We start from the raw sequence: 115,343 nt of genomic DNA on the forward strand, positions 1-115,343 counted from the left end.
ACGGTCGCGACGGCGGAGATTTGCTTCTGCTTGGCGCCGGGGATCACCACATCGTGGGTGAGTTGGGTGTAGGCGCTGAGGAACGTACCGGTCAACCGACCGCGCGCGGCGTCGAGATCCTGCTGCACGGTGTCGGGCTTGTAGGACAACAACGCGACGGTGCCTTCGGTGGCGGCACGTATCGATTCGGTGCGAGCCACGATTCCGTCGCGGACCGATGTGTCCTGCCACTTCAGCCAGCCAGCAGCCGCCGCCAGCGACAACGCCACCGCCGGCAGCAGTCCGTAGGTGAGCACCCGCGACCATTTGATCGCGCTCATGGCACGAATCCTACGTTGGAGACCTTGACTTGATCGCCGATTTTGGCAACTGTGACCCGCATTCGCCATATCCGGGGAACCGGTTCAACTTCGCCGGCATTCGAGGTCTGTACGGACACTTCCACCAACGCCTGGGCGGAATCGGCGGCCTCTGACTCCAGCCCCGCCTCGGTGATGGTGCCGACCGTCGTGGCCTTGGCCTGTTGCAGCACCTCGATGAACGGGCCTGACCGCCTGGCGAAGTCGTTGTAGAACTCCCCCGTGGCGCCGTCCAGTATTCGCCGCACATCCACGTCGGCGTGCTGCCAATCGATGGTCGTCAGGTTCAGTGCACCCTGCCGGGCCACCTGAAGGAACTGACTGCGCTGGGCCTGAGCGTTGCGCGACTGATGGCAGCGCATTCCGAGCCAGCAAGTCAGTGTCGTCAAGGCGACCACTGCAAGCACACCGAACACCGTCGACCACCCTTGGGCGGAAAGAGTCCGTCTCCCTCGCATCGGCACCGGGGATTCATCCTCAGCTGCAACGGATTCCGCTGTCAGCTGCCCGGCGGCAGCAGCATCGATTGCCATGTCTTGTCCTTCGGTGCGGTTTGAGCGAGATCCGATCGGGTGTACTGGTGCCCGTCGGGTCCGGTGTAAGTGCCGGTGGCAGGGTCGTATTCGGCCGCGGCCGGCGGCGGGGGCGCGGGTGGGGGCGTCGGCAGGGGCGCGGATCCGGGTGGCAACTGCGGGACCGCCTGCCCCGACATCGTGGCGTTCGGGTCGCCCTTCCAGTTGAAGCCGTCATTGAGCGGCACGTACTGCTCGGCGCTCTCGCAGAGTTTGACCGTGGGCGCCCGCTTTCCGGCCACGGTTTCGCATGGGATGTTTCGCGCGCCGCGAACATTCAGCGGTGAGTCCTGCGGCACCCGGCAGTACAGGTCACCGGCCGGTCGGCCCGGATAGTCCTCGAACGTCGGGATGCGCTGCTGCTGGGCTGGCAGGAAGCCGGTGGTACACGGCGGTGGCAGATTGAGGTTCAGGTTGAAACTCAAGTACTGCCCTCGATAGTCCTGCTTGGTGTTGAGGTTGGCGAGAATGCCCGCCTGTTCGGCCTCGATCGAGCGTGGGAACACGACGAGGAGTTGCTCGATGTCGTTCTGATAGGTCAACGCCACCTGGCCGACGCTGACCAGGTTGGCCAGGAGAACCGGCAGGGTCGGTTGCACGCGGTCGATCAGCTGACGCACTTCCTGCAGGGCCGGGCCGCCGTGCTCGAGGATGCCGCTGACCGCGCCGTCGTGCGCCTGTAGATCGGCGGTGACGGCCGCCAGGTGCGAGGCCCAACCCGCGATCGCATCCGAGGTCTGGGTCTGGGAGTCAAGCACCGCTGGCGTGCGGTCGATCAGCGTCAACAGCGGATCGAGATTCCGGCGGGCGTCGGTCGCCAAGGTAGTCGAACCTGCTACCAGTCGCGACAGTTCGGGCCCCAGGCCACCGACGGCGGTGTATGACTCGTCGACGACGGTCTGCAGGTTGTCGCGAGGTATCGCAGCGATGGCCGAGTTGGCGGAGCTGAGCAATCCATTGATGTCGGGCGGCACCGAGGTGTTGGACAGCGCAATCACGTCGCCGTCTTTGAGTGGCGGTGAGGTGCCGTTGCGGGGCAGCAACTCGACGTAGGATTCGCCGATCGCGGTGTGGCTGTGTACCTCCGCCTTGAGGTCGGACGGGATGTCGATGCCGGATTTCAAAGACAGCACCGCTTCGACGCCGGACTCGGTCAGTCGCACGGATTCCACTCGGCCCACCTCGAATCCGCGGTAGGTGACGTTGCCGGTTCCGTAGAGTCTGCCCGATTCCGGCAGCTGCATCGTCACCGTATATCGGCCGACCCCGAACAACATGGCCGGCAATCTGACGAAGTGCAAGAACGTCACTGCCAGCACGCTCAGGGCGATGACGCCGAAGATGACCAATTGGACGATGATTCGCCGCGGCAGGTGTAGCACTAGGGCCCCTGCTCAAAGTGGTAGGGGGCCGTCAGCGGATTACCTGGCGTGCCCCGGAAGCCACCGGTACACGGACTGGGGAACTGGCCGATGGTGCGGCCCCACTGCAGTTCGAGTTGGGTGAGATGGCACTCCCACCGGGTGCCGGTGAAGATGCCCTGGTCGATCCGGCTGAGCGTCAGGTCGACGATCGCCGTCAGGTTGGCGTAGTCGCCGCGCTGGAAGTTCTGGAACGTCTCATTAGGGAACGGGAAGGTGCCCAGTAGCGACAGCGACCGCGTCAGACTCGGTCCGGCATTGGCCAGTGACTCCAAAACCGGTCCCAACTGTGATAATTCGCTGACCAGGCTGGCTTTGGTTTTGTTGACCGAGTCCGTCGTCAGGGCGCTGAATTTGCTCAACTGATCGGCGGCCTCGACGAGCTTGTCGCGTTCGTCGTTGAGCACCGCGAGTGCTTCAGGGATGGTCGCCAACGCGCGGTCCAGTACGGGTTGCTGGGTGGCGAACTTGCCGACCACCCTGTTCAAACTGTCGGTAGCGGCGATGATGTCGCCGGACTGATCGTTGAGGTAGGCCGAGAAGCGGTCCAGTTGCCCGATCAAGCTGCGCACGTCATGCTCACGGCCGCGGAACGCAGTACTCAATGCCTCGGTGATGTCCTGGATCTGGCCCAGGCCGCCGCCGTTGAGTACCAGGGACAACGCTGCCAACGTCTGCTCGGTACTCGGATAGGCACTGCCGCGTGAGAGCGGAATGACTGATCCGGCACGCAACTTACCCTGGGGTGCTTCGGTTTTCGGTGGCGCCAGCTCGATGTGATAGGAGCCCAGCAGGCTGGTGGTGCCGATTTTTGCCGTAGCGTTTTCGGGCAGCGCGACATCACTGTTGAGGCGCATGGTGACCAGCGCGTGCCAGCCCTGCCGCTCGATTTTGGTGACGTGACCGACTGTCACGTCCGCGACGCGCACCCGTGAATTCGCCTGGATGTTGTTGACGTCGGGCATCTGCACGGCGATCACAAATGAGCCGGGTCCATTGCCCTCCGTGCCGGGTAGTGGCAGTGAGTTCAGCCCGTGCCAGCCACATCCGGAAACGCCGGCCACGATTGCAAGCGCCGCTGCGAGCGCCACCAGTCTTTTCATGAGCCGGCTCCGGGCGGCAACATCAGTCCGGGAAGGCCGGCGGCGGGATCGGGGTGTACCGGCGCACCGGGCGGCACGAAGTCGGGACGCATCCAGTCCTCGCTGTAGGTGATCTCGTTAGGTCTGGCCTGCGCCCCGACGAACAGGTTCTCCCCCAGCGGCGGGAAGTTGTACTGACGGTTCTTGACGATCGGGGCCATGTACTGCGCGCAGAGCTTCGCTGCCTGCTCCCCGCCGAGTCGTGAGGCCGCCTGAATTGCCCCGCACAGGAACGCGATTGGATTGGCCATATTGGTACCGGCCAGAGCTCCGGTCAGCGATCCGTTGGCCGGCTCGAAGATGTTGTTGAAGTTCTGCAGCACGGTCGGGCTGATGTGCAGGGTCTGCTTGATGTCGTCGAGGCTGGCCACCAGCGCCTGGGTGATCGACGACAGTTTGTCCGATGCCGTCCCGACCGCCTCGCGGTTATCGGCGGCGAAACTTTGAACGTCGGCGACGACGGCGTTCAGATCCTCGGCCGCCGCGGCGACCTTGTGGGGATCGTCGGCCAGCAGTGCGGAGACCGAAGCCAGATTCCGGTTGAGTTGCTCGAGCAGATCCGCGCTGTCGTGCAACGCCGTCACCAAGGTCGACAAGTTCTTCAGGGTGGCGAAGATGTCGTTGCTGTGGTCGCCCAGCGCCGAGACCGCCTGGGAGAGTTTGAGGATGGTGTCGCGGATGGTGGAGCCCTGGCCGCGCAGGTTGTCGGCGGCGGTGTTGATGAGGGCGCCGAGCGTGCTGACACCGCCGGGCCGGGTGGGTTTCAGCAGTTCGGTGAGCCGTTGTAGCTGATTGCGCAGATCGTCCCATTCGACCGGCACCGCGGTGCGGTCCTGTGGAATGACCGCACCGTCGACCATGGTGGGGCCGCCGTGGTAGGGAGGCGTCAGTTGAATCGCCCGGCCGGTCACCAGTTGCGGTGACAGGATCGCTGCCTTCGCATCGGCGGGAACCTTGTGCCGCGGGTCGAACCAGAAGGTGATCTTGGACCGCAGTGGTTGGGGTTCGATCTTGAGGATCTTCCCTACCGGCACTCCGCGGATGCGGATGTCGTCTCCGGCGAACAGGCCGCTGCTGTTGTCGAAGTAGGCGACCACGACCGTCCGGCCGGTGTCCCCCGCGGTCCGCATCGCGACGATGACCCCCGCCACGAACACCAGCGCAAGGGTGGTCGCCAGGACCGAGCGGGCACGCCGCAATCTCGTTGTCACGGAGTGCCTCCCGGTTGCTGCACCGGTGGGCCGGGCGGCGGTCCACCTGGTGGCGGAGCCGGCGGTTCCGGACGGTACGGGTAGCGCGGATCGCCGGGGTTGCCGGTGATGGCGTCGGGCAGATTCAGTCGCGGTTCGCCGCCCTGCCCCGTCCGCGGGTACGGAACAGGCAAGGCCGGCGTGCCCGGCTGACCGGTCGGGGGGTCGGTCAGTTGCGAGGGGAGCAGAGTCGCCGGATCCAATCCCAGATCGGAGAACGCGGCGCTGATGAACGGCTGCACGAACTGGCCAGGCAGCAGATTGACCACGTAGGCCTTGAAAAACGGTCCCGACGACAGTGATTCACCCAGCGACATGACATAGGAGTTGAGCAAGGGAAGGGCCTGTTGGAGGCGCTCTTTGCGGTTCTCGACGATGGTGAGTACGCCATTGAGCTTGTCCAGTGCCGGGCGTAGTTGCTGCCGATTCTCGGCGATGAAGCCCTGCAACTGTTTCGACACCGCCGAGATGTTCGCCCACAGTTGGTCCAGCGCTGTGCTCTGGGTTCGCAGTTGCGCGAGGACGGCATTCGTGTCGCGCACCAGGTCGACGATCTGGTCAGTGCGCTTGGCCAGCACCCGCGTCGCTTTGGCCGCATTGTCGAGCAGGTTGCGCAGCTGGGTATCGCGCTCGTCGAGGGTCTGCGCGAGCCGGGCTACTCCCTTGACGGCGTTCCGGAAATCTGCCGGTGTGTCGGCGAAGGTCTGCGACAGCATGTCCAGCGACGCCGACAGCTGGCTGGTGTTGAGGCCGCTGATCGTGGTCGCCAAATCGCCTAGCGCATCTGGCAATTGGTAGGGCGACATGGTCCGCTCGATCGGGATCGGTCCGGTGAGCCGGCCCCCGCCGCGCGGCAGGACATCGAGAAACTTGCTGCCCAGTAGGCCCTTGGTCTTGATCGCCGCCTCCGTGCGGTCACCGAGCCGGATGTCGTTGTCGATGGTGAAGGTGACCAGTACGCCGGGTCCGTCGAGCTCGATGGAGGACACCTTGCCCACCGGATAGCCGGACACCTCGACGGTGTTGTCGGTCCTGAGCCCGCCGGCGTCGGCGAAGTAGGCTGAGACGCGCGTGCCGTGGTCGAAGAACGGAAGATGTTGGTATTGCAGGGCGCCCACCACCGCTGCGGTCACGGCAGCGATGCCGACCGTGCCGAGGACAAGCCGGTTGCGTTCGGTGAAGCTTCTCATTTCGGCGCGCACCGTCCCGTCGGCTGCCCGGCGACCTTGACGTACACCGGTTGTCCGCCTTTGCCGTTGACCTTGAGCACCACGTCGCACAGATAGAAGGCGAAGAAGTCGCCGTACATGCCCTGGCGTACCAGCGCCTGATACTTGTCTGGCAGCGTGTTGAGCAGGTTGTCGAGATAGTCGTGGTCGGCCAGCGCGATGTCTGCGACGCGGCCGGTTTCGTGCACCACTTTGGTGAACGGCGCACGCGCCTGTGCCAGCAGGTCGGCGATGGAACCCGACGCGGCGTTGGTGTAGGCCAGCGCATTCGAGATGTCGTTTTTGCGTTCGGCAAGTCCGCGCACCAGTTGTGACAGTGAGACGACTGCCTGATCGAGTCGATCGCTCTGGCCGCCAAGCGAACCCAGGACGACGTTGAGGTTGCCGATGACCTGCCCGATCAACTGATCGCGGTCGGCCAGCGTGTTGGTCAGCACCGCGGCCTGATCGAGGAATGAGGTGATCGTGGGCCCCTGTCCCTGGAAAGCCTGCAGGAGTTGATCGCTCAGCGCGTTGACCTGGTCCGGGTTGAGGGCGCGGAAAAGTGGTTTGAAGCCGCCGATCAGGGCGTCGAGATCCAGGGCGGGTTTGGTGCGCGCCAGGGGAATCGTCTGTCCGGGGCGCAGAACGGTGAGGTTACCGGCGCCTTCCTCCAGGGCCAGATAGCGGTCACCGAACAGATTGTCGTAGCGGATAACGGCCTGCGTCCCTTCGGTGAGCGTGACCGAGTCCTCTGCGGTGAACTCGACGTGCACCGTTGCATCGGGATTGATGGAAATCTTGGTGACCTTGCCGACTTCCACCCCGGCAATGCGAACGAGTTTGCCCTGCCGCAGGTTTGAAACGTTCGTGAAATCGGCGAAGTAGGTTTTGCCGTCGGTGAACCGCACCTCTCCGAAGACGGCAATCAGCACGAAAGCGGTCAGCAGGCACACCGCGAAGAAGACGCCGAGGCGCAGCACGGTGCCTCTCAGACTGTCCCGCATGGTTGCTCTCCTGCTCTGGTGGTTTCTCGGCCGATCACGGTGGGCCAGGTGCTGCCGGTGGTACCCCGGGCCACAGCGGTACTCCCCGGGGCCGTACAGCGCCGCACCGTATGGCGGCCCGCCCGGGTTGGGGCCGACCGCCGGGCCGGGAATGCACTGCCGGATCGAGGGCGGCTCAGGCACCGCGCGAGTCACCGGGAAATAGTCGGCCCAACACGGATGTCCGAGACCGGGATTGGGCCGGATGTCGATGCCGGTGCCCCAGCCGGTATTGGTGACCAGTTCGCGCACCGGGAAGTTCTTGCTGGCATCGGGCAGCGATCCGCATCCGGGTCGTCCGCCGGGGCCACCCTTGGCGGCCACCAACGGCAGATTGTCAGGGAAGGCGTAGGGGTCGTTGCCCAGCAGCAGAGCGACATCGAGTTGCAGTGTGCGGCCGTCGGCGCCGCCCCATGCCTCGTAACCGCCGTTGTTGAGGTACCACGTGACGCCCTGCAGGAAGCAGGTGTACTCGGGGCTGTACTTGCCCAGCAGTCGGGTCGTCGGTTCCAGAAGGTTGACTCCGGCGACGAGATTGTCCCTACTTCTCCCCAACAGAGTGGTTCCAGAGCTTGACAGGCCGATGACGTTGAGCAGCAGGGAATCCAACTCCTTGGCGTGATGGGTGATCGTGGTGCTGGTGGTGCTGGCGGCGTCCAGGATGGTAAGGATGTCCCGGGCGGCGGCGTCATAGGTGTCGGAGAAGTTTTTCAACGACTTCCAGTCCCGGCGGATGTTCTCGCTGCGGTCGTTGAGGGCCGTCAGCACTTCATTGAGATCAGTGGTGGCCCTGCCGATTCGCTCACCCTGTCCCCGTACGGCGTCGGCCACCGCGGTCAGCACGGCGTTGAGCTTCAGAGGGTCGATGACGTTGAGCAGGCTCACCACATTCTCGAAGACGGTGTTGATCTCCGTGGCGACGTTCGTGGAGTGCAGAACCGCCCCGGCGGCCAGTCGTGCCCGGCTCGGCTGTTGCGGCACGACCAACTCGACGAACTTGGCGCCGAAAGCGGTGGTGGCACTGATCCGTGCCTCGACATTGGCTGGGATGTAACGCATTTGATCGGGCTCGAGTTGCAGGCCGAGCCGGGTACCCGATTTGTCGTCGGCGATCTGGCTGACCCGGCCTACCTGCACGCCGCGCATCATGACCTTGGCGTCGGTGTCCATCACCAGCCCGGAGCGGTCCGCGGTCAATGTCACCGGTACGTACGTGTGCAAGGTTCCGTCGAACGACACCGCAGTCACCAGGACGACAATCCCGATGGTGGTCAACAGGATCAGCGTCCACCAGCCGTCGTGCAGACGGTGTCGACCCGGACCGCGGCTCATGTCGCTAGCTCGCGAGGTGGAAGTTCGGGGACTGGCCGTAGATGGCGAGCGTCATGATGACGATGGCGATCGAGGCGATGACCATCGAGGCCCGCACCGCCCGGCCGACCGCCTCGCCCACCCCCGCCGGACCGCCGTGCGCGGTGTAGCCGTAGTAGGTACACACCAGCATGATCAGCAGGGCCACGACGACGACCTCGAACGACGACCAGAGCACGTCGGTGGGACGAAGAAAAGTGTTGAAGTAGTGGTCGTAGACGCCGGAGCCCTGCCCGTAGACGGCCGTGGTGCCCAGCCGGGCGGCCAGGTACGCCGTCATCAGCCCGACGCAGAACAGCGGCACTGCCACGACCACGCCGGCCAGCACCCGGGTGCTGGCCAGGTAGCTGACGCTGCGGATGCCGATCACCTCGAGCGCGTCGATCTCCTCGTTGATCCGCATGGCGCCCAACTGCGCCGTGGCACCGGCACCGACGGTGGCCGCCAGTGCGACCATCACGGTTCCCGGCTGGATCTCGCGGGTGTTGAAGAAGGCGGACGCGAAACCGGTAAGGGCCTCCACCCCCACCGACGCGAACTGGTTGTAGCCCTGCACCGCAACGATTGCGCCGGTGGTCATCGCCAGGAAACCGACGATGACGACCGTCCCGCCGATCACCGCGAGTGTGCCGACACCTAGACCCATCTGCGCGATCACGCGCAGTAGTTCGCCCCGGTAGTGCAGTACGGCATCGGGGATCCCTGTCAGGGTGCTGATGTAGAACCGCATCTGTGCTCCCAGCCGATTCCATTCGGCTGCAACGCTTTGCGTCATTGTCATGATCTCACGACACCATGAACGGCATGCCGACTGCGGTGACGATGATGTTGATGACGAACAGGACGATGAAGGCGAATACCACCGTCTCGTTGACCGCACGCCCCACGCCGGCGGGGCCGCCGCCGACCGACATGCCCTTGTAGCAGGCGATCAGTCCTGCCATGAGGCCGAACAGCGTCGCCTTGATCATCGAGATGATCACGTCGATGGTGTGGGTCAGGGTGGTGAGTCCGCTTACCCAGGCGCCCGCCGATACGTGCATGAGGAACACCGAGCAGAAGAAGGCTCCGATCAATCCTGTCGCAGTCACGATCGAACTGAGGGCCAGCGAGATGGTGGTGGCCGCCAGCACGCGGGGAACCGCAAGTGCCTGAATCGGATTGATACCCATCACCCGCAGCGCGTCGAGTTCCTCCCGGATGGTGCGGGCCCCCAGATCGGCACACATGGCGGTGGATCCGGCGCCGGCGACGACCAGGACGGTGACGATCGGGGCGCTCTGATCCACGGTGAAGATCGCGCATCCGGTGCCAGAGAAGTCGGCGGCGCCGATGTCGGTCAGCAATACGTTGAAGAGGAATCCCGAAATGACGGCCCACGGGATGGTCATCAGGATGCCGGGCAGGGTCGATACCCGCGCGACGAACCAGCACTGCAGCAGGTACTCGCGCCAGGCGAACGGCGCCCGGAAGCTGGCCAGGAACGTATCCAGGGAAATCGCGAAGAAATCGCCGATCGCGCGGACCGGTTTGGCCGCTTGGCCGATCGCGATCACCATGTCGCCGCGCACCCCCCGGGCTGATCGAAGTGGACGTGTGACATCCGCGAGGGTACGCGGAACGCAGCGCTCATGTCCATAGACGATACGCTCATATTTCGCATGACATACGGCAAATTACCAAGCAAAACACTGATTATCTGCAAGCATGTATCTTGCTGATATCGGGATCTGGCGGATCATGAGGTGAACGCTTGCAACGTGAGCGCCGAGTTCATGAAGTCACGGAAGTGCAGCCAGCGACCCTCGCGCAGGGTGATGATGTGGGCGAACTCCGACTCCCATTCGTGTCCGGTGGCAAGCCGGCGGAACCGCTGGCGTCCCCAGGCGGCCAGGTCGTCACCTTCGGCGATGAACTTCCATGCCTGCATCTCGACGATCTCGATGTGCTGACCGACCGTGGTGAAGAACGTCACCGCTTCGTCGATGCCCCGATACTCGCCGGCATACGGGATGCTTTCGGTGCCGTAGTAGGTGATGCGGACCTCGGGATCCAGGTGGGCCAGCGCAGTCTGCAGGTCGCCCGCCGGAACCGCGGCGTAAACCGCCTTGGTCGCTGCGATGTTGCGTGCGGCGTTCGTCATGAAAGGTGAAGGGGCAGGTGGACATACGCGTGCGTCAGCAGACTGGCGGTCTGCTTGGTGCCGGGGTCGTCGGTCAGCGTGATGGTCGAACAGCGATCCAGTACGGCGTTGAGCACCGACATGACCTCCAGCCTGGCCAGCGCTGCGCCGAGGCAGAAGTGCAGTCCGTGACCGAGTGACAGCTGCTGGCGAATGTTGGGCCGGTCGATGTCGAGGCGGTCGGGGTCGGGAAACACCGCGGGATCGCGGTTGGCCGAACCGAAGAACAGCGCCACCCAGTCCCCCGCACGGATCGACTTGCCGTCGATCTCCACGTCGCGGGTGGCGATGCGGAAGAGACGTTGCGGTGGTCCGTCGAGCCGCATCGTCTCTTCGATGAAGATGTTGAGTAGTGCACGGTCGGCGCGAACCCGCCGCTGCACGTGAGGTTCTCGCGCAAGGGCGTGCAACAGGTTGCCGATGAGGAAGGTGGTGGTTTCGCTGCCCGCGACCACCAGCGTCACGCAGAAGCGCACGATTTCCTCCGGCGTGAGCCGTTGCCCGTCGACCTCGGCGCGCAGCAGGGCGGAGATCAGATCTTCGGCGTCTTCCACGTCCTCACCATCGGCTCCGGACGGCCGCTGTGCCAACCGGGCCGTGTGCTCGGCAAGTCGCGTGGCGAACGTCGCCACCATCTCCTCGTTGCTCGCCATGCGCTCCTGCGGCGTCAGCGTCGACGACAGCATGAACGCGTTGGCCCAGCGCCGGAACCGTACGTGGTCGCCGTCGGGCAAGCCGAGCAGTCGAACCATGGCCCGGGTGGGGACCTCCGCGGCGAATTCCATCACGTCCACCTCGCCGGCTCCGAGATCGTCGAGCAGGCGCGGGACCAACTCGCCCAACCAGCCCTCGAGACGTTTAACGCGCCGCGGCGAGAATGCCTGGCTCACCAGTTTGCGCTCCACCTCATGCTTGGGCGGATCGGTGTTGACCAGCATCAGGCTGGGCGCTGACGAGGCCTCCTGCAGCGGATCCCGGGAGGAGAAGGTGGTGCTGTCGCGTGCCGCCGCGTGGACCTGGTCGTAACGGAACAGGGCCCACGCAGTGACGGGCTCGTCTGCCCCGGGAACCGTCCCCGGCGGCCAATCCCGGTATCCCGCAACGGGAGACAGTGCACGGAGCTGGTCATACAGCGGATACGGGTTGGCGATTGCCCTCGGGTGTGGTGAGCAGTTCGATGGCGGGGACGGTCGTGAAAGACATGTCGATCAGCTTCGGGCAGCGGCGGTGGCAAAGCGATCCCCCGATGGAGAGGACTCCTGCCCCCGTAGGAGGGCAATTTCCGGATTCTCTCGCGCCAGTCCACTTCCGGGAGGACAGTGAGCACCGTGATCGATGACCAGGTTCTCGGAACTCTGGCCGATGGAGACCACCCCGGGTGGCGCTCGCACCCGGTGCGGGAGACTGACGCCGCCCGCCGTTACCGCGATGCGTTCGACGGCTGCGGGGTCGACCCCACCGATGACCCGCTGGCGGTGGTCGCCGAAGCCATCGACGCCAAGGCCGCGGCTGTTCGCAATGCGCTCGAGGCGATCGGGCGCGAGACCGCAACCGATGCGCTGGAATCGCTGCTGGACTTGTGCGCCTTGGAGCGGGAGTTGATCGAGGACGGTGCCAAGCGGCGGACTTTCGCGTTGTTGGCCGTGCAGGAGGCGTTGAGCAAATTGCGCGCAGTCGACGATGTGGCGACCATCGTCGACCGCGCGCCGCGCGAGCTGGTGGAGTCGTGCGGATTCGACCGCGCCGTGCTGTTTCGTGTGCACGAAGGGCGAATGGTCATGGAGTCGGCCTACTTCGGTGAGGACACGACTGGTGCGGAGAAGATGGTGGCCTTCGCGCAGTCGGTGGCGCCACCGCTGGATCACATGTTGATCGAGACGCAGATGATCCGCCGGCACGCGCCCGCCATCGTTCGCGACGCGCGTAACGATCCGCGGGTGAACAGGCCGATCGTCGACTTCTCGCTCACGCACTCCTACGTGGCCGCACCGGTGATGCCGACGGGCAAGGTGATCGGGTTCCTGCATGCCGACCGGCTCTACTCCGGGCGCATTGTCGACGAGATCGATCGGGACACGGTGTGGGCTTTCGCCGAAGGGTTCGGTTATGCCTACGAGCGCACGGTGTTGCTGGAGCGCATGCGCCGCCAGCACGCCGAAGTGCTGCGCGCGCTGGCCTCGGCTGACGAAGCGGCCCGCGCTATGCAGGACGCGGATCTGGATCTGCGCAAGATCGAACCGGTCGAACGAAGCCCCGCCGCAAGGTCTTTGGCTGAGGTACAGACGCGGGTGATGGCGATGCTGACCCGTCGCGAAGTGGAGGTGTTGCGACTGATGGCGGCCGGTCGCACTAACCAGCAGATCGCCGATGAGCTGGTGATCTCTGCGGGCACGGTCAAGTCACACGTCAAAAGGGTGCTGCGCAAGCTGAATGCGACCAACCGCGCGGAGGCCGCATCGGCGTATGTGCGACTGGCCAGCGTGCCCGACTTGGGTTGAGGCTCAATGCGTCTGTGTTGCCCGGCCAAAAGATTGGGTGGCCCTACTCGCACGTGCACTGCCGGGTTGCAGGCTCGGCGCGATGCACTGCGCAAGCATAAGTCTACAGCCGATACCATTAGGATTGGGACGACAAGAGGCGTAACCGCAAGTGATAGACCGTTTCTGCCCAGCTGATGTATCTTTGGATTATGACCGACACAACGGAGATCAGCGAGCGGCTGGTCCGTGACTTCCTCGGATCCTGGGAGTCGCGCGACCTCGACACCATCTGCAGCGGCTTCGCCCAAGACGCCGTCTACCACAATGTGCCGGTCCAGCCGATCGAGGGCATCGACGGAATCCGCGCCGCTTTCCAAGGATTCCTGGACGCGTTCTCGGCTGCCAAACTGGACATCGTGTCGCTGGCGTCCGCGCCGGGCCTGGTGCTCGCCGAACGCATCGACTACTTCACCATGAACGACGGTCGCAAAGTCGTACTGCCGGTCACCGGCGTGTTCGAAGTGAAAGGCGGCAGGATCACCCGCTTCAGCGACTACTTCGACCTGGCGGACTTCGAGTCTCAGAGCGGCCTGCGGCTCTAGGCGGTACTTCTCTGGCAGGATTGAAGTCCCGCGGCGCAGAAAGGGGTTCGGCTTGATGGAGACCGCCGTCCAGCCCGTGCGCCGCCGACCCAAAGACCGTAAGCAGCAGATCCTCGACCAGGCTGTCCGCCTCTTCATCGACCGTGGTTTCCATTCGGTCAAGCTGGAGGACATCGCGGAGGCTGCCGGCGTCACCGCCCGCGCGCTGTACCGGCATTACGACAACAAGCAGGCCCTGCTCGCCGAGGCGATCCGGACAGGACAGGATCAGTACCAGAGTGCGCGCCGGCTCAGCGATGGTGAGTCAGAGCCCGAGCCCCGGCCGCTGGGCATCGACCTGCCAGATCTGATTGCCGCGGCCGTGGCTTCCCGGGTGCTGACGGTGCTGTGGCAGCGAGAGGCGCGGTATCTGAACGAAGATGACCGCGCTCAGGTGCGCCGGCGAATCAACGCGATCGTCGCCGGCATGCGCGAAAGCGTCCTGCTGGAGGTACCCGGACTGAGCCCGCGGCATTCCGAGCTGCGGGCTTGGGCGGTGTCCAGCACCCTGACGAGCCTGGGCCGGCACAATCTGACACTGCCCGCCGAGGACCTCAGAACCCTGCTCTATGACGCCTGTATGGCTGCGGCGCGGACACCTCCGGTCGCCGGGCTGCAACCGCTTGAGGCCGACACCGTTGTGGACGTGTTGTTCTCGCGTTATGAAACGCTGCTGGCCACCGGCGCGCGGCTGTTTCGCGCGCAGGGATATCCCGCGGTCAGCACCAGCGAGATCGCCAAGGGCGCCGGTATCGCCGGCCCGGGACTGTACCGTTCCTTCTCCTCGAAGCAGGCGATCCTCGACGCGCTGATCCGCCGCCTCGACGAGTGGCGCAGCCTGGAGGCCATCCGCGCGTTGCGCGCGGAATCGGAAGCGGTGCACCGTCTACGGCGGCTGGTGGAGGGCCATGTCCGGATCAGTCTGGACGCGCCGGATCTGGTGGCGGTCTGCGTCACAGAGTTGTCCTACGCCTCCCCCGAAGTGCGGGAGAGCTACCTGCGTAACCAGGCTGACCGTGAGTCGGTGTGGATCGATCTGATCCCCGCACCGACCGTCGTCGAGGGCCGGCTGTTGGTCGCCGCGGCAATCAGTTTTATCGAAGACGTCGCTCGCACATGGCATCTCACCCGCTATTCCGGGGTTGCCGATGAGATCACCGCGATCGCACTGTCCATCCTGACCAGCCGGTCCTGAGCTTCACCACAGCGCGGCGACGGTTCCGCCGTCGGCGATCTGGGTGGTTCCGGTGATCATCGACGCGTCGTCGGAGAGCAGGAAGGCCACGATGCTGGCCATCTCCTCGGGTGCTGCCATCCGGCCCTGCAGTCGGCCGATCATGCTGCGGGCACCGCCCTCGCCGAGTGCTTCGTCGAACATCGTCATCGCTGTCTGCTGCATCGGAGTATCGACGAAGGCGGGCAACAGCGCATTGGCGCGGATGTTGGACGAACGCAACTCGGCGGCCGTGATCCGGCTCAGATGGCTGATCGCGGCCTTGGACATGCCATACGCGCCGGACCCGCCCACCGCGATATGTCCGGCCAGCGACGACATGTTCACGATCGCTCCGCCTCCGCGCTTGATCATCTGTGGCGCTGCGTGTTTCGTGCAGAGCCAGGCCCCACGCAAATTGATCCCGATGACGCGGTCGAAGTCCTGGACCGAGGTGTCGATGAGCGAAGCGAAATGAACGACACCGGCATTGGCGACGAGCTTGTCCACACCGCCGAACAACGTGACGCACGCCTGGACCATGGCGATAACCTGCTCTTCATCGCTGACGTCGGCTTGATGACCGACGGCACCATGACCGATTTTCGTCGCGGCGGTTTCGGCTGCCGCGGCGTCGATGTCCGCGCAGAGCACCTGACAGCCCTCGCTGGCAAGCCGTTGCGCCACCGCCAGGCCAATGCCTGCGCCCGCCCCGGTGACGATCGCCGCTTTGCCGGCCAGGTCTTTATGCGTCATGTGCTTCTTTTTGCCTCATGTCTTCTTTGTGCCTTACTTCGGTTCTCAGCCGGCCGCTGCCCACGGTTGGGCATCCACGCCGTGCTCACGGATCGCCCCGAACAGCACCAGCCCAAATCCTGGCATGTCCTCGGCGAGTTTGAGGGCATATACCCCGAGGTCGCGCAGCATCCAGGCGACGGTTTCCGCGGTGGGGTCAGCGGATTCGTCACGTGCGAACAGGCCACAGGCGCGCGGCGGTCCGGCCGGGCGCAGGTACAGTACGACCCCGCTGCCCTGTGCCGACATTCTGTTGAGTGCACTGGTGAGTTCACCACTGCATCGACAAGCTTTGGAGCCGAACACATCGCCGGTCAGGCACTCGACGTGCACGTGCAACGGCACCGGCACGCCCGCATCCGCGGCACCGACGATCACCGCGAGATGCTCGCCTCCGTCATGGACGCCCCGGAAGCCGAGCACCCGGGAATCCCCGGCCCAGGTCGGCAATACGGCTTCGGCACGCCGCACCACCTGAGGTTCGGTCCGCCGCCGGTAGGCCACCAGTTCGGAGATGGAGACCACCGCGAGCCCGTATTCGAGTGCGAACTCGACCAACTCGCCACCACGGGCGACCTGCACGGGGTCGCGGCGGGAGACGATCTCGCAGAAGCCGGCCGCAGGCCTCCGGCCGGCCAGCCGCGCCAGGTCGGCGGCGGCCTCGGCGGCGCCGCGCCGTCGCAGCACCCCGTCTGCGTTGGCCTGCACCGGAACGACGTGGCCCGGGCGTTGCAGATCCGAGCCGACGGTAGCAGCACAGCCCAGTGCCGCAATGGTTTTCGCCCGGTCTGCCGCAGAGATGCCGGTGCCCGTTCCACGTACGTCGACCGAGACGCAGTCCGGACTGTCGCCATGACACATCGGCGGCAGCTGCAGTCGCTCACACTCGTTGCCCGGCAACGCTACTCGGACATAGCCCGAGGTGTGGCGGACCGCGAAGTGCAGCAGGCTCGACGTGGCTGCTTCGGCGGCGAATGCCAGAAAACCGTCACCGTCGGTGCCGTCGGTGAGCACGACGGGTTGTCCGGCCGCGATCGCGGTGATCGCACGCCGCACTCGCACGTCGGTGGTCTTCATGTGCTTTCTCCCCCAGCAGTTGCAAGTCGGTGAAATCGGCTGCCGTGGAAGACCAGCGGCGGGGTGCCGGGATCGGCGCACAGCGAACGGATTTCGAGCAAGGCGATGAGGTGGTCGCCGGCCGGGATCTCGTCGCGCAGGCAACAGTCGAGCCGGGCCGCGGATCCGTGGACCACCACCGCCCCGCTGGGCAACTCGATCCACGGCACTCCGGTGAACCGGTCTCCGGTCTTGCGGGACAGGCTGATACATGCGTCGTCGTGTCCCTCGGCCAGCACACTGACGCCCAGGAATGGCCGCTCCCGTAGCCGCGGCCACGTCGTCGAACTTCGCTGAATGCAGACCGATACCAGCGGGGGCTCAAGAGATACCGCCGTGAAAGTACTGGCGGCCATGCCGACCGGGACCCCGTTCTCGGCAGCGCAGAGCGCGACCACCCCGGACGGGAAACAACCGAAGGCCCGGCGCAGCGCGGTGCCGTCGAGACGATCGGCCGTCAGCTCGACCATGACTAGCGGACTCCGTCAAGGAAGTTCAGCAGCAACCGGTTGGTTTCCTCGGGTGCTTCCTGCTGAATCCAGTGACCGACATCGGCGACCATGTGGGTGCCGCGGAAGTCCGACATGACCTCGTCCGCCCGCTCCACGGCCTCGGCTCCCCAGGTGGTGCCGACGTCGTACTGTCCGCCGATGAACAGAGCCGGTGGCGTGAGCGGTTTGCCTTCCTGGTCTGCGAGGTCGTGCCAGTCGTTGTCGATGTTGTGGTAGAAGCTCAACGGCCCGCCGAAGCCGGAGCGCTCGAACTCCGCTGCATAGAAGTCGAGGTCGGTGTCGGTGAACCAGGACGGCATGGTTTCGGGATAGACGAACGCGTCTTTGAGTTTCGCGCCATCGGCCATGCAGAGCGGGCCCGCACGGATCACGTCGATCGGGTCCATGGCGGCCAGATCCACGCCGGCATCGACGGCGGCCTTGGTCGCCGCGATCATCCCGTCACCGGAGACCGTGTAGGTCAGGCCGAGGAGCCAGGACCGGACGTCTTCTTCGATTTCGGCGATGACGCCGTCCTGTGCGGAGAAGTAATCCTGGTACCAGACCCGCCCTTCGCCGGCCAGTTCCAGGTGGTAGTCGTTGGGACGGTGTTCGCCGAAAGGACTGCCCGGCAGCCCGATCACGCCGCGCCCGGCAAAGGGAACGCTGATGCCGACCACACCGGCGCACCGCTGTGGATGCAGCCAGGCGAAGGTCCAGGCAACCGGTGCGCCCCAGTCGTGCCCGACGACGAATGCGGTGTCCGCGCCGTAGGCGTCAACGACGCCGACGATGTCGCCGACGAGTTCGTGAATGCGGTAGGCGGAGTTCAGGAAGTACTTCGACGAACGTCCGTAGCCGCGTTGATCGATGGCAACCACCCGGTAACCGGCGGCGGCCAGAGCAGGAATCTGGTGGCGCCATGAGTACCACGACTCTGGAAAGCCGTGAATCAGCACCACCAGCGGCGCCCCGGCATCCTGGGGGCCGGCCTCCACCGCGTGGATCCGGGTGCCCCGGCAATTCAAGATCCGATGCAGCATGCTCACGTCTCCCTTAATGTCCGTCACCTGCGGCCGCGCCAACCAACTCGTGGGCGGGCTGAGTTGGTATCGAACGGTTTTCGTAGTTTCGGGCGATCAGGGTCTTCTCCCCCGAGAGCCTGGTGCGAGCCCACTTGCCGATGACGCGTCCGGCGATGCCCGGTTTCATCAGTGCCAGTGGTGGCTTGACCAGGTGGACCACGGCAAGGAACTCGCGGTAGGCGTCGAGGTCGTCGTGCACCAGCTCCAGCAGGCGGTCCATGTACCAGGTCAGCACGCCGAAGTAGAACGGGCGCTTCTTGTCCACGTCCTTCATCCAGTCGAACCGCAGGTTCTGTTCGCGGATCACGAACCAGGCGGTGTCGGCCATCTTGGCGATCGACCGGTAGTAGCGGCGAGGCAGGTCCCGATGCCCTGGTCCGTACTTGGCCAGCAGCAGCTGCATCTCCCTGACTTCCTTGAGCGCCAAGCTCATTCCCAGGCCCGACACTGGGTCAGCGCTGGTGTAGGCGTCACCGACGGCCACCAGGGCGCGCGGCAGATTGCGCTTCTTCTCGTAGTGCAGCCGCAGCATGTTCGGGTAGCGGAAGTTGTAGATCGGTGAGGCCGGTTCCAGACCGTCGATGTTCTCCCCCACTACCGGCGACGGCATGATATCGGCGAATTCGCGGAACTCCTTGGCGGTCCGCGGTGGCGAATAGCAGTTGTAGGCCACCAGCGAGGTGGACAACAGCGTGCGGCTGCTGTCGATGTAATACTGCGCCGCGTACGTGTCCTCGAACGGACGATACGCGTAACAGATCACCATGACCTTGTCCTGCCACTGCCGCTCGGGTGGAACGTGGTGCTGCATCGTGGAGTAGAAGCAATTGATGATGTCCTGCTCGACTTCGGGGGCGCCGATTCCGATGCGGTCCAGGAATTCCGGCACCCGAGTGTTCTTGCCGGATGCGTCGACGACGAACTCCGCTGGGATCACCTCGGATTCAGAGCCGACGGCGACGCCGATGACGGCATTGTTCTCACGGTCGAACACCAGGTCGGTGACCTCGGATTCGTAACGGAAGTCGACGCGCGGTTCGTCGTCCAGCCGGCGCCGTACGCACCATTCCAGCAGTGGCCTGCCGGCGCAGACGATTTCGATGTCACTCGTGCCGGGCTTCTTCCACGAGCCGCCCAGCCGGATCCGGTACTGGGCTGCCATGTCGACCTTGAACGCGCCCTCGCGGACCATGTCGTCGACGATGCCGGGAAAGAATCGCTCCAGCTCGATCTGCCCGGCGGTGAGCAGGTGATGCAGATGCCAGCCCTGCGCGGCACCCGGTCTGCCTTCGCGGCGGCGGTGTGGGTCGTCCTTCTCCAGCACGATGACGCGTTCGAAGGTTTCGCTGCACACCTTTGCCGCCGCGATGCCGGCGATGCTGCCGCCGATCACGACCGCGGTGCCGCGGCCGCGCCGGCGTACCTCACCGATGTCCACGGCTGCGTAGTCCAGGCGCGACGGGGCGCGCCGGCGGGCGGCGCCACTGGGAACGAACTTCTCGTAGTAGAGACCGACGTGCTGGAAACCGTTGTCGTCCAGCCATCTTCGAGTAGCCTCAACCATCGCTGCCGGACCGCACAGATAGACGTCGGCATCGCCGCCGGCCAGCATCCGTTCGTCGAGCAGGTCGGTCACCATCCCGGTTCGCCCGTCCCAGCCGGCGTCCGAGTTCGTGACGATGACGTGCACCTCGAGGGCGGCGACGCGACGCCGCAACTCGGTGAGTTCGTCGAGCTTGCACAGATCATCGGCCGCGGTGACACCGTAGAGCAGATAGACCGGTTGGGTGGTGTCCGGTGACAGACTGCCTGCCATAGCCAGGATCGCCGACAGACCCGTGCCCCCGGCGACCAGGATCACCGGTCGCGCGACCGGACGCAGGTAGAAGCTGCCCTTGCTGCAGCGCATGGCGATTCGGTCGCCGGGCTTGGCGCGATCGCGGAGATAGTTCGACATGACGCCGTCGGGCAGCAACCGGATGATGAACTCCAGTTCAGAGCGGCCGTCGGGATGGGCGTACGAGTAGTTCCGCCAGGTGTCGGTGCCGGGCACCTGTAGCTGTGCGAACTGGCCGGCCTTATAGCGCACCGGCGTGCCCAGCCCGGAGACGTCAACTGTCAGGATGGCCGTGCTGGACGACACCAGCTCGACGCCGGTCACCACACCGTCGCCGGCGACCAGGTGCGCGGCGTTGTCGTCGGCCGGGTACTGCAGCTCGATGCGGCAGTCCGTGGTGGCGAATGTCTGGCACGTCAATATCTTTCGTGCCGCACGCTCCACGTCGGACAGGCCCTCGGTGCGCCCCATCTCGTACTGCCCGGAGGGGCAACTGGCCACGCAGGTGCCGCAGATGCCGCTCTGGCATTCGTTGACGATGGCAACACCGTGTTCTTCGGCGGCATCTAGTATCGACTGGTCCGCCCGCACGGGCATTGTCCTGGCTGTTCCGTCCGCGTAACCGACGGTGACTTGGCGAATCGACGTTGGAATCGACATTGCGGTGCCCTTCCTAGAGTGCGCTAGACGACCAGGGCCACCGGTTTCCTGGCGATGCGGGCGTTGAGTCTCGGCATGACCTCTTCCGCCAGAAGGCGAAGTGACTCTTTCCACGGCCCCGGGTCGTCCCGGTAGTCGAACCCGAGCACCAACAGGTGGCCGAACCCGCCGACCTGGTCGTAGGTGGCTTCGAGTTTGTCCACGACGGTCTCCACCGAGCCGACCACAAAGGTGTTCTCGGCCAAGTATTCCGCGGTCACGTCGTCGTCGGCCACCGACGGGTGGTGTTTGTAGAACTTGGTCATGCCGAACATCCGGAAGGTGGGCAACGTGTACTCGCGCATGGCCCGGCCCATGGCGCCGTCCACGGCGTAACGGAATGCCTGCTCATCGGTTTCGGCCACCAGCACCTCACGCACCAGGCGCCAGTCGCGGCGGTCCGGGGTCCGCCCACTGCGCTCGGCCCCCTCCAGCACCGCATCCCAGTGGGTGGCGACGTATTCGGTGTTGAGGTCCAAACTCATTGGCAGATAACCCCGTTCGCCTGCCAGCTTCAGCGTTTCGGAGCCGGCGCTGAAACCGGTGACCCCGATCGGCGGGTGTGGACTCTGGAACGGCTTGATGTGGCGTTTCATCAGCCCTTCGAACATCGGCGCAATCCCGTTGGCGTTCCAGTACTTTCCGCGGTGTTCCCACGGCTGGTCCTCGGTCCAGATTCGCAGCATGATCTCCAGTGCCTCGCGAGTCATTTCGCGGTGCTCGCCGTTCTTGCCGTCGACGTCATACAGGGCCCAGTCGCCGGGGATGCCGCTGGCGCCCACGCCCAACATGAAGCGGCCCTGGGCGAGATGGTCGAAATACGCCACCCGGTGCGCCAATTCGACCGGGTGGTGGTACGGCAGCAGGTGGGCACCGGGCGCGAGCTTGATGTGCTTGGTGCGCAACAGCGCCTGGGCCAGTAACAGATCGGGCGCGCAGATCGGCTCCCACGGCACGGTGAAGTGTTCACCCACCCAGGCTTCGACATACCCGAGCTGGTCGGCCAGCTCGATGATGTCGAGGTCCCACTGGGTCGCGTCGTACAGAGTGCGCTCCGGTGGGTGGGCCGGCATCAGGAAGATTCCGATCTCCATCGTTAACCCTTCTTGTCGTGTGTACCCGGGCCGGGATTCCGGCGCGCCGCGGTTGGCTCGTATCTAGGTATAACACAGTACTAGCAAGATACTTCGTTGTACACAAGATGCTTTTTGCTTGGTAATTCGCAGACCGTGATGTCCAGAAACGGCGTATTGGCTATGGACATAATGCGGAACTTCCGCGTAGCCTCGCACACGTCACGCAGTCGGCAGCAAGGAGTAGCCATGAGTGTCACCGGGATCGGTCCGGTCGATCACCGGTCCAACGGGGAGCGTCCCGTCGGAGACTTCCGTTTCATCCGCTACGAGACGTGCGACGACGGGCTGATTGCGATCATCACCCTCGACCGCCCGAAGCAGCGCAACGCCCAGACCCGCGGACTGCTGGTGGAACTGGGCGCGGCGTTCGAGCTCGCGGAGGCCGACGACACGGTTCGGGTGGTGATCCTGCGCGGTGCCGGCCCTGGTTTCTCGGCCGGACACGACCTCGGCTCGTCCGACGACGTGCGCGAACGCACCGCGGGACCCGGCCAGCACCCCACTTATCGATGCAACGGCGGAACCTTCGGCGGCGTCGAGTCGCGCAACCGTCAGGAGTGGCACTACTACTTCGAAAACACCAAACGGTGGCGCAACCTGCGCAAAATCACCATCGCCCAGGTGCACGGCACCGTCCTGTCGGCGGGTCTGATGTTGGCGTGGTGCTGCGATCTCATCGTCGCGAGCGAGGACACGGTCTTCGCCGACGTGGTCGGCACCCGGTTGGGCATGTGTGGGGTCGAATACTTCGGCCATCCGTGGGAGTTCGGGCCGCGCAAGGCCAAGGAGCTGCTGCTGACCGGGGATTCGATCGGAGCCGACGAAGCGCACCGGCTCGGCATGGTCAGCAAGGTGTTCCCTGCCGATGATCTGGCGGACAGCACCATCGCGTTCGCGCGGCGGGTCGCCAAGGTGCCGACGATGGCGGCGCTGCTGATCAAGGAGTCGGTCAATCAGACCGTCGACGCCATGGGATTCACCACCGCGCTGGACGGTTGCTTCAAGATCCACCAGCTCAACCATGCGCACTGGGGTGAGGTGACGGGCGGAAAGCTTTCCTATGGAACCGTCGAGTACGGGCTCGAGGACTGGCGCGATGCGCCGGAAATCCGGGCTGCGGACAAGCGGCAACCCTGACGCGGGGCCCGGCGTGGATGTCACCTACCCGCCCGAGGCGGAGGAGTTTCGCAACCGGATTCGCGCCTTTCTCGGCGAGCACCTGCCCCCCGACTGGCGCGGGCCCGGTGCGCTGGCGGCCCGCGAGCGGGAGGCGTTCGCGCGCGAGTGGCGGCAGGAGCTTGCCCGCGCCGGATTGGTCGCGGTGTCCTGGCCCCGTGAGTACGGCGGTGGTGGCCTGTCCCCCCTCGAACAGGTGGTGCTGGCCGAGGAGTTCGCCTGCGCCGGGGCTCCCGAGCGCGCGGAGAACGACCTGCTGGGCATCGACCTGCTGGGCAACACGCTCATCGCACTGGGCACCGACGAGCAGAAGGCTCGATTTCTGCCGCGCATCCTCTCCGGTGAAGACCGCTGGTGCCAGGGTTTTTCCGAACCCGAGGCCGGGTCGGACCTGGCGGCGGTGCGAACCCGTGCCGTGCTGGATGCGGATGAATGGGTGATCAACGGACAGAAGATCTGGACATCTGCGGGGACGACAGCGAACTGGATATTTTTGTTGGCGCGCACCGACCCGCGCCTGCCCAAACATCAGGGCCTGTCGCTGTTGCTGGTTCCGATGGACCAACCCGGGGTCACAGTGCGACCGATCGTCAACGCGGCCGGCGACTCGTCCTTCAGCGAAGTCTTCCTCACCGATGTCCGCACAGCGTCGGGCAATGTGCTGGGCGGTGTCGGCAACGGCTGGCCGACCGCGATGACCCTGCTGGGTTTCGAGCGCGGCTCCGCGGTCACCACGGTCGCGATCGAGTTCGGCCGCGATTTGGATCGGCTGTGCGCACTGGCCCGGCAACGCGGCGTGAACACCGAACCGCGTATCCGGGATGCGTTGGCGTGGTGCTATTCCCGCGTCCAGATCATGCGCTATCGCGGCTACCGCGGCCTCACCCAGTCGCTGCGCGGGCAGTTGCCCGGCGCCGACGCCGCGATCAGCAAGGTGATCTGGAGCGAATACTTCCGCCGTTACACCGATCTGGCCGTCGAGATTCTCGGACTCGACGCGCTGTGCCCCTCGGGTCCCGGCAACGGCGGCGCCCGGGTGGTGCCGGAGGCGGGCACGCCCAACTCCCCCTCGTGCTGGATGGACGAGCTGCTGTATTCGCGTGCCGCGACAATCTACGCCGGCAGCTCACAGATCCAGCGCAATGTGATCGGCGAGCGGCTGCTCGGGCTGCCGCGGGAGCCACGCGGGGAGGGGGTGCGCTGAATGGATTTCCAGTACAGCACCGAACACGACGACTTCCGTGCGGCGCTGCGTGCTTTCCTGGGTCATCAGGCGCCGGATCTGCGCTCGGCCGACGGCCACGACGGCGAGATGTGGCGGCGCCTGTGCGGTGAACTGGAACTGCCCGGGCTGCACGTTCCCGCGGAGTATGGCGGCGCGGGTGCCACTCTCGTCGAAACCGCGATCGCCTGCACCGAACTGGGCCGAACTCTGGCACCAGTCCCGTTCGCGGCGAATGCATTTGCGATAGAAGCGATTCTGCGATCCGGCGACGAGGAACAGCGCAAGACCGTGCTGCCCGGGCTGCTGTCCGGCGAACGGGTTGCGGCGTTTGCGGCTTTCGGCCCGGAGGTGGCCGATGCGGTAGGTGACAGCCTGCTCACCGGGCAATGCGGGCCGGTGTTGCACGGTCATGTCGCCGACCTGTTCGTCGTGCCGGCCCGCCGCGATGGCGTTGTCACCCCGCACATCGTGCGAGCCGACGCGCCGGGGGTGGTTGTCGAGCGACTGCCCTCGTTCGATCTCACCCGCCCCGTCGCACGGTTGCGACTCTCGCAAGCCCCTGCCGAATCCCTGGCTGCGGGCAACCCCGGCGACTTCGACAGGGTAGTCGACGTCGCGCGGGTTTTGCTGGCCGCCGAGATGCTCGGCGGAGCGGAAGCATGCCTCGACATGGCGGTCGACTACGCTTGCCGCCGAACGCAATTCGACCGGCCGATCGGGTCGTTTCAGGCGGTCAAACACGCCTGTGCCGAGATGCTGATCGAAATCGACGCGACCCGTGCGGCGGTGATGTACGCAGCGATGAGCGCGACGGCAGGGGACGAGTTGCACATCGCCGCGCCGCTGGCCAAGGCGCAGGCCGCCGACACATTCGTGCAGTGCGCTGGCTCGGCGATCCAGATTCACGGCGGCATCGCGTTCACCTGGGAGCACGACCTGCATCTCTATTTCCGCCGAGCCACCACCACCGCGGCGTTGTTGGGCAGTGGCGCGCACCACCGCGCCCTGCTCGCCGACCGCGCGGGACTCTAGCGGTGGACTCCTACGCGGCCGGCCCGGCCGACATCCCGCTGATCGAGGACACCATCGGCGCCAACCTCGAACACACCACGCGCACCTACCCTGACATCGAGGCACTGGTCGACGTGGCGAGCGGGCGGCGCTGGACCTATGCCGAATTCAACGCCGAGGTCGACCGACTGGCCCTGGCTCTGCTGGCTACCGGCGTCGAGCGCGGCGACCGGGTCGGCATCTGGTCCCCAAACTGCCCGGAGTGGACCGTTCTGCAGTACGCGACCGCCAAAATCGGCGCCATCCTGGTCAGCATCAACCCGGCGTATCGCAGCCACGAGTTGTCCCATGTGTTGCGTCATTCGGGCACGCGTCTGCTCGTATCGGCCGCCAGGTTCAAAACATCCGACTATCGGCGCATGCTCGGCGAAGTGCGTTCGCAGGCAGAGGATTTGACCGACGTCGTGTTCCTGGGCACCGGCGACTGGGAGCGGCTGCTAGGGCGGGCGGCCGAGACGGACGGTGCCAGACTGCGGGACAGGATGACCGGCCTGCGAACAAACGATCCGGTGAATATCCAATACACTTCCGGCACAACGGGTTCCCCGAAAGGGGTCACCTTGTCGCACCGAAACATCCTCAACAACGGGTTCTTCGTCACCGAGCAGATCGGGCTCGGACCGGCAGACCGGTTGTGCATACCCGTGCCGTTCTACCACTGCTTCGGCATGGTGATGGGCAATCTCGGCTGTACCAGCCACGGCGCCACCATGGTGATCCCGTCCCCGGGGTTCGATGCCGCGGCGACGCTGCGGGCGGTCGAACGCGAACGGTGCACCGCGTTGTACGGCGTGCCGACGATGTTCATCGCCCTGCTCAACCACCCGGACCTCGCCGGCCGGGACGTGTCGTCACTGCGCACCGGGATCATGGCCGGTGCATCCTGCCCCGTGCGGGTGATGAAGCGCTGCATCGACGAACTCCACATGCCGCAGGTGTCGATCGCCTACGGGATGACCGAAACATCACCGGTGTCCTGCCAGACCGCGGTCGATGATGACCTGGAGCGCCGCACCGAGACGGTGGGCCGGGTGCATCCCCACGTCGAGGTCAAGGTGATCGACGCGGACACCGGCCGGATCGTGCCGCGCGGACAGACCGGCGAACTGTGCACCCGCGCCTACTCGGTGATGCTGGGTTACTGGCGCGACGAGGAGCGAACCCGTGACGCTGTCGACGACGACGGCTGGATGCACACCGGCGACCTGGGCGTCATGCGGGAGGACGGCTACTGCGTGGTGACCGGGCGCAGCAAGGACATGATCATTCGTGGTGGCGAGAACCTGTCACCACGGGAGATCGAGGACTTCCTGCACACGCACCCCGACGTCGAGGACGTGCAGGTGGTCGGCGTGCCCGACGACAGGTATGGCGAAGAAGTCTGCGCATGCATCGTGATGCGTCCGGGCCGGACGGCGCTGGACGTCGCGACAGTGCGGGAGTTCTGTTCCGGGCGGATCGCGCACCAGAAGATCCCCCGTTACGTCCACATCGTCGACGCGTTCCCGATGACTGCGACGGGGAAAGTCCGCAAAGTCGACTTGCGTGTACATGCGGCCCAACTGGTGGGCTCAGGGATGGAAAATGTCAAACCCGTTGACAGTGAACGCTAGCGAATCAGCTGCACGGCAACAATTTTCGCCGCAAGGTACTTCCCGCCGCCGCGATTCGGCGCTAACCTCGCTGCCATTGCGACGTTCTGCCGGCCTTGGAGCAAGCCATGAGTGACAGAAATAGAGTACGGATCGTCCGCGCGGTGCTCGCCTTGGTGATGACCGTGACGGGAGGGATGATGTTGGCCGGCTGCCCGGTCAGTGCACAAGCGCCCCTGGCGCCGCGCGCCGCCGTATCTGTGGACTACCCGGGACGCTGAGGCTAGGTGCCGAGCGCGGCGATCGCCGCATCGTAATCGGGCTCCTGCGCGATCTCCGGCACCAGTTCGGTGTGCGCGACCTTGCCGTCGGCGCCGATCACCACGACCGCCCGGGCCAGCAGCCCGGCCATCGGACCGTCGACGATGGTGACGCCGTAGTCCTGGCCGAAGCTGTCCCGGAACGCCGACGCCACGCTGACGTTGTCGATGCCCTCGGCGCCACAGAACCGCTTCTGCGCGAACGGCAGGTCGTTGGACACGCAGACCACCGACGCACCGCTGCCCGCGACGCGCTCGTTGAAGGTACGCACGCTGGCGGCGCACACCGGGGTGTCAATGGACGGAAAGATGTTCAGCAGCAACGGCTTACCGTTGAACTGGTCGCTGCCGAAGGGGCTCAGATCATCGCCGGTCATCGTGAAGGCGGGGGCCGGAGAACCGACGGCCGGAAGCTCGCCGACGGTGTTGATCGCATTTCCGCGCAAAGTTATCTGTGCCATGGGGACAGTCTGCCAAAGGCCCTCGCCGCCACCTGCGAGTAGGTCCGATGTCCTGATTCGTGGGATGTATGGCCTAGACGCCATCGCCTGCCGTGGCCAAGACTGTGTGCATGGCTCGCAAGGTCGTGATCGCCGGCTTTCCCGGGGTCCAGGCGCTCGACGTGGTGGGGCCCTATGAGGTCTTCACCGGTGCGTCGCTGCTCACCGGGGGCGGTTATGAGGTAGTCGTGGCCGCCCGCGACGGGCAACCCGTCACCACGCCGGCCGGCCTGGGTTTCAGCGCCGCAGTGCTGCCGGACCCGCACGAAGACGTCGACACCGTGGTGTTGCCGGGCGGCTTCGGGGTCGAGGCCGCGCGGGCCGATGCTCAACTCCTGGACTGGATCACAGCGATCGCCCACGCCGCGCGTCGCGTCGTCACCGTATGCACCGGTGCGTTTCTGGCCGCAGAAGCCGGATTGCTGGATGGGCATCGCGCCACCACGCACTGGGCCTTCGCCGAGCAGCTGGCCGCTGAGTTCCCGAAAATCGAGGTCGACCCGGATCCCATCTTCATCCGCAGTTCCGAACGGGTCTGGACGGCCGCCGGCGTCGCCGCCGGCATCGACCTCGCGTTGTCCCTGGTTGAGGACGACCACGGCACCGAAGTTGCCCAGACGGTTGCCCGATGGCTGGTGCTCTATCTGCGCCGCCCCGGCGGGCAGACGCAGTTCGCCGCACCGGTATGGATGCCGCGCGCGAAACGGCCGTCCATCCGCGATGTGCAGGAAGCCATCGAAGCCGAACCGGGCGGCGCGCACAGCGTCGAGGAACTCGCCCGCCGGGCGGCGATGAGTCCGCGGCATTTCACCCGCATCTTCACCGAGGAGGTCGGTGAGGCGCCCGGGCAGTACGTCGAGCGGGTGCGCACCGAAGCGGCCCGCCGGCAGTTGGAGGAGACCGACGACACCGTGGTGGCGATCGCCTCCCGCTGTGGCTTCGGCACCGCGGAAACCATGCGGCGCAACTTCATCCGACGGGTCGGCATCCCGCCTGACCAGTACCGAAAAGCATTCGCCTGAAAGGAAATTTGTGATGACACAGATCGCGTTCGTGGCTTACCCGGGTTTCACCGCGCTGGACATGATCGGGCCCTACGAGGTGCTGCGCCAGTTGCCGGATGCCGACGTCCGATTCGTCTGGCACGAGGTCGGGCCGGTCACCGCTGATTCCGGAGTGCTCGTACTGGGCGCGACCCACTCGTTTGCCGAAACCCCCTCCCCCGACGTCATTCTCGTGCCAGGAGGTCCCGGCACTCCGGTACATGCGCGCGACGAGAACCTGCTCGAGTGGCTCCGCCAGGCTCACCAGCGCGCCCAGTGGACCGCTTCGGTGTGCTCCGGATCGGTGATACTGGCGGCCGCCGGCCTGCTCCGGGACAAGCGCGCCACCTCGCACTGGATCGCCCTGCCGGCGCTGAAAGCCTTCGGCGTGATTCCAGTCAGTGACCAGCGGATCGTGCATGAGGGCGACATCATCACCAGCGCCGGCGTATCCGCCGGCCTCGACCTCGCACTGTGGCTGGCCGCACAGCTCGGCGGTGAGGGCCGCGCAAAAGCGATCCAGCTGGCCATCGAGTACGACCCGCAGCCGCCGTTCGACTCCGGTCACATGTCCAAGGCATCGGCGACGACGAAGGCCGCCGCCACCGCGCTGCTGTCCAAGGACAGCCTGAAGCCGGACAACATCAAAGCCACGACACTGCTGGCGTGGAAGCAGGCGCTGGCGGCGGCACGTTCACGTCGGCGCAAGCGCCCGGCCGTCAGCGTTTAGGCGCGGGAATCGCGTCGGTGGCCAGTTTGCCGCCGGCCTGAATCCACGATCCGACCACGCGCGGCGCGTCCCGGTTGGGGTTGTAGATGTCCTCTTCGCTGGCGAACAAGCCGTCACCGGCGTAGACCAATCGCGTCCAGTTGGGGAACCAGAACGGCTCCCCGTCCGGGTCGGTCGGGTGGTCGAGCAGGTTCTTGATCATGATGACGACCGCGTCGTGCTCTTCGTCGTAGGCGGTCCAGTCCGACGGAAAACGCATGTGCGGGAACGGCGCCATCACGTCGACAATCCACTGACGCACCTCCTCACGACCGTGGAAAACGCCGTAGTGGTGTTCGGTGTAGACCACGTCTTCGGTGAACAGGTCGGCGAACGGGCGCCAGTCGCCCGAAGCGCTGCATCCTTCGACGACTTCGGTGTAGTGCCGGACGGCCTCTTCGATCTCTGCTTTGGCGAACTTGCCCATACCGGACACACTAGAGGTATGAGCGTGTTGGACCTGTTCGACTTGCGCGGTAAGAGGGCCCTGGTGACTGGGGCGTCGAGCGGCATCGGCAAGAAGGTGGCATTGGCCTATGCTGAGGCGGGTGCCGAAATAGCCCTTGCGGCAAGGAGTCTGGATACTCTAGAGGCTGTTGCGGACGAGGTTGCGGCGGCCGGCGGCAAGGCCGTCCCCATAGCGTGTGACGTGACCCGGCAAGACCAGGTGACCGCCATGGTCGATCGGGTGACCGCCGAGTTGGGTGGGATCGACATCGCGGTCTGCAATGCCGGAATCGTTTCGGTGACCCCGATGCTGGACATGTCGCTCGAGGAGTTCGAACGTATTCAGCAGACCAACGTCACGGGCGTATTCCTCACTGCGCAGGCAGCGGCCCGGGCGATGGTCGCCCAGGGCAGGGGCGGGTCCATCATCACCACCGCGTCGATGTCGGGCCACATCATCAACATCCCCCAGCAGGTTGGTCACTACTGCACGTCCAAGGCGGCGGTCATCCATCTGACCAAGGCGATGGCCGTGGAGTTCGCGCCGCACAACATCCGGGTCAACAGCATCAGCCCCGGCTACATCATGACCGAGCTCGTCGAACCACTCGCCGAATACCACCGGCAGTGGGAGCCGAAGATTCCGATGGGCCGCATCGGTCGTCCGGAGGAGCTCACCGGTCTGTACCTGTACCTGGCCAGCGAGGCGTCCAGCTACATGACCGGATCGGATCTGGTGATCGACGGTGGCTACTGCCTCCCCTGAGTTCCGCTGCGCAATCTGCGGCGCCGTGGCGGGGCGCGTGCAGTTCGTCACCCCGGCCGATGCGGTCGGCGAGTCTTGCGGCCCGGCGCTGCAGGCGGTGGCCGAGCTGGATGTCCTGCAGCGCCCCGATGAGCAGGCGGCGGTGTTGGTGCAGAGCTTCTTCGGTGTCACCAGTTCGCCCGTGTCGGCAGAGCGCATCGAAGCGGTAAGCGAGGCGATCGCCGCCCGTGACGCGGGGGCGCTTTACCGCATCGGGTACAGCTATGCGCCGTTCCATTGCCCGGACTGTGCGGCGTCCTACTGCGGTGAGCACTGGAATTGGCGGACTTTCGATGACGAACCGTACAGCGGTGTCGAAGGTGACTGCCCGCGTCGACATTTCCACGTGCTGGCTTACTGATTTGCCCTGATTTTCCGCAGCGACTGTGAACCACACGACGCCATCACGGCGTGTTGCGTCGTGAATTTCACGCTCGGCTCCCTGGCTTACTGGACCAGGCAGGGCCGGCCGAAATAGGTTTGCACACCCGGCGAATACAGGGCCCGCAATCGGTGACCGGCCGGCTGTACCCCCGCCGCGTCCACCAATTCGTCATGCAGCTCTGATATTTCGGCCTCGTGCAACGGCCATGCGTCGTGTTCGTTGGGGACCCACCAGGTACGGCCTGCCTTGCGGGTGTGTGCACCCCAGCGAGCCGTGAGCCACACCTCGAGCGGTGTCGGCTCGATGACGTCACCGACTGTGACCGTCATCAGGCTTCGCAATCCGCGCCGGGGCCACCGGCGCACACTCTGGTAGGTGATTTGGCGCCCGGATCGTGTCAGCCGCATCTTCGCCCAGGTGTACGGGACGCCGAGGCCGATCCGGGTGACGGGTACCACCGCAAGTCGCGCCGTCTCCAGAGACCGGAACAGCACGCCGTGGCGGCCCGCGTCGTCGACCGAGTACAGGCGGACGTTGGTCTCGTGGAATCGCCCGAAGTACGAAAGCGGTACCGCGGTGCCGAGTTTCGTATACGACATCGTGAACGGAATCAGCCCGACGTAGGTTTCGTCGGCGAAGACGTCGGGACGGGTGCCGGGCGGATACAGGTGCGCGATGCTCTCCGGCGCCACCGGCCAGTGCACGAATGACACGTCGCTCCAGCGCTGGTCGAAGGTGACCGGACGCCTCAGTGGCGGCGGCGTCACCGGGTAGCCGGCCAGGACCGGCTTTCCGCCGGCCCCACTGTGCGGCAGGTCAGGGCTGGCGGTCATCGCACCATGGTGACACGGATGCCGGAAACGCGGCGGGCGAAGTCTTGGCGCTTGTCATTGCGAGCCGTCGCTGACCCACTGGCGGGCCTGGTCCTCCTGCCCAGCGGGAAAGTGGCGAATCTCGGCTGACACGAAATGCGAGGTGAGATGTTCGGCGACATCTCCGAGGTGGGAGTCGGTCACCACGGCCACCTTTTTGATGTGCTTCTGATGATCTCTGACGAAGCGGAAGTGAGTGACCAGTGCGCCGAAACTGTCCCATCCCGGGAATTTCGCGGCGCTGATGATGAGACCGTTCAGGTCGCCGTTCGCCTCGATGTGGGGATCGACCACCTTCGCGAGTCGAACGAAATCGTCCTTGTCCAAAGCCGACTCCGGTCGCACCAGCAGCACCGATGAGGCCGCGTCGAGTTCATAGTCGATCATGAAGTGCTCCTCGGTATCGGGCTGTCGCCATGGTTGCACTCTTGACACCGGCGGATAAGAGGCCAAAGTCATCCATATGTGGGCGGCTACTCGTTTGACATGGGCTTGGCATCGGCAGCTTGCCGCGCTGGCGCTCTCTGGATCGATGCTCATGCTCATGCCGGGGCAGGCTGCCGCCGATTCGGCATGCTCGAATGGGCAGCCGGACGCCCGGGCCGCGGGTAAGGGGCAGCAGGTGCTGATCGACTATTTCACCGCGATCAACGACAAGGATTACCTCACCGCTTGGGGCTACTTGGGGCGGCAGGTGCGTGCCAGCTATGGCGCGACGGCACCGGAACAAGACGCTGACGGCCTCGCCAGCTTCTCCTCGACCATGCGTCAGCACCTGAAGTGCGTCCGCGTCACCGCGATCACCAATGCTCCCACGAGCGACCCGGATGTCTCCGCGTCGCTCGGAATCCAGTGGTATCACGTGGTATTCGACGCCGAGTACCTGAACCACTTCGAGTCCGGGTCGGGCACCCTGCCGCCGTTCTACAAGACCCAGGCTGATCCTCACGAAGGAGCTGGGCCGCCGCCACTGATCATCAACCAGGCCACCAGTCCCTGATTAGACGACGGTCGGCCCCGCGTCAGAGGGCGTTAGTCCCTATCCGCCCGCCCGTCCGCGCTGTGCAATGGTGCCATACAACGCGAAGGGACCGTCCATGACCACGACCGAGACTTCCCCCACGACGGTTGGTATGCCCCGCATCGGCGACCCGGCACCGCCATTCACCGCCGTCACCACTCAGGGGCCGATCAACTTCCCGGCTGACTACGCAGGTAAGTGGATCATCTTCTTCTCTCATCCGGCTGATTTCACCCCGGTGTGCACCAGCGAGTTCATCACCTTCGCGTCGATGCAGCAGCAATTCGCGGCCTACAACACCATGCTGGTGGGGCTGTCGGTGGACGGGCTCTACAGCCACATCGCATGGCTGCGCACCATCAAAGAGAAGATCTCCTTCCGCGGCATGCATGACGTGGAGGTCACCTTCCCGCTGATCGAGGACGTCTCGATGGAGGTCGCGAAGAAGTACGGGATGATCATGCCCGGTGAGGACTCCACCAAGGCGGTGCGCGCGGTCTTCGTCATCGACCCGGAAGGCAGGATCCGCGCTGTCATCTACTATCCGCTGAGCCTGGGACGCAACTTCGACGAGCTGCTGCGGGTCATCAAAGCACTGCAGACGGCCGATCACTTCCACGTCGCGACGCCCGCCGATTGGCGTCCGGGAGACCGGGTCATCGTGCCGCCTGCCGGCTCGTGTGGCACCGCCAAGGAGCGCATGGACGGCCACGCCGAGGGCATCGCATGCGAAGACTGGTTCTTCTGCACCAAAGAGATCAGCGCCGAGCAGATCGAATCCGCGATCCGGGTCGGCGGGCACGGGCGAATGGGCTGATCTGAACCCCTTCACCGTGGCAGGCTGTCCGTCGTGACGGTGGCAGAAGCGGCGAAGCTCGCATTCCAGATAAGTCTGTTCGTGGTGATTCTCGGTTACGGGTTGACGGCGCAATTCTCCGATGTTCGATATGTGCTGCAACGCCCGGGATTGCTGGGGCGCGCAATCCTGGCCGTACTGATCATCACACCCGCCCTCGCAGTCTTGCTGGTCCACGTGGTGAACCTGCGCCCGCAAGTTGCCATTGCGCTTGTCACACTGGCCATTTCGCCGCTGCCGCCGTTGCTCCCGCGGCGTGGGGAAAAGGCCGGCGGACAAGTGCAATTCGGGTTGGGACTGGTGATCGTGCTGGCCGTGCTTGCGGTGCCGGGGATTTCCGTGGCCGCGCGGGTGCTGGGAGACCTGTTCGGGCGAGAGTATGTGACGAGTCCATGGTCGGTTGGCAAACTGCTGCTTTTCTCGGTGCTGTTGCCACTCGTCACCGGGATGGCGATCGGAAAGTTCTGGCCCGCAGCGGCATCGCGGATCGAAGGGCCCATCGGACACGCGCAACGCTGGGCGTTGCCGGTCGCGATGATCGTGTTGCTGGTTGCCGCGGCGCCGCAGATGTGGAAGCTACTGGGCGACGTGACGCTGCTCGCCATGGTGATATTCGTCGTGGGCGCGTTCGCCGTTGGGCATGTGCTCGGTGGGCCCGACCGGCAGTTCTCGGCGGTGGTGGCCTTCGCGAGCGCCTGTCGCCACCCGGCCACCGCGCTGACCATCGCCTCGGCGAATTTTCCCAACGCCGACGAACGCGGGGCGGTGGCGCTGTATGGCGTGGTCACGGCGTTGGTCGGTGTGCTGTACACGCGATGGCTACGCCGTCGCGGGGCCGCGTCGCGCGCCTGACATTCACAGAATCCCGAAGCCGCGCAGCGCCTTCAACCCGAACCAGATTCCGAAGACCAAACCGACAAGAACGACGACCGGGCGGGTGTTGTGCTGCAACCAGCGCAGCACCCGCTCCAGTACGGACCGCGACCGGTCACCGAATATGGCCGCGGCGCCAATGATTAATAGGTTCACGCTGGTCGCGAGCAGGACAAACACCACGTACGACGTCATGTGGCCGGCCCGCCCCATCTCCGAGCTGCCGATCACACCGATCGCCGCGAAAGTGAAGACCCATGCCTTCACCGACACCGTGACGACGCCGGCGCCGATGAAGAAGGCTTTGGTGGGTGTCGCTGACCTCAGCATCGTGATCCACTTCGGTGGCGGCGCATTGGGATCGTCGTCGCTGAGCAACTCCCGCGCGGCGGTGACCAGTAACAGCACCGCGACGACGAGCAGAATGGTCGACACGACCCAGTGATGGGAGTGCTTCGAGTCGCCGCCGCGTGCCCCCCAATGCAGGATGGTGCCGAATATGAGGCCCTGCAGCAGCCGCGTGCCGACATGCCCGGAGATCCACGCACCTGCCGCCCGGGCACCGGCAGGCGTGCCCAGCAACATGATCGTGATCATGATTTCAATGGGCTCCAGTGCTCCGCCGAGAATCAGCGGGATGAGGCTGCTCCACACCGTTATTGCGAACCCATCGCGGAACGCATCTCCGCCTCGGCCAACGCTGCCGCCAGGTCGCCCGGACGCGGATCGATGGTGGCCTCGATCCGATCGATCCGTCCCGTGAACCGGAAGGCATGCCCGTAGGGTGCGACCGGCGAACCGGTATCGATCCCCACGTCCAGCGTCTCACCGCTCATCGAGTACCGGAACGGGACGGAGCGCTCGATGCGGCCACTTGCCACCGGGTGCTCGTCGACAAGCAGCGAGATCGTCGCCCCCTTGCCCAACCCCCCACCGTCATAGTCGAACGAAAGGCCTACGGTGGCAGGGCCTTCCGGCAACGGTTCGATGGCGCTGACCGTCGTGAGTTCATGGCCGAGGTAGTTGTAGGTGAACATCGGAACGCCATACTGCAGATACAGACTCCACCCGGCCATCGCCCCGCCGATGCAGATGACCACACCCTGCGCGCCGCCGGCCGGGATCACCAGCTGCGCCCGCAACCGGAACGACGTGCTGGTGTAGGTGACGGTCGCCGTCTCAGGGATGCGGACGTGACTGGGGTAGTACGTGACGGATGTGCGGTCACCCAACAGATTCGGCCGGTTGACCGGCAGGGCCCGGGCCAGAGTGGCGTCGCTGAGAGGGTACACATCGTACTTGCGGGCCTCGGCGTCGAAAACGGCCTGTAATTCGGCCAGTTTGTCCGGGTGTAGGGCGGCGAGATCGACACCCTGGCTGTAGTCGTCGACGAGGTGGTAGAGCTCCCAGCGTTCGGTCTCGCCGAACGGGTGACGACCGGTGCGCACCCAGGGCAGCCGGCCGTGGAAGCACGACGCGATCCAGCCCTGGTGGTATATCGCCCGGTTGCCGAAAATTTCGAAATACTGTGTGGTTCTTCGGCTTTCGGCATCCGGATGGTCGAAGGAGTAGCGCATGCTGACTCCCTCGACCGGCTTCTGCTCGACGCCGTTGACGCGGGCCGGCATCTCGATGCCGGCGGCTTCGAGGATGGTCGGCATCACGTCGATGACGTGGTGGAACTGACTGCGCTGCTCCCCCTTGGCCGTGATGCCGCGTGGCCATGACATGGCAAAGCCGTTGCGGGTGCCGCCGAAGTGGGAGGCCACCTGCTTCATCCACTGAAACGGGGCGTCGAGCGCCCAGGCCCAACCCACGTTGTAGTGGTTCTCGCACCGAGCTGTTCCGAAGTCATCCAGATGGGCAAGTAGCCATTCGGGGTCCTCGGGCAGGCCGTTCTGGAATGAGGGTGAGCTCCACGCGCCGTGGATGGTCCCTTCCGCCGAAGCCCCGTTGTCGCCGCAGATGTAGATGAACAGCGTGTTGTCCCATTGGTTCAGGTCGTCGATGGCGTCGATGACCCGTCCGATCTGCGCGTCGGTGTGGGCCAGGAAACCGGCGTAGACCTCCATCAGACGCCGGGCCACCGGCTTGTAGCGGTCGTCGTAATCCGCCCAGGCGGGGATCTGGTGCGGTCGCGGTGTCAGCCGGGTACCGGCCGGAATGATGCCCAGCTCGATCTGCCGCTCGTAGATGCTCTCGCGCAACGCATCCCAGCCGTCGTCGAACTGCCCGGCGAACCTGTCGGACCACTCCGGCCATACCTGGTGGGGGCTGTGGGTAGCGCCCGGAGCGAAGTAGAGGAAGAACGGTTTACCGGGAGCCGAGGTTTGTTGACGTTTCATCCAATCGATCGCCCGGTCGGCGAGATCTTCGGTGAGGTGGTAATCGCCGCGGCCGAGATAGGGTTCGACGGGTGTGGTCTGGTCGAACAGCGCCGGCTCGTACTGCGACGTGTCGCCACCGAGGAAGCCGTAGAAGCGTTCGAAGCCCAGCCCGGTGGGCCAGCGGTCAAATGGCCCGGCGGGGCCCAATTCCCACGTCGGCGTGAAGTGTGCCTTGCCGAACAATGCGGTGTTGTAGCCGTTCTGCCGCAGGATCTCCGCGACGGTGGCCGTGCTCTGCGGCAGAACGCTGTCGTAACCCGGGAATCCATAGGCGATTTCGCATATCGTACCCATGTGCGCGCTATGGTGATTACGTCCGGTCAGTAAGGCGGCGCGAGTCGGCGAGCAGAGCGCTGTGGTGTGAAATTGGTTGTAGCGCAATCCGGTTTGGGCGACCCGATCGAGTGCTGGAGTCGGCACCGGACCGCCAAATGTCGATGCCGCCCCGAACCCGACATCGTCGAGCAGGACGACGACGACGTTGGGGGCGCCCTGCGGTGGATAGGTGATGGTCGGTTTGACCGGGGTGGACTCAGCGACCGACGGGCTGATCACCCCGGTAAACGGTTCAGCTGTGCGCGGCAGATCGACCACTGTGCCTCCTTGTTCCCGATCGCGTGGATAGTCTCACGCGACAGGGGGAATTCGGAGAGAATTCCGCTATGCCGGCCACTTCGTTCAACGACGCCAACGCCCTCCACCGCTCGATGCGCCGCCTCGCTGCGACGAAAGCCGGCCGGGTGTTGTTCCGGCCGACGGCGCACCGACTGGACCACCTCCTCAGCAAGCTCACCGGCGGAAGGTACAGCTTCGCCGGTGTCGCGGCCGGCCTGCCCTCGGTGATCCTGACGACTACCGGTGCCAGAACCGGACAGCCGCGCACCGTCGCCCTGCTCGGCATCCCCCATCCCGACGGTGTCGCTGTCGTGGCAGCCAATTACGGCGATGAGAAGCATCCCAGCTGGTACTACAACCTGAAGGCGAATCCGGTCGCCACGGTGGTGATCGAGGGAGACACGTGGACCGCCACGGCGCGATTGGCGAATCCCGCCGAACGTCAGGCAATTTGGTCCAAAGGCGTTGCGATTTACCCCGGTCTTGCCAAAGAACAGGAGTGGGCAGGTGACCGCCGAATCGAGGCGTTCATTCTGCAGCGAGGCTGAACACCTCAGTGGACGCCCAGCGTGCCGTCGAGGTATTCGGTGCGACAGGCGACCCGCGCAAGTTTGCCGCTGGTGGTGCGCGGAATAGCGCCGGCCGGCAGAAAACGGACGTCGGACAGGGGCAGCCCGTGCCGGGCCAGCACCGCAGCACGGATTGCTTCGATTGCGGGTTGCGGGTCGGCGCGGCTGGTGCCGGTAGCACGCTCGGCGATGACGACCAACCCGGCAGGCACCGCGAACGCCGTCACATATCCCCGGCGCACCAGCGGCGACGCTTCGGCGACGGTGGCTTCGATGTCTTGCGGATAGTGGTTCTTCCCGTCGATGGTGATCAGATCGGCCATCCGTCCGGTCACGTAGAGCTCACCGTCGAGATACACCGCCAGGTCGCCGGTCCGCAGCCAGTCGCCGTCGATCTTGGCGCCGGCTGCATGGCTGCCTTCGCCGAGAGTCGCGCTCAACCTGGCGCCGAACGTCCGGCGCGTCTCCGCGGGCCGCCCCCAGTAGCCGCGGCCCACATTGTCGCCCTGCAGCCAGGGTTCACCGACGTGACCATCGGGCAACTCGGCGCCGGTTTGCGGGTCCACGATCACGGCCCACAAGCTGCGTGCCACCTGACCACACGACACCTGCCCCACCGCATTGGGCGCATCAGCGGCAACCCGAACAGCCCGGCCCGCGCCCAGCTGCTCGCGGTCGAGGTAGATCACCGACGTTTCGGCCGCGTGGTCGATCGTGGCGATCATCAGCGTGGCCTCGGCAATTCCGTAGGACGGCTTGAAGGCCGTGCGCGGTAACGCATACGGCGCGAATGCCTTATTGAAGTTCGTCACCGCGTCGATGCTGACCGGTTCGGATCCGATGATGAGCACCACGTTGGAGAGGTCGATGTCGTCACCGGCCCCGGGCAGTCCGCGTTGCGCAGTCCACTCGTAGGCGAAATTCGGTGCAGCGGTGACGACTTGGCCGATTCTCGAACTCTCCGACAAAGCCTGGATCCAGCGAAGAGGGCGGCGAACAAACGCCGTCGGGGACATCAGGGTGGTGTGTCCGCCGTAGACCGCGGGGAAGCCGATCATCGACAGACCCATGTCGTGATAGAGCGGCAACCAGCTGACCCCGTGGGTGTTCCGGTTCAGTAGATCGATCGACAGGATCATCTGTGCCAGATTGGTGGCGACCGCCCGGTGGGTGATCTCCACGCCGATGGGCGGTCGGGTGGCGCCCGACGTGTACTGCAGGTAAGCGACGGCATCCATGTCCAGGTGGACGGGTGCGAAGTCGCGTTCGGCTTCGTCCGGGATCTCGTCGATCATCATCACATGCGGCCGGTCCAGCTGTGAGAGGCCGGCCAGGAACGCTTCGATGGCGTCTTTGGCCGCCGCCGTGGTGAGGATGACCGTCGGTTGAGAATCGTGCAGCGCCGTCTGCAGGCGCTCGGCGTGACCGGGCAATTCGGGTGCGAACAACGGGACCGCAATGGTGCCGGCTTTGATGGCCGCGTAATAACCGACCACCCAATCGATGCTTTGCGGCGCCAGAATGGCCACCCGGTCACCGGGACCCGCGTGCTGCTGCACGTGCGCGGCGACGGCTCGCAAGCGGACGCCGAACTCCTCCCAGGTGACCTCGTTGGCGTGCGCTTCGCCCGCGCCGCTGTAGTCCAGAAAGCGGTAGGCGACGGTGTCTCCGACATATCTGATGTTGCGGTCGATCAGTGAGATCAGCGTGGTGTCCGGCGGTAAGACGATGTTGCCGTCCGCGTCCAGGCAATCCTCGATCTGCAGCAACCCATCAGGGGCCGCGGGTGTCGACCCGGTACCGCGATTCATTCGCGCATTCTATAAACCGGTGTGCGATGGCTCGGGCACGCCGCGGTGTGGCGCCGGCCACCTGCGCTGCATGGCGTCATATTGCGGGAGTGATGGCTACTTGTGTTGTCAATCGAAATCGCTTGAGCGATCCCGATTTCCCCTCTAACCGATTCGGCCGGAAAGTGGTAATTTTGACCTTCATTCAGGTGGAGATCTCCATACGGGAGGTGCCCAATTGAGCACACCATCGGAGCGTGCGGCGCAGTTGGCGCTGGTTTCCCGGCTCAAGACAATCTATCCAGAGGTCTCGGAGTGGCCGGCCCCTGACGAGATCAGCCACGATCACTGGCTGGCGTACATGAAGACCAGCCACGACGTCGGCGGAGAGTTTGACCATCCGCACCTCTACGAGAACAAGGAGGAAGAGCAGTGGGAGCTGATGACCTACGTGCTCTGCGAGGTTCTCGGCTGGCGGGGCATCTGGGTCTCCGAAGAGCGCCGGCGACTGGCCAACGTTGACGTAGGCCGTGCCATCTACCTGGGACTTCCGTATTACAGCCGCTGGTTGTGGTCGGTCGGCCGACTGCTCATCGAGAAGAAGCACATCAGCTGGGGAGAATTGACCGAGCGGCTGGCCGAGGTCCAGGCGCGCTATGCCGGCGGCTTGCAAGGGCGCCGCCCGGACGCGCAGCCGAAGTTTCAGGGCGACGGCACTGACGTCCCACGCAACAAGCACCACGTCGAAGCCGTCGGCATCGGTGATCCGCAGCGTTTCGCAGGTCAAGCCGGTGAGGCGAAATTCGAAGTGGGACAACGGGTTCGCGTGCGAGAGTTGCCCGCGATGTTCTACACCCGCACCCCGGAGTACGCGCGTGGCGCCGAAGGGATCATCGCCGAAGTCACCTACGAGAGCCCCGCTCCCGAGGACGAGGCATGGGACCGCGAGGACGCCAAGCCCGAGTGGTTCTACATCGTGCGGTTCAACCAGGCGCAGCTGTGGGACAACTACACCGGGCACCAGAACGACACATTGCAGACCGAGATCCCCGAGCGCTGGCTGGAAGCCGTGGGTTGAGAGGAGCGCGATCCGATCATGACCGACCACGACCACGACCACGAGCACGAGCGCACCGTCAAACCGATGGTCGACGAGATCACCGATTTCGAGGTCCTCGAGATCGCGCTACGCGAATTGTGCATTGAGAAAGGGCTATTCACCGCAGAAGAGCACCGGGTCTTTACCGAGTACGCCGAGCAGATCGGCCCCACGCCCGCCGCCCGGCTGGTGGCCAAGGCATGGTTGGACCCCGCGTTCAAGGAACTGGCGGTGACCGACGCGGTCGCGGCCGCCAAAGAGGTCGGCGTCGACTGGCTGGACCCGACCGGTTTCGGCACCCCCAGTGACTTCGTGGCGTTCAAGATCCTCGAAGACACCCCCACCGTGCACCACGTCATCGTCTGCGCACTGTGTTCCTGCTACCCACGTCCGATCCTCGGCAACTCCCCCGAGTGGTACCGCACCCCCAACTACCGGCGGCGCATCGTGCGCTGGCCACGGCAGGTGCTCTCAGAGTTCGGACTTCAGTTGCCCGACGACATCGAGGTGCGGGTCGAGGACTCGAACCAGAAGCACCGGTTCATGGTGATGCCGATGCGCCCGGCCGGCACCGAGGGATGGACCGAAGACCAGCTCGCCGAGATCATCACCCGTGACTGCCTGATCGGGGTCGCACTCCCCAGGCCCGGGGTGACAACCAACGTGACTCCCCTGGTGCGCCCGGCCATCCGCCCCGTGGGAGCCTGACCCGTGGCAGACGAAATAAGCTCCGCTACAAAGGAATTCGCTGTACTTGACGAGATCGTGGAGAACCGGCAGACGTGGCCGGTCATGGCGGCCAAGTACGGGGTTGACAACCCGTTGCCACCCTGGAAGACCAGCCTGTACGGTCTGTGCGATGTGCTCGATCGCTCGTGCCAAGGCGACGGGAGCTCTGCTCTGACGTTCAAAGAACGCCGTGACGAGGAAGACGAGCTGTCGGCCCACCGCTACGCGGGTCTTCCATACCCGGAAAATCAACTGGTTGCCCTGGCCTTTTCGTTGCTGGCCCGCGGCATCATCAGCGAACACGAGCTGCGTCAGCGGCTCGACGCGGTCCGGACCCGGCTGGAGGCCTAAACCCGCCGACTGGGCATTCTGTCGCCGAACCGCTAGATTCGGCGGCGGCCAAGCGATGGCTTGTGAAAGTTCACGGACGCTGGCAACCACCCACGCATCGACCGCAGGAGTATCCGTGGACGCAATCGACCATCCGGTCACGACGCGCGAGGCCGCCCTGGCCCGGGTGCATGCCTACCGGAATCGGGCCCGCGCGCGGCCCGCAACGGTGCGTGCCCTGCTCGCGGTGCTCGGGAGCCTGTTGCTGGTGGCGTCTGTCCCGCTGATCGTGGTGCTGCCCGAGGCGGGTATTCCGGCGCTGCTCGTCGCGTTACGCCTGATGGCGGTCGAAGCGGACTGGGCCGCACGAGCGTACGCGTGGACCGACTGGCGCTTTGTGCAACTGCGCCACTGGTTTCAGCGTCAGTCGCGGCTCATTCGGTGGACAATCATGGCCGTTCTGCTGTTGGTCGCGGTGGCCCTGGTCTGGCTGGTGATCTACGAGTTGTGAGGTGATCGCGCAGCACTCCCCCGGCTCGGTCTGATTTCGGTGGCCAGCCGTTCTGGCTGCTGGCGGGCGCCGCGGTCCTTCGCCCGATTCACGTGATCTGATAAGCCGATGCACTCCGCCGACTATCTGCACGCGCTGCGGCGCGACGGCGATCGGATCGCCGCGGTGGCCGGGGCGGGGCTGCACCGCGGCGTGCCGAGCTGCACCGGATGGACTATCGCAGAATTGGTCTGGCATGTCGGCAACGTCCACACTTTTTGGCGGCAGGTCGCTGCCGGTGTCGTCGCCGAGCCGGAGAGTTACCGCGAACCCGCCCGACCAGACGAACAGTCCCTGGTGCACTGGTTTCGCGACGGTCTGCAGGAGACCGTCACCACGCTCAGCCGCATCCACCCCGAAGCCCCCGCATGGACCTGGGGGCATCGTCAGAATGTGGGTTTCGTCCAGCGTCGCCTCGCACATGAGACCGCTATCCACTGCTGGGATGCCGTCGGTGCGATGGGGCGGGACGAGGCGGTGGAACCGCGGCTGGCCGCCGACGGTGTCGCGGAGTTCCTCGAGGAGGTGCTGCCGGGGATGTCCCGCGATCTTGACGGCCCGGTCCAGTCGATCCGCCTGCAGTGCAATGACATTGATGGTGAATGGACCGTTCGCGCCGGCTCCGGCGCATGCCGGCTGGTGCCTGACGGTCACGTCGACGTCACCGTGCGCGCCACGGCGTCCGATTTGGTGTTACTGCTCTGGGGGCGACGCCCGCTGGAGCGGCTGCGCGTCGACGGAGACGCCGGGGCCCTGCGGCGTTTCCTGGCGCGCGGGGCGTTCTAGGACTCGCGAGGAGGTATTACTCGCCGGCCGCCGGCTCGTAGTCGCCGGTGTCCTGGTACGTCGCGCCGAAGTGAGGTACCTCCAGCGGGCCGTCCTTTTTGGCGGCGCTGACCGCGCTGGTCAACAGCGGTGCCAGCCCGGCGAACGAACCGACGTCGAACAGCAGCAGCGTCAGCAGCCGGTTGTGCACATAGCCGAACGAGCTGCCGGACTCCGGATCAGCCCAGCCGACCGTACCGCCCAGGCCGATGTGACCGTAACCCTCCAAAAAGCCTGGCACCGGTGATGATTGGTAGCCCTGGTGGTAGGTGAACGGCAGGCCCAGGTTCAGGTCCGGCCACAGCTCAGCCTTGCCCTTCATCCCGGCGACCGCCTCCGACGAGAGCAGCCGCGTGTCGTCGATGACACCGTCGTTGGCCAGCACCGCATAGGTCTTGGCCAGTGCGCGCGCGGTCACCACACCATTGACCGCCGGTAGTTCGCCGTCCAGGAACGGCATGTCGTCCTGCAGCATCCCCATGATGCCGGGAAAGTAAATCGAACCGAGCAGCCCGGAGAACGACAACCCGGCGACCTTGGGCGCGATGAAATCCAGCAGCGGCGTGGGAATCTTCGACTGCGGCAGCAGCGTCTGTGCCGCCTTGGTCGGTGAGTCGGCGGGCGGTCGGCCCAAATGCAGTCCGTCGGTGTTCAGCGGGCGGGCCAGCTCTTCGCGGAACAGCTGGCGCATCCCTTTGCCGGTGACCGCGCGGGCCAGCCCCGACAGCAGCCACCCGTAGGTGATGGCGTGGTAGGCCGTTTTGCCGTGGGAGTGGTCGACGGGTGCGGCTGCCAGCCGCTCCTCCATCTGCAGGTGGTCCATGATCGTGTGCTTGTCGACACCCTTGAGGTGGGACAGGCCGGAGCGATGCCGCAGCACGTCGCTGACCGTGATCTCGGACTTGCCGTTGGCCCCGAACTCCGGCCAGTACTCGGCGACCGGGACGTCGTAGTCCAGCAGTCCACGATCGACGAGTAGATGAATAATGGTGGCGGCCAAGCCTTTTGTCGCGGAGAACACCATGGCGCCGGTGTCTTCGGTCCAGGGCACCTTGCCCTTGCGATCGGAATAACCGGTCCACACGTCGACGACCGGTTTGCCCTCGATGTACACCGAAAGGCCGCCGCCCCCGAACATCTTGCCGGGGTAGAGGCCGGCGAACGCGCGGACGACATTCAGGAAGTGCGGATCGCATGCTCCCTGTACGCCGGATGGGAGGCCATTGTCGGTGGTGAGGACGGTCGGTTTCGCCATACCGTGCATGATTGCAGCCTCCGGGGCGCCCGGCGCACAGGATCGCCAATTTTCTCGTCGCGCGCCGCTACATCCAGATGCGGCCCAGTGCGTCCGCCAGGGCCGTCGGGTCCTGCTTGTCGACGTTGCAGCTGATCGCCACCGACGTCCGCCGGTCGCTGCTGACGCGGAACGCGGTGACGAACCCGGCCCACGCGCCGTCATGTTCGAGCATGCCGTTAGCCAGGGAGTAGATGCCGGCGCCGTAGCGGTCACCGCCGCCCGGCTCGGTCGGCACTGCTCCGGACAGCTGCGCGTCGAGCAGACTGGGCCCGCCCACCTTGCCGGTGCGGTAGTTGTCGGCCCACCGGACCAGTTGGCTCGGGGTGGTCTGAATACCCCCGTCGCCAACCTGCTCCCACCTGGAGTCGGCCGCCTGAAAGTCGCCCCCGCCCTCAGTCTCGGTGTAGGACAACGCTTTGCCGGGGATGCTCGCGGTCGGGTCCATCGCCATGGTCAGGCTCAGCGGTGTGAAGATCTCGGTACTGAGGTAGTCCGGAAGCGGCCTGGTGGACAGCCGGTGCACGATTTCACCCAGCAGCAGATAGTTGGAATTGGAGTACTCGAAGCGGGCGCCGGGCTTGAAGACCAGCTCCGGCGCTGCCGCCAGCGCCTGCAATGCCTGCGCCTCGGTGGTTCGGTCGGCGTAGCTGAAACCCTGTTCCTGCAGCAGGCCGACGTAGTCGGGGATTCCGCTGGTGTGGTGCATCAGCTGCGCGAGCGTGACATTCGCGGCCCACGGGGGCATTTCCGGCAGGTACTGGGCGAGCGAATCGTCCACGGTCAGCTTTCCGGCGGCGGCCAGCAGCAGGACGGCGGTCGCCGTGAATTGCTTTGATACCGAGGCAATGTCGAAAACCGTCTCCGCGGTGATCTTCGCCCCGTTGTTGATGTTCGCCAGTCCCGCCACCCCGGCCCAGGCCACCTTGCCATCGATGCCGACCGCCGCCGAGCAACCAGGCCCGTCGGCCTTGACGGCGGTGTCCAGCACGGCCTGACTGCTGCCCGCTTTGACAGTCGACGTCGTGCTGGTGGCGGCGGTGGCCGGGGTGCGCGCGGGGTGGGTGGCCGTGCATGCGCCGAGGGCCAGTGCCGACAGCAACGGCAGAGTCAACGACCAGAAAATCGTTTGCACGCCGCGGGTTGCGCTTGTTAGGAAGACAGCCATGGACGGGAGCAACGACATCTCAGCGTGAGCTTCGGCTCGCATTCCTTCGTCACATTCCTTTCGCACCTGCCGTTGCCCATGTGAGGACCCGCCCGTGTCTATTTCCTGTTCGAATCTGTCGTTTGGGTGGCCGGACGGCACCCGCGTTTTCGAGGAGCTGTCATTCGTCTTCGATGCCGGCCGCACCGGTCTCGTCGCACCCAACGGTGCCGGAAAGACTACGCTGCTCGAGCTGCTCGCCGGCCGCTATCAACCTGACAGGGGCAGCGTGTCGGTGCAGGGAGTCGTCGGCTATCTGTCCCAGCAGCTGCCCTTCACCCCGGAATTCACGGTGGCCGACGTCCTCGGTGTCGCGCCCGCGTTGGCGGCGCTCGAGGCGCTGGCCGGTGGAGACGTCCGTGACGAAGTCTTCGCCGCCGTCGGTGACGACTGGGATATCGCCGATCGCGTTACCGCTAAGCTGGATCGCCTCGGGCTGGGCCACCTCGCGCTGGACCGGCGGCTGGACACCGTTTCGGGTGGGGAGATCGTGACCCTGGGCGTGGCGGCCCAGCTGTTGCGGCGGCCCGATGTGCTGCTGCTGGATGAACCCACCAACAATCTCGACAGTGACAGTCGTCGTCGTCTTTATCAGGTGCTCGACGACTACAGCGGTTGCCTCGTGGTGGCCAGCCACGACCGGCTGTTGCTCGACCGGATGGACCACATCGCCGAAGTTATTTCAGACGAAATCCGTTGCTATGGAGGCAATTACACGTTCTACCAACAAGCCGTTCAGCACGAGCGCGATGTTGCCGAACAGCGACTGCGCAGCGCCGAACTCGACCTTGCGCGCCAGCGGAGGGACCGGCAGAAAGCGCGTGAACGCGCCGCACGACGCACCGGCAATGCGGTGCGCAACCGGCAGCGGCTGGGCTTGCCCAAAGCACTCCTGGACAAGCGTGAGAGCAGTGCTCAGGAGTCTGCCGGGAAGTCGGATCGGCTGCATGCCGCTCGTGTCGAGGCAGCGGGCGCCCGCGCCCACGAGGCCGGCCGCGCCCTGCGCGAACCTCCGCGGATCGTGGTCGATCTTCCGGACACCCTCGTGCCCGCCGGTCGGAGCGTCTTCACCGGAACCGGCATCCAGGTGCGGCGGGACGGCGTGCCGCTGTTCGCCGGTCACGGCATCGACCTGAGCATCCGGGGTCCCGAACGCATCGCTCTGACGGGACCCAACGGCGCGGGCAAGTCCACCCTGCTGCGCGCGATCGGCGGACGGATTCACGCTGAAGGCGCGCGGCGCCTCCATGTCCCTGTTGCGTATTTGTCGCAACGCCTCGACATTCTGGACCAGGAACTTTCCGTCGCCGGCAACTTCGCCGAGTTCGCGCCGAGTATGCCGCAGGCCGACCGGATGACGCGGCTGGCGCGCTTCCTTTTTCCTGGACAGCGTGCCCATCAACCGGTGTCGACCCTGTCGGGCGGCGAACGGCTGCGGGCCACACTGGCCTGCCTCCTCAGCGCAGAGCCGGCACCTCAGCTGCTGCTGTTGGACGAGCCCACCAACAACCTGGACCTAACCAGTGTTGCCCAGCTCCGCAGCGCGTTGACCGCCTATCGGGGCGCCTTCGTCGTCGTCAGTCATGATCACCGGTTCCTCGACGAGCTGAACCTCGACCGCCGGCTCCGACTCTGCGGTGGCCGGCTAACTGTCGGAGCGCAGCAGCCGTCCGACGAGTGACCGGTTCGGGTCGGCTTCACGCTCGGCCAGCATCAACTCGATGCCGTGTTCGACCGCTGCCGCGGTGCGCTCACGCACCTTGCGTGCGGCGTTGTCGTTGGCTTCCTGGCCGCTGAATTCGGTGGTGTCGATCGGCTCACCGAACCAGTAGTACTGGCGCTCCGGACGCGGCACCGGGGTCAACCCGACTCCGCGGACCAACGGCGGACCGTCGGGTGTGCCAAGCACTTTCTCTGCGAAAAACTGCACCGGCGCCATCAATTTGGACTCGTTGTCCAAGACGATGTCGATGCCGTGTTCGGCACCCACCGAGGCGAACGGGATGATCGGATAACCGAACTGAATTGCCAAGCGCGCGAAGCCGAGCCGGTTTTTCCATACCAGTTTGTACTGCTCGTTCTTGCGTTTGTTGACCTCGCGGCCGCCGCCGGGAAACACCATCACCAGGTCGCCGCGGCGCATGAGCTCGGACGCGTTCTCCCGGGTGCCGTCGACGACGCCCATGCGGATCAGCGCATCGCCCCAGCCGGGAACCTTGAAGTGCGCATGATCGCCCAGCGAACGGACCATCCTGCCCCGCTCCCACAACTCGGCGGCCAGCAACGGCGCGTCCACCATGCCGAGCGTGTTGTGGTTGCCCACCAGCAGGGCGCGCTCGGTGGGGACGTTGTCTATGCCGTAGACCTTGGGTTTGATCAACCTTCGCAGCGGCTTGATCAGGTTCAGCGCGGCTGCGACATCAGCCTTGGTGGGGGTGGGTGGGACGGATACGGTGTCGGCGTCTGGCACACGGAGAGTATGCGCCCGCCCGCGCCGAAGCGGAATCGTTTTCGCCCGTCAGATCGGGTGGCTATATCGCGGCCCGGTAGGGTACCCGGCAGCACAGTCTCGGGCAGTCGTCACGGTGGGAGTCAGCATGTCGGGTCGCAAGTTCACTTTCGAGGTCAACAAGACCACCAGCGCGCCTCCCGCGACGGTGTTCCGCTTGGTCGCCGACGGCGGCAACTGGTCGTCCTGGGCGAAGCCGATCGTCGTCTCCTCGAGTTGGGTGCGCCAGGGGAACCCCGCTCCCGGCGGCGTGGGGGCGATTCGCAAGTTGGGCATGTTCCCGGTGTTCGTACAGGAGGAAACCGTCGAGTACGAGCAGGACCGTCGACACGTCTACAAGCTGGTCGGCTCGCCGCAGCCCGCCGACGATTACCGCGGCGAGGTGGTGCTCACTCCCACGGCTTCGGGAGGCACCGACATCCGCTGGAGCGGCTCGTTCAACGAGAAAGTCCGCGGCACCGGCCCGGCGGTCCGCGCGGCGATGGGCGGTGCGGTCAAGTTCTTCGCCGGCAAGCTGGTGAAGGCGGCCGAACAGGAGTCCGGAGCTGCCCGGTAGCGCTGTCGCGCAACGCGTTTCGTTACTGCTGCGCCCCGAGTTCGTCCTGGTACTTCTTGGTCATGTGCTCGATCGCCTGCAACTGCGTCGCAGCCAGATCGTCGCGCATTTGGCCGGCGCGCGTCGCGGCATCCAGCGTCGGCTGCGCCTGGCCCTGAAAATGCGGTATGACCTCGGCGGCGAACAGCTCGGCGGATCGTCTGGTCGCCGCCGGGTTGGCCCACTCGTGACCCATCTGCAGCATGCAGCCGAAACCGCCTGATTGATCCCACAACCGTTGCACCTGCTCGCGGGCGCGCTCGGGTGTGCCGATGACTCCGGCGCCGTTCTCGTTGATCATGTCGATCATCTCGTCGAGCCGGTCCCCCGGCATCGTCATCTGCGGGAATGCGGCGACCTTCTGGAAATAACGGAACCACGGCTCGATGCCGAATTTCACGTCGGCGCGGGCCTGCTCGTCGGTCTCGGCGATGTGCATGGGGCCGACCAGGCTCCAATTGCTGCGGTCGACGCGCGTCCCGAACGCCTTGGCCCGTTCCTCGACGATGCCCCAGTGGTAGGCCAGCGCGTCGAAACCTTCGATCGTCAGCGTCGCGCCGATGGAGAGCAGGCCGATTCCGTGCTTGCCGGCCAGCCGCGCACCGGTGGGAGACGCGACGGCCGCCACGGCGAGCGGGATGCCTCCGTCGGAATACGGTGCGAGCTGCAGTTTGGCGTCGAAGAGTTGGTGGGTGGCGGTCTTGGCGGAGACGGTCTCCCCCGCCAGCAAGCGGACGACGATGTCGAGGTTGGTTTCCAGCAACTCACGGGTGTCGGTGGGGGTCAGCCCGATCATGGACGAGTCGGTGGGCAACGAACCCGGGCCCATCCCGCCGATGATGCGACCGTGTGTGAGGTGGTCGAGCAGCATCAACCGGTCGGCTACCCACAGCGGGTTGTGATACGACAGCGAGATAACGCCGGTGCCGAACCGGATCCGCTTGGCACGCTGGGCCGCGGCTCCGATGAACACCTCTGGCGAGCTGATGATTTCGCTGCCGGCCGAGTGATGCTCACCGATCCATGCCTCGTCGAAACCGAGGGCGTCGAGGTGCTCGACGAACTCGAGGTCACGCTGCAGGGCGAGCGTCGGATTGGTGCCGGCGCGGTGGAAAGGGGCGATGAAATATCCGAACCTGAGCTTCGCCATGGTGGCTCCCTTGTTGTCGGCGCTGCCCGAACTTTACGCCCGACGACGATGCGCGCCGGGACGGCGGGGTGAGGAGTTGGGCCGGTGTGTGGGGCCCGACGACGATGCGCGCCGGGACGGCGGGGTGAGGAGTCGGGCCGGTGTGTGGGGCCCGACGACGATGCGCGCCGGGACGGCGGGGTGAGGACGACGATGCGCGCCGGAATGACAAACGAGGACCGGGTTGCCCCGGTCCTCGTTTGGATTTTCAGTTAGCGATGGTCAGTCGATCACGGAATGCTGCCGCAGATGTTGCCGACGCAGCCGCCGCCGCCGCCGGGTCCGCCGCTGCCACCGCCGACGCCCGGAATGCTGCCGCCGCCGCCACCGGGTCCGCCACCGCCGGTGGGTCCGCCCGGAATGCTGCCGCTGCCGCCTCCGGGTCCGCCACCACCAGTGGGTCCGCCCGGGATGCTGCCGCCGCCGCCGTTCGGACCGCCGGTGCCCGTCGGCCCGCCGGGCGCGCCGCCGGGTTGGGTCTCGGAGGGTGCCGCACCGCTGGACGGTGCGGTGCTGGACATTGTCGTCGTCGTCGGCGTCGTCGACGACGACGGGGTGGTGCTGCTGCTCGGGCCCTTGTTATCTCCGCCGCCACAGGCGACGGCCATGACGAGCATGGCTCCACCGCCGAACACCGCAAAGGCAGTTCTAGCTCCAGTTCTCATCAGCTATACCAATCTCCACTCTCGTCTTGCAGGGATGCTTGGGCGGCATACCCCGTAATTTGGGCAAGGAAACTGCTGACGACGGCATCTTTGCAGCCCGTAGGAATCGAGGAGCCGAACGCTGCGCCAGCAGGGCCCCTTGCTGGCGGCAGGTGTCTCGAATCAGGTTGGCGTTCAACAACATCAGGGCAAGTCAGCTCGTCTGCCGATTCTGGCGCTTGATCAACCCCGCTGCCGGCCTGGTCCGGTGGGTGATGCGGTGTGCCGCGGTGGAGCGGCGGGCCACGGTGTCCCAGGCCCGCCGCGGGATGCAAAAACATTGGACGTGAACAGCTTTCTAGAACATGAAGCACCCAGACGAAGACAAAAAGGCCGATTTTCCATAATTTGGACATTTGCGAGATGTAGTAGTTGGTTGTGCAGATTGTGTTTGGCCGATTTCAAGATCATTCTGCGACGCGACGCTCCCGCTCCGCTGGGCGGCTGAATTCCCTTGTTGCACTGCATGCTCCGTGCCATCTCGCGCGGTCTCGGCTTTGACAAAGCGGCTGGAACTTCCGCTCCGTCATTGCGATGTAAAGTTATTTTTCACAGCTACCTATAAAATATCACGTTTCGATAACATTTAGATCGCGTTTAGATAAATCCCCCCGTTTGAACCCCAGATCACCGCGTAGCTTGGCCGCTACGAACACCAGCTTGTCGACGTCCGTGGGTGGGGGGTCTCACCGGTCGTCAGGGGCTGTCACGGCGTAGATGCCACCTTAGAGAGGTAAGGCGATGAGCTTCCTTGTGCTGCCCCCCGAGATCAACTCTGCCCTGATACACGCCGGGGCGGGATCCCAGCCGATGCTGGCCGCGGCGGCAGCATGGGACGGGCTGGCCGGTGAACTGGCGACGGCCGCGGCGTCATTTCAATCCGTGACGTCCGGCCTCGTCGGCGGGGCGTGGCAGGGTGCGGCGTCCATGGCGATGGCGGCGGTCGCGGGTCCCTACGCTGCGTGGCTTTCCGCGGCGGCTGACCAGGCGACCCGCGCCGCCACGCAGGCCGGCGCGCTGGTTACCGAGTTCGAAGCGGTCCGCTCAGCGATGGTGCTGCCAGACTTGGTCTCCGCCAACCGTAATGAGATTGTCGCACTGGTGATTTCGAACCTCTTCGGCCAGAACGCCCCCGCTATCGCGGCCGTGGAGGGCATCTATGAGGAGATGTGGGCCCTGGATGTGTCAGCGATGGCTGCCTACCATGCCGGGGCTTCGGCGGTAGCCGCCGGACTGACGCCGCTCCTTCAACCGCTGCAGAGTCTGGCGAGCCTGCCCGCCCAACTGGCAGCCGCGCCCAACGCGATCGCGGCCGTCGTCAGCGCCGCTGCCGCCGCGCCGACCGTGACGAGCAACATCAACCTGGGCCTTGCGAACAGCGGCATGGGCAACGTCGGCAATGGCAACTTCGGCAACTTCAGTCTCGGCAGCGGGAACCTGGGTAGCTACAACCTGGGCGGCGGCAACCTGGGCAGCTACAACCTCGGCTTCGGCAACCTGGGTAGCAACAATTTCGGCTTCGGCAACCTGGGCAGCAACAATTTCGGCTTCGGCAACATCGGTGCCGGCCTGACGGCCGCGGTCGGAAACGTGGGCTTCGGCAATACCGGCAGCAACAACTTCGGCTTCGGGAACACCGGCAGTGGAAACATCGGCTTCGGTAACACGGGCAACGGGAACATCGGCTTTGGGCTGAACGGCAATAATCTGCAGGGAATCGGCGGCCTGAACTCGGGCACGGGCAACATCGGGTTGTTCAACTCGGGCACCGGCAACATCGGCATCGGGAACTCGGGCACCGGAAACTTCGGCCTGTTCAACTCCGGAAACAGCTACAACACCGGTATCGGCAACGCCGGCGAGGCCAACACCGGTTTGTTCAACACCGGCATCGCCAACTCGGGCATCGCGAACATCGGTAACTACAACACGGGCAACTTCAACCTGGGCAGTTTGAATACGGGGAACTGGAACACGGGCAACTCCAACACCGGCGGATTCAACCCCGGCAATCTGAACACCGGCTGGGGCAACATCGGCAACGTCAACACCGGGGCGCTCAATACGGGGAGCTACAACAACGGGTTCTTCTGGCGGGGTGACTTCCAGGGCCTGGCCGGCTACTCGGGCAGGCTGATCATCCCGGCGATCGGCTTGAATCTCGATGGGCTCGGGGACCTCGGTCCAATAACCCTGCCGCCGATCGCGGTTCCTGAGATCGGGTTGGGCATCAACAGCAACGGCGCGCTGGTTGGCCCAATTACGTTGCCGCCTATCACAGTTCCTGAGATCGGTCTGGGCATCAACAGTAATGGCGCTCTGGCCGGCCCAATCTCCATCCCGCCGATCACCATTCCCACGATCGGGCTGGGCATCAACAGTTCCAACGCGTTGGTCGGTCCGATCACCATCCCGCCCATCACTGTTCCCACGATCGGTTTGGGCATCAACAGCAACGGTGCGCTCGTCGGTCCAATCACCGTTCCGCCCATCACCATTCCCACGATTGGGCTCGGCATCAACAGCAGCGGCGCACTGGTCGGTCCAATCACCATCCCGCCGGTCACTCTCAACCAGATCGAGCTCAAGCTGTCGAGCGCCCCACTGTTGAACATCCCGATCACCTTCCCGGCATCACCGTTGGCGCTTGGATTGTTGGGCGTCAACCCGACCGTGGGGACCGTAGGCCCCGGCACGGTCACGCTCGACGTGGGCAAGATAACGGTGGGCGGTGGGATAGGCGGTTTCAGCACCCCGACGATCACGCTTCCGGGCATTCCGTTGTCTGTCAACGTCGGGGGCGGCATCGGGCCGGTAAGCACCCCCACCATTTCGATCCCCGGAATCCCGCTGAGCGTGAACGTCGGTGGGGGCATAGGACCGTTCACTCTGTTCCCCAACCAATACTCGATTCCGGAAATCCCGTTGAGTGTCAATGTGGGCGGCGGCCTCGGCCCGGTCACGCTTTTTCCGAATGGATACAACCTTCCGCCGATCCCGTTGGGTATCAACGTAGGTGGCGGCCTGGGCCCCTTGACTGTCTTCCCGAACGGCTACACGCTGCCCGCGATACCGCTGGGTATCAACGTAGGAGGCGGGCTGGGCCCAATCACGATATTCCCGAACGGTTTCAGTCTTCCCCCCATCCCCCTGGGCCTTCAGGTGGCCGGCAGTGTGGGCCCGATCGAAATCCCGATCAACATCGGCGGCCCGGGTTTCGGCAACACGACAGCCACGCCGTCGTCGGGATTCTTCAACAGTGGCGCCGGCGGGACGTCGGGTATCGGCAACTTCGGGTCCGGCAGTTCCGGCTTTTGGAATGTTGCGCAAAGTCTCGGGAACTCCGGCTCATTCAACGTCGGGCCGCTCACCTCGGGGATGTCGAACTTCGGCAACACGGTCTCGGGGCTGTTCAACACCAGCACGGCGGGCATGGCGACCGCGGCTTTCAACTCCGGCATCGCCAACACGGGTGATCATCTCGCCGGCTTGTTGCGCAATGCCGCAGGGGGAACCACGTTCAACCTCGGCTTTGCAAACGATGGCACTCTGAACACCGGCGCCGCTAACGTGGGCATCTCCAACTTGGGCCTTGGCAACGTCGGCAGTGTCAACATCGGTGGTGGCAACGTCGGGGCTGGGAGTTTCGGCTTCGGAAACCTCGGCGACAACAACTTCGGGTTCGGCAACCTCGGCAACGGCAATGTCGGGTTCGGCAACACGGGCCCCGGGTTGACCGCCGGAATGCAGAACTTCGGTTTCGGCAACATCGGTAACGGCAACATCGGCTTCGGCAACACGGGTAACGGGAACATCGGGATCGGACTGACGGGCAACAACCAGATCGGGATCGGTGGTCTGAACTCAGGGATCGGCAACATCGGTTTCGGCAACTCGGGCAACGGCAACGTCGGGTTCTTCAACTCCGGCACCGGAAACTTCGGCATCGGAAACTCCGGCAGCTACAACACCGGCCTGGGCAATGCAGGCAATGCCAACACCGGTTTCTTCAACGTCGGCAGCGTGAACAGCGGTATTGCCAACGTAGGCAGTCACAACACCGGCAACTTCAACGCCGGCAGCGTGAATACGGGCGATTTCAACCCGGGCGACCTCAACACCGGCCTGTTGAACCCGGGCAACATCAACACCGGCTTGTTGAACAACGGCGACGTCAACACCGGTGCGTTGATTACCGGCAACTTCAGCAATGGCATGTTCTGGCGCGGTGACTACCAGGGACTCGCCGGCGTCTCGGGCACCATCACGCTTCCCGCTATCCCATTGAGCGTCGAGGTGGCCGGCGCTGTGGGACCGATCACGGTGCCCGACATCACGATTCCGGCGATTCCGCTGAATTTGGTCGCTGCCGGCGGACTGGGGCCGATCACCGTTCCGAACATCGATATTCCGGGGATTCCGCTGAATTTGTTGGCGGCCGGCGGCCTCGGTCCTGTCACCGTGCCCGACATCAGCGTTCCGGGCATACCACTCAATCTGATCGCTGCCGGAGGTATCGGGCCGATCACCGTGCCCAATGTCAATATTCCGGGAATACCGCTGAGCCTGCTCGCGGCTGGTGGCATCGGTCCCGTCACGGTGCCTGATATCACCATTCCGTCGATTCCGGTGGCGCTGGAGGCCAGCGGCGGAATCGGTAATGTCACCGTGCCCAACATCACCATTCCTGGCATCCCCGTGACGGTCGGCGTGACGATACCGATCGGCATTTTCATCGGCCAGATTCCGTTGAATGTCGGGGGTGTCATCACGGGTTACATCGGCCCGATCCCGCTGAGCACATTCACCGTGGGACCGGTGCTGACCGGTGGCACCGAGCCATTCAGCATCAACGGCTTCAGTATCGAAAAATTTGGCCTGGACCTGCCGCTGAAGGGCGCGACCAACCCGTTCACCATTGCCGGGTTCAGTCTTCCGGCGTTCGGACTGAACCTTCCGCTGAGCGGAACGACCAATCCCATCACCATCACCGGCTTCAGCCTTCAGCAAATCGGTCTCAACGTTCCGCTGAGCGGGACGACGAACCCATTCACTATCGGTGGGGTCAACATTCCTGAGATCGGACTCAGCATTCCGTTGAACGGATCCACCGACCCCTTCACCATTGGTGGCATCAATATTCCGCGAATTGGCCTCGACATCCCGTTGAGCGGCAGCACCAACGCCGTCACCATCCCTGGTTTCAGCATTGGCCTCGCTCCGCTGAATGTCGCGCTGAACGGAGGGCTGGGGCCGATCAATATTCCCATCAACTTCGGCGGGCCAGGCGTAGGAAACACCACGTCCGTGCCATCGTCGGGCTTCTTCAACAGTGGGCTGGGCGGGGCATCGGGCTTCGGCAACGTCGGATCTGCGGTGTCGGGATTCTGGAACCAGGTACCCGATACATTGTTGGGCGCGGTTTCGGGCTCCTTCAACGTCGGCGAGTTCGTATCCGGAATGTCGAACTGGGGCAACGCCGTGTCGGGCTACGCCAACACCAGCTCGGTTGGCCTGATGACGGCAGCCCTCGACTCCGGCTTCAGGAATATCGGCCAGAAGCTCTCCGGGTTTTTCACCACCGGGACAGGGCCTTAAGCCGCCAGCTTCGTGATCGCCGGATTGCGGTAAGAAGCTACCGGTGGCGATCGCCCATCTGGCGCGGCGCGCCCGCGGCAAAGTACATGGGCTGCACGGGATTTCGTCAGCGCTGCTTAGTGGCAGACAGCCGGGCTTGGCGTCCCTAGTGACGTCGGCCCAGGGTTCTGCTTACCGCCGGGCCGGGTTCTCTCAACAACGGAAGTCACGTCCTGCTGACAAGCGACTGGAGTCGTCGATGGCAGGGAAATTCACAACCGCCGCGCCGATGGGTTGTCTGAACTAGAGCGCTTTCAACATTCCCGCCGACGCCGAGGTACCACCTCGGCCGGCGAATGTGTAGCTGGACTCTCCAAGCCGTGCGGTCGCCCACCCTGCCTGAGGATCGGCAGGGGGACAACGCATTGGGGGACAACGCATTGGGGGACAACGCATCACAGCCGGTTCGGCTACCCCTTGGAACCTGCGGTGCCGGCGCTGCCGGTAGACCCGATCGCGCCAGCGCTGCCGTCACTACCGTTGGTGCCGTAGGGCCAGGCGATGCTGTTGTAGGCCGCGCCGCCCTTACCGGCAGTACCGCCGCCACCGCCGAATCCACCGCTACCGCCAGCGCCGCCGTCACCGCCGATACCGCTGCCGATCAAGCTCCCGTTGGGTCCTAGGCCGGCGGCGCCGCCACTGCCTCCGGTGCCTCCGGTGCCTCCGGTGCCGCCAGTGCCGCCGTTACCCCCGTTACCTCCGTTGCCGCCAATCGCGATGGTGTTGCCGGTGCCGCCGTCGCCACCAGTGCCGCCAACCGCTCCGGTGCCGCCGGACCCACCGGCGCCACCGACGCCGCCGTTGCCACCGAGCGCGTTGCCGCCGCCGTATCCGGCATTGCCACCGGCGCCGCCGGCGCCGCCCAGACCTCCGGTGCCGCCAGTGACTCCTTGACCGCCGTTGCCGCCCGTACCGCCGGTAGCGCCGTAGCTGGGATCTCCCGAGTTGGTACCGAAGAACGAGAGCCCGGCCATGCCACCGGTGCCGCCCTTGCCTCCGCCGAAGCCGCCGTTGCCGCCGTTGCCGCCGTTGCCGGGATACGTCGCGCTGACCGGAATCCCCACGCCGCCGAGCGCATCTCCGCCGGTGCCGCCGTTGCCGCCGTTGCCGCCGTATCCGCCGGTGCCGCCGTTACCGCCGACGCCGCCGGCTGCGTAATTACCTATCGAGACTTGGGAACCGGTTCCTCCCATGCCGCCGTTGCCGCCATTGCCCCCGCTTGGCCCGCCGTTTCCGCCGTTACCGCCCGCCCCGCCGTTGGCGTTTCCGTATCCAGCCGTGAGGACATTGCCTCCGCCCTTACCGCCGGTGCCGCCGGTCTGTCCTGGGGCGGTGGCGTCGGCGCCGTTGCTGCCGACCATCCCGACATTGCCTTTGCCGATGAGGACGTCGGGTGGTTGAGTGCCGTTGGCAGCCGATCCGTTCTGCGGGTTCGCTGGGGTTGGGTTGACACCGGCCGACCCGAGGCCGCCTGCGCCCCCGGCGCCACCGTTGCCGCCGCCTCCGGCATTGCCTTGGATGCCCGCAGAAGCCCCGACGCCGCCGGCGGCGCCGCCGGCACCGCCGTTCCCGCCGTTTCCGCCGGCGCCACCCTTTCCGCCGGAACCTGCGTCCGCGGCACCGGAGGCACCGCTGCCGCCGCTCCCTCCGCTGCCTGCATTCCCGCCGTTGCCGCCATTGCCGGCGCCAGCGCCGCCGACGACCGCCGGCGCCCCGCCTACGCCACCGGCACCGCCATTTCCGCCGGTGCCTCCTGCGGTGCCCGCAGCACCCGGGGTGCTGCCGGAAGTGCCTGCGGCACCGAAGCCTCCGTTCCCCCCGCGGCCCCCATTTCCGCTGACGCCCACCGGGTTTCCGCTCGAGGCCGGCGCGCCCGCCTTGCCGCCTGTGCCGCCGGTACCGCCGGTGCCGCCATTGATGGAACCTGATACCCCGGCGCCGCCGGATCCACCGTTTCCACCGTTTCCGCCGTTCCCGGTGACGCCCACGGAGCCGGCCTTCGCGCCGAGTGCGAGAGCCGTGCCCGCCGCACCGGCCTGGCCGCCGGTCCCGCCCGTTCCGCCGGACCCGCCGATGGCACCGGCACCGCTGGTTCCACCGGTGCCGCCGGTTCCTCCGACGCCACCAGCACCGCCGTTGCCGCCATTGCCGGAAATCGCGCCGCCGGCACCTCCCTTGCCGCCGGCGCCGCCGTTACCACCATCCCCGCCGGTGCCGCCGTTCTGGCCGACGAGGGTCGCGTCACCGCCCTTACCGCCAGTCGCACCGGCCCCGCCGGCTCCGCCGTTTCCGCCGCTACCGACCGGTCCGGCGTCGCCACCGTCACCGCCGCTACCTCCGGCGCCGCCGGGTGTGGTCGCCGCGGCGCCGGTGCCGCCGGTGCCGCCGTTGCCGCCGACGCCCATGCCGCCAGATTTGCCATTCGCTCCGGCGGTGCTGCCGGCACCGCCAGTACCACCGCTGCCACCGTTACCCGGAGTCCCGCCTTGGCCACCTTTACCGCCGGTGCCTGAGCCCCCGCCATCAAAGGTGCCTGTGCCGCCGGCCCCGCCGGTGCCTGCGGACCCGCCGAAACCACCGTTGCCGGCGGCACCGCCGGCGCCCGCGGTACCCGTTCCGCTGGCGCCAGTGCCGGGAGTGCCGCCAGTGCCGCCGTTACCGCCGGACCCGCCCTGACCACCGTTGCCGCCGTCGCCGCCCGCCAGGCCCAGGCCGCCGTCAGCGCCGTTGGCGCCGGCCCCGCCAACGCCACCGATACCGCCTGACCCGCCGGACCCGCCGTTTCCGCCGAATCCGGACAGCGTTCCGCCGGCACCACCCTTACCGCCGGCACCGCCGGTACCACCGCTACCGCCCGTGCCGCCATCCTGACCGGCGATGGTCGCGTCCGCGCCCTTGGCGCCGAATGTGCCGGCACCGCCGGTTCCGCCGGAACCGCCGTTGCCGACCGGTCCTGCATCACCGCCGTCACCACCGGTTCCGCCGACGCCGCCGGGCGTGGTTGCCGCCGCGCCGGTGCCACCCGTGCCACCGTTGCCGCCCACGCCCATCCCGCCGGACTTCCCATCCGCACCGGCCACACCGCCGCTGTTTCCGCTACCGCCGATACCGCCGGCGCCACCGGAGCCAGGTGTCCCGCCCTGCCCGCCCTTGCCGCCGGCGCCAGAGCCGCCGCCCGCGAATGTGCCGGTCCCGCCGGCACCACCGCTGCCTGCGGTACCACCGAAGCCACCGTTGCCGGCGGCTCCGCCCGCTCCGCCTTTACCTGTGCCGCCGGCGCCGGTGCCCGGAGCGCCGCCGACGCCGCCGTTACCGCCCGTGCCGCCCTGCCCACCGTTGCTGCCTGCTCCGCCGGCCAGGCCCTCACCGCCGTCAGCCCCATTGATGCCGGCTCCGCCGGCGCCGCCCGCGCCGCCCACACCGCCGGCCCCGCCGGCGCCGCCGACACCGGCGATACTGCCGCCCGCACCGCCCTTGCCGCCTGCGCCGCCGACGCCGCCACCGCTGCCCGTACCACCGTTTTGGCCGGTGACGGTCGCGTCGGTGCCCTTCTGGCCGGCGCCGCCGGCGCCGCCGGTCCCGCCTGTCCCACCGTTGCCGACTGGTCCGGCGTCGCCGCCGTTACCTCCACTGCCGCCGTTGCCACCCGCCGTGGTCGCCGCAGCGCCAGTGCCGCCGGTGCCGCCGTTGCCGCCTGTGCCCTGGGCGCCGACTTGACCATTCTTGCCACTGCCGCCGCCGGTGCCGCCGTTGCTGCCACCCAGGCCGCCGGCACCACCGGCGCCGACCGTCCCGCCCTTGCCGCCGTCGCCACCGGTTCCGGTGCCGCCGTTAGCGAAGGTGCCGGTCCCGCCGGTGCCGCCGTCACCGGCGGCGCCGCCGAACCCGCCGTTGCCCCCGGCTCCGCCAGCGCCATTTGTACCGCTGCCGAAGGCGCCGGTTCCGGCGGTCCCGCCAGCGCCGCCGGCGCCCCCCTTACCGCCCAGGCCTCCGTTGCCGCCTGTTCCTCCATTGAGTCCCAGGCCGCCGTCGCTACCGTTGGCGCCGTTACCTCCGAAACCGCCGAGGCCACCTTTCCCGCCAGCCCCACCGCTACCACCGAAGCCGGCGATGTTGCCACCGTTACCACCGGCGCCACCGGCTCCACCGGTTCCGCCGCTGCTGCCAGCGGTCCCGTTATCACCGGGGTTGCTCGCGTTAGTGCCTTGCGCACCCACAAATCCGTTGCCGCCGGCGCCGCCCTGGCCGCCGTTGCCGACCGACCCGCCATTTCCGCCCTTGCCGCCAGCGCCGCCGGCCCCACCGGCGGTGGTCGCGGAGGCCCCGGTACCGCCGAGGCCGCCATTGCCGCCGGCGGCCGGGGTGCTGCCCGCCGCGCCGTTGGCGCCGGACTGGGCTCCGGTGCCGCCGGCGCCGCCGAGTCCGGCGAGTCCGCCCGCCCCGGGGTTACCACCGTTGCCACCGTCACCGCCGTTGCCGGCCACGCCGCCGACCACAACGCCGTTGCCGCCGGCGCCACCGTCACCCGGTGCTCCACCCTGACCGCCGTTGCCACCGGCTCCGCCCTGGCCGCTGACGCCCTTGCCGAGGGCAGTGCCGCCGACGCCGCCGGCGCCGCCTTTGCCGCCGGCACCGCCGCTGCCGCCGTCGCCGCCTGTCAGGCCCGCCCCGCCAGCGGCTCCTGCGATGCCGGCGCTTCCGGCGGCGCCGTTTCCACCAGCGCCGCCGGTACCACCGTTGCCCGAGATCGACCCGCCGGCCCCACCGGCACCGCCGGCGCCGCCGGCGCCGCCGGCGTTGCCGTTTGTCCCGGCGCCGGCCACCGGCGCACCGGCGAGGCCGTTGCCGCCGGCTCCACCGGCGCCACCATTGCCGACCGATCCCCCGTTACCGCCCTTGCCGCCGTTGCCGCCTGCGGCGCCGGCCACGACCGCGTCGGCGCCTGCGCCGCCTGCACCGCCGTTACCGCCGAGAGTTGGAGTGCCTCCGGTCTTGCCGTTAACGCCTGCCGTGACGCCGCTACCGCCGGCCCCGCCGGTTCCGCCGGCACCGGCGTTGCCGCCGTTGCCCCCATCGCCGCCCGGATTGGCGACACCGCCGACGACCAGGCCCTTGCCGCCGGCCCCGCCGTCTCCGGCCACACCACCAGCACCGCCGTCACCGCCTGCCCCGCCAACGCCCGCGCCGAGCGCGACGCCGCCGGCCCCGCCGGCCCCGCCCTTTCCGCCGCTCCCGCCGGTTCCGCCGGCCAGGCCCGGGGCGGCTGCCGCGCCGGCGCTACCGCTCGCACCCGTGCCGCCGGCACCGCCCGCGCCGCCGTTGCCCGACGTTGTTCCGCCGTTACCACCGGCACCGCCGGCCCCACCCGCGCCGCCCGCATTGCCGTTCGCGCCAGGCGCGCTGGCGGCAGCCCCGGCCATGCCGTTGCCACCGTCGCCGCCTTTGCCGCCGTTGCCGAACGCGCCCGCGTCACCACCGCGCCCGCCGGCACCGCCATCGCCGCCGGCCGCGCCGGCGTCACCGCCCCGACCGCCCTCGCCGCCATTGCCGTTGGGAGTGGTGGCGTTCGCTCCGCCGCCGCCGGCGCCGCCGTTACCGCCGCCAGGCGTGATACCGGACGCGCCGTTGCTGCCTGCGTTGGCGCCGGCGCCTCCGCCCAGGCCGCCGACTCCGCCGGTGCCTGGGGTACCGCCCTTGCCACCGGCGCCGCCCTGACCGGCGACACCGCCGACGACCACGCCCTTGCCGCCGACCCCCCCGGAACCGGCCACGCCGCCGTCCCCGCCGGACCCGCCTGCCCCGCCGTGACCCGCGGGGCTGAACAACGCCCCGCCAGCGCCGGGCGCACCGCCGGTTCCGCCGGCCCCGCCAGCACCGCCGTTGCCGCCGGCTCCACCTGTCAGGCCAGGGTCTCCAAGGGCGCCATGGCCGCCCGACCCGCCGATGCCACCGATGCCGCCGGCACCCCCGTCACCACCGGTGCCGAAGAGCAGTCCGCCTCGTCCGCCGATTCCGCCGTTACCGGCGGCACCTCCGGCGGTACCGCTGGTGCCGTTCTGCCCCCCGGTGATGCCGTCGGTGCCGTTGGTTCCGTGAAGTCCGCTGCCGCCCGCGCCACCGGCCCCGCCGCCTCCGGTAATCCAGCCCGCGTCGCCACCGGCTCCACCCGATCCGCTCTGGGTGCCTCCGGCGCCACCGGCACCGCCCGCGCCGCCGTTGCCGAACAGAAGGCCGCCGCTGCCGCCAGGACCTCCGGTGCCTCCGGTGCCGGAGGTCGACAGGCCACCGGCACCGCCCACGCCGCCCGTACCGAACAGCGACGCGGTACCGCCGCCACCACCGGCGCCACCGATGCCTGAGGCCGAGAAGCCGCCTGCCCCACCGGCTCCGGCGGCGCCGAAGAGTTGGGCCGATCCGCCCGCCCCGCCGGAGCCGCCGATGCCGGTAGTTGACGATCCGCCGGCGCCGCCCGCCCCGCCCGAGCCGATCAATCCCGATACGCCGCCGCTACCGCCTGCCCCACCGTTGGCGCCGTTCAGTCCGGTCACGCCGGAGCCGCCGGCGCCACCGTTACCCCAGAGAATCCCGCCTGCGCCGCCACTCTGGCCGGTGCCCGGTGCGCCGTTGGCACCGTCGCCGATGAGTGGACGTCCGAGCAGGGCCAGGGTGGGCGCGTTGACGATGTTCAGCGTCTGCTGCATTAGCGTTGTGCTCAGAGCTTCTGCGCTGGAATACGAAGATGCGGTTGTCTGTAATGTGCGAACAAATTGATCATGAAAAGCAGCAGCTTCGGCGGCGAGATTTTGGTAGTTGGCGGCGTGCTCGCCAAACAGCGCGGCGATACGCGTCGAGACCTCGTCCGCGGCGGCCGACATCACTTCAGTAGTGGGCAGCGCCGCAGCGAAATTGGCTGCGCTGATTGCGGATCCGATGCTACCGACGTCCGATGCGACCGCCGATAGGGTGCTCGTTGCTGCAATCACGTACGACATGGCGTCAGATCCCACTTTCCCGCAAGTAGCCCGATCCGCCGATGCTATTCGTCAGGTTTGCGAATGGTCGGATTTCTCTCGTTCGTTATCTAAACGTTATTGACGGCACAGGTAGTGTCGATGAGCTTTACATACGGTCATTAAACGAAAGATGTGTATCTATTTGTCAGCGCGCTGGGCAGTGTGTTGCTGAGTCGGTTCGCGGACCTCGTATGTCCTGCCGGAGCCGACCTTTTCAGAGCCGGTGCGGCCCGTTGCGGGAGTCGGCTTCTGAACATGGGTCTCGGGCGTCGGCAGTGCCGACGCCTTGGACTTGCCGGCAGTTGTCGGAGCGTTCTTCCCTGGCCGCCCGTCGTCGGCAGCCGGGTCGCCTGAGGGCGGGTAGAGATTTTCGCGCGTTCTTCCGCCGCCGCGGCTGCTCCACTGTAGGCTCCCCAACCGGGGTGGGGATCGGTCCGTGTCTGCCGTGTCGTGTTGTTCGGACAGCCTTCGGTTTTGCGAGCTGGGCATGACCTATTTGCGCCGAATGTGCGTCTATTTCGTGCGTGCTGCGGACGCATTTGACTTTTTATGCCATTTCCCTGTCCAGGCAACCAGGCGTGGTCCCGTGTGCGAATCATGTTGACTCCTCATGGGTCTGGGCGGTGAGCTTGACATTGGCAGGCTCACCGGCGCTGCAGGCCGTCCGTGTAAAGCAACTTGGCAAATGTCCGGTAGCCGAATAACGAAAAGATAACGTTTGCATCTCGCGTAGATAAATCTGATGCGCCACCCGGGCAGACGTCCGCTAGCTTCTCCGCTACGAGATGCGTTTAGCTGCAACCGCGGGTTCGGGCCCTGGTCGGTTGTGTCGCCCTTCATTGGCTTGATGCCAACACCAGCGATGCCACCTGAGAGGTCCAACCATGAGCTTTTTTGTGCTGCCACCAGAAATCAACTCCGCGTTGATCTCCGCCGGAGCGGGGACCGAGCCGATGCTGGCCGCGGCGACCGCCTGGGAAAGCCTGGCCGATGAGTTAGCCACGGCTGCAGCCTCTTTCGGGTCGGTGACCGCCAGCTTGGTCAACGGGTCGTGGCAGGGTGCCGCGGCAACCGCGATGGCGGCCGCTGCCGCGCCCTACGCGGGATGGCTGAGCGCGGCGGCATCGCAGGCCGGGCAGTCAGCGGCGCAGGCCAGCACCATGGCGGCGGAGTTCGACGCTGTCCGGGCGGCCATGGTGCACCCGGAGTTGATCGCGGCCAACCGCAGCAACTTCGTGTCGTTGGTGTTGTCAAACATCTTCGGGCAGAACGCCCCAGCGATCGCCAGCGCGGAAGCGCTCTACGAGGAGATGTGGGCGCTGGATGTGTCGGCGATGTCGGCGTATCACGCCGGTGCCTCGGCGGTGGCATCGGCGCTGCAGCCTTTCGCGCAGCCATTGCAGAGCCTGGCGGGCGTGCTGGCAAGCGGCGCACCCGGTGCGGCCGCGACGCCGGCGGTCACACTGGACAGCTTCCTCAACGCCAACCTCGGACTGGCCAACATCGGCACGGCGAACGTCGGTAACGGGAATTTCGGCCAGAACAACCTCGGTGGCGGCAACCTCGGAAACCTCAACTTCGGCTGGGGCAATGCCGGCCTCTCAAACCTCGGTTTCGCCAACCTCGGTAACGGCAACTTCGGCCTGGGCAACCTCGGCAGCAACAACTTCGGCTTCGGCAACGCCGGCATCGGCAACTTTGGGTTCGGCAACAGCGGCAACGGCAATATCGGCATCGGACTGACGGGCACCGGTCAGATCGGCATCGGCGGATTGAACTCGGGCACCGGAAATCTCGGCCTGTTCAACTCCGGCAACAACAACATCGGCTTCTTCAACTCGGGCAACGGAAACTTCGGCATCGGCAACGCCGGCAACTTCAACACCGGCCTGTGGAGCCCCGGCTCGGGCAACAGCGGCTTCCTGAATGCAGGTTCGTTCAACAGCGGAATCTTCAACGTCGGCGACGCGAACACCGGCAACGTCAACGTCGGCAGTTTCAACATGGGCAGCTTCAATCCCGGCGCCTCCAACACCGGTTCGTTCAACACCGGTTTCGCCAATACCGGATTCCTCAACCCGGGCAGCATCAACACCGGAATCCTGAACTACGGCGACATGAACAACGGCCTGTTCAACACCGGCCAGATGAATAACGGTGTGTTCTACCGCGGGGTCGGCCAGGGCGCTCTCCACATTGCGATCACCACGCCCGATCTGACACTGCCACCCCTCGAGATCCCCGGATTCTCGATTCCGGCATTCGATCTGCCCACGGCCAGTCTGCCCGGGCTGACCATCCCCTCGTTCTCCATCCCCGCGGGCACTGCCTTGGGTGCGTTTGACCTGCCGACGTTGAGTATTCCGTCGCTGAATGTGCCGTCGTTCTCGATTCCGGCGGGGACTGCGTTGGGTGCGTTCAATCTGGGGACGCTGAGCATTCCGTCGGTCACGGTGCCGTCGTTCTCGATTCCGGCGGGGACGGCGTTGGGTGCGTTCAACTTGCCGGAGTTGAGTGTTCCGTCGTTGAATGTGCCGTCGTTCTCGATTCCGGCGGGGACGGCGTTGGGTGCGTTCAATCTGGGGACGCTGAGCATTCCGTCGGTCACGGTGCCGTCGGTGTCGATTCCGGCGGGGACGGCGTTGGGTGCGTTCAATCTGGGGACGCTGAGCATTCCGTCGGTTACGGTGCCGTCGTTCTCGATTCCGGCGGGGACGGCGTTGGGTGCGTTCAACTTGCCGGAGTTGAGTATTCCGTCGTTGAATGTGCCGTCGCTGTCGATTCCGGCGGGGACGGCGTTGGGTGCGTTCAATTTGCCGACGTTGAGTGTTCCGTCGTTGAATGTGCCGTCGGTGTCGATTCCGGCAGGGACCGCATTGGGTGCGTTCAACCTGCCCACACTGAGTGTTCCCTCCCTCACTGTTCCGTCGTTCACGATTCCGGCGGGGACGGCGTTGGGTGCGTTTGATCTCCCGCCGCTGAGCATTCCGTCCTTGAATGTGCCGTCGTTGTCGATCCCGGCGGGCACAGCTTTAGGTGCGTTCAACCTGCCGGCGCTGAGCATTCCGCCGTTGACTGTCCCGTCGTTCACGATTCCGGCAGGGACCGCATTGGGTGCGTTCGACTTGCCGGCGTTGAGTATCCCCTCGCTGACCATTCCGTCGGTCACGATCCCGGCCGGGACAGCCTTGGGTGCATTCAACCTGCCCACACTCAGCATTCCATCGCTGAGTGTGCCGCCGATCACCATTCCCGCCGGGACGGCGCTCGGTGCGTTCAGCCTGCCTGCGTTGAGCATTCCATCAGTCACCGTCCCGTCGTTCTCGATTCCGGCGGGAACTCAGATCGGGGGGTTCAGCCTGCCGAAGATCGACACCCCAGCTATTGCCATCAAGGGCATCACGACGGACGCATTCACTACGCCAAGAATCGCCGGAACTCTTACTACGGGCACCATCTATCTGCCTGAGGCGCGAATCAACGACATCGTCATATTCCTCCCCAACAACATCACGTTCCTGCAAACGGGTTTGGCGGGGGTATATCCGCAGATCGGTGGTAACGGTGGCCCCAATGCGTTTGTCAGTATCGGCGGCGGCTACATCAATGGCTTCGGAATTCCTTACGCGATTGAATCGCTGACGATACCGCCAATCAACCTGCCTACGATCAACATCCCCGCCATCCACGTCGATCCAATCACGACCGCCGGCTTCACGTTGCCGGCCATCACGACTCCGCAAATCTCGACGCCGCCGTTGACGATTAACCCGATCGGTGTGGGTAACTTCGCGCTGCCGGATATCACGACGCCGGCGTTCTCGACTCCGCCGTTGACGATTAACCCGATCGGGGTGAGCAACTTCGCGCTGCCTGACATCAAGACGCCGGTGATCACGACGCCGCCGTTGGAAATTGGCCCGATCGGACTGAGTGGTTTCACACTTCCAGACATCATCACACCGGCGTTCTCGACGCCGCCGTTGACGATCAACCCGATCGGGGTGAGCAACTTCGCCCTGCCGGATATCACCACCCCGGCGTTCTCCACTCCGCCACTAGAGATCGGCCGGATCGGATTGGGCGCCTTCAACTTGCCCGATATCACGACGCCGGCAATTACCACGCCGCCGCTGGAAATCGGGCGGATCGGCCTGGGTGCCTTCACATTGCCGGATATCACGACGCCCGCGTTCTCGACTCCGCCGTTGACGATCAACCCGATCGGCGTGAGCAACTTCGCCTTGCCCGATATCACGACGCCGGCGTTCTCGACGCCGCCGCTGAACATCGGCCGGATCGGTTTGGGGGCGTTCGCGTTGCCGGATATCACGACGCCGGCGTTCTCGACGCCGCCGTTGGAGATTGGCCGGATTGGTTTGGGTGGGTTTACGTTGCCGGATATCACGACGCCGGCGTTCAGCACGCCGCCGCTGAACATCGGGCGAATCGGGCTGGGGGCCTTTACGCTGCCGGATATCACGACGCCGGCGTTCTCGACGCCGCCGTTGGAGATCGGCCGGATCGGTTTGGGTGGGTTCACTCTGCCGGATATCACCACAGTGGCGTTCACCACCCCGCCGCTCGAGATCGGCCGAATTGGTTTGGGTGCCTTCACGTTGCCCGACATCACCACGCCGGCGTTCAGCACCCCGCCGCTGGAGATCGGCCGGATCGGACTGGGTGCCTTCACCCTGCCGGATCTCACCACGGTGCAGTTCTCGACGCCGCCTATCACCATCCCGCCGATCGGTCTGTCGTCGTTCACCACGCCACCGCTGGTCATCCCGAGCATCCATCTGCCCAGCACATTGATCACCGAATTCAACATCCCCCCGGCGCCGGGATACTTGAACTCAAGCCTCGGGCCGTCGTCGGGATTCTTCAACTCCGGCACCGGCGGCAACTCCGGATTCGGCAACAACGGTGCAGGCATGTCTGGCTGGTACAACTCGAATGGCCCTGGGCTAACTGGTGGTTCAGGTTTCCAGAACTGGGGTGGCCTGATCTCGGCTGTCAGCAACTTCGGCAGCGGCGTCTCAGGCTTCGCCAACACCGGCGTGCTCGACCTCGCCGTGCGCAGCTTCGTCTCGGGCGTCGCCAACGTCGGCAACAACCTGTCGGGCCTGTTCTTCCGCGGCACGACGTAAACCCGCCTCAACGCAATTCGCGCCTGTCCTGTTGGGCAGGCGCGAATTGCGTTGTAGTGAGGCGAGACTCGACGGGTCAGTCCTCCTTGAGGACCAACTTCCGCAGCGCCACCCGATCCGGGTTCAGCAGCTCCTCGATGCGCGGCTTGTTCACGTCGGCGACGATGATCTCTCCGACCTCCTGGTAGACCTCGCTGAAGATGCCGTGCGACTTCATCTTCTCGGTCTGGTACTGGTTGTCCTCGGTCGGTGTCACGTAGTAAACCGCGTCCGCCTTGAACCGGTGCACCAGCCAGAGGTGGATCAGTGTCATCAGCCGCTTCTGCCGCAGCTTTTCGGCGAAGGTGTTCTGGTCACGCACCTGCAGGATGCTGCGGCCATGCCGGTCCTTGATCGGGTCGACGACGACGTTGGCCAACTGCTCGTCGCCCTCGCCGTAGATCCCGAGTTCCAGTACGTCCGAGCCGGCGCGGCGGGGCCGCAACGTGACCCGCAATTTCTCGCCGAGCTGGTAGTGCTCGCTCCACAGTGCCAGCCACTCCTCCAGCAGCTTCTTGGGCACCTCGGTCTGCACCAGATGCTGGTGCTGTGTCGAGCCTTTGCCCATGGACTTGGTGGTTGCCGTGCGACCGGAGGACGCGGCCAGCGCCGCATCGCTGCGTGGCCCGCCGACCAGGGTCTGTGGGGTGCGGTAGGGCGATTCCACCAGGCGCATCTTGCGCTGCAACCGTGCCAGCGCCAGCATTCCGTCCTGGCGGAGGTTGGTGGCGAACTCCTCGGCGGCGACACCGTCGATCTGATGCCCGCCGTAGGTGATGAAGTTGAAGACGAAGCCCATCTTGCCGAGTTCGACGGGGAACTGCCGCATCTCGTCGTCGCTCATCCCGGTGGTGTCCCAGTTGAACGAAGGCGAGAGGTTGTAGGCGAGCATCTGGTCCGGGAACACGGCGTGGATCGCCTCGGCGAACTGGCGCGCGTCGGCGAGGTCGGCGGTCTTGGTCTCCATCCACAGGATGTCGGCGAAGGGCGCGGCGGCAAGCGACTTGGCGATCGCATACGGAATGCCGCCCCGGATCTGGTAGTAGCCCTCGGGCGTCTTGGCCAGCTCGCAATCCCAGCTCGCGTCGGCGCCCAGTTCTTTGGCTTTGGCCCGTGCGGCATAAAGGGACGCCGTCGAGGCGAATTCGCGCCACTCCGCGGGACTCATCCCGGAGGGCTCTCCTTCGCTCTCACCGAATTCGAGCTTCTCGGCCACGGCCTCGCCGTACGTCATCACTCCGGCGGCGTCTTCCCAGGCGGCGACGAAACGCGACTCGACCTCGTCGTACACGTCGTCGATCGACAGCTCCCCGCTGTCACGCCACTTGCTGATGGCCTCGGCGACGAGATCCAGGATCCCGTTGCGTTCCAGCCACGCGTTCGCTGCCGCGTATTCGCCGTCGCTGAGCGCGTACAGCAGATGGCCGTTGATCTCCTCGACGCCCGAGTCATAGAAGCGCCGCATCATCGCCAGGAAACAGCTCTTGTACGAGGGGATGCTCAGGTTCGTCGCGCCCAGCAGGAAAGGCTGGTCACGCTCGTCGCCGCGGCTGTCGATGAGGTTCGCGGCCTCGGCGTCGGTACGGGCCACGATGATTCCGGGCACCCGCATGATGTCGAGCTGGAAGCGGGCGGCGTTGAGGCGCTTGATCTGCTCGTCGGACGGCACCAGAACCTTGCCGCCCTGGTGGCCACACTTCTTGGTGCCCGGACGCTGGTCCTCGATGTGGTAGCCCGGCACACCGACCTCGACGAAACGGCGAATCAGGTTGCGCACGTGCGGATCACCACCGTGGCCCGTGTCGGCGTCGGCGATGATGAACGGCCGGAAGTCGTACTTGGTCGCCGTCGCCCGTTGCCGCTCGTTCATGTTGAGCCGCTGGTACTCCTGGTTGCGGTCGGCCGTGAGCAGCGCGCGCACCAGCACGGCGGCATCGTCGGGGACCTGGCTGAGTGGATAACTCGCCAGGTCAGGCCCCGGGTCCTCGGTGGTGGAGCCCTTGGCGGAGGTTGCCCAGCCGCCGAGGTAGATCCCCTCGATGCCCATGCGCTTCATACTCACGGCCTGGCCCGGCGAGTAGGGGCCGAAGGTGGTGATGCTCTTGTGTTCGGCGTACAGCTCGCGCAGGCGCTCGTAGAACGCGGCCGCCGCTTCGCGTGCCACGGTGTAGTCGGTCGGGATCGTGCCGCGCTGCTCGACGACCTGCCGGGCGGTATAAAGCCGGGTGATGCCGTTGAACCGCGAACTCTCGAAATACCGCTGGGTGGCGGCGACATCCTGCTCGAACGGTGATTGGACTGCGTTGTCCGTTTCAGCGATGGCCATGGCCTTCCGCTCCTCCTAAGCCCCGGTTCCCCTGACGCAGTGAGTGTATGCCCACCAGACGTGAGCTAAATCACCGGCCGAGGCCCGCACAGCGCGGCCATGCTGCTACGACACCCGCCGTGCGATCGGGCCGGTTGCGTCGGAGGCCGGCGGCGCATCGGGCTGCCGGATCAGACACCGGGTGCCGTAAGGGAACTCCTTCTCGTACAACGGGTTTTGTATTCAAAGACGTCCGTTTGTGGCGGCCGGCCGAAACGCTCGCCCGGACGCCCCGCCAGGCGTACCGTCACAACCGTGCAAGCAGAATTGCGCTTTGACCGGTGGTATATCCCCTTGGCGGTGGCGGTCGGGCTCGGGCCCAAGAGCAGCGAGTTGCGGGTCGAGGGCGGCAAGCTGCACGTCAAGATGGGGTGGGCCTTTACCGCCGACATCCCTCTGTCGTCGATCAAGAGTGCCGAGGCGAGCAACGAGCGGGTGTTTACCGCCGGCGTCCACGTCATGGGCTCCCGCTGGCTGGTCAACGGGTCGCGCAAGGGTCTCGTGCAGTTGACGATGGACCCCCCGGTACCGGCGAGCGTGTGGTGGAAGTCGATCACCCTGAAGGTGCTGGTGGTCAGCGTCACCGACCCCGACGCGCTCATCGCCGCGTGCACCGCGTCCGCACGTTTGACTCACGTTCTAGGGTCCGGTTCGCAACCAATCCCGTTGGCGCCGGACGAACTCAGCGTCGACCACCCGTCCATGTCCGGGCACGAACACGGCATCTGATCCCGCGGTCGCCAGGAGCCGGTCCAAGGTGTCCGGCCAGGCCACCACGTCGGAATCGGCGTCCACCGCCGGGTCGGCCGACTCCTCGACCAGATCGCCGGTGAACACCACGGTTGGCTCGCCCGAGTGGCGTGCCGGAACCACGACGACCAGGTCGGAGCGGGTGTGGCCCGCGCCGAGGTGAGTGATGGTGACCGAGTGGTCACCCAGATCGACCGTTGCGTCGGATATTCCGTGCGGCGGTAGCCGCAAGGCGGCAATCGCGTCATCGACCGCCGCGGCATCGGCACCGTATGCCAACGCATCGGCACGCAGCTGATCCGGCGCTGACGACAGATAGTCGACTACCTCCGGTGCGCAGTAAACCCGGGCTCCGCTGAACACCGAAGAACCGAGGACATGGTCAAAGTGCTTGTGCGTCAGCACAACATGAGTCACGGGCTGGGCCGCGAGTTCGCGCACATCGGCCTGCACCGCCCGGGCCTCCCCGAGAGTGGTGCCGGTGTCGACGAGCAGCGTTCCGTTGTGCCCGCAGACCAGGCCGATCGTGACGTCGCAGAAGGCCAACCGGCACCGATATACGCCGTCGCTCAGCCTCTCCCAATCTTGCTGCATCAGGCCGGTCGCAGCACAGCCGAGCCGTACCAATGGCAGACGAACAACGCGAGCTCGACGTCGGCGCGATCGTCGATCGGCCGGCCGCGGCGGCCGACCGCGCGTTCGACCCGACTGCGAAGGTCATTGAAGCTGACGTTGAGTTCCTTCGCCGCGACCTCGTGCGTGGAGCCGCGGTGCAGGAACACCCGCAGCGTCTCCCTCAGCAGCGCGTCGCCCTCGGTATCGGACGCCAGATTGCCCAGGACGTCTGCGACCCAGCCACGGACCTCGCCGATGCTGGTGCCCAACAACGCCGTCCCCATCACTGCGGGATCAGTGGCCGCGACCAGCACCCGTCGGGATGCCGGGGGTTTGCGCTCCCCGGTCAGCACGGCGGCCCGTGCACGCTGGGCCTGACGGTGAGATCGGCGGAATCCCTGGACGCCGGAGCCCAGTGCACCCATCGCAATGCTCGGGGATTCCGGACGTGCGTTGGTGTAATCGCGCACCCGGGCGGTGAGTTCACCGGGTGCTGATCGAAAAGGCAACCAAACCCACGCGGTGGCCCGGTCGACCGCGGCGAAAAGCGGTCTCGCTGAGGTACTTACCGCGGTAGCCAATTCGTGGGTGAACCGCTGAAGCCGGGGTAGATCGTCCTCTGTCGCATGCCAGACGACCAGTGCGAGGTGCTGTGCGTGAAGGGGATAATCGATTGCCGCAGAGGCGGTGTCGATGGCGACGGCGGTGTCGTCGCTGAGCAGGTCGCGAACCCGCATCGCCCGGATGCTGTTCTGATTCTCCAGCCACTGTCTTTGTTCGGTTTCGTACGCTCCCATGAAGTGTTGTGAAACCCAGTCCACGTACTCGAAGACGACGGTGGTGATCGCCTCGATCACCGCGACCTGGGTGGTCGGTTCCATCTGCAGGGTGCGCAGTTCGCCGAATACCTGCTCAGTCATCTGTCGCTGCCCAAGCCGGTAGGCACGTACCAGGCTGTTGGCCGGGACTTCATGTCGGGCCAGGCGCCGGACGTAGTCGATGGCCAGCCCGGGGACAGAGCAATCACTGACCGGCACGTCATGCAGCAGCACCTGGAAAATCGTGTCGAGGTTGGCCGCAACGCCGGCGTCGAGCATCTCGAACGTACGGTCCTCGCCGCATAGTTCGGGTATCTCGGCAACGAGAGCGGTGCAGATCGCGACGCTGATCTGGTCGACCTTTTGTTGTAGCCGGGCGGCGATGGTGACGACGCACTGATGCGGGTCCATACTTGCCGCATCGTCGCTCACGTGTGGTCACCTTAGATGGCGGACGCCAGGGTTGCCAGATGTCGGAAGAAGTTGACATGTCGGGAAACCCCGACATATAGTGCGCGAGTGGCCAACGCCGACCGCGTCTGTGATCGCATCTTCGCGGCACTGGCAAATCCGGTGCGGCGCAGACTCCTTGAGATCCTGAGCTGCCAGTCTATGTCCGCCGGGGAACTCAGTGAACGGTTCGAGTTGAGTCGGCCGGCCGTAGCTGAACACCTCAAGGTGTTGCGTGACGCCGGCTTGGTGGCTGATGAGGCGCAGGGCCGCCGCCGCATCTACCGCCTGACCGCGGAACCGTTGGCCGAGCTCGGTGACTGGCTGCACCCGTTCGAGAAGTTTTGGCGGGCAAGGCTTGCCGCACTCGCCGAGTCGGCGGAGAAGCAGCAATGAACGAGAGGTAAGAATGCGCGCAGTCGTTATCACCAAGCACGGCGACCCGTCGGTCCTGAAGGTGCAGGAGCGACCGGACCCGCCACCGCCGGGTCCAGGCCAACTGCGCGTCGAAGTCCGCGCCGCCGGAGTCAATTTCGCCGACCACCTCGCCCGCGTGGGCCTGTATCCCGACGCACCGAAGCTTCCGGCCGTCGTCGGCTACGAGGTGGCCGGCACGGTGACGGCCGTCGGCGACGGCGTGGATCAGGGTCGCGTCGGCCAAAGGGTTTTGGCGGGAACGCGATTCGGCGGCTACGCGGAGATCGTCAACGTTGCCGAAGCCGATTCGGTGGCGCTGCCCGACGCGGTGAGCTTCGAGCAGGGCGCCGCGGTCCCGGTAAACTACGCGACCGCGTGGGCCGGCCTGCACGGTTACGGATCGCTGCGCGCCGGCGAGCGGGTGCTGATTCATGCCGCTGCCGGCGGGGTCGGCATCGCGGCCATTCAGTTCGCCAAGGCGGCCGGCGCGGAAATTCACGGCACCGCATCCCCGGGCAAGCACGGCAAGCTCGCCGAACTCGGGGTGGATCGTGCGATCGACTACCGCCAGGACGGCTGGTGGAAGGGACTCGAGCCCTACGACATCGTCCTGGACGCGCTGGGTGGCACGTCGCTGCGTCGCTCCTACCACCTGCTACGTCCGGGCGGACGGCTTGTGGGTTACGGGATCTCGAATATGCAGGAGGGTGAGAAGCGTTCGCTGCGCAAGGCTGCGCCGCATGCCCTGGCGATGCTGCGCGGGTTCAACCTCATCGACCAGCTCTCGGAGTCCAAGACCGTCATCGGGCTCAATATGCTCAAGTTGTGGGACGACCGGGGCTCTCTCGAGCCTTGGATCACCCCGCTGAGCGAGGCGCTGCACGACGGGACGGTGTCTCCGGTCGTGCATGCGGCGGTGCCCTTCGCACAGGCGCCGGAAGCGCATCGCATCCTGGCCTCGCGGGAGAACATCGGCAAGGTCGTGCTCGTCCCATAGCCGGATGGTTTCAGGCGGCGCCGTGGTGGTTATGTTTGGCGCATGGCTGTCACCGAGTCCCGTGAGGTCGTCATCGAGGCGAAACCCGACGAGATTATGGATGTGTTGTTCGATATCGAGACTCTGCCGGAGTGGTCGTCAGTGCACCAGAAGGTCGAGGTGCTCGAACGGGATGACCAGGGTCACCCGCTGAAGTCGCGACAAGTCGTCAAACTCGTCGGGTTCACCGAGGAACAGGAACTGGCCTACACCGTGCACGACGACGGGGTGGGCTGGAGTCTGATCAAGGCCAAGCAGCAGAAGGCGCAGAACGGCCGCTACACCCTGACGCCCGACGGTGACTCCACCCGCGTGCGCTTCGACCTGACAGTCGAACTGAGTATGCCGGTGCCCGGATTCTTTGTCAGGCAGGGCACGAAAGTGTTGATGGACATGGCGACCAAGGGCCTGCGCAAGCGCGTCCTGCAGGTGAAGAAGAGCGCCTAGGTCGCGTCCTCGAGGGCCTGATACGCGGCGTTGTAGCCGGGCGTGAAGGTGATGCCGGGTCCACCGTGGCACCCGGCGCCGCCGAGGTAGAGCCCCGCGATCGGTATCGGGAAATCCAGAAAGCCCTTCGGGCCGGGACGGTTTGGACCCATCAGGTCCGGGTGCAGCAGTCCGTGGCAGAAGTCCCCGCCGGGCGCGGCGAACATGGTGTTCATGTGATAAGGCGCGAACGTGATGTGGCGAATCACGATGTCTTTAAAGTTCGGGGCGAATCTGCTGATCTTGTCGATAACCCGTTGCGCCATCTCATTTTTGAGGTGTCCGTGCTGGTCGCGGGAGACCTCTACCGGGAAGGCGTACGCGTAGGCGCTGGCGGCGTGCTTGCCGCGCGGCGCGAGGCCGGGATCGTGCACCGACGGGATCTGCAGGCCCATCGAGGGGTTGTCCGGCACGATGCCGCGGCGGCAATTCTCCCAGTGCCGCTGCTGCTCTTCGGGCGAGCCGAAGATGCCGACTGACATCTGCATGCCCTCTTCGTTCAGCAACTCATAGGGCGGGGCGAATTCGGGCAGCCCGTCGAGGGCGAAGTGCATCTGGATGAACGAGGCGCGGTGGTCACGGCCCGCCAGGCGCGAAACGAGTTCGGCAGGAACATGTTCGGGTTCGATCAGACCTGTCAGGGTGAGATCGGGTGCCAAGTTCGACACCACGATAGGCGCCGTGATGGTGGAGCCGTCCCGCAGTCGAACGCCGGTCACCTTGCCGTGACTGACGAGAATCTGCTCGACCTTGGCGCGATAGCGGATCTCGCCGCCGTGGCAGACGAAAAGCTCGCGCAGGTGTTCGGTGAGTGCGCCGATTCCGCCCTTGAGCTTGGTCATCATCGAGGTGCTGTTGTCGGGTACCGCCAGGGCGAAAGCGAGGCATGTTGCGCTGCCCGGTGTGTAGGGGCCCCGGTAGGTGGAGTTTACGGCCAGGAAAGCCAGCATCCCGCGCATCACCGCATGTCTGTCTTTATCAGGCAGATAGCGGTCGATGACGTCCATGGCCGAGCCGAACAGCATCTCGTGGATCGCGCGCCGCTCCCCCTCGTTGGCCGCGCACGCGTACATCTCGTCGAGAGTCTTCGGAGGCTTGCGAACATCGAAGCGGCCCAGTGCTTTTGCCGGGCCATGGCTCCAGCCGATCAGTTCGGCCATTCCCAGCACCGCCTCGACGCCGTGCTTCTCCCCCAGGTGTGTCATCAATTGCATCGGGTCGCGGTAGAAGACCATGGGCTCCTCACCGTTTTCACCGATGTTGGTGGACATCACCTCCGGTTCCACGGTGGGCAGCGTGTCCAGGCCGAGGTCCTTGGTGATCTGGCTTGCGGTGGGGAACTGCACCGACCCTGCGATCTCGTACCGGAAGCCGTCGATCAACTCGACGGTCGCCGCCATACCTCCGGCGTAGGTGTTGGCCTCCAGGCAGACCGTGCGCAGCCCCGCGCGCTGCAGTATCGCCGCGGCGGTCAGACCGTTGTGTCCCGCGCCCACCACGATCGCGTCGTAATCCGTCATCCGACCTCCTCGCCGAGACCCGTGCGGCAAGAATATGTCAGTACTGACATAATCGGAAGATGTCAGCACTGACCAGTTCCCATGTCGCGAGCAGACACAAACTCGCGCGCGGCAGCGCCGCGTGGCGCGAGTTTGTGTCTGCTCGCGTGGTAGGTCTCGTCGGATACCATCCGGTGTGGACATGAGCGCTGCGATGAACGGCCACCAGGCTCGTCGCCGGTCGACGCATGACGCGCTTCGGCAGGCGGCGCTGAAAAGCTTTGCCCGCAAAGGGTTTGCGAACGTCACAGTGACGGAGTTGGCCCGTGCGGCAGGCGTCACCGAGCGCACCTTCTTCCGGCACTTTCCCACGAAAGAGGCGGTGCTGTTCCAGGACTACGAGACCCAGCTGGAATGGTTGGCCGACGCGCTGGCCGAGCGTCCGGCCTCGGAATCGCTGTTCGACGCGGTGCTTGCCGGTGTGGCCTCCTACCCGCATGATCTCGAAGTTGTCCGCCAGGCAGCAACCGCCCGTACGGAGCTGATCAGCGCCGAGCGCATCGCCGGTCATCTGCGGGTGGTGCAGGCCTCGTTCGCCACCGTTCTGACCGATTTCGTCCGGGCCCGGAACTCCGAGCTGCCCGACATCGACCTGGTGGCCGAAGTGGCCGGCTCGACACTGGCAGCGGCTCTCGTTGTGGCCGTGGAGAATTGGGGCCGTAATGGCTGTTCTGGTGATTTGGGCGAGTTAGTTGCCAAGAGTCTGGCTCTGGTTCAGTCCGGGCTGGCGCCGCTGGCGGCGCAGGCACAACGATGACGCTGCGCACCCGCCTTACGGATTTCCTGGCCATTGAGCATCCGGTCCTGCTGGCGCCGATGGCCCTGGTGTCGGGTGGTCGGCTGGCGGCGGCGGTCACCGCTGCCGGTGGCCTGGGGCTCGTCGGCGGCGGATATGGCGATCCGGAGTGGTTGCGGTCCGAGATCGCCGCGGCCCGGGGCGCCCGCGTCGGCTACGGCTTCATCACGTGGAGCCTGGCGCGTATACCCGACCTTCTCGACACCGTGCTGGAGCAACAGCCGCCAACGGTCATGCTGTCGTTCGGCGACCTCGAACCGTTCGCGGATCGCATCCACCGGGCTGGTGTTGCATTGACCGCCCAGGTGCAGAACCTGGCGCAAGCGGGCCAGGCGGTGGAGGCCGGCGCAGACATCATCGTCGCTCAGGGTGGCGAGGCGGGTGGGCACGGGATGAGCGTCCGTTCCACCTTCACGCTGGTGCCCGAGGTCGTCGACCTGGTCGCGGAACGGGCGCCCGCGACACTGGTAGTGGCTGCCGGGGGAATCGCCGACGGCCGCGGCCTGGCCGCGGCGCTGGCCCTCGGCGCCGACGGGGTCTTGGCCGGTACCAGATTCTGGGCGTCTGAAGAAGCGCTGGTGTCTCCCGCGGCGCAACGGCGGGCGATCGCGGCCGGCGGCGACGATACGATGCGCACCACAGTGTTTGACATTGTGCGACAACGGGATTGGCCAGACGGCTATGATCTGCGGCTGGTGCGCAACGCTCTGATCGAGCGCTGGCACGCCAGCCCGGACGAGCTGCTCGCACGGCTTCCCGAAACCATCAGCGCCTACCGGGAAGGCGTCGCGGCCGAGGACTTCGACGTCGATACCGTACTGGTGGGTGAGGCCGTGGGGCTGATCCATGAGGTGCGGCCGGCCGCCGACATCCTCACCGTGATGGTGCGTGACGCGACGCGAATTATGAAGCGGGACAACGACTAGGAACGCTCGCAGATCAGCTCGGCCAGCCGGCGGCGGTCGACCTTGCCGGTCGCGTTGTAGGGGATGTCGCCGACGACCGCCAGACGTTCGGGCAGCTTGAAGTAGGCGATCAAGTCCCGGCAGTGCGCCCGCAGCTCCTCGAGTGTCACCGGTGCGCGGGGCACGACCGCGGCGCCCACCCGCTGTCCCAGTTCATCGTCGGGAACTCCGGCGACCGCCACATCACTGACGGCCGGATGCGAACGCAGCGCCTCTTCCACCTCGATGGGGCCGAACTTCTCACCGCCACGGTTGATGGTGTCGCGCAGTCTGCCGCTGGGAAAGATGTAACCGTCGGCGTCCACGCGGCCCAGATCGCCGGTGCGCAACCATCCCGCGACGGTGTTGACCGGCGAGTTGACCCACAGTTCCCCGACCGCTCCCGGCTCCACGTCGGCGCCGGTGACCGGGTCGACCACCCGCACCTCGACCCCCGGCAACGGCCGGCCGACCGAGCCCGCCCGGGCCGGATCGAGATGATCGGCGGCGGTGAGGTTGGCGTAGGTACCCAGCGTCTCGGTTTGACCGAAAACGTTGGTGAACGCCACATTCGGCAGTGCGGCTATGGCCCTGCGCATCAGTGCCGAGGGTGCGGCGGCGGCTCCGTAGGTGATGGCAGCCAGCGACGACAGATCGGTCGCGGCGAAGTCGGGGTGTTCCAGAATCCGGTGCAGCATCGTCGGCACCAGGAACATGCCGGTGACCCGATGCTGCGACACCAGACGCAACCACTCGCCGGCGTCGAACCGCTGCTGCACCACCAGGGTGTTGCCCGAATACAGGCTGGCGAGCAGTCCGAGGGAACCGCCTACGTGAAAGTAGGGCACACACATCATCACAATTACGGGTGGAGTGCCCGGCGCGAACGGCTTGGATGTCCTGCTCAAACGCGCAGCCAGCTGACGGCTGCCGATGTCGACGGTTTTCGGCAAGCCGGTGGTGCCGCTGGTGAACAGCACCATGGCCGGTCGATCCACGTCATCGGCAGCGGCGGTCATGGACGCGTCGGCGCTGAGGAGTTCGGCCGCCGTGAGCGCTCTCGTCGACTCGGGGAGCCGATGCACGAACGCCTCCCCCGCCACCGCCACCGAACAGCAACCGGCGTTGTCGAGCAGCGCAGCCAACTCCGCCGGCGTCAACGCGGGGTTCATCAAGGCAGCGGTGGCTCCGATTCGCGCCGTGCCGAGCAGAGAGGCGATGGACAGCACGCTCGCCGTGTCGACGACCGCGACCCGGTCGCCGTATTTGACCCCCGCCGCCGCCAGCCCGGCCGCGCACCGGCGCACCGCGTCATCGAGCGCCCCGTAACTGATTCGCCGGCCGTCGATGATCAGGGCGCTGCGCTGCGGATCGGCGACCGCGGCGGCGTCGATGATCGTCCCGAGATTCATTAATCCTTAGTACAGGGGCGACCAGGTCGAGGTGCGCAGCAGCCTGCTGGTCCACTGGTCACGCAGGTCCAACGCGTCGTGCAGCCAGGTTCCGGGGGTGCGGTACTCCGCCGGGATGTGGGTCCGGAGCAGGTCGAGCAGCGCTTCGGGCCGGCTGATCTGCTGCATCAGAATGACTTCACGACGCAGGTGGCTGCCGAGCGCGGGCTGAAACGAGGCATCCATCTTCAACATCGACGACGGCTGCTCGAGGCTGCGGGCGTACACCTCGCCGCACCGGACGATGTACTCCTCGAACTTGTCCTCGTAGGGCCACATGGTGTCTTCCATGTAGAGGCTCATCTCGTGTTCGCGGCCGTCGACCGGCACCTCGTCGAACGCCACCTCCTGCATCGGTGACCAGGGCAGCGGCACCAGTAGTTTGGCGTCGACGCCATGGCGCAGTTCATCGGTGTGGTGCATCCAGTCGCGCAAGTCACCCTGCTGGACCCGCTTGGTCAAGCGCTCCCAGGCCGCTCCGTCACGCACCGCGGTCACGGTGATGACGGTGTAGGCCGGCCCGCTACCCTGCGCCTGGTTGGTGTACCAGAGCAGTCGGGCCTCGTCGCCGGCCGCCAGCATCGGCATCCAGCCGTCCCGAAACGCGGCCTCGAACTCGTCTTCGGCGCGGCCTCGCACCGTGTGAACTTCGTGCATGAAAAGCAACGACCAAGACCTCCCACGCGGCGCTGCCTTCTGAACGCCCGCTCACTCACTTACTGGCAGGACGTTAATAGCAGCAAATCGTCCTGTCCACGCAGGGCCGACGGTGACGTCAATATCGGCGGGATGCTGCTGGGGTGCGTCGGGTAAACCGCGGTAACTTCGTGACACGGAAACCGGTGAAAGGGACGGGATGGATATCGCTTCGGTCGACGAACTGCTCACCACCACCCGTGCGGTTCGCAAACGTCTCGACCTGACCCGCCCGGTGAGCCGTGACGTGGTCATGGAATGCATACGCCTGGCGATGCAGGCACCCACCGCCAGCAACGCCCAGGACTGGCGCTGGGTGGTGGTCACCGATCCTGGCAAGCGCGCCGCCATCGCGGAGATCTACCGCAGTGTGGGCGCCGAGTATCTGATTCATGCCGCCGCCAACGCCGAAAATCCGCAGACCAAGCGCGTCTATCAGAGCGCGCTGGGCCTCACCGACACCCTGGCCAAGGTTCCGGTGCTGGTAATCCCCTGCCTTCTGCAGTCCATCGACGAAAGCAATCGACTGGCCGCCGCGTCGGCCTGGGCGTCCATCATCCCGGCCGGCTGGAGCTTTCTGCTTGCCTTGAGGTCGCGCGGTCTGGGCTCGGTGTGGACCACGATGCACCTGGCCCGGGAGCGCGAGGTCGCGGACCTGCTCGGTATTCCCAGCTCTGTCACTCAGGCGGCCCTGTTTCCGGTGGCCTACACGATCGGGACCGATTTTCGGCCCGCCGCGCGACCGCCGGCCGAAACGATCACCTTTTTCGACGAATGGGGTGAAGGCTGATGCAGTCCTACACCGTGCGGTTCCACGTGGACGCTCCGCCGGCCAGGGTGTGGCGCGTGTTGCATCCTCCGGTGCCGCCGAACGCGCCGCGCCCGCGGGTGCTCAGTTGGCCTACGGGCAGCATGGAAATTCTCAACGAGGGCGACGAGGCGGGTGAAGGGCTGGTGCGTACGTGCGTCTTTCCGGTGCCGAAATACCTGTTCTCCGGAGGAAAGGGCCGGTCGTGGGAGACCGTCACGGAGGCGAAGATCAACAAGTTGTCGCGGTACGTCGCCATCGGAAAGCCGTTGTGGTCCCGGGCCGAGGGCTACCACCAACTCGACGAGCAGCCTGACGGCACCACCGTGCTCACCTTCCACGAGACCTACCACGCGTACAACCCGGTACTGCGTTTACTCCTGGAGCGTCCGGTACACGCCCGAATCTCGCGGGACAATCTCGACACCTACGAACACGCGCTGGGCTACGCCGGTCCGGTACGGCGCCTGGACTGATCGGCTCGCGGGTTCGAAATGAGCCCCGCAGCCCGCTAAGCTAGTTACTTATGGGCTCTAAGCAAATCGCCGCCCGCACTGGTATAGCCGCGCTGCTGGTAGTCGGCTGGTTCAGTGCGGCGGGTATCTCCGCCGCCGATCCCGACCCGACGCCTGCACCGGAACCAGCCCCGACGGCGGCTCCGGCTCCGGCGGGGGCACCCGCGGCCGGCTCGCCCAAGACGACGATCGATCACGACGGCATCTTCACCGTCGGCACCGACATCGCGCCGGGCACCTACAGCACGGCCGGGCCGGTGGGCACCGGCACCTGCTACTGGAAGCGGACGGGCAATCCCGACGGCGCTCTCATCGACAACGCCATGTCCAAGAAGCCGCAGATCGTGCAGATAGAGCCGACCGACAAGACTTTCAAGACGAGTGGATGCCAGCCCTGGCAGCCCACCAGTGACGCGCCTCCGCCGAACACCCCCGGCCCGCAGGTGCAGGCGGGCCTGGGAATCCTCAACGGCCTACTCGCGCCGCACGGGCCCTGATCTAGGCGGGTGGCGCCAGCGCCGCCTCGACCGTGGTGTACATCGGCAGCAGACGGCGCAGTCCGCACGCGGCAATGGTGCGGGCGACGATCGGCTGATTGTTGACCAGACGCAGGTTGACGCCGCGACGGCGGCAGCGCACCGATTCCTGGGCGAGCACCGCGTAGGCGCAGGATCCCAGGAAGTCCAGTTCGCGGATGTCGATGACGAACGGACCCGGTGCGATCGCGATCGCGGCGCTCCTGTTCACCAGCCGCTGCCAGATGACTTCGTTGCTGGCGTCGATGTCGCCGCCGACATGAACCACGACGGCGGACCCGGTGCATTCGGTGACCGCCCGCAAACCGCTGTTCGGGTCAGCTATTTGAGAACTCAGCCGCGTAGTCGAAGGACCTGACGTTGCTCCGATCGCGACAGTGTTCATTCGGCAGTATCCCGTCTTCGTGTGAATCACATAGGTACAGCGACGATCTCCGGCACGACAACGTTGCTCGATTTCGTGCCGAGAGACAGCGTAAATGTCCGGGGGCGTCGAGGGGCGGTCTTCGTAAGCACGGCTTAATCAGCATATGTGTAACAGGGCCTGACAACATAGGATGTCCACGCGATTTTTCCCGGCTGACGGGCTGAATTATTGGCGTTGCCGGGTGGCTCTGCGGGTGAGTAGCGACAGCAGCCAGCTAACGATCGACAAGAGGATCGCCGCCCAGATCGCGGTCCACCAGAAGTGGTCGATCTGCAGGCCCCAGTGCGTGGTGTCCCTGGTGATCTGCGCCGTGATCCACAACATGAACGCGTTGATGACGATGTGGAACAAGCCGAGGGTGAGGATGTACATCGGGATCGACAGGATCTGCACGATCGGTTTGACGATGGCGTTGACCAAGCCGAAAAGCACTGCGACGACAAAGATGATGCCGATGCGCTCGATTGTGCTGTTGCCGCCGACGAAGGTCAGCCCGGGTACGAAAAGGGTGACGACCCAGAGTGCGAGTCCGGTCAGTGCCGCGCGGATCAGAAAAGCCGCCATGCGCTGATCCTGCCACCCGGCGCCAATCCTGCCACCCGGGATGTTTAATTCAGCCCGTAAAAGCGTTGGGCGTTGAGTCCGCCGATCTTTTCGCGTGACTGCTCGCTGATATCAGGCCGGTTGCGCAGATGCTTGGTGCTCTCCGGCCATTCCCCGTCCCAGTGCGGGTAGTCGCTGGCGAACATGATGAAGTCGTCGCCCAGCACGTCGATCACACCGGGCAGAATCGGCTCCTCCGGTTCACACGTCACCCAGATGTTGCCGGCACGCAGGTATTCATGCGGATCACGGCGCCAGCCGCCCTCGATCCAGTCACCGCGCTTCTCGTAGTGCTCGTGCAGCCGGTCGACAAAGAACGGCACCCATCCGGCCCCCGACTCCAGAAATGCGACCCTCAGGTCGGGATGGCGTTCAAAGACACCGCCGGACACCAGTGCCGTCATGGCGGTCATCTGGTCGAACGGAAAGCTGACGCAGTGCACCTGGATGTAGTTGGTGAAGCGGTCGACGCCGATTTTCGGTAGATGGATGCCGGGCGCGCCGTGAATGCCCAGCGGCATATTGAGTTTCATGGCAGCGGCGTAGAAGGGGTCGAGATCCGGGTGATCGAGATTGCGGGTCTTCAGCGCGGGCGGAACAAGGGTTGCGACCAGGCCCAGCTCCTTGGCCTCGGTCATGACGTCGATCGCCACCTCACCGTGTTCGATCGGCGCCACGGCCACCCCGCGCAGCCTGCCATGCGTGGGCTCGCAGAAATCGGCGATCCACTGGTTGTAGAGGCGCGCGAAGCCGGCCGCGAATACGGGATCCTCCAGGCTGGGCACGCACAGCCCGAGACTGGGATAGAGCACCATCGTGTCCAGATGGTCACGGTCGGCGTCGGCGAGCACCCCCTCTGCGGTCGAGCAGTTGATGCCGGGCGCCTTGGTAATGCCGTGCTCGGGCGGACAGCCCGCGCCCGGGCCGGTGTCCTCGGGATAGTTGCGGCCCTCGATCGTCAGCCGCGGCCGCCGATCGTTGCTCAACTGCACGTGATCCGGCCAGCGCTTCAGCGCTTCGAAAGCGAGCGACGCGTTCTCCGCGACATGTCCGTCGGCATCGATGATCCGCATGTATCCGGAACATACTCGCTCGCGCGCCAGACTCGCGGTATCGGGACACGTAGGCCACGATGCTCTCGTGACCAGACAGCGGTTGACCAGCGACCAGCGCAACTCCTTCATGGCAGCCTTCCTGGGCTGGACGATGGACGCTTTCGACTTCTTCATCGTTGTGCTGGTCTACGCAGACATCGCCGAGACATTTCATCGCAGCAAGACCGAAGTCGCGTTCGTCACGACGGCCACGCTGGCCATGCGACCGGTCGGCGCGCTGCTGTTCGGGCTATGGGCCGACCGGGTCGGCCGCCGGCTTCCGCTGCTGGTCGACGTGTTGTTCTACTCGGTGGTGGGGTTCCTGTGCGCGTTCGCGCCGAACTTCACGGTGCTGGTGATTCTGAGGCTGCTCTACGGCATCGGCATGGGCGGCGAGTGGGGTTTGGGCGCGGCGCTGGCCATGGAGAAGGTTCCCACCGAGCGGCGCGGCTTCTTCTCCGGTCTGCTGCAGGAGGGTTACTCGTTTGGGTACCTGCTGGCCAGTGTGGCCTCGCTGGTGGTGATGAACGGGTTGGGTCTGTCCTGGCGCTGGCTGTTCGCGCTGAGCATCATCCCGGCGCTCATCAGCCTGATCATCCGCTACCGAGTGGAGGAATCCGAGGTCTGGGAAGCCGCGCAGGACCAGATGCGGCTGACCAAGACAAGGGTGCGCGACGTGTTGCGCGAGGCTAAGGTCATCCGCCGGTTCTTCTATCTGGTCTTGCTGATGACCGCATTCAACTGGATGAGTCACGGCACCCAGGACGTCTATCCCACCTTCCTAAAGGCGACCACCGATCACGGCGCGGCGCTGTCGAGTGCGACCGCCCGCTGGATTGTCGTGGTCTACAACGTCGGTGCGATCATCGGCGGCTTGATTTTCGGGACTCTTTCCCAGCGGTTCGGCCGCCGCTACACCATCGCGTTTTGTGCCGTCCTCGCGCTGCCGATCGTGCCGGTCTTCGCGTATTCCCGGACCGCGGCGATGTTGTGCCTGGGCTCGTTTCTGATGCAGTTCTTTGTGCAGGGCGCCTGGGGTTGCATCCCGGCGCACCTGACCGAGCTCTCACCAGATGCGATCCGAGGCTTGTACCCCGGGGTGACGTATCAGCTCGGCAACCTGCTGGCGGCTTTCAACTTGCCGATCCAGGAGCATCTGGCCGAGACGCACGGTTATCCATTCGCGTTGGCCGCAACGATCGTGCCGGTGCTGGTGATGGTGGCGTTGTTGACGCTGATCGGCAAGGACGCCACCGGAATTCGGTTCGGGTCCTCGGAGAGCGCGTTTCTGCCGGCTAAGAGCTGAGCAACTTCAGCAGCAGGTGCATGGCCACCGTGGTCGAGCGTTCCCGGACGTCGGAGCGGTTTCCGGGCAGCCGCAGGGTGCGGGTGAGTTTCGGACCGTCTGCGAGTGCGACTGTGAAACACACTGTGCCAACTGGCTTTTCGTCGGTTCCACCGCCGGGGCCGGCGATTCCGGTGATGGCGACCGCGGTGTCGGCGTCGAACCGTTTCAGCGCGCCTGCGGCCATCGCTTCGGCGACCGGCTCGGAAACCGCGCCGTATTGCTGGATGAGTGCTGCGTCGACGCCGAGCAGTTCCACCTTCGCCTCGTTGGAATACGACACCACCCCGCCGGCCACGTAGTCCGAGGATCCGGGGCGGTCGGTCAGCCGTGCCGCCAGCAGGCCGGCGGTGCAGGATTCCGCGGTGGCGATGGTGCGGCCCTTGAGCAGTTGGGCGACCAGGTCGTCGACCTGGGAACCGTCCTCGGAGAACACCTGGTCGCCGTGCCGGTCGCGTAGCAACTTTGTGAGTTGCGCGTAGGTGTCGGCGGCGTCCGGCTCGTAGCGCGTCACGATCTCCAGCTCGCCGCGCCGCAGGCAGGTGGTGATCTCCAGCGCGGCGAATCCTGGGATGGCGGTTTCGGCTTCGCGCAACGTCTCGGCGAGTCCCGACTCCGGCAGCCCGAACATCCGCACCATGTCCTGGCGGTAGACGGTGCGCCCGGCCAGGGCTTCCTGCACGCCTTCGGTCTCAATTGCCTTGTGCCACATGGGTTGCAGCTCGCGTGGTGGGCCGGGCAGCACCAGCACGGTCGGCTTGCCCGGCACCACCACGCCGGGCGCCGTGCCCACCGGGTCGAGGATTTGCGAGCCGACCGGAACCATCGCCTGCTTGCGGTTGGCGGCCCGTACCGATTCGAACTTCCCCGGTTCCATCAGCGCGGCGAACGCGGGATTGCGCGCCATCAGGGACTTGAGGATCTCGGCGATCCGGTTCTCCAGCGCTTCGTCGAGTTTGAACTCGCGGCCGCAGAAGCGGGACACCACCTCGACGGTCATGTCGTCGGCCGTGGGGCCCAGTCCGCCGCTGGTGATGATCAAATCCACGCCCTGGTCGGCCAGGAAACGCAGCTGCGCCTCGATGTCGGCGGGCCGGTCCCCACAGATGGTGATGTGGGCGAGCTCGACGCCCAATTCCAGCAGCCGGTCGGCCAGCCAGGGGCCGTTGCGGTCCTGGACCCGTCCGGTCAGAACCTCGGTGCCGGTGACCACGATTCCTGCGCGTGCGCTCACCGTGCCGAGCCTACGCACACGGTTGGTCCTTATGTCACCCAGCACATCGCCGTAGCTCACCTGATGGCGGTGTCCGACGGGGTTGTTTCTGCCGCGTCAGCACCACCTCATCGCGACGTCGATCCGGCCGCTGCGGCGTCCAGGCCGGCTCCTGTCTTGGTCAGCGTTGTCACACGACGATGCCGCTCAGGCCCGTGATTCCGCCGGCACCGCCGGCGCCGCCGGCGCCGCCGATACCGCCGAAACCTGGTATCGCAGTGCCGCCGCCCGCGCTGGCATTGCCGCCGTTACCGCCGTTGCCGCCGTTAATCCCGTTGCCCGAGCTATCGCCGCCCTCGCCGCCAGCACCACCGGCGCCGAACCCACTTCCGGTGGTGGTCCCAAAACCGCCGACCCCGCCGGTCCCGCCTGTGGTGCCGTCACCGCCGTCACCGCCGTCACCGCCAGTAGCCGTGGCCGCGGAGCTACCGTTGCTGATCGTCGCGGTGCCGCCGTTGCCGCCGTTGCCGCCGATTCCGCCGGTGGTACCGATGCCGCCGGCCCCGCCGGCGCCGGAGGTGACGTTTCCGAGCCCGAAGGTAGTTGCCGTTCCGCCGATTCCGCCGTTTCCACCAGTGGTGGCGCCGGCTCCGCCGTTTCCACCAGTGCCACCGATCGCCGTGGCTTTGGAGACAGGGTTGCTGATTGTTGCACTACCGCCGTTTCCGCCGGTCCCGCCGGCGACGGCGCCGTTTCCGCCGTCACCGCCGTTTCCGCTGGTAGCCGTGGCCGTGGAAGTAGCGTTGCTGATCGTCGCGGTGCCGCCGATACCGCCGTTTCCGCCGTTGCCGGTGGTACCGGTGCCGCCGGCCCCGCCGGCGCCGGAGTTGACGTTGCCGAGGGCAGAGGAAGATCCCGTTCCCCCGGTGCCGCCGTTTCCGCCGTTGATGGCGCCGGCGCCACCGGTGCCGCCGGTGCCGCCGGTAGCCGTGGCGGTGGAGGCAGTGTTGCTGATCGACGCACTACCGCCGATGCCACCGTTTCCGCCGTTGCCGGTGGTACCGGTACCGCCGTCCCCGCCGGCCCCGGAATTGACGTTTCCGAGCCCAGAGGTAAACGCCGACCCGGCGTTGCCGCCGTTTCCGCCCGTGGCCCCGTCGCCGCCACGGCCGCCGTTGCTGCTAACAGCGTTGGTTGTGGAGACAGCGTTGCTGATCGACGCGGGGCCGCCGTTTCCGCCGTTCCCGCCGGTGCCGGTGGTGCCGGTGCCGCCGTTCCCGGCGGCGCCGGAGTTGACGTTTCCGAGCCCGGAGGTGAATGCCGATCCGCCGTTGCCACCGTTTCCGCCGTTGGTGGCGCCGTCTCCCCCGTGACCGGCGTTGCCGCCGGTGGCCGTGGCTGTGGAGACAGCGTTGCTGATCTGTGCGCTATTGACGGAGCCGCCGTTTCCGCCGCTGCCGGTGGTACCGGTGCCACCGGCCCCGCCGGCGCCGGAGTTGACGTTTCCGAGCCCAGTAGTGAATGCCGATCCGCCGATGCCACCGTTTCCGCCGTTGGTGGCGCCGTTTCCGCCGGTGCCACCGTTGCCGCCGGTGGCTGTGACCGTCGAGACAGCGTTGCTGATCTGCGAGGAGCCGCCGGAGCCGCCGTTTCCGCCGCTGCCGGTGGTACCGGTGCCGCCGTTCCCGGCAGCGCCGGCATTGACGTTTCCGAGCCCGGCGGTGAAGGCCGATCCGCCGCTGCCGCCGCTGCCGCCCGTGGTTCCATCACCGCCGTTACCGGCGTTGCCGCTGGTAGCCGAGCCCGAGGATGCGGCATTGCTGATCTGCGCGCCACCGCCGCTGCCGCCGTTGCCGCCGACGCCGGTCGGGCCTCCGCCGATGCCATCGGCGCCGTCCCCGCCAACGGCGTTGCCGGTGCCGGTGTTGTTGGCAAAACCGCCACTGCCGCCGGCTCCGCCGCCACCGGGACCCGATCCGCCGGTCGCGGCAGCCCCGCCAAGCGCGTCGCCCGCCCCGGAGTGGGTTGCCTGACCGCCGCCGCCACCGATGCCACCGACACCGGTCGTGGCGTCGCCGCCGGTGCCGCCGGTGCCGCCGATGGCTGCAGCGCTGGTGCTGTTGGAACTCGCGTTCCCCCCGTTCCCGCCGCGGCCCCCGAGCGTTGCGTTGTTATTGCCGGTGCCGCCGTTGCCGCCGGCGCCGCCCTTGGCGGTCGCGGTCGACGCGGCATTGGAAATGTTTGCGTTACCGCCGGTGCCCCCGTTTCCACCGTTCCCGGTGGAACCGGTGCCGCCGTCGCCGCCTGTACCGGGTGTGACGTTTCCGATCCCCACGGTCAATGCGGTCCCGCCGGTCCCGCCACTTCCGCCGCTGTTGGCGCCGGCCCCGCCCGCGCCGCCGGCCCCGCCCGTAGCCGTGGCGGTAGAGGCGGTGTTCGTGATCTGTGCCAGACCGCCGTTGCCGCCGGTTCCGCCGATGCTGCTGGGAGCGACGTTGGCGCCGCTAGCGCCACCGGCGCCGCCTTGGCCGCCGTTGGCGGTCCCAGTTGCGTTCTGCACCGCGTTGCCGCCGTTGCCGCCGTTGCCGCCCCTGCCGGTGTCAGCTCCGGCGCCGCCGTCCCCGCCATTGCCGCCGGTAGCTGCCGTTGCCATCGAACCAGCGTCACCGCCGGCCCCGCCGTTACCGCCGTTACCGGTGCCGGCGGCATCGCCGCCGTGCCCGCCGTTGCCGCCTTTGCCGTGGGTGCCGCCGGCACCGCCGGCTCCGCCTTGACCGCCATTGCCGCTGACGGTTTCGTTGAATCCGGCGCCGCCCGTGCCACCGTCGCCGCCGGCGATGACGGCTCCGCCCGCACCGGTCGCGCCGGCCACTGCGCCGGGACCGCCGGGCGTCCCTCCGGTACCGCCGCCGCCCACCAGGCCGGGGTTGCCTCCGTTGCCGCCTCTGCCACCTGCAGTGGCCGCGTTCGCGCCATCACCCCCAGATCCGCCGTCACCGGGCGCCCCGGTATCGCCGCCGGCCCCGCCGGCACCACCGGCACCGTTGGCGCCTGCAGCGCCGAATAACGAGCCCTTACCGGCGGCACCGCCCATCCCGCCGGAACCGCCGCTGCCGCCGTTGCCGCTGTCACCGCCGTTGCCGCCGTTGGCACCCAGAGTTGTGGCGTTCCAGCCGTCACCGCCGGACCCCCCGGCGCCACCCGCCCCGCCCACCCCACCGGCGCCGCCGGCGCCGCCGGCGCCGAATAACAGCCCGGCGTTGCCGCCGGCCCCGCCGGTACCGGCATTACCCCCGTTGCCGCCGGCGATGCCGTTGGTGCCGTTCGGAACCGCTAGGGTGCCGGGGGTGCCGGGGCCGCCCACGGCCCCCGCAGCGCCGGCCCCGCCGACTCCGCCAGCCCCACCATTGCCGAACAGCAGCGCGCTGCCCCCGAGTCCGCCAGTGCCGCCGTTGACGCTGGCACCGCCCACTCCGCCGGCGCCGCCGGCGCCACCATTGCCCCACAACCACCCGCCTGAGCCCCCGGCCCCACCGTTGCCGCCAGCGGTCCCGCCGGCGCCGCCAGCACCGCCAGCGCCGAGCAGGCCCGCCGCGCCACCGGCCCCACCCGATCCGCCGGGTGCGCCCGATCCGCCGTTGCCGCCGTTACCCCACAGGATCCCGCCCGCCCCGCCGGCAGCCCCGGTTCCCGGCGCGCCATCGGTGCCGTTGCCGATCAGCGGACGCCCCAGCAATGCGTTGGTGGGCGCATTAATGACGCCCAGGACGGCTTCTTGCAGGGTCTGCAACGGCGTGGCGGCCGTCGCGTCGGCAAGTGCGTAAGAGCCTCCAGCGGCGTTCAATGCCTGGATGAACTGCGCCTCGAAAGCCGCCGCTCGCGCACTGACCGCCTGATACTGGCGGGCGTGGTCAGAAAACAGACCCGCGATCCCCGCCGACACCTCATCGCCCGCAGCGGCCAGCATCCCGCTGGTCGGACCCGCAGCTAATATCTGGGCCGCGCTCAGCGACGAACCGATGCCCGCCACTTCCGCTGCGGCCGCCGACAGCATCTCCGGAATTGCCAGCACATAGGACATAGGTACCTCCAATGCATCCGGGTCGGCCACAGCGCCTCAACGGTGAAAGGAGTGTATGACGGATTTGTTGAGGTGGAAAGGCTAATGCAAGCTTCCTGATCCGCATCGGCTCTCGATCTATGATGAATTCATCACGCCTAGGTTGTCGGGATGAGTAAAACGGTCGCTGAGCTCGGATGGCGTAGGTTCTTTGGCGTGGGCGAAAAACTTCTGGATTCGCTCGGCTGGCAACCGCGCAACGCATCAATTTCATTGCTTAGATTTCAGTCTCCAGGTTCTGGACCGCCTGCCGGACGGGTCTGCTTGTCGCAGTGCAACGGCAGAATTGACGATTCGCTGGATGGCGAGATCTACTGTGCGACAGCCACAAAAGTGATGGCTGACGAGGTAACGACCGCTGCCGTTGGGTGACCTCGCGGTGCTGCCGATCGTGGTGCCGGAATCCCATCGGTCGCTACGGCCATGGAAAATTTTCCGTCATCTCAATGACCGTGACGCAACAGCGTCAAGCACAACCAGGATCGATGTGAATTCGTACCGCGACGAAGTGAGTCATTTTATGACGTCTCGAGTAAGGGGGCGCACAAAATTCACAAATCGTACTCATAGCACTCTCCAAATCGGCCCGCTGGGCTGTTCGGCCCACCATTTATTACCGTTCACCCTGCGCTTTCCGCGAGAACGGAACAGAGCCGTCGTCGTCATTTAACCCGCAGCCGCGGAGACCATTCCGCCGGAGTTCGTGTTGTGGAATGACAACCCTGAGTTAACGGGCACGGCGGCTAACTCAACCGAGATGTTTGACGGTAGTGTCGTCTGCCATCGGCTCCGGCAGCTGGGGAGCCACGGGCCGTTGCGGACCCGTCCGGTCAGAACCTCGCAGTGACGCGTCAGACGATGTTGCCCTTGGCGCCCGAGAAGCCTGGGAAGAACGCGCCGGAACCTCCCTTGCCACCTGACCCGACGATCGCATTGCCGATCGTGGCGGCGTGGGCATCGCCGCCGTCGCCGCCGCTACCGCCGAAGCTGGCGCTCGTGCTATTGCCGCCGACGCCGCCTCCGCCACCGATGCCGAAAGCGGTTCCGTCGGTCCATCCCAAACCACCTTTACCGCCAGTTCCGCCCGTGCCGCCGGTAGCGCCATTCCCCCCGGCGCCGCCGGTCGCGTTCGCCGCTGAGGTGATACGGGTGATTCGCCCGGTTCCGCCGGCCCCGCCGTCCCCACCGTCACCGCCGTCACCGCCTAGCCCGCCTTGTCCGCCTTTGCCGCCGGTCGCCGTGCCCAAGCCGTCATTCTGCGCGTCCCCGCCTGCGCCCCCGGTACCGCCGCCCGCGCCGATGCCGGCGGCACCTGCCCCACCGGCGCCCCCGGTGGCGCTGCCCGCGGAGTTGGAGGAGGTAACACGCGCGTCGCCGCCGCGACCGCCGGTGCCGCCGTCGACCAACGCTCCGCTGGATCCTCCAACCGCGCCGTTGCCTCCGATGGCGTTGCCGGTTCCGCTGTTGGTTGCGAGACCTCCGCTGCCGCCCGTTCCACCGAAAGTCGACCCTGACCCACCGGTGGCGCCATTGCCGCCGACAGCCACGCCCGCACCGGAGTGCACTGCGAATCCGCCTGTGCCGCCGGTCCCGCCTACGCCGTTGAACGCGGTGCCACCGGTTCCTCCCGTGCCTCCTGTGGCCGTGGTGGTCGGGCTCTTGCTGTTGATCTGGGCGGAGCCGCCAGCGCCGCCCTGGCCGAACAAGGTGCCGTTGTTGGCGCCGGCGCCGCCGGCGCCGCCAGTACCACCCTTGGCGCTTGCGGACGAGCCGATGTTGCTGATGAATGCGTCACCGCCTCGACCACCGTTTCCGCCGCCCGCCGCGGCGCCCTTACCAAAGCCGCCCGCACCGCCGGTGCCGGGATTGACGCTGCCTAGCCCGTTAGTGGTGGCTGATCCTCCGAAGCCGCCGTTGCCGCCCACGGATTGGCCGGCGCCGCCAGCTCCGCCGATGCCTCCGACAGCGCCCGCCGTGGACGTCTGATTGTTGATGGTCGCGGTGCCGCCACCGCCACCACTACCGCCCGCGCCGGCAAAGCCCTCGCCTCCCTTGCCGCCGGCGCCTGACACAGCAGTGCCTGAGCCGGCGTTGGTAGCCGACCCACCGAAGCCGCCGGCCCCGCCAGTAGGTCCATCGGCACCGGCACCACCCTTGCCGCCGGTAGCCACACCGGATGATGACGGCGACGAAACGGTTGCGGTGCCACCGTTGCCGCCGGCCCCGCCGATCGCCCCCGACGAGGTGCCGTTGGCACCATCACCGCCGATTGCGTTGCCCGTTCCAGTATTTGAGGCGCCGCCGCCGTCGCCACCGCGACCACCACCGGCGGTACCAGTCCCACCGGCACCACCGGTGCCGCCGCGTGCATCACCGACCCCGGCGTGGAAGCCGAAGCCGCCGGTCCCACCGGCGCCGCCCGAGCCGGTGCTGGTGCTGCCGCCGGCTCCACCCTCACCGCCCCTGGCTGTTGCGGTAGACGTGGACTTGAAAATTTGCGCATCGCCGCCGGTGCCACCGATGCCGGCGGCACCTGTGGTCCCGTTGCCGCCTGCGCCACCCGTGCCGGGGGTGACCGCTCCCAATCCCAAGTTGATGGCCCGGCCGCCTGAACCACCGTTTCCGCCGGCCGTGCCATCGGCGCCGGGCCCACCCTGACCGCCCACCGCGATACCCGAGGAGTCGGGATTTCCGACCTGCGCCAAGCCACCGGCGCCTCCCGCGCCGCCTCTGCCCGTGGCACCGCCATTGGTACCGCCGGCGCCGGCGCCGGCGATGGCGTCACCGGTTCCATTGTTGAAGGCGTTCCCGCCGTCGCCTCCGGCCCCGCCGCCCGCTAAGCCCTTGCCACCAACACCGGCGACGCCGCCCACGGCGGTGCCGGTCCCACTGTGCGTGCCGCTACCACCGGAGCCACCTGTTCCACCGGTACCGGTGCTGGCCTCACCGCCAAGCCCACCCGTGCCGCCCGTGGCCGTCGTCGACGAGTCGCTGCTGTTGGTGTTCGCACCCCCACCGGTGCCGCCTCGCCCCAGGAACTGGTTGTCTACCCCGGCCCCGCCGTTACCACCAGTACCGCCGACAGGACTGACCGTCGACGCGGCATTGTTCACGGCTGCGGTGCCGCCAAAACCTCCGCTGCCGCCCCCGCCGGTGTTTCCGATGCCTCCTGCGCCCCCGTTGCCCGGGGTGACATTGCCCGTCCCGGTGGTGGTGGCCGATCCGCCGAACCCGCCGTTGCCGCCAGTGGCACCGTCACCGCCGGCGGCGCCATCGGCGCCGGTCGCGGTTGCGGTGGATGCGCTGTTGGAGATGGTGGCGGATCCGCCGCTGCCGCCGGACCCTCCCGAGCCGGTCGTCCCGTCGCCTCCGGCGCCGGCAGCGCCGCCAATTGCTGCTCCCGTTCCAAAGTTGGTCGCCGATCCGCCAACACCGCCGTTGCCGCCAAAGACGCCATCGGCGCCTGCGCCGCCTTTGCCGCCGGTCGCAATCCCCGATGAAATGTCGATGGCGACTTCGGCGGCCCCTCCGCCGCCGCCGGCACCGCCGCCACCGGTAAGACCACCACTCGTGCCGGCGGCTCCGGTACCGCCAAGGGCGTTGCCGGTGCCGCTGTTACGCCCGAGTCCCCCGTTGCCGCCTGCCCCTCCGCGCGTGGGACCCTTGCCGCCGGCACCACCGTCACCTCCTGCTCCGACGCCGGCATTGCTGTGCGTCCCGACTCCGCCTGTCCCGCCGGTTCCGCCGGTGCCCGTGCTCGCGTCGCCACCGACGCCACCCGCGCCCCCGAGCGCCACGGTGGTCGCGTTACCGCTGTTGGTTTGCGCGCTCCCGCCGCCGCCGCCGCGGCCGAGGGCGGTGTTGTCGACGCCGGCGCCGCCGGCGCCGCCGCGCCCGCCGACCGGGCTGACGTCGGAAGCGGTGTTGTTGATGACCGCACTGCCGCCGAATCCGCCAATTCCCCCGCCTCCGGTGGTGCCGGTGCCACCGGCGCCACCGGTTCCGGCGGTCACGATTCCAGTTCCGGAGGTCGACGCCGAACCCCCGGCGCCGCCGAAGCCGCCGGTGGTTCCGGTGCCGCCGTCGCCACCGTTGGCTGCAGTGGCGGTCGCCGTGGACTTGCTGTTGCTGATGTTCGCGTGCCCGCCGGACCCGCCGGAGCCGCCGTTAAAGGCGGCGCCGTTCCCGCCCTTGCCGCCGGTTCCGGACGTGACACTGCCCAGGCCGGCAGTCGATGCCGTGCCGCCCGTACCACCACCGCCACCGAAGGTGGCGCCATCGCCGCCGGCGCCGCCAGCAGCCCCGGTTGCGTTGACCGTCGATCCCGCATTGGAAATCGACGCGGTACCACCGGATCCGCCGTTGCCACCTGATCCGACGCTGCCTTCACCGCCCGCTCCGCCAGCGGCTGGGTTGACCTTGCCGGTCCCGCTGGTAAATGCCGATCCACCATTACCGCCGAAGCCGCCGGTGGTGCCGTCGGCGCCCGCTCCGGCGGTGCCTCCGGTGGCGGTCGCCGTTGAGGTTGCGGTGGTGATGACCGCATCGCCGCCGCTGCCACCTCGGCCGCCGGTGCCGGTGTTGCCGCCACTGGTCCCGTCTGCCCCGGCGCCGCCAGTCGCGTTACCCGTTCCGCTGTTGAACCCGGCGCCCCCGAAACCGCCGTCACCACCACCAGTTGGGCCCGCGCCGCCCGCCGCTCCGGCGCCGCCGAAGGCATCGCCGGCTCCACTGCTGAATGCGTTGCCTCCGGAGCCGCCGTTTCCGCCGCGGTTGCCATCGCCGCCGGCACCGCCGGCGCCGCCGACAGCGTTTCCGGCTCCGTTATTGAAGCCCGTCCCCCCGATGCCGCCGTTGCCGCCTGCGCCGGTGCCGGCACCGTCACCGCCGGCCCCACCCGCCCCGCCGGTACCACCCGTTGGGCCGCTGGCCCCGCCCCAGCCGCCGTCGCCCCCGGTGCCTCCGGCCAGCGTGGCATTGCCGCCGGCGCCGCCGGCGCCGCCAGCTCCGTACAAGCCGCCGGCGCCTCCGTTTCCGCCTTTGCCGCCGGAGGTGCCGGGCACCGCCCCCGCGTCGCTGGCGGCGTCGTAACCGCGGCCACCAGCGCCACCGTTGCCGCTGATACCCGTGATCGTGCCTGCGGCGCCGCTCGCGCCCGCGCTGCCGCCGGGTCCACCGGCACCGCCGCCGTTGCCGCCAAGGCCGACGGCGCCGGGATTGCCACCATTTCCGCCCGCGCCGCCCTGGGTGATGAGGGCGTCGCCGGCGCCGCCGATGCCGCCGTCTCCGGCATTGCCCGCGTTACCGCCGGCGCCACCTATGCCGCCGTTGCCGTTGGCGCCCGCGGCGCCGAACAGGATGGAGCCGCGCCCGCCGACGCCACCCGTGCCGCCGTTACCGCCGGTACCGCCGGAGCCGCCGTTGCCGCCGTCACCGCCATCGACACCGGCGCCCAGCGCGTTAAAGCCTGCGCCGCCCAGGCCGCCGGTGCCGCCGGCCCCGCCGGTGCCGCCGCTGCCGCCGGCGCCGCCTGTGCCATAGACCAGTCCTCCGTTGCCCCCGGCGCCGCCCGTCCCGGCGTTTCCGCCCGTACCGCCCGTACCTCCGACGCCGCCGGTCGCGCTCGCAGTGCCGGGATCACCCGGGGTGCCCGTGGCCCCAGCCGCGCCGGCACCGCCAAGCCCACCGGCTCCACCGTTGCCGAACAACAGGGCATTGCCGCCCACACCACCCACTCCGCCATTGACGGTCGCGCCGCCGATACCGCCGGCCCCGCCGGCCCCGCCGTTGCCCCACAACCAGCCGCCGGTGCCGCCGGCGCCGCCGATACCGCCACCGGCGCCTCCGGCACCGCCGACGCCACCACTGCCGATCAGACCGGCCGCGCCCCCGGCGCCCCCGGCCCCGCCCGCGGCGCCTGAACCGCCGCTACCGCCATTGCCCCACAGGATGCCGCCGGCACCTCCGTTCTGCCCTGTACCGGGCGCCCCGTCTGTGCCGTTGCCGATCAACGGACGACCCAGTAGCAGATTGGTGGGGGCGTTGATCGCTCCGAGTATCTGCCCTTCCAGCACTTGCAGCGGCGACACGTTGGCGGTCTCGGCGAGGGCGTAGGAGTCGCCGGCGCTGGCGAGCGCCTGCATGAAGTGTGAGTGGAATACCGCTGCCTGGCTTTCGATGGCTTGGTAGCCGGCGCCGTGGCTGTTGAAAAGTGCTGCGATGGCCGCCGAAATCTCGTCACCGGCGGCAGCGAGCACCTCAGTTGTCGGTATGGCGGCGGCGAAATTCGCCGCGCGCAATGACGAGCCGATACTGGCGACATCCGCGGCGGCCGCTGCGAGAAAGTCCGGAGTTGCAAAGACGTACGACATCTTGGTCGCTCCCGCCTGATCGTGCCTGACGAAGGCAAGTAATTCTGTCGTTCATCAGTACCACGAACGGGCGGCCGTTACTAAGCTTTTATGCCATTAGTTAAATCGTTCATTACTTGAATCATTCAAATCTGGTGGCAGGGCAGTGAGGTGATCCAAAAGCGTTGTTCTAGAACGAAGTTCGGCGAACGCGTGTCCGCGCGGTTTCATTTGATGGGTCGCTATTGGGGTGATTTCCGGCCGGTCCAGGGTGCGACCCGATTATAAGCCCCAGTCCGTCTTCGGAATGAATTTATTATTGCGACGAAAGGGCGAAGTGAGAGGAATAAGTCGACGACGAGTCGGGGCTGCGCCGCTTTTTAACGGGGCGCGGGATGGAGCGGAGCCCAACTGGGTGCTTGGATCAACAACACCCGCTTTCGCGAGGAAATCCCGCGGTCCAGGGTGGCATCCCGCCCGGCGAAAGGCGAGGTTGGCGGCACAGGGTCTAGACGACTACACCGCTCTTGCCGTCTGCGCCCTTGCTGCCCCCGGTCCCGCCGGCGCCGCCGACGCCGCCGCTGCCGACGACCGGGGTACCACCAATGCCCGCGTGAGCATTGCCGCCATTGCCGCCGCTCCCACCGTTGGTCGACGCAAGGGTGCTGTTTCCGCCGTCGCCGCCCTTACCGCCGATCCCGGATCCGGAACCGAGGGTGGACCCCAACCCTCCGCTGCCGCCATCGCCGCCGGTTCCCCCGTTGCCGCCCCTGCCGCCGGCGCCGGCGGTCGCAGTATTCGTGGACACTGCGTTGTCGATAACCGCTTTGCCGCCATTACCGCCGAGCCCGCCGGCGATACCTCCCTTTCCGCCCGTGCCACCGTTGCCGGCCGTGGCCGCGCCGGTTTCTTGATTGGTGGCAGTACCGCCGCTACCGCCCTCGCCACCTGCCCCGAGGCCATCTCCACCGGCGCCGCCGTCACCTGAGAACGCGTTGCCGCTGCCGCCGGGGGCCACGACCGCGTCACCGCCGATTGCCCCGGCCCCGCCTGCGGTTCCTGCGCCGCCAGCTCCGCCCTTGCCCCCGACGGCGTTGCCGGATGCGTTTGTGGTCGGGTCTTTGGCATTGACACTTGCGGTCCCGCCCGGGCCGCCATTGCCGCCTTTGCCCGTCGTGCCGCCGCTGCCCCCCAACCCGCCGGACCCGCCGAGCGCATTCCCGGTTGCCCCGTTTTGATCCACGTTGCCCCCGGCCCCGCCGTTCCCACCACCATCAACTCCCGATCCGCCCGCCCCGCCGTGGCCGCCGACTGCGCCGCCGGTACCAACAGGGTTCGTTGTGCTCCCGTTGCCGCCGTTTCCTCCCCGGCCCCCTGTGCCGGTGGAAGTCGCGTTACCGCCGTCCCCGCCGCTGCCGGTGAAGACGCCGCCGATTCCGCTGTTGACCGCTTCGCCGCCGTTGCCGCCATTGCCGCCACCTGCGAGGCCATTGCCACCGACCCCGCCGGCGCCCGATTGCGCATCGCTGGATGAGTACCCCACGGCGTCACCGCCCCGTCCCCCGTTCCCACCAGTAACGCCGTCACCGCCGGCCCCGCCTCGGCCGGCAGCTGCGCTCACCGAGCTGCCCCCGACGTCGTTGCCGCCGTTCGCAGCACCGCCGGCACCGCCGCTACCACCGTTGCCCGTGCTGCCGCCACTGCCGCCGCCGCCGCCAACGCCGCCCCTGGACGTCCCGCTATCGCCTGCGTTGAGCGCCTTGCCGCCGTCCCCGCCGTTTCCGCCACCGGCCGGCCCGGCGCCGCCGGCGCCGCCCTTGCCGCCCGTGGAGGTACCGCTAGCCAGCAGATTCTGGACCGCCGCTGCGCCGCCGGCTCCTCCTGCTCCACCCTTGCCTGAGATGGCGGCGGCGCCGCCCTCACCTCCGTCACCGCCAATGGCGCTGCCGGTTCCGTTGTTAGTCGCTTGGCCGCCGATTCCCCCCTGCCCGCCGCCCAAGGGTCCGCTGCCACCGGCGCCTCCGCTGCCGGCTATCGCAGAACCCGTACCGATGTAGGCCGCCGCGCCGCCGGCACCGCCGTTGCCACCAACGCCGCCGGCTGAGATGCCGCCCTGGCCCCCGGCACCTGCGATGGCGTTGCCGGATCCATCGTTCTGGCCTGCTCCTCCGGTACCGCCGGTGCCGCCGGCGCCCGTGCCGGTGGCGTTACCGCCGTCTCCGCCGGCGCCTCCGGATCCGGCGATCAATCCGCTCTTGCCTCCGGCTCCGCCATCTCCGCCGGCGCCGCCGCCGAAGGCGGAGCTTCCTCCCGCGCCACCGGCGCCGCCGTTGCCGTAACTGCCGCCGTTGCCGCCCGTCCCGCCTTTGCCGCCCGATGTGCCAGGAGCCGCCAGGGTTGCGTCGTAGCCGTGGCCACCGGCGCCGCCGTTGCCTCCGTTGCCGGCAGTGATGGTGCCGTTGAGGCCGGTCGGACCGTCGGTCGCGCCCGCTCCGCCGGCGGCACCGCCGACCCCCCCGATGCCGACGTTTCCGGGGTCGCCGCCGTCGCCGCCGGTGCCGCCGACCAGGGCGGGTTTACCGACACCACCGGAGCCACCGTTGCCAGGCGCCCCCGGGTCGCCACCGGCGCCGCCGGCGCCGCCGTCACCGTTGGCGCCCGCTTGTCCCGTTATCGTCAATGCTTGTCCGCCGGCCCCGCCCATTCCGCCGGTGCCGCCTGCTCCGCCGTCGCCACTGTTGCCGCCGTTGCCGCCGTCGGCGCCGGCGTTGGTGGCGTCCCAGCCGGCGCCGCCGGTCCCGCCGGTGCCGCCGGCACCGCCTGCCCCGCCGTGGCCGCCGGCCCCGCCCGAGCCGGCAGCCAGGCCGCCGTTGCCCCCTGCCCCGCCTGCACCTCCGGCACCGCCGGCCGTGCCGTTTCCACCGATGCCGCCGGCTGCTGTCGCGGTACCTGGGGAGCCCGGTGCGCCTTTCGCGCCAGGCGCACCGGCTCCCCCGGCTCCGCCGGTGCCTCCGTTTCCGTGGCTGCCGCCGTGGCCGCCGGCCCCGCCGTTGCCGCCCGGTGTCCCAGCAGGGGTGGTCGGGTCGGTTGCGGCGTCGTAGCCGTGGCCGCCTGCGCCGCCGTTGCCGCCATTGCCGGGGGTGATGACGCCGTTGTTGCCTTCTGCCCCAACGGCGCCCCCCGGTCCGCCGGCTGCACCGCCGTTGCCGCCGATGCCGACGCTTCCGGTGTTGCCGCCGTTCCCGCCGGTGCCGCCGACAAGCGTTGGTTTACCGAACCCTCCGGTACCACCGTTTCCGGGAGCGCCCGGGTTGCCGCCGTCGCCTCCGGCACCCCCGTCGCCGTTGGTACCTGCCTGCCCGAGTAGCAGCGAGCCCTGGCCGCCCGCGCCGCCCATCCCGCCGGTGCCGCCGTGACCGCCGTTGCCGCTGTTTCCGCCGTTGCCCCCGGCAGCGCCCGCGGTGGTGGCGTCCCAGCCGGCGCCGCCGATTCCGCCGGTCCCACCAACGCCGCCTGCGCCGCCGTGCCCGCCGGACCCACCCGCGCCGTACAGCAGGCCGCCCTTTCCGCCGGCCCCACCTGTGCCTCCGTTGCCGCCCGCCCCCGCGTCAAAGCCGTTGCCGCCGGCAAGCACTGGGGTGCCCGCAGTGCCTGGGGCGCCGTTGAAACCGGTTGCACCTGTACCGCCGACACCACCAGCGCCACCGCTGCCGAACAACAGCGCGCTACCGCCGGCACCGCCGGTCCCACCGCCACCGCCGAATAGGCCGATGCCTCCCGCCCCGCCGGCACCGCCGTTACCCCACAGCCACCCGCCGGTGCCGCCGGCACCGCCTGCGCCTCCACCGACTCCGCCCACCCCGCCGGCCCCGCCGGATCCGATTAGCCCTGCGGCACCGCCCGTGCCACCCGGACCGCCGATGGCGCCGGACCCACCGGCGCCGCCGTTGCCCCACAAGATCCCGCCGGCACCACCGTTTTGGCCGGTCCCGGCCGCGCCGTTGGCGCCGTCCCCGATCAGCGGGCGCCCCAACAGCAGATTGGTGGGCGCGTTGACCGCCCCCAACACGGCTTCTTGAATCAGCGCCAAGGGTGAGGCGTTTGCTGCTTCTGCAGAGGCGTATCGGGTTCCGGCCTGCGCCAGTAGTTTCACGAATTGTTCGTGGAACGCCGACGCCTGCAAACTCAACGACTGATAGGCGTCCCCGTGGGTGCGGAACAATGCCGCGATTGCCGCCGAAACCTCATCGCCGGCCGCTGCCAGCATCCCTGTCGTCGGCGCGGCCGCTGCAACGCTGACTGCTCCCAGGGAACGGCCGATATCTGCTACATCAACTGCTGCGGCGGCCAACGCATCCGGTAGTGCGAGTACATAGGACATGGTGTGGTTCCCGTTGAAAGTGTTGGCTTGTGATCGCGCTAGACGACTATTCCGTTGTTGCCCGTGAGGCCTTTGCTGCCGCCAGTACCGCCGGTGCCGCCGACGCCGCCGACGCCCACCGCGGCGTTACTGATGTTGCCCGCGTGAGCGTTGCCGCCGTTGCCGCCATTACCGCCGTTGGCGTTTGTGGCCGCACTGTTGCCGCCGAAGCCGCCGTTACCGCCGATGCCGAATCCAGTCCCGAGGGTGGACCCCAGACCGCCGTTACCACCGGCACCGCCCTGGCCTCCGCTGCCGCCTAAGCCGCCTTGGCCGCCCCTCGCAGCACTTGCGTTGCCGGCGTTGGCCACAGTGCCGACTCCACCGTTCCCGCCGTTGCCGGCGGAGGCACTGACGCTGGCGCCGCCACCCACGCCGCCAGTGCCGCCGGTGGCAGATCCCAACCCTTTGTTCGTCGCGTTCCCCGCCGCGCCACCGGCGCCGCCGAAGCCGCTGGTGGTGCCTGCCGGAGCCCCGGCTCCGCCGTTGCCGCCGGTGGCACTGCCGGTCGAGGTCGCGTTACTCACTTCGGCGTCGCCGCCAACACCGCCGGCCCCGCCGTTCCCAGTGGTTGCTGATCCTTTGTTGCCGATACCGCCGTCACCGCCGGTGGCGTTTCCAGTTCCGCTGTTCAGACCGAAGCCGCCGTTGCCCCCGGCGCCGCCGACGGCAACGCCGAGTCCACCGGTGCCGCCAGCACCGCCGGCCGCGGTGCCGGCACCCGAGTGGACCGCTTTGCCGCCGGCACCGCCCGCCCCACCGGTCCCGACGGTGGCAGCGCCGCCGGCACCACCGGTGCCGCCCTTTGCGGTGGCGGCCGAGCCGGTATTGGAAATGGTCGCCTCGCCGCCTTGGCCGCCGGTTCCGCCGCTGGTGGTAGCGGCATTGCCGGTGCCGCCCACGCCGCCGGTGCCACCGGTGACGCTTCCGAGACCGGTCGTCATTGCCGCACCGCCGGAACCGCCTTTGCCGCCGGTGATGCCGGTACCACCGGTTCCGCCGTTGCCGCCGGCCGCGGTTCCCGTTGAGCCATTGTTGGAAATGCTCGCCTTTCCGCCGTCGCCGCCGGCTCCGCCCGTGGGGCCGGTTCCGCCGTTACCGCCGCCGCCGCCGGTGACGCTGCCCCCACCGGAGTGAGTGGCATCGCCGCCGGTACCACCGGCGCCGCCGGTGCCTGTGGTACCGCTGGCATTACCGCCGGCTCCGCCAGTGCCCCCGATGGCCGCAGTGGTGCCGCTGCTGGCGTTGGTCGACGCGCTACCACCCGCGCCGCCCTTGCCGCCGTTGATCCCGTTACCGCCGACGCCGCCGGTACCGCCCTTGGCACTGGCCGACGACGCTGCGTTGTCAATGCTCGCCGCGCCGCCTTGGCCGCCCTCCCCACCGGCCGAGGTGCCGATTCCGCCCGCACCGCCGGTGCCGGGAGTGACACTTCCAAGCCCGGAGGTGGACGCCGCGCCACCCTTGCCACCGGCTCCGCCGACCGTGCCGGTGCCGCCTGCGCCGCCTTTGCCGCCGGTTGCCGCCCCGGTCGATGTGGGGGGTCCTGAGACTTTCGCGTCGCCCCCGGCGCCGCCCGATCCACCGGTTCCACCGGTTCCCGCAGCGCCGTCACCACCGGCACCACCTGTGGCGGGACCGTTTCCACCGCCGCTGTTAACCGCCAGGCCACCACTGCCCCCGGTCCCGCCGTTAGTTCCGGTCCCCGCCGCACCACCTTTGCCGCCTGTGGCGCTGCCCGCACCGGAGTGGGAGGCTTCACCTCCGGTTCCGCCGGTGCCGCCGGTGCCGGTGGAGGCGCCGCCGCCCGCTCCGCCGGTACCGCCGATGGCCGCGGTGGTGACGCTGGCGCCGTTGGTTGATGCGTTACCACCGGCGCCGCCCTTGCCACCGCTGACACCGCTGCCACCCACCCCGCCGGTGGCGCCCTGGGCGGTCGCCGTGGAGGACGTGTTGGAAATGGTTGCCGAGCCGCCCTTGCCGCCGTTGCCGCCGGCTCCGCCGGTACCAGTGCCGCCAGCGCCGCCCGTACCAGGGTCCAGCTTCCCGGTTCCGGAAGTCGTCACCGAACCGCCGGATCCGCCATTGCCGCCGAAGGTGGCGCCCTTCCCGCCGGCTCCACCCGCCGAGCCGAAAGCGGTTGCCGCCGAGGTGCCGTTGGAGATGCTCGCCGTGCCGGCGTCGCCACCTGCCCCGCCGAAGCCGGTCGTGCCTTCGCCGCCGCCGCCGCCCATACCAGAGACGACAGGTCCGAGCCCCTTGCTCGTCGCCCCGCCGCCGGAGCCGCCCGCTCCGCCGACCAGACCGAGGGCACCCGCCCCGCCTTTGCCGCCGACGGTGGTGCCCGACGAGGCAGAGTTGGTGATGGCTGCGCTGCCGCCGTTCCCGCCCGCGCCTCCGGTCACTCCGCCGTTGCCGGCGCCGCCGTCGCCGCCGCTCGCGTTGCCGGTCCCGCTGTTGGTCGCAGAGCCGCCGTTACCGCCGGCTCCGCCGCCGGCGGGACCCACACCTCCGGTGGCTCCCTTGCCGCCGGCCGCAATGCCGGCTCCGGAGTGGGAAGCGCTGCCGCCGGCACCGCCGGTCCCGCCTGAGCCGGTGAGGGTATCGCCACCGATTCCGCCTTCACCGCCGGCTGCGGTGATGGTCGAGCTGATATTGGTGATTTGTGCGGCACCCCCGGTTCCCCCGGTGCCAGCCGGACCGGTGGTGCCGTCTCCGCCTGCACCGCCGGTGCCGGCGGAGATGCCGCCCAGGCCGGCGTTCAAGGCCAGCCCGCCGTTGCCGCCTGCCCCTCCGGCAGCCCCGTTGCCGCTGGTGGCGATAGCGGTTGAGGTGGGGCTACTGATCTGGGCACCCCCGCCGTTGCCGCCGGCGCCGCCGGTGGCTCCCCCGCTGGTGCCGTCCGCACCGGCGGCGCCGATCGCCCCACCGGTTCCGCTGTTGAGGGCGAACCCGCCGTTTCCCCCGGCCCCGCCCGCTGCGGGACCCGAACCACCCGCGGCGGCAACGCCGCCCATCGCGTTACCAGCCCCGTTGTGGACCCCGGCCCCACCGAAGCCACCGATTCCGCCGGTACCGGTGGTGGCGTTGCCGCCGATCCCTCCGGTGCCACCGGTGGACGTCGTCGTGTTGTCGTTGCTGTTGGTCTGTGCCGTACCGCCGATTCCGCCGCGGCCTCCGGAGAGGTTGTCGACGCCCTGGCCACCGGTGCCGCCGGTGCCTCCGACCACGTTGACCGTCGAGGCCGCATTGGTGATGGTGGCACCGCCACCGCCACCGCCATTGCCGCCGGTACCGGTGGTGCCGGCGCCGCCGGAGCCACCGGAGCCGGGGGTGACGTTGCCGAGCCCGCTGGAGGTTGCAGTTCCGCCGAATCCGCCGTTGCCGCCGCTGGCGCCCGTGCCGCCCCCTCCACCATCGCCAGAGGCCGCGGTGGCACTCGAGGCGTTGTTAAAGATCTCGCCGCGGCCGCCGTTGCCGCCGGACCCGCCGTTGCCGGTGGTGCCCGCGCCGCCCGCGCCGCCGTCACCGCCGGCTACATCGCCCAATCCTTTCGTCGATGCGCTTCCGCCGTCGCCGCCTCTGCCGCCCGCGGTCCCGTCGGCGCCGGCTCCCCCTGCGCCGCCGACGGCGGTAGCCGACGAGGAGGAGTTGGTGATCTCAGCTTTGCCGCCGGTTCCTCCGGCACCACCGACGGTTCCGCCGGTGCCGCCCGCGCCACCGGTGCCGGCGGCTGCATCGCCCAATCCGTCGTTGGAGGCACCACCGCCATCGCCGCCCTTGCCGCCGGTGGTCCCGCCGGCGCCGGCGCCGCCGTTTCCGCCCACGGCCGTCGCCGACGAGGCGACGTTGGTGATCTCTGCCTTGCCGCCGGCGCCGCCAGCTCCGCCGGTTCCGGTGGCACCGCCTGCGGTGCCGTCAGCGCCGGTGCCGCCGATCGCGTCACCAGTTCCACCGTTGATTGCTATGCCCCCGGTCCCGCCGGCTCCGCCTCCGACGGGACCGCTACCGCCTATTCCGGCGACGCCGCCGATGGCGGTGCCGGCTCCGTTGTGGACGCCGGCACCGCCCATGCCTCCCGTTCCGCCGGTGCCGGTGGTGGCGTCGCCGCCCGCACCGCCGGTACCTCCGGTACTGGTGGCCGCTTTGCTGCTGTTCGTTTGAGCGGTGCCGCCGGTGCCGCCGCTGCCCCCGGACAGGTTGTCGACGCCGCTACCGCCGGCACCGCCGGCGCCGCCGACCGGGTTGATGGTCGAGTCGGGGTTGTCGATAGACGCGCTGCCGCCGACCCCACCGTTTCCGCCGGCGCCGGACGTTCCGGTGCCGCCGGTGCCGCCGGTGCCGGGGTTGACATTGCCGGTTCCCAGGGTGATCGCCGTTCCGCCGCCCCCACCGTCCCCGCCGGTGGCGCCGGTGCCGCCGGCCGCACCGTTACCGGCGACCGCGGTAGCGGTGGACTCGTTGTTCGTGATGACCGCGTCACCGCCGCCGCCGCCAGTCCCGCCTGGGCCGGTGGTTCCATTGCCACCGACACCGCCCGCACCGCCCGCGACGGTTCCGGTTCCCAAAGTTGTTGCGCCACCGCCGTTACCACCGGTACCGCCGGACGTGCCGTTGCCGCCGGCCCCGCCCTTGCCGCCGGTGGCGGTCGCCGCTGACGCGACTTCTGCGTCGCCCCCGGCGCCGCCGGCTCCGCCGGTCCCGGTGGTGCCGCCGCTGGTGCCGGCGGCGCCAGCACCGCCGATGGCACCACCTGTTCCGGTGTTGAAAGCTGATCCGCCGTTGCCGCCACCCCCGCCTCCGGTCGGGCCGCTACCGCCCGCTCCGCCGACGCCGCCGATGGCGGTGCCCGCACCCGAGTGGATGCCGATGCCGCCGGAGCCTCCAGTCCCACCGACGAAGGTGAAGGCGCCACCGCCGTCTCCGCCGGCCCCTCCGGTGCCGCCGGTCGCTGTCGTCGACGCGTTACTGCTGTTGGTTTGCGCGGTGCCGCCAGTCCCACCCCGCCCCGCCGTCGGGCCGCTGTTGTCGATCCCAGTCCCGCCAGCCCCGCCCGTGCCGCCGACTGGGCTGAAGGTGGAAGCCGCGTTGGTGACGATCGCGTCGCCGCCGTTGCCGCCGATTCCTCCGCCGCCGATGAAGCTGCCACCGCCCTTGCCGCCGGTGCCGGGATTGACAGCTCCGGTTCCGCTGGTGGCTGCGGACCCTCCGGCGCCACCGTTGCCTCCTGTGAAGGCCGTGCCGCCGGCTCCGCCGGTGCCCCCGGTAGCGGTCGCGCTCGAGGTGGCGTTGGAGATTGTCGCCTTGCCACCGGCTCCCCCAGTCCCGCCAATGCCGCTGGTGCCCTGCGCGCCTTGGCCGCCGGCGCCTGACGTCACACTTCCCGTTCCCTCCGTGGTGGCGTTGCCCCCGGCCCCGCCGCTACCGCCGTTGTTGCCTAGACCGCCGGCGCCTCCGTCGGCGCCCACGGCGTTAGCTGTTGAGGCGGCATTGGTGATCGTCGCGGCACCGCCGGCACCTCCGGCACCGCCGGTGCCGCCGGAGCCCGAGCCGCCGGCCCCGCCGACGGTCGGAGCGACAGCCCCGGTGCCGGCGTTGGTTGCTGATCCGCCGGCACCGCCGGCCCCGCCGTTCATTCCGTCGCCGCCCACACCGGCCGTGCCGCCGGTAGCTGTGCCCCCGGACAGGGCGATGCCGACGGATGCGCTACCGCCGGCGCCGCCTTTGCCGCCGGTGCCTGTGAGGCCGGTACTCGTGCCATTTGCCCCGGCGCCCCCGATGGCGCTGCCGTATCCATTGTTGAACGCCGAACCGCCGTCGCCGCCATCTCCACCGCCGGCGGCACCGGTGCCACCTGCCCCACCGGCACCACCGATCGCCGTTCCGCTTCCAAAGCTCTGGGCGATTCCTCCGGCGCCACCGTTGCCGCCACGACCGGAGCCGGCGTCCCCTCCGGCACCGCCGGTGCCGCCTACCGCTGGTGCTGAACTGGTGTTGGACCCGTCGCCCCCCGCGCCGCCGGCTCCACCCGACCCGGTGCCGGCGCCGTCTCCGCCGGCCCCCCCGGCACCGCCGGTGCCGCCCAAGAAGCCACTACCGCCGCCCCAACCGCCGTCGCCACCATTGCCGTCGATCGCTGCGTTGCCGCCCGCCCCGCCGGCTCCGCCGCGTCCGTACGCCCCGCCAAAGCCGCCGTGACCGCCTTTGCCACCGGACGTGCCGGGGGCAGCCAACGGATCAGTGGCGGCGTTGTAGCCTTGACCGCCCGCACCGCCGGTGCCTCCGTTGCCGGCAATGATGGTTCCGACGGCCCCGCTCGCTCCCGGGGCGCCGCCGGGTCCGCCGGCGCCGCCACCGTTGCCGCCAATGCCGACGCCGCCAGGGTTGCCGCCGTTGCCGCCCCATCCACCCGTGGTCACCAGGGCGTTGCCCGCGCCGCCGACGCCGCCATCGCCGGGTGCCCCGGCATTGCCGCCGGCCCCGCCGGTGCCGCCGTTGCCGTTGGCTCCTGCGGCGCCGAATAGCGTCGATCCACGGCCGCCGGCCCCGCCCGTACCGCCGTTGCCGCCGTCACCGCCACTGCCGCTGTTACCGCCGTTGCCGCCGTCGACTCCCGCGTTGGTCTCATTCCAGCCGGCGCCGCCGACCCCTCCGGCGCCGCCGGCTCCGCCGATGCCTCCATTGCCGCCCGCTCCGCCGGCGCCGTAGACCAGCCCGCCGTTGCCGCCGGCGCCTCCCGCACCGGCGTGGCCACCGTTGCCGCCCGGACCGCCGGTACCGCCGGTCAGTAGTGCGGTGCCCGGGCTGCCCGGGCTCCCGATCGTGCCGGCCCCACCGGACCCGCCCACCCCGCCGGCCCCACCGTTACCGAACAACAGGGCACTACCCCCGGCCCCGCCGATACCTCCGTTGATACCTACCGTCCCGACGCCTCCCGCCCCGCCGGCACCACCATTGCCCCACAGCCAGCCTCCGCTGCCGCCCGCACCGCCGGATCCGCCGCCGATCCCGCCGGCACCGCCGGTCCCGCCCGCACCGAAGAGTCCGGCCGGTCCACCGGCGCCGCCGGTTCCGCCGGGTGCGCCAGAGCCGCCCGCGCCGCCGTTGCCCCACAGGATCCCGCCCCCCCCACCGTTCTGTCCGGTGCCTGGCGCGCCGTCGGTGCCGTTGCCGATCAGCGGGCGCCCCAACAGCAGGTTGGTGGGTGCGTTGATGAGCGCTAATACCTGCTCTTCGAGGATCTGCAACGGCGAAGCGTTGACCGCTTCGGCCAGGGCATACGAGCTCCCGGCCCGGGTCAGCGCGCTGACGAACTCGTTCTGGAACGCGGCAGCCTGCTTATTGAGCACCTGATAGGCCTGGCCATGGCTGGAAAAGAGCGACGCTATGGCCGCCGACACCTCATCGCCCGCGGCGGCCAAAACTCCGGTCGTTGGTGCCGCGGCGGCAACACTCGCCGCCCGTAACGACGAGCCGATACCCGCCACATCCGCTGCCGCCGTAGCTAATACGTCTGGTGTTGCCATTACGTACGACACTGAGATGCTCCCGCCTATTGGATTTGCGGTGATGGCAAGAAATGCAGATGCGCTTCAGTATTCCGAAGCGGACCGTGATTAGTAAGTCTTTCGGCGCGATACGGCGAGCCGAAGAACCGATTGGACCGTCGTGCACGGAATTATCTGAATTTCAACGGAATTCGATGAGTGGTGGTCGCAGTCGATGGCACCGACGTGAGCGGTGATCTCTCCGCCCCTTGATCGCTGCGGAGATCGCAGAAACAATCCGAAGAATGAATTCAAATGCCATCGTCGGTGCGCCAGTAAGGGCTGAAATTACAGGCAGTGAATGGTGCCCACGTATGCATAGCGTGAGCGCAAGTGCAGCAACAGAAATGTGAAACGTGAGTAATGCTTACGGACAATGTCTTACATTGCAGAACCCCATTCTGGATTACCGCGGGGTGTGGCAGTTGTTGGCATTTGGTCAGAGGACCCGCGGCTTCCTCACCGCTTAAGTGACCAGTCAGACGATCGATCCTCCGATACCGTCTGCGCCGGGCAAACCACCGCCCGGACCGCCCAACCCGCCGAAACCGCCGTTCCCAGGGCTGGCGTTGCCCAGCGTCGCCGCGTGGGCATTGCCGCCCGTGCCGCCGTCACCGCCGTTGACCCCGGTCCCGGAACTGTCTCCGCCGTCACCGCCCTTGCCGCCGACGCCGGTGCCCCCACCGTCAGTAGAACCTGTGCCGCCGTCGCCACCCGATCCACCGGCGCTGCCGTTGCCACCGGCACCACCGTTACCGCCGGTGGCGACTCCGAGCCCTCCGGGGCCGGCGATGGTTGCATTAGCACCGATGCCACCAGCACCGCCGGCACCCGTAGTGCCGGTTCCGCCCGCACCCCCGCTTCCGCCGGTCACGTTGCCGGTTCCGGAGGTTCCGCCGGAACCGCCGCCACCCCCTTTACCTCCACTGACGCCGTTGCCGCCGGCGCCACCATTGCCGGCGTTAACGGAGCCGCTCGATGCCGGAGCGGAGATGGATGCCAGGCCGCCGTTACCGCCATCGCCGCCGGTGCCGGTGGTGCCGTCTCCACCCGCGCCGCCGGCACCGGAGCTGACATTCCCGGTTCCGCTGTTCAGTGAGTTGCCACCCTTTCCTCCGTTCCCGCCCGCGCCGCCGTTACCGCCGGCGCCCCCGGCTCCGCCGGTGGCGGACCCCGTGCCGGTGGCGCTGGCGCTACCGCCGGCGCCGCCCTTGCCGCCGAGGCCGGTGGTGCCGTTGCCGCCGTCGCCGCCGGCCCCCGCCGTGGCGTTGCCCGTTGCGAGGGCGTTGTTGATGGTGGCGCTGCCGCCTATTCCCGCGGCTGCGCCGGAGACGCCCCCACCACCGTCGCCGCCTCCACCGCCGGTGGCAGATCCCGTGCCAGTGGTGCTTGCCCCTCCTCCGGCTCCACCCGCCCCGCCGGTGCCGGTAGTGCCGTTGCCGCCATTGCCGCCGGCGCCGCCGGTCGTTGATCCGGCGCCGGCGTTGGACGCTGATCCGCCCTTGCCGCCGTCGCCGCCGATGGTTCCGCCTCCGCCGGCTCCGCCGTTGCCGCCAGTTGCAGTACCAGCAGCGAAGCCGTTGACGACCTGGGCGGCGCCTCCATCACCTCCCTGCCCGCCCACGCCGGTGCCGCTCACTCCGCCGTCCGCGCCCACACCACCAATAGCGTTGCCGGAGCCATTATTCAAAGCGTTTCCGCCGGTCCCGCCGCGTCCGGCGCCGACTGGGCCGCTGCCGCCGATGCCACCTTCGCCGCCAAGGGCGGTGCCAGTCGAGTTGCTAGTGCCCGTCCCGCCGAAGCCGCCGCTACCGCCCGTGCCGGTGGTGGCGCTACCGCCTGCGCCACCTTTACCGCCGACGGCTGACGCTGTGACGAGGACGCTGCCACTATTGGACACCCCGTTGCCGCCAGCGCCGCCACGCCCTTGCGAGATGCCGGCGTTATCGACACCGTCGCCACCAGTCCCGCCGGCGCCGCCAACAGCGCTGAACGTTGACAAGACATGCGTGATCGTCGCGTCGCCGCCGGCGCCGCCGTTGCCGCCGGCGCCGGTAGTTCCTTTACCGCCTGAACCACCCGTGCCCGCGGTGACGTTCCCGGTACCGTTCGTGCTCACAGCACCGCCGCCACCCCCAAAACCTCCTTTTGCTCCGTCGCCGCCGTCGCCGCCGTTTCCTGCGATGGCTTTGGCGCCCGATGAAACGTTGTTGACAGCGGCGGTGCCGCCCGCTCCGCCCGCACCGCCGGCGCCAGTGGCGCCCGTACCCCCCGCTCCGCCCGTGCCACCGGTGACGTTCCCCACCCCGCTTGTGGTTGCCGAGCCGCCGAGTCCTCCCACGCCTCCGGTGTTGCCACCGCCACCGGCACCACCGTTGCCTGCGGTGGCAGTAGCTACAGACGACGCGTTGCCCACCGTTGCGGCACCGCCATTGCCCCCGTTCCCGCCGGCCGCGGTCGCGCTGTCGCCTCCGGCGGCACCGGCGCCGCCGGTGACGGTTCCCGTGCCTGCGGTTGAGGCGTTGCCACCACCGCCGCCGACACCGCCGGCCATGGAACCTTTTCCACCCAGGCCACCGTTGCCCCCGGCGGTGGGGGCAACCGAGACGATGCTGCTGGTCGCCGCGTTGCCGCCGCGGCCGCCGTTTCCACCGAGTCCCGCTGAGCCATCGCCGCCCACGCCACCTGCGCCGCCGGTGGCGCTGCCCACACCATTTGTGGAGGCCCCACCGGCGTCGCCTGCGGCCCCGCCCACCGCCCCGTTACCGCCTGCTCCGCCATTGCCGCCGACTGCTTTGCCGGTGGCAATCGCATTGCTGATGGTTGCCTCACCGCCTCGCCCGCCACCACCGCCGCTTGTCACCCCGACGGCTCCATTACCTCCGCGACCGGCGTCGGCGGAGCCAACACCGGCATTGGTTGCGAGGCCGCCCTTACCCCCGTTTCCGCCGGCACCAGCAGTGCCGTTTCCTCCATCGCCGCCGGCACCCCCGGTGGCATTGCCGGTGGCGGTGGCGCCCGAAATACCCGCTGCGCCACCGGCGCGGCCAGCTCCGCCGGTAGCACCGTCGCCCCCGGCCCCGCCCGCGCCACCGGTCGCCGAGCTTCCGCCACTTGCGTCACCGCCGGCACCACCGGCGCCGCCGAAGCCGGTGGTGCCGGTACCCCCGGCGCCGCCTGCGCCACCAAAGATCGATCCCATTGCGGCACCAGAGGACGTTGAGCCGCCTTTGCCGCCTTCTCCGCCTGTGGTGCCGTTTCCACCGGCACCACCCGCCCCGGCCTTCGCATCACCGGTTGGGGTTGTGCCGTTGTGATTCGCGTCGCCGCCTCTCCCGCCATCTCCACCGATGCCGGTGCTGCCACCGCTTCCACCAGACCCCCCAGCGCCGCCGGTAAGTTCCGCGCTGGAGTCCTGCGAGGTGGCATTGCCCCCATTTCCGCCGAAGCCGCCGCCGCCGGGGCCGTCGCCTGCGTTTCCGCCTGCTCCGCCCGCAATTTTGCCGGATCCTCCGACACTCACAATTGCGCTTCCGCCTTGTCCGCCGTTTCCGCCCGTCGCGCCGTTTCCACCTGCGCCGGCCTGACCGCCCTGCACGGTGCCCGATGAGGTCGCGTTATTCATGCCGGCAGACCCGCCGGAGCCACCTCTGCCGCCTTTCCCGGAAGTCCCGCCGCTACCGCCGTCCGCTCCGGCACCGCCGATCGAATCGCCAAAGCCGACATTGGTATTAACAAGCCCACCGTCCCCGCCAGCGCCGCCCCCCGCGCCGCCACTGCCACCGACCCCGCCACGACCGCCGGTAGCCGTACCCGAAGCGGCCGCGTTGTAGATGTTCGCTTCACCACCTCTCCCACCATTTCCCCCCGTACCGGTACTGCCGCCGCTGGTGCCAGCGGCACCCGCGCCTCCGGTGGCACCGCCAGTTCCGTTATTGAACGCCGCACCACCGTCCCCACCGTCACCACCGCCCGTGGGCCCGACGCCGCCAGCCCCACCGTCCCCTCCAATGGCACTCCCTGTCCCAGCGTCGGTCGCAGCACCGCCGGCGCCGCCGTTTCCGCCGCGACCGGAGCCGGAGTTGCCGCCCTTACCGCCCGCGCCGGCGACGGCATCGCCCGGTCCTGCGTTCTGGCCGGCCCCGCCGGTGCCACCGTTACCGCCCGCGCCGGTGCCCAGGGCGTTTCCACCGTCGCCGCCCGTGCCGCCGCTGCCTGCGTTGAGGCCGCCTTTTCCGCCGGCGCCACCGTTTCCCCCGGCACCTGCGCCCAGCGCGGAGTTGCCGCCAGCGCCGCCGTTACCACCGTTCCCGTAACTGCCGCCGTTTCCGCCCGCCCCGCCTTTGCCGCCGGGTGTGCCTGATGCAGCGCTCGTGGCGTCGTACCCGTGGCCGCCCGTACCCCCGTTACCGCCGTTACCAGGAATAATGGAGCCCGCGATTCCGCTCCCGCCCGACGTTGCACCAGGGCCGCCCGCGGCGCCGCCGCTGCCGCCGAGGCCGACAGTGCCTGGATCTCCGCCGTTATCGCCGGTGCCGCCGACGGTGCTGGCATCGCCGACGCCACCCGTGCCGCCATTTCCGGGTGCCCCCGCATTGCCGCCGACACCACCGGCCCCGCCGTTGCCGAATGCACCGGCCGAGCCGAATAGCGCCGATCCACGCCCACCGGCGCCACCCATTCCGCCGCTGCCGCCGTTGCCGCCCGCGCCGCTGTTCCCGCCATCCCCGCCAGTGGCGCCTACCGTGTTGG

At 67.5% G+C, this 115,343-nt stretch carries 77 protein-coding genes and 3 pseudogenes (2 of these 80 cut by a window edge); 34 read left to right on the forward strand and 46 right to left on the reverse strand.

The window, feature by feature from the left end; translation table 11 throughout:
• From QXH22_RS20320 to QXH22_RS20375, 12 genes and pseudogenes are all read right to left on the reverse strand, one after another.
• Nucleotides 1–311: the 5' portion of a hypothetical protein gene (locus QXH22_RS20320; RefSeq protein ID WP_306276939.1), read on the reverse strand. Its footprint begins 172 nt before the window's first position; 311 of the gene's 483 nt are visible here — the first part of the coding sequence; the start codon lies at nucleotides 309–311; its stop codon lies beyond the left edge, outside the window.
• Nucleotides 312–316: 5 nt separating this feature from the next.
• Entirely contained in the window at nucleotides 317–892 is a 576-nt protein-coding gene (locus QXH22_RS20325; RefSeq protein ID WP_371934269.1) for a mammalian cell entry protein, read from the reverse strand.
• A complete protein-coding gene (locus QXH22_RS20330) occupies nucleotides 859–2,313 on the reverse strand; it encodes an MCE family protein (protein WP_306276773.1) in 1,455 nt (484 codons plus the stop codon). The genes QXH22_RS20325 and QXH22_RS20330 overlap by 34 nt, the downstream gene beginning before the upstream one ends.
• The gene (locus QXH22_RS20335; RefSeq protein WP_306276774.1) at nucleotides 2,313–3,455 is read right to left on the reverse strand and encodes a virulence factor Mce family protein; all 1,143 of its coding nucleotides are present in this window, start codon (nucleotides 3,453–3,455) and stop codon (nucleotides 2,313–2,315) included. Before QXH22_RS20335 ends, QXH22_RS20330 begins: the two co-directional genes overlap by 1 nt.
• Nucleotides 3,452–4,705 carry a virulence factor Mce family protein gene (locus tag QXH22_RS20340; protein ID WP_306276775.1) on the reverse strand — a complete coding sequence of 418 codons (1,254 nt, stop codon included), beginning with the start codon at nucleotides 4,703–4,705 and terminating at the stop codon, nucleotides 3,452–3,454. Before QXH22_RS20340 ends, QXH22_RS20335 begins: the two co-directional genes overlap by 4 nt.
• The gene (locus tag QXH22_RS20345) at nucleotides 4,702–5,934 is read right to left on the reverse strand and encodes a virulence factor Mce family protein (RefSeq protein WP_306276776.1); all 1,233 of its coding nucleotides are present in this window, start codon (nucleotides 5,932–5,934) and stop codon (nucleotides 4,702–4,704) included. The genes QXH22_RS20340 and QXH22_RS20345 overlap by 4 nt, the downstream gene beginning before the upstream one ends.
• On the reverse strand, nucleotides 5,931–6,959 hold the full coding sequence (locus QXH22_RS20350) for a virulence factor Mce family protein (protein WP_306276777.1): 1,029 nt from the start codon (nucleotides 6,957–6,959) through the stop codon (nucleotides 5,931–5,933). The genes QXH22_RS20345 and QXH22_RS20350 overlap by 4 nt, the downstream gene beginning before the upstream one ends.
• A 111-nt stretch (nucleotides 6,960–7,070) precedes the next feature.
• A pseudogene (locus QXH22_RS20355) lies at nucleotides 7,071–8,330 on the reverse strand (MCE family protein); the annotation flags it as partial.
• A gap of 4 nt (nucleotides 8,331–8,334) precedes the next feature.
• A complete protein-coding gene (locus tag QXH22_RS20360; RefSeq protein ID WP_306240310.1) occupies nucleotides 8,335–9,150 on the reverse strand; it encodes an ABC transporter permease in 816 nt (271 codons plus the stop codon).
• A 4-nt stretch (nucleotides 9,151–9,154) separates the two neighbouring features.
• Nucleotides 9,155–9,928 carry an ABC transporter permease gene (locus QXH22_RS20365; protein WP_306276778.1) on the reverse strand — a complete coding sequence of 258 codons (774 nt, stop codon included), beginning with the start codon at nucleotides 9,926–9,928 and terminating at the stop codon, nucleotides 9,155–9,157.
• A 179-nt stretch (nucleotides 9,929–10,107) separates the two neighbouring features.
• Complete coding sequence (locus QXH22_RS20370; RefSeq protein WP_306240313.1) at nucleotides 10,108–10,512, reverse strand: nuclear transport factor 2 family protein; 405 nt, start codon at nucleotides 10,510–10,512, stop codon at nucleotides 10,108–10,110.
• A pseudogene (locus QXH22_RS20375) lies at nucleotides 10,509–11,754 on the reverse strand (cytochrome P450). The gene QXH22_RS20370 and the pseudogene QXH22_RS20375 overlap by 4 nt, the downstream one beginning before the upstream one ends.
• A gap of 116 nt (nucleotides 11,755–11,870) precedes the next feature.
• On the opposite strand from QXH22_RS20375, the gene QXH22_RS20380 reads away from it, so the two are divergent.
• The 3 genes from QXH22_RS20380 (at nucleotide 11,871) to QXH22_RS20390 (ending at nucleotide 14,867) form a co-directional block, all read left to right on the forward strand.
• Nucleotides 11,871–13,049, forward strand: a complete 1,179-nt coding sequence (locus tag QXH22_RS20380) for a LuxR C-terminal-related transcriptional regulator (RefSeq protein ID WP_306240315.1) — start codon at nucleotides 11,871–11,873, stop codon at nucleotides 13,047–13,049.
• 191 nt (nucleotides 13,050–13,240) lie between these two features.
• Nucleotides 13,241–13,633 (forward strand): limonene-1,2-epoxide hydrolase family protein, encoded by a 393-nt coding sequence (locus QXH22_RS20385; protein ID WP_306276779.1) that lies wholly within the window; start codon nucleotides 13,241–13,243, stop codon nucleotides 13,631–13,633.
• A gap of 55 nt (nucleotides 13,634–13,688) precedes the next feature.
• Nucleotides 13,689–14,867, forward strand: coding sequence for a TetR/AcrR family transcriptional regulator (locus QXH22_RS20390; protein WP_306276780.1), 1,179 nt, complete (start codon nucleotides 13,689–13,691; stop codon nucleotides 14,865–14,867).
• 3 nt (nucleotides 14,868–14,870) lie between these two features.
• Here QXH22_RS20390 and QXH22_RS20395 read toward each other — a convergent pair whose 3' ends face one another.
• The 6 genes from QXH22_RS20395 to QXH22_RS20420 are packed head-to-tail and all read right to left on the reverse strand — an operon-like array spanning nucleotide 14,871 to nucleotide 22,002.
• Entirely contained in the window at nucleotides 14,871–15,641 is a 771-nt protein-coding gene (locus tag QXH22_RS20395; protein WP_306240318.1) for a glucose 1-dehydrogenase, read from the reverse strand.
• Nucleotides 15,642–15,686: 45 nt separating this feature from the next.
• Nucleotides 15,687–16,757, reverse strand: coding sequence for a 3,4-dihydroxy-2-butanone-4-phosphate synthase (locus tag QXH22_RS20400; RefSeq protein ID WP_306276781.1), 1,071 nt, complete (start codon nucleotides 16,755–16,757; stop codon nucleotides 15,687–15,689).
• Nucleotides 16,754–17,266, reverse strand: coding sequence for a flavin reductase family protein (locus tag QXH22_RS20405; protein WP_306240320.1), 513 nt, complete (start codon nucleotides 17,264–17,266; stop codon nucleotides 16,754–16,756). Before QXH22_RS20405 ends, QXH22_RS20400 begins: the two co-directional genes overlap by 4 nt.
• 2 nt (nucleotides 17,267–17,268) lie before the next feature.
• Nucleotides 17,269–18,336, reverse strand: a complete 1,068-nt coding sequence (locus QXH22_RS20410) for an alpha/beta fold hydrolase (protein WP_306240321.1) — start codon at nucleotides 18,334–18,336, stop codon at nucleotides 17,269–17,271.
• 7 nt (nucleotides 18,337–18,343) lie between these two features.
• On the reverse strand, nucleotides 18,344–20,869 hold the full coding sequence (locus tag QXH22_RS20415; RefSeq protein ID WP_306276782.1) for an FAD-binding oxidoreductase: 2,526 nt from the start codon (nucleotides 20,867–20,869) through the stop codon (nucleotides 18,344–18,346).
• A 23-nt stretch (nucleotides 20,870–20,892) separates the two neighbouring features.
• On the reverse strand, nucleotides 20,893–22,002 hold the full coding sequence (locus tag QXH22_RS20420) for an LLM class flavin-dependent oxidoreductase (protein WP_306240323.1): 1,110 nt from the start codon (nucleotides 22,000–22,002) through the stop codon (nucleotides 20,893–20,895).
• Nucleotides 22,003–22,230: 228 nt separating this feature from the next.
• On the opposite strand from QXH22_RS20420, the gene QXH22_RS20425 reads away from it, so the two are divergent.
• Genes QXH22_RS20425 through QXH22_RS20440 form a run of 4 tightly spaced genes read left to right on the forward strand, consistent with a single transcriptional unit; the run spans nucleotide 22,231 to nucleotide 27,129 of the window.
• Nucleotides 22,231–23,181, forward strand: coding sequence for an enoyl-CoA hydratase (locus tag QXH22_RS20425; RefSeq protein ID WP_306240324.1), 951 nt, complete (start codon nucleotides 22,231–22,233; stop codon nucleotides 23,179–23,181).
• 13 nt (nucleotides 23,182–23,194) lie between these two features.
• Nucleotides 23,195–24,424, forward strand: a complete 1,230-nt coding sequence (locus QXH22_RS20430; protein ID WP_306276941.1) for an acyl-CoA dehydrogenase — start codon at nucleotides 23,195–23,197, stop codon at nucleotides 24,422–24,424.
• Nucleotides 24,425–25,477 (forward strand): acyl-CoA dehydrogenase family protein, encoded by a 1,053-nt coding sequence (locus QXH22_RS20435; RefSeq protein ID WP_306276783.1) that lies wholly within the window; start codon nucleotides 24,425–24,427, stop codon nucleotides 25,475–25,477.
• A 2-nt stretch (nucleotides 25,478–25,479) separates the two neighbouring features.
• Complete coding sequence (locus QXH22_RS20440; protein ID WP_306276784.1) at nucleotides 25,480–27,129, forward strand: AMP-binding protein; 1,650 nt, start codon at nucleotides 25,480–25,482, stop codon at nucleotides 27,127–27,129.
• A gap of 262 nt (nucleotides 27,130–27,391) precedes the next feature.
• Here the strand turns inward: QXH22_RS20440 and tpx are convergent, their stop codons facing one another.
• Nucleotides 27,392–27,889, reverse strand: a complete 498-nt coding sequence (tpx, locus tag QXH22_RS20445) for a thiol peroxidase (protein ID WP_306276785.1) — start codon at nucleotides 27,887–27,889, stop codon at nucleotides 27,392–27,394.
• A 110-nt stretch (nucleotides 27,890–27,999) separates the two neighbouring features.
• Between tpx and QXH22_RS20450 the strand changes: the two genes are divergently transcribed.
• Complete coding sequence (locus QXH22_RS20450; RefSeq protein WP_306276786.1) at nucleotides 28,000–28,950, forward strand: GlxA family transcriptional regulator; 951 nt, start codon at nucleotides 28,000–28,002, stop codon at nucleotides 28,948–28,950.
• Between the two features lie 13 nt (nucleotides 28,951–28,963).
• A complete protein-coding gene (locus QXH22_RS20455; protein ID WP_306240330.1) occupies nucleotides 28,964–29,701 on the forward strand; it encodes a DJ-1/PfpI family protein in 738 nt (245 codons plus the stop codon).
• Here QXH22_RS20455 and QXH22_RS20460 read toward each other — a convergent pair.
• On the reverse strand, nucleotides 29,691–30,167 hold the full coding sequence (locus tag QXH22_RS20460; RefSeq protein WP_306276787.1) for a nuclear transport factor 2 family protein: 477 nt from the start codon (nucleotides 30,165–30,167) through the stop codon (nucleotides 29,691–29,693). The genes QXH22_RS20455 and QXH22_RS20460 overlap by 11 nt on opposite strands.
• An 18-nt stretch (nucleotides 30,168–30,185) precedes the next feature.
• Between QXH22_RS20460 and QXH22_RS20465 the strand changes: the two genes are divergently transcribed.
• The gene (locus tag QXH22_RS20465) at nucleotides 30,186–30,953 is read left to right on the forward strand and encodes an SDR family oxidoreductase (protein WP_306276788.1); all 768 of its coding nucleotides are present in this window, start codon (nucleotides 30,186–30,188) and stop codon (nucleotides 30,951–30,953) included.
• A gap of 25 nt (nucleotides 30,954–30,978) precedes the next feature.
• On the forward strand, nucleotides 30,979–31,353 hold the full coding sequence (locus QXH22_RS20470) for a hypothetical protein (RefSeq protein ID WP_306240333.1): 375 nt from the start codon (nucleotides 30,979–30,981) through the stop codon (nucleotides 31,351–31,353).
• 86 nt (nucleotides 31,354–31,439) lie between these two features.
• On the opposite strand, the gene QXH22_RS20475 is transcribed toward QXH22_RS20470, so the two are convergent.
• Both QXH22_RS20475 and QXH22_RS20480 read right to left on the reverse strand, forming a co-directional pair.
• Nucleotides 31,440–32,210, reverse strand: coding sequence for a YqjF family protein (locus QXH22_RS20475; protein ID WP_306240334.1), 771 nt, complete (start codon nucleotides 32,208–32,210; stop codon nucleotides 31,440–31,442).
• Between the two features lie 54 nt (nucleotides 32,211–32,264).
• Complete coding sequence (locus tag QXH22_RS20480; RefSeq protein WP_306240335.1) at nucleotides 32,265–32,795, reverse strand: STAS/SEC14 domain-containing protein; 531 nt, start codon at nucleotides 32,793–32,795, stop codon at nucleotides 32,265–32,267.
• On the opposite strand from QXH22_RS20480, the gene QXH22_RS20485 reads away from it, so the two are divergent.
• The 3 genes from QXH22_RS20485 to QXH22_RS20495 all read left to right on the forward strand — a co-directional run bounded on the left by QXH22_RS20485 (nucleotide 32,794) and on the right by QXH22_RS20495 (nucleotide 34,978).
• Nucleotides 32,794–33,249 carry a hypothetical protein gene (locus QXH22_RS20485; RefSeq protein ID WP_306276789.1) on the forward strand — a complete coding sequence of 152 codons (456 nt, stop codon included), beginning with the start codon at nucleotides 32,794–32,796 and terminating at the stop codon, nucleotides 33,247–33,249. The genes QXH22_RS20480 and QXH22_RS20485 overlap by 2 nt on opposite strands.
• A 97-nt stretch (nucleotides 33,250–33,346) precedes the next feature.
• Nucleotides 33,347–34,087, forward strand: coding sequence for a peroxiredoxin (locus QXH22_RS20490; RefSeq protein WP_306240339.1), 741 nt, complete (start codon nucleotides 33,347–33,349; stop codon nucleotides 34,085–34,087).
• Between the two features lie 33 nt (nucleotides 34,088–34,120).
• Nucleotides 34,121–34,978, forward strand: coding sequence for a bile acid:sodium symporter family protein (locus QXH22_RS20495; RefSeq protein ID WP_306276790.1), 858 nt, complete (start codon nucleotides 34,121–34,123; stop codon nucleotides 34,976–34,978).
• A gap of 3 nt (nucleotides 34,979–34,981) precedes the next feature.
• On the opposite strand, the gene QXH22_RS20500 is transcribed toward QXH22_RS20495, so the two are convergent.
• Nucleotides 34,982–35,653 (reverse strand): GAP family protein, encoded by a 672-nt coding sequence (locus QXH22_RS20500; RefSeq protein WP_306276791.1) that lies wholly within the window; start codon nucleotides 35,651–35,653, stop codon nucleotides 34,982–34,984.
• A gap of 2 nt (nucleotides 35,654–35,655) precedes the next feature.
• Entirely contained in the window at nucleotides 35,656–37,980 is a 2,325-nt protein-coding gene (locus QXH22_RS20505) for an arylsulfatase (RefSeq protein ID WP_306276792.1), read from the reverse strand.
• Nucleotides 37,981–38,048: 68 nt separating this feature from the next.
• Between QXH22_RS20505 and QXH22_RS20510 the strand changes: the two genes are divergently transcribed.
• Nucleotides 38,049–38,549, forward strand: coding sequence for a nitroreductase family deazaflavin-dependent oxidoreductase (locus tag QXH22_RS20510; RefSeq protein ID WP_306240343.1), 501 nt, complete (start codon nucleotides 38,049–38,051; stop codon nucleotides 38,547–38,549).
• 5 nt (nucleotides 38,550–38,554) lie between these two features.
• On the opposite strand, the gene QXH22_RS20515 is transcribed toward QXH22_RS20510, so the two are convergent.
• On the reverse strand, nucleotides 38,555–40,381 hold the full coding sequence (locus QXH22_RS20515) for a fatty acyl-AMP ligase (protein WP_306276793.1): 1,827 nt from the start codon (nucleotides 40,379–40,381) through the stop codon (nucleotides 38,555–38,557).
• A 217-nt stretch (nucleotides 40,382–40,598) separates the two neighbouring features.
• Between QXH22_RS20515 and QXH22_RS20520 the strand changes: the two genes are divergently transcribed.
• The 5 genes from QXH22_RS20520 to QXH22_RS20540 all read left to right on the forward strand — a co-directional run bounded on the left by QXH22_RS20520 (nucleotide 40,599) and on the right by QXH22_RS20540 (nucleotide 43,854).
• Nucleotides 40,599–41,438, forward strand: a complete 840-nt coding sequence (locus tag QXH22_RS20520) for an SH3-like domain-containing protein (RefSeq protein ID WP_306276794.1) — start codon at nucleotides 40,599–40,601, stop codon at nucleotides 41,436–41,438.
• A gap of 18 nt (nucleotides 41,439–41,456) precedes the next feature.
• Nucleotides 41,457–42,167 carry a thiocyanate hydrolase subunit gamma gene (gene scnC / locus QXH22_RS20525; RefSeq protein WP_306276795.1) on the forward strand — a complete coding sequence of 237 codons (711 nt, stop codon included), beginning with the start codon at nucleotides 41,457–41,459 and terminating at the stop codon, nucleotides 42,165–42,167.
• A gap of 84 nt (nucleotides 42,168–42,251) precedes the next feature.
• Nucleotides 42,252–42,539, forward strand: coding sequence for a thiocyanate hydrolase (locus QXH22_RS20530; protein WP_306276942.1), 288 nt, complete (start codon nucleotides 42,252–42,254; stop codon nucleotides 42,537–42,539).
• 115 nt (nucleotides 42,540–42,654) lie between these two features.
• Nucleotides 42,655–43,029 (forward strand): hypothetical protein, encoded by a 375-nt coding sequence (locus QXH22_RS20535; protein ID WP_306276796.1) that lies wholly within the window; start codon nucleotides 42,655–42,657, stop codon nucleotides 43,027–43,029.
• A gap of 108 nt (nucleotides 43,030–43,137) precedes the next feature.
• Nucleotides 43,138–43,854, forward strand: a complete 717-nt coding sequence (locus QXH22_RS20540; protein WP_306276797.1) for a maleylpyruvate isomerase family mycothiol-dependent enzyme — start codon at nucleotides 43,138–43,140, stop codon at nucleotides 43,852–43,854.
• 16 nt (nucleotides 43,855–43,870) lie between these two features.
• Here the strand turns inward: QXH22_RS20540 and QXH22_RS20545 are convergent, their stop codons facing one another.
• Both QXH22_RS20545 and QXH22_RS20550 read right to left on the reverse strand, forming a co-directional pair.
• A complete protein-coding gene (locus tag QXH22_RS20545; protein WP_306240349.1) occupies nucleotides 43,871–45,148 on the reverse strand; it encodes a serine hydrolase domain-containing protein in 1,278 nt (425 codons plus the stop codon).
• Nucleotides 45,149–45,215: 67 nt separating this feature from the next.
• Nucleotides 45,216–46,301 carry a serine hydrolase domain-containing protein gene (locus tag QXH22_RS20550; protein WP_371934270.1) on the reverse strand — a complete coding sequence of 362 codons (1,086 nt, stop codon included), beginning with the start codon at nucleotides 46,299–46,301 and terminating at the stop codon, nucleotides 45,216–45,218.
• A 148-nt stretch (nucleotides 46,302–46,449) separates the two neighbouring features.
• Between QXH22_RS20550 and QXH22_RS20555 the strand changes: the two genes are divergently transcribed.
• A complete protein-coding gene (locus tag QXH22_RS20555) occupies nucleotides 46,450–48,075 on the forward strand; it encodes an ABC-F family ATP-binding cassette domain-containing protein (RefSeq protein WP_306240351.1) in 1,626 nt (541 codons plus the stop codon).
• On the opposite strand, the gene QXH22_RS20560 is transcribed toward QXH22_RS20555, so the two are convergent.
• The gene (locus QXH22_RS20560; RefSeq protein WP_306240353.1) at nucleotides 48,040–48,864 is read right to left on the reverse strand and encodes a lysophospholipid acyltransferase family protein; all 825 of its coding nucleotides are present in this window, start codon (nucleotides 48,862–48,864) and stop codon (nucleotides 48,040–48,042) included. The two genes, QXH22_RS20555 and QXH22_RS20560, sit on opposite strands and share 36 nt — an antisense overlap.
• A 127-nt stretch (nucleotides 48,865–48,991) precedes the next feature.
• On the opposite strand from QXH22_RS20560, the gene QXH22_RS20565 reads away from it, so the two are divergent.
• Nucleotides 48,992–49,459, forward strand: a complete 468-nt coding sequence (locus QXH22_RS20565; protein ID WP_306240355.1) for an SRPBCC family protein — start codon at nucleotides 48,992–48,994, stop codon at nucleotides 49,457–49,459.
• Nucleotides 49,460–49,481: 22 nt separating this feature from the next.
• On the opposite strand, the gene QXH22_RS20570 is transcribed toward QXH22_RS20565, so the two are convergent.
• On the reverse strand, nucleotides 49,482–50,648 hold the full coding sequence (locus tag QXH22_RS20570; RefSeq protein ID WP_306276798.1) for an LLM class flavin-dependent oxidoreductase: 1,167 nt from the start codon (nucleotides 50,646–50,648) through the stop codon (nucleotides 49,482–49,484).
• Between the two features lie 269 nt (nucleotides 50,649–50,917).
• A complete protein-coding gene (locus tag QXH22_RS20575; RefSeq protein ID WP_306276799.1) occupies nucleotides 50,918–51,352 on the reverse strand; it encodes a hypothetical protein in 435 nt (144 codons plus the stop codon).
• A gap of 780 nt (nucleotides 51,353–52,132) precedes the next feature.
• Between QXH22_RS20575 and QXH22_RS20580 the strand changes: the two genes are divergently transcribed.
• A complete protein-coding gene (locus QXH22_RS20580; RefSeq protein ID WP_306276800.1) occupies nucleotides 52,133–56,989 on the forward strand; it encodes a PPE family protein in 4,857 nt (1,618 codons plus the stop codon).
• Nucleotides 56,990–57,438: 449 nt separating this feature from the next.
• On the opposite strand, the gene QXH22_RS20585 is transcribed toward QXH22_RS20580, so the two are convergent.
• Nucleotides 57,439–64,020, reverse strand: a complete 6,582-nt coding sequence (locus tag QXH22_RS20585) for a PE family protein (RefSeq protein WP_306276801.1) — start codon at nucleotides 64,018–64,020, stop codon at nucleotides 57,439–57,441.
• A gap of 905 nt (nucleotides 64,021–64,925) precedes the next feature.
• Between QXH22_RS20585 and QXH22_RS20590 the strand changes: the two genes are divergently transcribed.
• Nucleotides 64,926–69,191: a PPE family protein gene (locus QXH22_RS20590; RefSeq protein ID WP_306276802.1), complete on the forward strand. Its 4,266-nt coding sequence runs from the start codon at nucleotides 64,926–64,928 to the stop codon at nucleotides 69,189–69,191.
• A 76-nt stretch (nucleotides 69,192–69,267) separates the two neighbouring features.
• Here QXH22_RS20590 and aceA read toward each other — a convergent pair whose 3' ends face one another.
• Entirely contained in the window at nucleotides 69,268–71,556 is a 2,289-nt protein-coding gene (aceA, locus tag QXH22_RS20595; protein ID WP_306240362.1) for an isocitrate lyase ICL2, read from the reverse strand.
• A gap of 294 nt (nucleotides 71,557–71,850) precedes the next feature.
• On the opposite strand from aceA, the pseudogene QXH22_RS20600 reads away from it, so the two are divergent.
• Nucleotides 71,851–72,213 (forward strand): annotated as a pseudogene (locus QXH22_RS20600) (hypothetical protein); the annotation flags it as partial.
• Nucleotides 72,214–72,234: 21 nt separating this feature from the next.
• Here the strand turns inward: QXH22_RS20600 and QXH22_RS20605 are convergent.
• Together QXH22_RS20605 and QXH22_RS20610 are read right to left on the reverse strand one after the other, a co-directional pair.
• Nucleotides 72,235–72,939 carry an MBL fold metallo-hydrolase gene (locus QXH22_RS20605; RefSeq protein ID WP_306276803.1) on the reverse strand — a complete coding sequence of 235 codons (705 nt, stop codon included), beginning with the start codon at nucleotides 72,937–72,939 and terminating at the stop codon, nucleotides 72,235–72,237.
• Entirely contained in the window at nucleotides 72,939–74,210 is a 1,272-nt protein-coding gene (locus QXH22_RS20610) for a PucR family transcriptional regulator (protein ID WP_306276804.1), read from the reverse strand. The genes QXH22_RS20605 and QXH22_RS20610 overlap by 1 nt, the downstream gene beginning before the upstream one ends.
• Before the next feature lie 87 nt (nucleotides 74,211–74,297).
• Here QXH22_RS20610 and QXH22_RS20615 point away from each other — a divergent pair, with 87 nt between their 5' ends.
• Genes QXH22_RS20615 through QXH22_RS20625 form a run of 3 tightly spaced genes read left to right on the forward strand, consistent with a single transcriptional unit; the run spans nucleotide 74,298 to nucleotide 76,128 of the window.
• Nucleotides 74,298–74,624: a helix-turn-helix transcriptional regulator gene (locus tag QXH22_RS20615; RefSeq protein ID WP_306240366.1), complete on the forward strand. Its 327-nt coding sequence runs from the start codon at nucleotides 74,298–74,300 to the stop codon at nucleotides 74,622–74,624.
• 13 nt (nucleotides 74,625–74,637) lie between these two features.
• Nucleotides 74,638–75,642, forward strand: a complete 1,005-nt coding sequence (locus QXH22_RS20620; RefSeq protein WP_306240367.1) for a zinc-binding dehydrogenase — start codon at nucleotides 74,638–74,640, stop codon at nucleotides 75,640–75,642.
• Between the two features lie 42 nt (nucleotides 75,643–75,684).
• Nucleotides 75,685–76,128 carry an SRPBCC family protein gene (locus QXH22_RS20625; protein WP_306240368.1) on the forward strand — a complete coding sequence of 148 codons (444 nt, stop codon included), beginning with the start codon at nucleotides 75,685–75,687 and terminating at the stop codon, nucleotides 76,126–76,128.
• On the opposite strand, the gene QXH22_RS20630 is transcribed toward QXH22_RS20625, so the two are convergent.
• The gene (locus QXH22_RS20630) at nucleotides 76,125–77,687 is read right to left on the reverse strand and encodes an NAD(P)/FAD-dependent oxidoreductase (RefSeq protein WP_306240369.1); all 1,563 of its coding nucleotides are present in this window, start codon (nucleotides 77,685–77,687) and stop codon (nucleotides 76,125–76,127) included. The genes QXH22_RS20625 and QXH22_RS20630 overlap by 4 nt on opposite strands.
• A gap of 181 nt (nucleotides 77,688–77,868) precedes the next feature.
• Here QXH22_RS20630 and QXH22_RS20635 point away from each other — a divergent pair, with 181 nt between their 5' ends.
• Nucleotides 77,869–78,483 carry a TetR/AcrR family transcriptional regulator gene (locus QXH22_RS20635; RefSeq protein ID WP_306240370.1) on the forward strand — a complete coding sequence of 205 codons (615 nt, stop codon included), beginning with the start codon at nucleotides 77,869–77,871 and terminating at the stop codon, nucleotides 78,481–78,483.
• Entirely contained in the window at nucleotides 78,480–79,448 is a 969-nt protein-coding gene (locus tag QXH22_RS20640; RefSeq protein WP_306276805.1) for a nitronate monooxygenase family protein, read from the forward strand. Before QXH22_RS20635 ends, QXH22_RS20640 begins: the two co-directional genes overlap by 4 nt.
• Here QXH22_RS20640 and QXH22_RS20645 read toward each other — a convergent pair.
• Nucleotides 79,445–80,878 carry a class I adenylate-forming enzyme family protein gene (locus QXH22_RS20645; protein ID WP_306276806.1) on the reverse strand — a complete coding sequence of 478 codons (1,434 nt, stop codon included), beginning with the start codon at nucleotides 80,876–80,878 and terminating at the stop codon, nucleotides 79,445–79,447. The genes QXH22_RS20640 and QXH22_RS20645 overlap by 4 nt on opposite strands.
• 6 nt (nucleotides 80,879–80,884) lie before the next feature.
• The gene (locus QXH22_RS20650) at nucleotides 80,885–81,574 is read right to left on the reverse strand and encodes a hypothetical protein (RefSeq protein ID WP_306240373.1); all 690 of its coding nucleotides are present in this window, start codon (nucleotides 81,572–81,574) and stop codon (nucleotides 80,885–80,887) included.
• Between the two features lie 199 nt (nucleotides 81,575–81,773).
• Between QXH22_RS20650 and QXH22_RS20655 the strand changes: the two genes are divergently transcribed.
• Genes QXH22_RS20655 through QXH22_RS20665 form a run of 3 tightly spaced genes read left to right on the forward strand, consistent with a single transcriptional unit; the run spans nucleotide 81,774 to nucleotide 83,433 of the window.
• On the forward strand, nucleotides 81,774–82,403 hold the full coding sequence (locus tag QXH22_RS20655; RefSeq protein ID WP_306276807.1) for a nitroreductase family protein: 630 nt from the start codon (nucleotides 81,774–81,776) through the stop codon (nucleotides 82,401–82,403).
• On the forward strand, nucleotides 82,403–82,897 hold the full coding sequence (locus QXH22_RS20660) for an SRPBCC family protein (protein WP_306240375.1): 495 nt from the start codon (nucleotides 82,403–82,405) through the stop codon (nucleotides 82,895–82,897). Before QXH22_RS20655 ends, QXH22_RS20660 begins: the two co-directional genes overlap by 1 nt.
• A 50-nt stretch (nucleotides 82,898–82,947) precedes the next feature.
• Nucleotides 82,948–83,433: a hypothetical protein gene (locus QXH22_RS20665; RefSeq protein WP_306276808.1), complete on the forward strand. Its 486-nt coding sequence runs from the start codon at nucleotides 82,948–82,950 to the stop codon at nucleotides 83,431–83,433.
• 1 nt (nucleotide 83,434) lies between these two features.
• Here QXH22_RS20665 and QXH22_RS20670 read toward each other — a convergent pair whose 3' ends face one another.
• The 3 genes from QXH22_RS20670 to QXH22_RS20680 all read right to left on the reverse strand — a co-directional run bounded on the left by QXH22_RS20670 (nucleotide 83,435) and on the right by QXH22_RS20680 (nucleotide 85,575).
• Complete coding sequence (locus tag QXH22_RS20670; RefSeq protein WP_306240377.1) at nucleotides 83,435–83,857, reverse strand: anti-sigma factor antagonist; 423 nt, start codon at nucleotides 83,855–83,857, stop codon at nucleotides 83,435–83,437.
• Between the two features lie 207 nt (nucleotides 83,858–84,064).
• Nucleotides 84,065–84,463 (reverse strand): phage holin family protein, encoded by a 399-nt coding sequence (locus QXH22_RS20675; RefSeq protein ID WP_306240378.1) that lies wholly within the window; start codon nucleotides 84,461–84,463, stop codon nucleotides 84,065–84,067.
• Nucleotides 84,464–84,507: 44 nt separating this feature from the next.
• Entirely contained in the window at nucleotides 84,508–85,575 is a 1,068-nt protein-coding gene (locus QXH22_RS20680) for an amidohydrolase family protein (protein ID WP_306276809.1), read from the reverse strand.
• Nucleotides 85,576–85,642: 67 nt separating this feature from the next.
• On the opposite strand from QXH22_RS20680, the gene QXH22_RS20685 reads away from it, so the two are divergent.
• On the forward strand, nucleotides 85,643–86,902 hold the full coding sequence (locus QXH22_RS20685) for a sialate:H+ symport family MFS transporter (RefSeq protein WP_306240381.1): 1,260 nt from the start codon (nucleotides 85,643–85,645) through the stop codon (nucleotides 86,900–86,902).
• Here QXH22_RS20685 and QXH22_RS20690 read toward each other — a convergent pair.
• The 6 genes from QXH22_RS20690 to QXH22_RS20715 all read right to left on the reverse strand — a co-directional run.
• Entirely contained in the window at nucleotides 86,892–88,175 is a 1,284-nt protein-coding gene (locus QXH22_RS20690; protein WP_306276810.1) for a competence/damage-inducible protein A, read from the reverse strand. The genes QXH22_RS20685 and QXH22_RS20690 overlap by 11 nt on opposite strands.
• Before the next feature lie 169 nt (nucleotides 88,176–88,344).
• Nucleotides 88,345–92,235 (reverse strand): PE family protein, encoded by a 3,891-nt coding sequence (locus QXH22_RS20695; RefSeq protein ID WP_306276811.1) that lies wholly within the window; start codon nucleotides 92,233–92,235, stop codon nucleotides 88,345–88,347.
• Nucleotides 92,236–93,125: 890 nt separating this feature from the next.
• Nucleotides 93,126–98,645 carry a PE family protein gene (locus QXH22_RS20700; protein WP_306276812.1) on the reverse strand — a complete coding sequence of 1,840 codons (5,520 nt, stop codon included), beginning with the start codon at nucleotides 98,643–98,645 and terminating at the stop codon, nucleotides 93,126–93,128.
• Between the two features lie 487 nt (nucleotides 98,646–99,132).
• Nucleotides 99,133–103,005 carry a PE family protein gene (locus tag QXH22_RS20705; protein ID WP_306276813.1) on the reverse strand — a complete coding sequence of 1,291 codons (3,873 nt, stop codon included), beginning with the start codon at nucleotides 103,003–103,005 and terminating at the stop codon, nucleotides 99,133–99,135.
• Nucleotides 103,006–103,043: 38 nt separating this feature from the next.
• Nucleotides 103,044–110,570 (reverse strand): PE family protein, encoded by a 7,527-nt coding sequence (locus tag QXH22_RS20710; protein ID WP_306276814.1) that lies wholly within the window; start codon nucleotides 110,568–110,570, stop codon nucleotides 103,044–103,046.
• 499 nt (nucleotides 110,571–111,069) lie between these two features.
• On the reverse strand, nucleotides 111,070–115,343 hold the 3' portion of the coding sequence (locus QXH22_RS20715; protein ID WP_306276815.1) for a PE family protein. 913 nt of this gene lie beyond the right edge of the window; 4,274 of the gene's 5,187 nt are visible here — the last part of the coding sequence; its start codon lies off the right edge, out of view; its stop codon occupies nucleotides 111,070–111,072.

Source organism: Mycobacterium sp. TY814 (assembly GCF_030755175.1).
Lineage (GTDB): Bacteria > Actinomycetota > Actinomycetes > Mycobacteriales > Mycobacteriaceae > Mycobacterium.

What these genes read in the sequence shown, in the direction of transcription:
- QXH22_RS20325 (WP_371934269.1), bottom strand. Translation starts at nt 892, where the DNA reads ATGGCAATCGATGCTGCTGCCGCCGGGCAGCTGACAGCGGAATCCGTT.
- QXH22_RS20335 (WP_306276774.1), bottom strand. Translation starts at nt 3,455, where the DNA reads ATGAAAAGACTGGTGGCGCTCGCAGCGGCGCTTGCAATCGTGGCCGGC.
- QXH22_RS20345 (WP_306276776.1), bottom strand. Translation starts at nt 5,934, where the DNA reads ATGAGAAGCTTCACCGAACGCAACCGGCTTGTCCTCGGCACGGTCGGC.
- QXH22_RS20350 (WP_306276777.1), bottom strand. Translation starts at nt 6,959, where the DNA reads ATGCGGGACAGTCTGAGAGGCACCGTGCTGCGCCTCGGCGTCTTCTTC.
- QXH22_RS20360 (WP_306240310.1), bottom strand. Translation starts at nt 9,150, where the DNA reads ATGACAATGACGCAAAGCGTTGCAGCCGAATGGAATCGGCTGGGAGCA.
- QXH22_RS20365 (WP_306276778.1), bottom strand. Translation starts at nt 9,928, where the DNA reads ATGGTGATCGCGATCGGCCAAGCGGCCAAACCGGTCCGCGCGATCGGC.
- QXH22_RS20370 (WP_306240313.1), bottom strand. Translation starts at nt 10,512, where the DNA reads ATGACGAACGCCGCACGCAACATCGCAGCGACCAAGGCGGTTTACGCC.
- QXH22_RS20385 (WP_306276779.1), top strand. Translation starts at nt 13,241, where the DNA reads ATGACCGACACAACGGAGATCAGCGAGCGGCTGGTCCGTGACTTCCTC.
- QXH22_RS20390 (WP_306276780.1), top strand. Translation starts at nt 13,689, where the DNA reads ATGGAGACCGCCGTCCAGCCCGTGCGCCGCCGACCCAAAGACCGTAAG.
- QXH22_RS20395 (WP_306240318.1), bottom strand. Translation starts at nt 15,641, where the DNA reads ATGACGCATAAAGACCTGGCCGGCAAAGCGGCGATCGTCACCGGGGCG.
- QXH22_RS20400 (WP_306276781.1), bottom strand. Translation starts at nt 16,757, where the DNA reads ATGAAGACCACCGACGTGCGAGTGCGGCGTGCGATCACCGCGATCGCG.
- QXH22_RS20405 (WP_306240320.1), bottom strand. Translation starts at nt 17,266, where the DNA reads ATGGTCGAGCTGACGGCCGATCGTCTCGACGGCACCGCGCTGCGCCGG.
- QXH22_RS20415 (WP_306276782.1), bottom strand. Translation starts at nt 20,869, where the DNA reads ATGTCGATTCCAACGTCGATTCGCCAAGTCACCGTCGGTTACGCGGAC.
- QXH22_RS20420 (WP_306240323.1), bottom strand. Translation starts at nt 22,002, where the DNA reads ATGGAGATCGGAATCTTCCTGATGCCGGCCCACCCACCGGAGCGCACT.
- QXH22_RS20425 (WP_306240324.1), top strand. Translation starts at nt 22,231, where the DNA reads ATGAGTGTCACCGGGATCGGTCCGGTCGATCACCGGTCCAACGGGGAG.
- QXH22_RS20435 (WP_306276783.1), top strand. Translation starts at nt 24,425, where the DNA reads ATGGATTTCCAGTACAGCACCGAACACGACGACTTCCGTGCGGCGCTG.
- tpx (WP_306276785.1), bottom strand. Translation starts at nt 27,889, where the DNA reads ATGGCACAGATAACTTTGCGCGGAAATGCGATCAACACCGTCGGCGAG.
- QXH22_RS20450 (WP_306276786.1), top strand. Translation starts at nt 28,000, where the DNA reads ATGGCTCGCAAGGTCGTGATCGCCGGCTTTCCCGGGGTCCAGGCGCTC.
- QXH22_RS20455 (WP_306240330.1), top strand. Translation starts at nt 28,964, where the DNA reads ATGACACAGATCGCGTTCGTGGCTTACCCGGGTTTCACCGCGCTGGAC.
- QXH22_RS20460 (WP_306276787.1), bottom strand. Translation starts at nt 30,167, where the DNA reads ATGGGCAAGTTCGCCAAAGCAGAGATCGAAGAGGCCGTCCGGCACTAC.
- QXH22_RS20465 (WP_306276788.1), top strand. Translation starts at nt 30,186, where the DNA reads ATGAGCGTGTTGGACCTGTTCGACTTGCGCGGTAAGAGGGCCCTGGTG.
- QXH22_RS20475 (WP_306240334.1), bottom strand. Translation starts at nt 32,210, where the DNA reads ATGACCGCCAGCCCTGACCTGCCGCACAGTGGGGCCGGCGGAAAGCCG.
- QXH22_RS20485 (WP_306276789.1), top strand. Translation starts at nt 32,794, where the DNA reads ATGCCGGGGCAGGCTGCCGCCGATTCGGCATGCTCGAATGGGCAGCCG.
- QXH22_RS20480 (WP_306240335.1), bottom strand. Translation starts at nt 32,795, where the DNA reads ATGAGCATGAGCATCGATCCAGAGAGCGCCAGCGCGGCAAGCTGCCGA.
- QXH22_RS20490 (WP_306240339.1), top strand. Translation starts at nt 33,347, where the DNA reads ATGACCACGACCGAGACTTCCCCCACGACGGTTGGTATGCCCCGCATC.
- QXH22_RS20510 (WP_306240343.1), top strand. Translation starts at nt 38,049, where the DNA reads ATGCCGGCCACTTCGTTCAACGACGCCAACGCCCTCCACCGCTCGATG.
- QXH22_RS20515 (WP_306276793.1), bottom strand. Translation starts at nt 40,381, where the DNA reads ATGAATCGCGGTACCGGGTCGACACCCGCGGCCCCTGATGGGTTGCTG.
- scnC (WP_306276795.1), top strand. Translation starts at nt 41,457, where the DNA reads ATGACCGACCACGACCACGACCACGAGCACGAGCGCACCGTCAAACCG.
- QXH22_RS20530 (WP_306276942.1), top strand. Translation starts at nt 42,252, where the DNA reads ATGGCGGCCAAGTACGGGGTTGACAACCCGTTGCCACCCTGGAAGACC.
- QXH22_RS20540 (WP_306276797.1), top strand. Translation starts at nt 43,138, where the DNA reads ATGCACTCCGCCGACTATCTGCACGCGCTGCGGCGCGACGGCGATCGG.
- QXH22_RS20545 (WP_306240349.1), bottom strand. Translation starts at nt 45,148, where the DNA reads ATGGCGAAACCGACCGTCCTCACCACCGACAATGGCCTCCCATCCGGC.
- QXH22_RS20565 (WP_306240355.1), top strand. Translation starts at nt 48,992, where the DNA reads ATGTCGGGTCGCAAGTTCACTTTCGAGGTCAACAAGACCACCAGCGCG.
- QXH22_RS20570 (WP_306276798.1), bottom strand. Translation starts at nt 50,648, where the DNA reads ATGGCGAAGCTCAGGTTCGGATATTTCATCGCCCCTTTCCACCGCGCC.
- QXH22_RS20575 (WP_306276799.1), bottom strand. Translation starts at nt 51,352, where the DNA reads ATGAGAACTGGAGCTAGAACTGCCTTTGCGGTGTTCGGCGGTGGAGCC.
- QXH22_RS20580 (WP_306276800.1), top strand. Translation starts at nt 52,133, where the DNA reads ATGAGCTTCCTTGTGCTGCCCCCCGAGATCAACTCTGCCCTGATACAC.
- QXH22_RS20585 (WP_306276801.1), bottom strand. Translation starts at nt 64,020, where the DNA reads ATGTCGTACGTGATTGCAGCAACGAGCACCCTATCGGCGGTCGCATCG.
- QXH22_RS20590 (WP_306276802.1), top strand. Translation starts at nt 64,926, where the DNA reads ATGAGCTTTTTTGTGCTGCCACCAGAAATCAACTCCGCGTTGATCTCC.
- aceA (WP_306240362.1), bottom strand. Translation starts at nt 71,556, where the DNA reads ATGGCCATCGCTGAAACGGACAACGCAGTCCAATCACCGTTCGAGCAG.
- QXH22_RS20605 (WP_306276803.1), bottom strand. Translation starts at nt 72,939, where the DNA reads ATGCAGCAAGATTGGGAGAGGCTGAGCGACGGCGTATATCGGTGCCGG.
- QXH22_RS20620 (WP_306240367.1), top strand. Translation starts at nt 74,638, where the DNA reads ATGCGCGCAGTCGTTATCACCAAGCACGGCGACCCGTCGGTCCTGAAG.
- QXH22_RS20625 (WP_306240368.1), top strand. Translation starts at nt 75,685, where the DNA reads ATGGCTGTCACCGAGTCCCGTGAGGTCGTCATCGAGGCGAAACCCGAC.
- QXH22_RS20630 (WP_306240369.1), bottom strand. Translation starts at nt 77,687, where the DNA reads ATGACGGATTACGACGCGATCGTGGTGGGCGCGGGACACAACGGTCTG.
- QXH22_RS20635 (WP_306240370.1), top strand. Translation starts at nt 77,869, where the DNA reads ATGAGCGCTGCGATGAACGGCCACCAGGCTCGTCGCCGGTCGACGCAT.
- QXH22_RS20640 (WP_306276805.1), top strand. Translation starts at nt 78,480, where the DNA reads ATGACGCTGCGCACCCGCCTTACGGATTTCCTGGCCATTGAGCATCCG.
- QXH22_RS20645 (WP_306276806.1), bottom strand. Translation starts at nt 80,878, where the DNA reads ATGAATCTCGGGACGATCATCGACGCCGCCGCGGTCGCCGATCCGCAG.
- QXH22_RS20650 (WP_306240373.1), bottom strand. Translation starts at nt 81,574, where the DNA reads ATGCACGAAGTTCACACGGTGCGAGGCCGCGCCGAAGACGAGTTCGAG.
- QXH22_RS20655 (WP_306276807.1), top strand. Translation starts at nt 81,774, where the DNA reads ATGGATATCGCTTCGGTCGACGAACTGCTCACCACCACCCGTGCGGTT.
- QXH22_RS20660 (WP_306240375.1), top strand. Translation starts at nt 82,403, where the DNA reads ATGCAGTCCTACACCGTGCGGTTCCACGTGGACGCTCCGCCGGCCAGG.
- QXH22_RS20665 (WP_306276808.1), top strand. Translation starts at nt 82,948, where the DNA reads ATGGGCTCTAAGCAAATCGCCGCCCGCACTGGTATAGCCGCGCTGCTG.
- QXH22_RS20670 (WP_306240377.1), bottom strand. Translation starts at nt 83,857, where the DNA reads ATGAACACTGTCGCGATCGGAGCAACGTCAGGTCCTTCGACTACGCGG.
- QXH22_RS20675 (WP_306240378.1), bottom strand. Translation starts at nt 84,463, where the DNA reads ATGGCGGCTTTTCTGATCCGCGCGGCACTGACCGGACTCGCACTCTGG.
- QXH22_RS20680 (WP_306276809.1), bottom strand. Translation starts at nt 85,575, where the DNA reads ATGCGGATCATCGATGCCGACGGACATGTCGCGGAGAACGCGTCGCTC.
- QXH22_RS20695 (WP_306276811.1), bottom strand. Translation starts at nt 92,235, where the DNA reads ATGTCCTATGTGCTGGCAATTCCGGAGATGCTGTCGGCGGCCGCAGCG.
- QXH22_RS20700 (WP_306276812.1), bottom strand. Translation starts at nt 98,645, where the DNA reads ATGTCGTACGTCTTTGCAACTCCGGACTTTCTCGCAGCGGCCGCCGCG.
- QXH22_RS20705 (WP_306276813.1), bottom strand. Translation starts at nt 103,005, where the DNA reads ATGTCCTATGTACTCGCACTACCGGATGCGTTGGCCGCCGCAGCAGTT.
- QXH22_RS20710 (WP_306276814.1), bottom strand. Translation starts at nt 110,570, where the DNA reads ATGGCAACACCAGACGTATTAGCTACGGCGGCAGCGGATGTGGCGGGT.